The following is a 115343-nucleotide window of genomic DNA, read 5'->3' as shown; positions in this document are numbered from 1 at the left end:
TAGAAGGTAAGAGGTTAGAATATTTATAGTATTCCTAAGTTAATATAGTATTCTTATAAAACTTAAGAGAGGAGAATCAAACATAGTGGTAAGGTCTAGTACAAGATGTGATATAATTAAAACTAAATAATCAATTTTTAATGTGGTATTTATTGGAGTAATAAAACTGAATGTGATATTAAAAATTATGATATAAATTAAGTATGTACTTGCAAATAATAATAAAATATATAGAATTATGGTATAATTTAGTATATTTAGATATGTATATGTAGAAAGGAGATAAAAAGAGATGCCATTTATAGGATCAAAAGTTAGTGTGAAAATTTCAAAGGAAAAAGAGGAAATTATAAAGAAAAAATTAGGGGAAGCAATAAAATTGATTCCAGGAAAAAGTGAAACCTTTTTGATGGTAGGCTTAGAAGACAATTACTCATTATATTTCGGAGGAGAAAAATTAGAAAAGGGTGCATTTATAGAAGTGAAAATATTTGGAAAATCAAGTAAGGATGCATATGATGCTTTAACAGCAGAAATTTGTAACATATATGAAAAGGAATTAGACATACCTAAAGATAAGATATACGTCAAGTATGAGGAAGTTGCAAATTGGGGATGGAATGGAAAGAATTTTTAACCACGACTGGTAATTAGATATAGGCGACCTAAAGTAAAGGGTACTCTGATGTAACAATGCACATAGTATCCTTTATTTATAATATTAAAGGAGGTACAACTTGATTATAGGAATTGCACAGATGGATATAATCTGGGAGAATATTAATAAAAACATGAAGAAAGTTGAAGAATTCATTGAAAGAGCTTTGAAAAATAAGGTTGATTTAATCCTATTTCCTGAGATGGCTTTAACGGGTTTTACCATGAATATAAACAAGCTTGTATTATCTGAAGATGAAATAATAAAATGGATTAGAAAAAATGCTAAGGATAATAATATAAATATAGGAATTGGTGTTGCGGTAAAAAGTGATAAAATGGGTAGCAATAAATATATTATTATGTCAAGAGAAGGGAAATGCTTAACTAAATATACGAAAATACATCCATTTTCCTACAGTGGTGAGGATGATAAATATCATAAAGGAGATAAGATACTCACATGTGAGATTGATGGATTTAAAATAGCTCCATTTATTTGCTATGATCTAAGGTTTCCAGAAATATTTCAAATAGCATCTAAAGAAGCGCAAATAATAACTATAGCGGCTAATTGGCCTAAAGAAAGAGAGAAGCATTGGATAACCTTATTGAAATCTAGGGCTATAGAAAATCAATGCTATATAATAGGGATAAATAGAATGGGAATAGGAAATGATCTTCATTATAATGGAAAATCAATTTTTGTAAGTCCAGATGGTGATATACTTAATGAAATAAGTGAGAAAGAAACATTAATTATAAAAGAGTTAAAAATAGATATGATAAGAGCGGTTAAAGAACAGTTTGATATAAAGAAGGATAGAAGAGAAGATTTATATGAAGCTATAAGTAATTGCAATTCTATTTTACATTAAAGTAATGAATGGTAGGTAAAGCTATGATAAATGATTTTCAAGAAGAAATTGAATATAGAAAGCTCGCATTAAAAAAGGATATAAAAAAAAGCGGCGGAAACTGTGCAAGGATACTTCTTGCGCTAGTATTGTCAACATATGGATTAGTGTTTATAATGACATTTTCTATAAAATTTATAGGACCAATGATAGGATTCAATGCAGTAACTAATCTAAAGGAAAATATAATTTTAGGACTTTCAAGTGACGCATATAATTTTTTTGCTGGATATTTTACATGTATAGTTGGGGATCTTATAGCAATTCTCATAGCAATAAAAACTATAAAGGTGAAATTTAGGCAAGAAATATTTTCAAAGAATAAGTCAAATAAGATGTTTGTATTATTAGGAGCAACTTCTTGTATAGGGGTAGGAATGATTTCAAGCATGGTATATATGATATACTCAACAATTTTTAAGATTTTAGGATTAAACATTCCACAGCCAGATTTTAGTTTCCCTAAACAAAACACTTTTTTAATATTATTTTTAATATATGTATGTTTAGTGGGACCAATTTTAGAAGAAATTATATTTAGGGGATTTATACTCAGAAGCATGCAGAAGTATGGGAATCTAACAGCAATGATTGTTTCTTCAATTCTTTTTTCCATGTTTCATCTAAACCTAGTTCAATTCATAAATCCAATACTTATGGGAATTGTTTTAGCATTTATTGCAATTAAATCAAAATCTATTATACCGTCGATGATAGCTCATATATTTAATAATACGATAACTTTTGCTACAACAGGAATATCTTTATTAAAGATGCCTATATTGGAGTATACATTTGGAACTTTGTACTTTTTAGTTGGTGTAGCTGCATTATTGCTATTTATTAGTAAGTATAAAAGCGAATTTTTAGAAATAGTAAAAGAGGATACAAGAATATTAAAGACTCACCAGAAAGTAAGATATTCTTTTAGTGGAGCGTGGTCGAGGGCTTATATAGTATTCTATATAATATTTATCGTTGTAACTATGGCAGCAACTAATTTAGCAAAGTAATCTACTATAAAGGACAAAAGGTTATTTTATGAATTTAAAGGAGGATTAATATGACAAATAAAATATTGTTATCTATAATAGAGAATTTAAATGATGAGCTTATAGAAGTATATCGCAAACTACATGAGAATCCTGAATTGTCTAATGAGGAATATAAAACTACACAACTGATAAAAGATTTGCTAAAAAGAGCAGATATAGATATTCTTGATTTACCTTTGGATACAGGCCTTGTAGCACAGGTAAAAGGAAATCCTAATGGTCCTGTCGTCGCTATCAGATGTGATATAGATGCATTACCAATCAAAGAAGAGACAAGTCTCTGTTATAAGTCTAAAGTTGATGGTATGATGCATGCTTGTGGTCATGATTTTCATATGGCGGTGATTTTAGGTGCAGCATATTTAGTTAAAAAGCATCAAGGGTCATTAATAGGAACAGTAAAATTTATATTTCAGCCGGGTGAAGAAAGTGCGGATGGAGCTAAAAAAATTTTAGAGACAGGTGTTTTAGATGATGTGGATGCAATTTTTGGAATACACAATGTTTCAGATTCAGAAGTTGGAATAATGGGAATAAAAACTGGAGCAATGACAGCTGCTGTCGATAGGTTTGAAATAAATATTACAGGTATTGGTAGCCATGCTGCTAAGCCGGAAAAAGGAATAGATCCAATTATAATTGCCAGTAACATAGTTACATCACTTCAAACAATTATCAGTCGTAATATAGGTCCAACAGAAAAAGCGCTATTAAGTGTGACTCATATAGAAGGAGGAAATACTTGGAATGTAATTCCAGAATCAGCATATCTTGAAGGCACAGTAAGAACATTAGATGAGAATATACGTCAATTAATAGCTAAGAGAATGAATGAAATGGTATCAGGAATAGCACAATCTTTTGGTGGAAGTGCAGAGCTTATTTGGCATTCAGGTTCTCCGGCAACAAATAATACTGAAGAATGGGTAGAGTTTAGCACTAAAATTGGAAAACGATCTGGATATGATGTTAGAAGAATATCTATGGGTCTAGAGGGTGAAGATTTTGCGTATTATCAAAGAAAAATACCAGGTGCATTTATAATTGTAGGAACAGGAAAATCTTATGCACACCATCACCCGGAATATAAAGTTGATGAGAAGGCAATTTTAAATAGCTCGAAATATTTTGCACAACTGGCAGAAGGTGCTTTAAAAGAGATAATAGATAAGAAATATAAACATAAGATTAAGTAGATAAAGGTACTTAATTTAAATATTTATTTTGTAATATAGTAAAGAATTAAAAGTTTTAAAGCTACATTACTAGTGATTAAGTTTAATAAAGAAATTGAATTTCAATTTTAAAAATAAGTCCCTAACAAATGATTGCAATGATTGAAAGAAATTACAAAGTGTGATAAGTTGGTTGTAATTAGTAAAATTTGAGGAAATAGTTGCATAAATGCTCCAAATAGTTTATTAGAGATTATTATGATGAATCATTTCTGAGAATTATTACGGCAGATTGGAATTCAAAGGAGGGAAAATGAGGAGATGGAGTACAAGCTATTTAAATCATTAGCAGATAATCTTCCACAGCCTATATGGATAAAAGACCTTGAATTAAGATTTATATATGTAAATAAAGAATACAAAGCTATATATAAAGATATAAATAAAGAATTTATTGGAAAAAATGATGCAGAGATATTTGATGGTGTTGTAAGAGAGGAATGTATTAAATATTGCAATCAAGTTATAAATTCCTTAAAGCCATTAACTGAAGAAGGGTACCTTGATGGAAAGCGCAGAAAAATTACTATAGTTCCGCTAATTGATGAGGGAAAAGTATTTGCTGTAGCTGGCATATATGCAAATTTAGATATTATAAAAGAAAAAGATAAGATTATAGAGAAACAAGAAAACATATTAAAAGTTGTAATGGATACACTTCCAGGAAGAGTATTTTTTAAAGATAAAGAAGGCAGATACGTATATGTAAATAAGCAATTTGATGAATTCTATAATAAGGATGGTATAGGAGAAGTAGTAGGAAAGACAAATATTGATATACATCCAACGGAAGAATTGGCTGCAAAATATTCAAGAGAAGATAATGAAGTAATAAAAAACAAAAGAAGTATAAAAGCTGAAACAATACTTTACTCAGAAGATGGAGAGGAAATATATACAGAAGCAGTAAAAGTACCTGTAATCGATAAGAATGGTGATGTTTCAGGTGTTGTAGGATTAGTATTAGATATAACTGAGAAAAAAGAAGCAGAGAAAAAATTAAGGCAATTAAGTTTTACTGATATTTTAACAGGTTTATACAATAGAACATATTTTGAAGAAAAGGTGAAAGAGTTCCAAGGTGAAGAGTATCTTCCGGTAGGAGTAATAATGGGGGATGCCAATGGACTAAAATTAGTAAATGATACGCTAGGTCATGATCAAGGCGATGAACTTTTAAGATTAATAGCCCAAGCACTTAAAGATGTATGTGGTGAAAAACAGTTGATTTTCAGAACTGGTGGAGATGAATTCGTAATTTTAAGTAAAAATACAACTGAACAGGAATGTGAAATCATTATTAAAAATATATTTGATCGTTGCAAAATGTATAAGCACGATTTAATCAATGTGAGCATATCTTTAGGTGCATCAGTAGCGGATAGCTTGAATAAGAGTATATATCAAGCATTAAAAGAAGCAGATGATAAGGTATATAGGCAAAAGTTGCTACAAAAAACCAGTCTTAATAGTTCTATAATGTATTCTCTGCAAATGGGTTTAGAAGCTAAGAGTTTGGAAACTGAAGAACATACAGATAGAGTATTAGAAAATTCTATTGCGATAGGAGAAAAGTTATCGCTTCCAATGTCGGTAATGGATGAGCTAACAATAGTTGCTAAGCTTCATGATATAGGGAAAATAGGAATAAATGAAGAAATATTACTTAAGAAGGGTGAGCTAACAGAAGATGAGTTCGAGGTAGTTAAAACTCATACAGAAAAAGGATATAGAATAGTAAAAGCATCAAATCAATTAGATAATGTAGCAAAAGGTGTCTTAGCTCACCATGAAAGATGGGATGGAAATGGCTATCCGCTTAAATTAGAGGGAGAGAAAATACCACTGGTATCTAGAATTGTTAGTGTCGCAGATTCGTATGATGCTATGACGAACAATGGCATTTATAAGAGATGCTTGAATAAAGAAGAAGCAATTGAAGAATTAAAAAGATGTTCAGGGAAGCAATTTGATCCAATTATAGTTAAGGCATTTATAGAATACTTAGAAGAAATTGAGGAATAATAAAGTCTATTGGGAATTTATAATAAGAGAGAAGATATTCATGATGTGAGATATAAGTAACTTAATGAAAGCTGCAATTTTTGATTACAATCCCTACGTTAAGGGATTTTTTTATGTATTCATTAAGTGATAAAGATATAAGTATGATATCATATGAAGTAATTACATTATATTGGAGGTGTGATATGAAATTTGATATTTATAAAATAGCTGATAATTATAAGCTCTCAGAAACAGAGAGACAGGTTTTGCAATACATATTGACTAATATTGATTCTGTTTTAACTAAAGGTGTAAGAGATGTTGCAACAATTAATTATACATCGGCGGCAACAATAATAAAGCTATCAAAGAAGCTAGGTTATACAGGCTATGTCGATATGATATATCGACTAAACTTCATAGTAAAAAATCATCAAAACAATCAAGAACATACCTCTGATATTACTAGCTTCATATCAGAAATTGAAAATAAGAAAATAGAAGATTTCATTTCTATGATAATTAAACATAGAGAAGATATAATTTTCATAACAGCCACTGGATTCTCTGATTCGATTGCAGATTTCTTTTGGAGAAAGATGTTAGTGCTTGGGTTTAAATGCATTAAAACAAATTCTTATGGAGTATATGACAGCAATCAAATAGGAGGCGCCTTAGTTATTGGAATATCTAAAAGTGGAGAAACGGAAAGTATAACAAAAGTGATTGATTATGCATCAAAAAATCAATTGGATATTATAACTTTTACTGGTAAGCCAGAGAATCACATGGCTAAAAAGGCAACCTTAAATTTTATGATATTGGATGATAAAGAATTAGATGATAGAAATCTTACCGCGAACTATTTTTATGCTAGGGTAATGATTGTAATGGAATATTTGCTAGATAAGGTAATGAGTAATTTATAAAATATAGATATCCAAACTAGTCATACTCATGTGGAAACTTACCGAAATTATATATATAAAGCTATCTCAAGGTTAACTAATGAGATAGCTTTTTTGTGTGTAAAGGTAAACATGTTTACTTTTGAGTCAACATGTTGCTGAAACGTTTAAAACTATTAACAATATCTATTAATAATGATATCCTATTCTCACAGGTAATTACCCAAAGAAAATTATAAAATAGTGAAGGGGAATATTTAAATGAAAGATAAGATTTTAAATAGTATGCAGAAATTTGCCAAAGCTATGATTGGACCGGTCTTATTCTTACCCATTGTAGGTATGTTGATTGCATTAACAGCAGTTTTCACCAATACAACATTTGTAAAAGAAGGCGGAGCAATTTGGGTAACAGGAAAATTCTTTAATGGAATGTTATCACCGATTATGGGGAACTTAAGCATTTTGTTTTGTGTCGGAATAGCGATGGGGATGTCAAAGAAGAAAAAAGCGGAAGCAGCATTCATTTCCATTATGTCATATATTTTGTTCCTAGGCGCGAATAGTAAGTGGTTAGAGCTATCTGGAAAAATAATTAAAGGTGATACAGCATCAGCTTTATATGGAACTGGGCAGACAATCCAACTAGGATTTCATGTTACAGATATGGGAGTGTTTCTAGGAATGATTCTAGGAGTACTGGTTGCTATAGTTCATAACAAATATATAGATAAAGAATTTAGTGGCGCTATGGCTCCATATGGTAATAGTAAGTTTGTATTCGTTATCATGATTCCTGTAGTGGCTATATTAAGTATTGGTACCACATATGTATGGCCTACAATAGCTGCTGGAATCACAGCTCTTACTGGATTTATGAGTTCTGCAGGGGCGGCTGGAGTGTTTGTTTATGGATTTTTAAATAGATTCTTAGTTCCAACAGGATTACATCATTTAATTTGGTCTCCATTCCTATATTCAGCAGTTGGTGATCAGATGATAATAAATGGCCAAAATGTAATTGGAGCAAAACCAGTTTTCTTAGCATTGCTTAATGATTCAACAATCTCTATTATGCCTGACTCAGCAAGATTTTTAACATATGGATTAGTTAAAACTTTTGGTGTAATTGGAGTTGCCTTAGCATTTTACTTCACTGCTAAAAAAGCAAAGCGTAGTAATTTAAAGGCACAATTAATACCATCAACTTTAACAGCAGTAATCGCAGGTATCACAGAACCATTAGAATTTACATTTATTTTTGCTGCACCATTACTATGGTTTGTTTATTCAGTAATTGATGGATTATTCCAAATGTTTGTATACCTATTAAATGTAAGAGTATGTGCAACCAATGGAATATTAGATTTTTTAGTAATAAACTTGCCAGCAGGTATAGGTAAAACTCATTGGCCTGTGTATATACTAGTAGGATTAGTTGAAATAGTTGTGATTTTCTTAGTATTCAAATTTATGATTGAGAAGATGAATTTAAGAACACCTGGAAGAGAAGAAAATGATACAGATGCTGTAATTGATTTAAATGAGAATGCAGCAAAAGTTAAGCAAGATATGAAATCAGAAAATAAAAATAATAGTAAAGCTAATAACGATGATGAAAAAGCATTAACAATAATTAGAGCATTAGGTGGAAAAGCAAATATAGTAACAGTAGAAAATTGTTTTTCAAGACTTAGAGTGGATGTTATAGATAACACCTTAATTGATGAAGAAGCTTTAAAAGGAACAGGCGCAGCAGGTGTTGTGAAAAAGGGAAATAATATACAAGTTGTATATGGCCTTTCAATTAATAAAATTAGAACAATAGTAGATGAAGCATTAGACAGAGCAGAATAAAATGAAGGAGGAATCATTAAAATGAAAAAATTTAAATTAGTAATAGTAGGCGGAGGAAGCACATATACACCAGGGATTGTAAAGAGTTTACTTTCAAAGAAAGAGGATTTTAAAATATCAGAATTAAGATTATATGATATAAATGCGGAACGTCAAAATAAAGTAGGAGTGATAGTAAAGAAAGTAGTAGAAATGTTTGATCCAGAGGTAAAACTTGTTCTTACAACTGATCCAGAAGAAGGATTTAAAGATGCAGATTTTGTTTTTGCTCAAATGCGTGTTGGATTATATAAGATGAGAGAACAAGACGAAAAAATTCCACTAAAATATGATGTGGTTGGTCAAGAAACATGTGGTCCTGGAGGATTAGCATATGGATTAAGAACAATATATCCTATGGTTGAAATGATAGATTTTTGTGAAAAATATGCAAATAAAAATTATTGGATTGTTAATTATTCTAATCCAGCAGCTATTGTAGCAAAAGCTATGTATAAGTTAAGACCAAATGCAAGGATTTTAAATATATGTGATATGCCAGTTGCAATTATGAGAAATATGGCTAATATCTTAGATTGTGATAGACATGATATAGAAGCAGATTATTTTGGATTAAATCACTTTGGATGGTTTACAAAAATTAGAGTTAGTGGTGAAGATAAAACTGAGGAGTTAAAAGCATATGTAAAGGAACATGGTTATATTCCACCGGATTCAAGGAGTGAAGTAAGACATAATGATGCATCATGGCTTCATACATTTGATAATGCTAAACATATAATGCAAATGTTCCCTAAATATCTTCCAAATACGTATATGCAATATTATCTTTTAGGAGATAGTATTGTAAAAGAAGCAGATAAAAATCATACTAGAGCTAATGAAGTAATGGAAGGAAGAGAGAAGAAGATATTTGATGCTGTAGATCAATATAATGCTACAGGGCAAATTGATCTTACACAATTCTTTACTGGAGTGCATGGAGAATTTATTGTTGAAGTTGCTATGAGCTTAGCTTTTGATTTAAGAAAGAGACACTTAGTTATGGTAGAAAATAATGGGGCAATAAAAAACTTACCTGACGATGCCATGGTAGAAGTACCTGCATATATAACTAAAGATGGACCAGAACCAGTACGTGTAGGAGAAATCCCAACTTTCTATAAAGGAATAATTGAACAACAAGAAGCATCAGAAAAACTTGTAGTTGAGGCTGCTATTGAAGGCTCATATGAAAAAGCACTTATGGCATTTACCATGAACAAAACAATTCCATCTGCATTTGTAGCAAAACAGATTTTAGATGATATGATTAAAGCTAATAAAGAATATTGGCCAGAATTGAAGTAGGATAGAGAATGTTTAAAAATATATTAAAAAGAAACAAAAATAAATTATTATATGCTTTTACAGATGGAGTTAGCGTAGATATAAGTGAAGTTAAAGAAAGCCCTACAATTGAATATAAATAGATATTTATAGAAATAAGCTTCATTGTTATATGGAGCTTATTTTTTTAGCAAATTTCTACGTTAAAGCCAGCATTTTATCTTATCACGGCATTAGGGGAACGTGGAGTTAAGTGCCTAGAATAAAAAAATGAGTATTCAAGGTGAGTATAAGAATAGATAGAAGAGCAAGATAATCGCAAGAATATATTAGAAATGATATTGACAAAATAATTTATTAATATATAATGAAATTAATAAGACCCCCCTACACAGGGGGAGGGGAGGAAGAAATGAGCGAGGAAAGAAAAAAAGCATTACAATCTTTAAAAACAGCGAAGGGTCAAATAGAAGGAATAATAAAAATGATTGAAGATGATAGATATTGCATAGATGTTGCAAATCAATTGATGGCAGTTCAATCTTTAATAAAAAAAGCAGATTTAATGATTTTGCAAGGCCATTTACGTCATTGTGTAAAAGAGGCTTGCTATAACAACAATCCAGATGAGAAAATAGAAGAATTTAATAAGGTTTTAGAAAAGCTACTTTCAAAATAGAACCGATTATTAAGAGATGACAATATGAAATAAAATATAAAAGCATTATTGCATTAATTAAATATAGAGAAAAGTTGTAAATTGCTTAGTGAAGTTAAAATTAGCTTAATGTATATGCTAAATAAGTAAAGAGGTGAAGTATGAATAAAAAAGCATTTAAAATTGAAGGAATGACATGCTCAGCATGTGCAAATAGAGTTGAAAGATTTGTTAAAAAGTTAGAAGGCGTAAATAGCGCAAATGTTAACTTTGCAACAGAAACGCTGAACGTAGAGTTTGATGAAAACAAACTTAATAATGAAAATATAGAAGCAACCGTAGTTAAAGCCGGTTACGGTGTTAAGAAGAATATGAAGACTTATACTTTTAAAGTTGAAGGAATGACATGCTCGGCGTGTGCAAGTAGAGTAGAGAGAGTTACTAAAAAGCTTAAGGGGGTTCAAGATTCTGTTGTTAATTTAGCAACAGAGAAGTTGACTATAAATATAGATGAAGATGAAATTGGATATAGTGAAATTAAAGCTGCTGTAGATAAAGCAGGGTATAAGCTAATTAAGGAAGAAGAGCAAGTTGAAGAAAAGAAAAAACTAGAGGCAAGTCAATTGTTATTAAGGAGATTTATTATATCTCTAATATTTGCAATTCCGCTTTTAGTAATAACTATGGGACATATGTTAGGTATGCCTCTTCCATATATTATTGATTCTATGATGAATCCATTGAATTTTGCTGTGATTCAATTAGTATTAACAATACCTGTAATGATAGCTGGATATAAGTTCTATCTAATTGGAATAAAGAATTTATTTAAACTAAGTCCTAATATGGATTCGTTGATAGCTATAAGTACTTTAGCAGCAGTTTTATATGGAGTATTTGGAATTTATAAAATACAAACGGGCGAAACTGAATATGCTATGCACTTATATTTTGAGTCAGCAGCAGTCATTTTAACTTTAATAACACTTGGAAAATATTTGGAGGCAGTTTCAAAAGGAAGAACATCACAAGCTATTAAAGCACTAATGGGGTTAGCACCTAAAACTGCAACAATAATAAGAAATAATGCTGAAATTACAATACCTATAGAAGAAGTAATTGTTGGTGATATAGTCTTAGTTAAACCAGGTGAAAAGGTACCTGTAGATGGAGAAATTATTGATGGTAGTACATCTATTGATGAGTCAATGCTTACAGGGGAAAGTATTCCTGTAGAAAAGATAGTAGGAAGCAGCGTAATTGGAGCAAGTATTAATAAAACTGGCTTTATAAAGTATAAAGCAACTAAGGTTGGAAAAGATACTGCACTTGCACAAATAGTTAGGTTAGTTGAAGAGGCACAAGGATCTAAAGCTCCAATAGCTAAACTTGCAGATGTTATATCAGCATATTTTGTGCCAATAGTTATAATGCTAGCAATAATAGCTTCAATAGGATGGTTAATTTCAGGAGAAACAACAATATTCTCTCTAACAATATTTATTGCAGTACTAGTTATAGCTTGTCCGTGTGCATTAGGCCTTGCAACTCCAACTGCAATAATGGTTGGAACAGGTAAAGGTGCAGAGAATGGGGTGTTAATTAAAGGTGGAGAAGCATTAGAAACTACTCATAGTATAGAAACTATTGTATTTGATAAAACTGGGACTATAACAGAAGGAAAACCAGTGGTTACAGATATAATAACAAATGGAATTTCAGAAGATGAGATATTAATTTTAGCTGCAAGTAGCGAGAAAGGTTCAGAGCATCCGTTAGGAGAAGCAATAGTTAAAGAAGCGAATGATAAAAACTTGGAACTTAAAGAAATTCAAGAATTCAATGCAATTCCAGGACATGGGATAGAAGTTAAGATAGAAGAAAAAAATATTTTACTTGGAAATAAAAAATTAATGATAGAAAAAAATATTGATATTGCTATGTTCGCAGATGAAAGTGATAGATTGGCAGCTGAAGGTAAGACTCCTATGTATGTAGCAGTTGATAATACTTTGAGTGGAATAGTAGCTGTTGCAGATACTGTTAAGCCAAGTAGTAAAAAAGCTATAGAGGCACTTCATAACATGGGAATAAAGGTAGCTATGATTACTGGAGATAACAAAAAAACTGCAGATGCAATAGCAAAACAAGTTGGAATTGATATAGTGCTAGCTGAAGTATTGCCTGAAGACAAGGCTAATGAAGTCAAAAAGCTTCAAGGAGAGAACATGAAGGTAGCTATGGTTGGGGATGGAATAAATGATGCACCAGCATTAGCTCAATCTAATGTTGGAATTGCAATAGGATCAGGTACTGATGTCGCAATAGAATCAGCAGATATAGTTCTTATGAAAAGCGATTTGATGGATGTTATAACAGCAATAAAACTAAGTAAAGCAACCATTAAAAATATAAAACAAAATTTATTCTGGGCATTTGGATATAACGTACTAGGTATACCAGTTGCTATGGGAATACTTCATGTATTTGGAGGTCCATTATTAAATCCTATGATAGCAGCTGCAGCAATGAGCTTAAGTTCTGTTTCAGTACTTACAAATGCATTAAGACTTAAAAAATTTAAAGCCTAATCAATAAGATATGATGATAAGCAAAAATAGAATATTAGGACATTTCTTAGGTAGTAGATAATTACATCTAGATGCTTGAAGAAAAGTATTTCAAATATCTATATTTTGATTTCTAAATTTTAATCATTAATAAACGGGAGGTAATAGATGTGAAAAAGAAAATATTAATTGAAGGAATGAGTTGTGAACATTGTGTTGCTCATGTAAAGGAAGCACTAGAAAATTTGGATAAGGTAACTTCAGTTGAAGTTAGTCTTAAGGACAATTGTGCAACAGTTGAAACTGAAAATAGTAATGAAGAAATAAAAGAAGCTATTGAAGAAGAAGGCTATGATGTAGTTAAAATAGAAGAATAAGACAAATAATATTCTTTCAAAAAATCTGGTTAAACGTAAAATTTCTAAATTTAATGAATTTAAAGAATAGATTAAACAATTTTTATAGATAGTTAACAACACGGAAAATAAATCCTTGTTGTTAACTATCTATTTTTATTGATTTGAGATATCTGTTTAACAGTTATAGAAAAAAATAATATGCATATAAAATACTATTACTTATTAATACGTATTAAAACATCATTATAATGTATTGACATTTTTATCTTATAGCAATATTATTCAATTAGTAGAAAAATACTAAAGAATAATACTTAGATAAAATTTAAAGGGGGACAATATATGAAAAAATTTTTATTAAAAAAGTTAATAGTATTTGTGGCAATTAGCAGTATAGCGTTTGGAATTATAGGATGTAGTAGTAACACTAATAGTTCTGGCAAAAATTCAGATGTTAAGTCATCATCATTAAGTGATATAAAATCAAAAGGCAAAATTGTAGTTGGAACGAGTGCTGATTACCCACCATATGAATTTCATAAAGAAATAGATGGTAAGGATCAAATTGTAGGTATTGACGTAAGTATTGCAAAAGAAGTTGCTAAAGATTTAGGTGTAGAACTTGAAATTAAGGATATGGATTTTGATGGACTTCTTGTATCGCTTCAGGCAGGAAAGTCCGATTTAGTATTTGCTGCAATGAATCCAACTGATGAAAGAAGAGAAAATGCTGATTTTTCAGATATATACAATAAAGAGAAAAATATATTTATAGTAAGAAAAGGTGAAGCAGATTCAATAAAATCAATGGATGATTTGAAAAATAAGAAAATTGGGGTTCAAAAGGGATCAGTTCAAGAAGGCTTAGTAAAAGATAACTTACCAAGTGCGGAAGTGAAGGGATTAGGAAAAGCTACTGACTTAGTACTTGATTTAAAGAATAAAAAAGTTGATACAATATTACTTGATTCACCAGTGGCTAAATTTAATTGTGATAAAAACAATGATATAGAATTGACTTCTGTAACTATTGAGGCGAAGGAAGATGGAGCAGCGATAGCAATGAGGAAAGGTTCGACTGAATTGCAAACAGAAATCAACAAAACAATAAAAAGATTAAAGGATGAAGGAAAAATTGATGAATTTGTTGTAGAGGCAAATAAGTTAATGGATTAGGTCCGAATAAAGTTTGATCATTTACATAATTATTGATGTAAGGAAGTTACTGATACCTTACATCAATAATTTTATATTTTAAAGGGAGATGTTTTTGTAATAGGTCAATCAGGTTCGAGAAAAAGTATCTATATAATATACTCAAATAATTGGTGAATAATATTTCTAGCAAATTACACTGTTTAATCAGAAAATATATACTTACTATTTAAGTTCAAAATAAGTTGCATAACATTATACAATACGTTATAATACGTATCAATAAGTTCGATTAAGAAAAATATTTATTCCAAGATTAGTAGTAACGTTATTATGATACAGTTACGCAAGGTCAAAAGAGATAAATAGATTATTAGTTGCAGTAAGTAATGTACTTATTAAAAAAGTAAAAATGATATATGCTTATACGTTACTATTTGGGTTAATGATCTTAAGCATTTGCCAATGTAAAAAATATAAATTCGTAGAATGAGATTATAAATATATAGGAGGAATAACAATGAATATTAGGGAAATCGTAGGGAAAATTAGATCAAGTAAGGAAGATGGAATAAAGGAAGTGTTTTTAGTAGCATGTGGAGGGTCTTTAGTAGATATGTATGCATCACAATATTTTTTACAAAGTGAAGCAAGAGAATTAAGGGCTTTATCATATACAAGTAATGAATTTGTACATGCGATACCAAAATCATTAGGAAAAAGTTCGGTAGTAATAGTATGCTCACACGGTGGAAATACTCCTGAGACAGTTGAAGCGGCTAAAGTAGCTAGAGAGAAAGGTGCAGCAACTATAACATTAACACATAATAAGGATGCAGATTTAATTAAGTATGCAGATTACAATATCCTTTACGAATGGGGAAATGATACAAGCGTAGAAGACAATCCAATGGCAATAATTCTAAATATAGCAGTCGAAATATTAAATCAAACAGAAGTTTATGAAGGATATAATAAATTTATGGAAGGTTTAAAGATTGTAAATGATGTTGTAAAAAGAGGCCAAGGTTTAGTTGCAGAAAGAGCAAAGAAATATGCAGAAAAATATAAAGATGAGCCAATAACATATGTATTAGGAAGCGGAGCATCATATGGTCATGCCTATGGATTCTCAATATGTTCACTAATGGAAATGCAATGGATGAACGCATCAGCAGTGCACTCAGGTGAATACTTCCACGGACCATTTGAAGTAACAGATAAAGAAACATTATATTTATTACTAATGAATGAAGGAAGAACTAGAGAATTAGATGAAAGAGCACTTAAATTCTTAAATGAATATGGTGCAAAAGTTGAAGTTGTGGATTGTAAGGAACTTGGAATTAGTGTAATTGATAGTTCAGTAGTTGAATTCTTTAATCCTATAGTATTCTATAGCATCTTATGTGTGTATAGAGGGGAATTAGCAAAACTTAGAAACCATGATTTAGATACTAGAAGATATATGGGGAAAGTTGAATATTAAAATATTTTAGCATAGGAGAAGATATTATGGTAAAAGTTATTGGGTTAGGAGATAACGTTGTAGATAAATATGAGCATATTAGAACAATGTATCCAGGTGGAAATGCATTAAATTTTGCAGCTTATGCAAAAAAAATAGGAATAAATTCGGCATTTTTAGGTGCATTTGGATCAGATGCCGAATCAGATCATGTTCAAAATACAATTCATGAACTTGGCTTAGATATTTCAAAGTGCAGATATTTTAATGGAGAAAATGGATGCGCAAGAGTAACTTTAGAAGATGGTGATAGGGTTTTTCTTGGAAGTAATGAAGGTGGAGTTTTAAGAGAAAATGGTTTGAATCTTACACAAGATGATTTAGATTATATTAAAACTTTTGACTTATTACATGCAGGTTTGTACGGATATACAGAACCAGAACTTGATAAAATAAGAGCATTAAGCATACCAATATCTTTTGATTTCTCTGATGATTTTACAATTGAGGAAGTTGAAAGAATTGCTCCTAAAGTAGATTTTAGCTTCTTCTCATGTAGTCATTTAAAGACTGATGAAATGCTTAATCTAATAATGAAAGCTCATAAGCTTGGAAGTAAAATAGTAGTAGTTACTATGGGAGAAAAAGGTGCATTATTATATGATGGAACTAAGTTCTATTCACAAGAGCCAGAGCTTGTTGAAGCTGTAGATACAATGGGAGCAGGAGATTCATTCATAACAGCATTCTTGATAAATTACATAAGCAAAATTAAAGAAAATGAATTGGATAGGGAAAATATAATTAAAGAAAGTCTAAATGAAGGTGCTATATTTTCAGCTAAAACATGTCTAGTAGAAGGCTCATTTGGATATGGTAAAAAATATTAATTAAAAGTATAGTGGCTGTTGAATAGTTATTATTTAATGAGCAATATCAAACAGCTATTTTAAGATTACTGTAATAAATCAAAGAATTGATATTATCACAACAATAGATTAATTGAAGTTTCAAAAATGTTGTGATAGTATATAGTTAATATTATAGATGTTTAAAAGGAGTCTTTATATGCTAATACAAGATAATATTATTCCTTTATATCAACAATTAGCGGATATTATACGTAATTCAATAACGAGCGGAGAATTAAAATATGGAGATAAGATTCCAACAGAAGTTGAGTTAAGTGAAAAATATAATGTTAGTAGGATAACAGTACGTGCAGCTATAAATGAATTAGTTGAGTCAGGTTTTATTATAAAAAAACAAGGAAAAGGAACATTTGTAAGTAAGCCAAAAGTTCAGAGGAAAATTGAATATTTATCTAGTTTTACTGCTGCCTGTGAGGCCAGTGGCTTAAAAGTAACTAATGAAATCATTAAAAGAGAGGTAATGGAGCCCAAAATAGAAGACAAGAAAGCTCTAGAACTAGATGATGATGATAAGTTAATATATATTCAAAGAGTTAGATTTGCAGGTGGAGATCCATTAATGCTAGAAAATAATTATTTTTCTTTTAAAAGGTTTAATTTTTTACTAACAGAAGATTTAAGTGGTTCACTATATGAATTATTAAGAGATAAATATGATATAAATCCATCTGATTCGCCTAACTCAGGAAATGATCATACCACAATAGAAATTGCAAAAGCTATGGATGAAGAGGCTGCGCTATTGATGGTGCAAAAGGGTGAACCTTTGTTTTATATAAAGACTGTTATTTATGATGATAAGAATAGACCGGTACATATAGGAAAACAGTACGTTATAGGCGAAAGATATAAATTCGTAATATCATAGTATATAAATTCTTAAATGTAAAATATTGAGAAGTACTAGATACCTAAAGTTATAGATAAAAACCGAAAGAAAGGTCATGCATTTGTTCCAGGTTGCTGGAGTATTTAGCTGTGAATTTCCAATAGCAAAAATTGCACCATTCCTGCATGCTCCCGAGGCAAGCTCGTGACAAGCAAAAATGGAACAACTTCTACTAAGGAAATATCTACAGCTAAATGCTCAATGCAACACTTCCACAAAAGTATGACCTTTCTTTCTGGTATATACTACAATTAAAATTATATGTTTGGGTTTGGGTTAGATATCTAGGCGCGAAATAATTAGAAATAAATATGGTGGATTGTGCTCTTAGAACACTTAAGCAAAATCTTCAAAGGACCGAAACAAACGCATATTCCCTTTCGAAGGTTTAGCAGTAAACTTAAAATTTCTTCATATTGTAAGTATTTTTATATTTCACCTAGTTCGCAACACCTATAATTTGAGATACTTTATTAAATGCATAGTCCATTGCACTTTCTAAATTTGAATTATTTTTTCCTGCTCCTTGAGCTTGGAAAGGACTTCCGCCGCCTTTTCCATCAATAAGAGATATAGCATCTTTTAAAAGTTCATTCATTTTGATATCTTTAATGTCTTTAGAACAAGCAAATAATAGATTTACTTTTTCATCAGATTTTACTGCCATTAGAGCTATTGTGTTCTCATTTTCGATAAGCTTAGAAGTAAGGTTATTCACATACTTTAGGTTTTCACCATCAAATATTTGTTTAATTACTTTGACATTATTTATTTTAGCTGCATTTTCAAGAATTTCCTTAACTTGATATTTAGCTAGTAGAATGTTAAGATTTTTATTTGTTTCATTGGCTTCACGAAGATTTTGATTTAAGTTCTTTATACCATTTATAGCTTCATTTTCATTACAACTTAAATATCTGCATATAGAAGTTTGAAATTCATCTTTCTTAAAAGAATCAGAAATAGCACGTTCGCCAGCTAGAAACTCTATTCTTGTTCCCTCTTTATGTTTCTCAAATTTTTTTATTTTAATAAGTCTTAAGTCAAGAGTAGATGTAGGGTGGAGTCCGCAGCAAGCATTAATATCAAAATCTCCTATTTTTACGATTCTAATATCCTCTTCAGTATTTGGAAGAGCACGTCTAAGAGATAACTTTTTAAGTTCGGCTTTAGTTGGAACAAAAGATTCTACAGGTAGGGCATCCCCTATAACTTTATTAGCAAGTCTTTCTGCTTCTCTAACTTGTTCTTCAGTTAAGACACCATAAATATCTACTGTGCTTATATCAGAACCTAGGTGAATAGCAAAAGTATTAGCGTTAAAAAGGTTGAAGAAAGATCCTGATAAGACATGTTGACCTAAATGTTGATGCATGCCATCTTGTCTTCTATCCCAATCAATTGAACATTTAACCTTATGTATTTTGAGTGGTTTCTTTTCAACCACATGATAAACAATTTCCTCTTTTTCGTATACATCAATAACTTTTTGATCTTCTAGAGTTCCAATATCACAGCTTTGTCCGCCACCTCCTGGGAAAAATGCTGTTTTATCCAATATAACATGAAATTTATTATCAATTTCTTTTATATCAATAATTTCAGCAGTAAATTCTTTAAGGTATCGATTATCATAATATAATTTTTCCATATGTAAATTAGCCTCCTAAAATATAATAATATCTAAGGCTCAGCTATAAATAATTTTTATAGTTTGTTTAACCTGAGTCTAAGAAAAGTTCAATAATATCATTATAGCAGATAGTTCATTAATATTGCATTTTTAAGAATCAAGAAATAGGTACAAAATTTCCTTAAAAATTATTATTACCCTATAGTAGAAGTTTTTTACGGGATAAAAGAGTTAAGCCCTACAAATAATATTAGTGACTTTAGGTGTACAAAAAGATATATATCTTTTATGTCTTGATATTTAGAAGAGGTGATTAATATGAATGTAGTGTTTTATCTGGTATTTAATTTTATATTTTATTCATTTATAGGGTGGATATTAGAGGAAGGTTATAGCTTTTCAACTACAAAAAAGTTTCAAGAGGATGGTTTCTTAGTAGGACCATTTAAGCCGATGTACGGAATGGCAGTTATGTTTCTTATAATATGCAATGAACTGTTAGAGATTTCTGGAATTCCATTAATATTATTATGTTTCTTAATACCAACGACAGTAGAATATATAAGTGGGTATATACTTAAGCACTCTTTTAACAAAGTATACTGGGATTATTCTGAATTTAGGTATAATATTCATGGATTTGTCACTCTTAGATTCTCTATATATTGGATGGTGCTTAGCCTTATTGGTCTTTATTATTTGCAACCCAGTTTATATGAGTTATATATGGAGAATATGAAAATTATTAATATCTTTGTAGTTTTAGGAGGCTCTATATTATTAATAGACCTATATATAACTGTAAAGAAATTAGAATATGAGAAGCTTAGAATGATACAGTAATTTTATTGAAAAAATAATAGAAATCATATTTTTATAAAAAATAGATATAAATATTATTTGAGTAATATTTATATCTACCTAAATTATATAATTTATTATTTTAAATTATATAGAGAAGCTAACTTATCAAAAGCAGGCAAAGATTTTTCTATTTTCTCATATGAAGTGCAATAAGCTAATCTTACGTGTCCAGGGCATCCAAAAGAAGAGCCTGGAACAAGTAATAAATTAAATTGTTTTGCATCTTCGCAGAATTTTTTATCATCATCGATTGGTGATTTTGGAAATAAGTAAAATGCACCTTGTGGTTTAACACAAGTGAAACCAAGAGATATCAAATGATTATATAAAAGATCACGATTTTTCTTATAAATATTTACATCCACTTCAGCATCTAAGGATTTTGCAATTACCCTCTGGAATAAAGATGGAGCATTTACAAATCCTAAAATTCTAGTTGCAATATTTAGTGAAGCCATCATATCTGTAAAATCAGCCATAGATGAGTTAGCAACTACATAACCAATACGTTCACCAGGCAAAGATAAAGATTTACTATAAGAGTACCCAATGAAAGTATTATCATAATATTTTAAAATACAAGGGACTTCAATATCATCATAAACAATTTCTCTGTATGGTTCATCAGAGATCAAATATATTGATGTATTAAATTCTTCTTGCTTATTATTAAGTAACGTTGCTAAGTGTTTTATTATTTTCTCTGAGTAAATAACACCGGTAGGATTATTTGGGTTGTTTATTATTAAAGCTTTTGTTCTAGGAGTAATAACCTCACTTAAAGCCTTTAAGTCAGGCTCAAAAGTTTCAATGTTAGTAGGACAAGTCACTAGTTTACCATCAAAATTTTTTACATAGTTCCCATATTCTCCAAAGTAAGGAGAAAAAGTAATAACTTCGTCATCTGGATTTAATATAGATTTTAGGATTATATTTAATCCGCCTGCAGCCCCACAAGTCATAACAATATTATCTTTAGAAAGTGTTAAATTATGTTTTCTGTTTATAAAATTACTTATATTTGTTCTAACATCATCATAGCCAGAATTGTTCATATAACCATGTACTAAATTTGGTGTTTCTTCATTCAAAATTTCAAAGATAACTTCCTTTACTTTACTTGGAGGTTCAACATTTGGATTCCCTATACTATAATCGAAAACATTTTCTTCTCCATATATTTCTGATAATCTTTTTCCTTCTTCAAACATAGCTCTTATAATGGAATTATTTGCAACAAGAGATTTCATTTTATTTGATATCATTTCTAGCCCCCCGATTTATATTTAAATTTTATCATAATTTTTGAAAATACATTCAATTTGATTGATATATATAGTTTATCACATTTTGTAATAATAATTAATAACACAGTGATTTATTTAGGAATATATTACAATTAAATTTACATAATTTTAGTTTTAATTTGGAACTCAACTTGTAAGATTTATGTATATATTGCAAAAATAAACCTTCATCATAATTCTAAAAATATTAAAAAGGTTTTACCCAAAATTATGAATTGTGCATTGTGAATTACAATATATATAAATTTATTTTTAAAATATAATATGTATCTTAGTGAGCGCTTAGAAATTATATTATATATTTCAATATTAATTTAAGTTTAGTGAAGCTTAAAATAACGTGAAACTTTAATTAATGTGGTTGAAAATAAAAAAATCGCATGATATGCTAATATGTGTACAAAAAAGTAGAAATTTTACATTAGGTATTGAGATATGGTAGAACGGTTTCAGTGGATAATAGTTATTATAGATTAATATAACACTATATTAATTATCTAATAATGTCAGAGAAGCTTTTAGATATTAGGTAATTATAGTCGTTAAAAATCAAAGTATATATGATTTTAATAAAATTAAGTATAAGTATTAATTAGATGACAAAGTAGAAAGAAGGGGTGTTTTAAATGAACGAAGACAAAAAAATTAGTTTATTACAGTCTGTTGGAGTGAAAATTTTCTCTGGATATTTCATAATGGCATTAGTTGGAATTGGGATAGGAATAGGGATAAAAACTAGTACGACACTTACGGCTATAGCTGTAGGAATTGCCGTTATATTAGGGGGCGCATTTGTAGTTACAACATTAGGTAAAATAATTACACCACTACATGAAATAAAGAAGTTAGCAGAAAGAATGAGCGAATATGATATTTCAACTAATATTACAATTACAAGAAAAGATGAATTTGGATTTATAGGACAAGCTTTAAATAAAGCTCAGGATAATTTAAGGCATATGATAGAAGTGTGTGCAGATAACGCAACAAATGTGTCCGCTTTAAGTGAAGAAGCATCTGCGGTTGTTCAAGAAATATCAACTAGTTTGGAAAATATAAATCTAGAGTTTGAAAAAATCGATTCAAAAACACAAGATAATAGTAGCAATGTTGAAGAAGTATATGCATCAATTCAACAAGTAAATGCCAATATGGAAGAATTAGAAGCACAAGCGGAAAAAGGTAATGATAATTCAAATGGTATAAAGGAAAGAGCTAAGGCTGTAGAAAAAAATAGCAGAAGAGCAATTGAAAATACAGCACTTGTATATAACCAAAAGGAAGAACATATAAAGAAAGCAATAGAAGAATCAAAGGTAGTAGAAGAGATAAAAGTAATGGCGGACTCAATAGCTAGTATAGCAGAGCAAACTAATTTGTTAGCATTGAATGCAGCAATCGAGGCTGCTAGAGCGGGTGAATCAGGTAAGGGGTTTGCAGTTGTTGCGGAGGAAGTGAGAAAGCTTGCAGAGGAGTCAGCATCATCTGTAATTACTATACAAAATACTATAGAAAGAGTAGAAAAAGCATTTAATAATCTTTCAGAGAATAGTAAAGAAATAATTGGCTTTATTAAAACTAATGTAAAAGAAGATTTAGAAGGATACGGAAGTATCGCTTTACAATATACTAAAGATGGTGAGTTTGTAAGTGCAATGTCTAAAAAGATAGCCGAGATGTCTGAACATGTAAATGCATCAATTGAACAGGTTAGTGCAGCTATATCAAATACTGCAAAAAATTCTGAGGAGGTTTCCGGTAGTACACATAGCATACAACAGGGAATAGACGATACATCAACTGCTATGAAACAAGTAGTTGAAACAATAAGTAAGGAAGCTATTAAGGCAGAAGAACTAAGCAGTATTATTTCAAAGTTCAAACTATAGGATATATAATATAATGCACAATGAACAATTAGTATAAGATTGTCATTGTGCATTAAAATTTTACTTTATATTAAGATTTCCACTTTCAGTAGTAATATTTATAAGAGAACTTTCATCGCCGGAAGATAATTTATCGTTAGGAGAATTTAAGCTTCCAGATTTCGTTTCGTAGTTTATTTTATAGCCTGAGCCTTCTGGTATAGATAAGTGTATGGATCCAGAATGAGAGCTTAAAGACATATTGTTCAAGGAATTAATCATTCTCAAATTGATATCTCCAGATAAAGTATTTCCATTTATACTTCCTAAGTTACCATTTCCAATAATATCACCAGAAGAAGAAGATAGTTTGGTTTCAGTTGATGTTTCTATGTTATCAAAGGTTATATTTCCGTTGGAACTATTTAAGTCTAAATAATTTAAAAATGAATCTGAAAGAGCTATAGATCCACTAGTAGATGAAAGATTAAGTGTATTTAATGATAAGCTAGAAATATTTATATCGCCGCTGCTTGTGGTTATTTTTAAAGTGCTCTTATCTTTAAAATTATAAGGTATACTTACTGAAATACTTGCGTCACTTGGAGTATCATATCTAGCGTTAAAAGCTAATCTATTACCACTTTCAATTTCATACAAGTCATTAGAAATATTATTGTTGCTTTTGATTTGAACTTTTAAATCATCACCATCATAATCAACGACTTTAATATCTTGCGAGTTTAAGCTGAAGTCGATCTCGTTGACATTGTCATTTAGGACATAATCTTTAGACAGATATGAAGTATTAAAATCCAAGTTGAAATTGTTAAAATTCAAATTATGTTCAAAGGCACTGGGGCTTAGATGAAGTTCATCGGCGTAGTTAGAAAGTTTGTAGCCACTTTGAACTAGAGCAATGCATCCAGAAGTATAAAATGTAATGGATAGAAGTAATAGTATTAACATAAATATCTTCATATTAGAAGAAATGAATTTCTTTTTCATAGCGACGCCCCACCTTTAAACTTTAAGAACTTATATGTTTTAGCCAAAATTAATATGAGAAATTTGCAGAGATAGAAAAATATAATCATTAAAAGCAGTGATAATGAGATTGAACCGAAAGAAAATAGTACTATTACCGGGTATGGAAAATTCGAGACAAATGCCGGAATATTAGGTAGCGTAAAAAAGTTTGTAAAAGTTCCACCAATTAATACTCCAATACTAGCGATAAAAATACTTATTGCTATTCCCAAGAGTCCGATAAAGCAGCCAATAACACCAGTTATAACTGGAAAGAATATTACTAAAGATAAGATTACAATAAAAAATTTTAAGATAATATTTATATTGAAGTTAGAAATCTTATTTTTAGATTTATTATTAAAAATACTCATTATTTGACGCATATTAAAATTAAATTCTGAGATGAAGGAAATATGATTACTGCGTTTAAAGTTATTCTCATTATTGATATTATATTTTGATTCTTTTAATTCAGCACATTTATAATTGCTTTTTTGAATATCAAGTGATATATTTTCATTATGAAGGTCATAAAAACAATCATTTGAAGCATAAGAATTATTAGACTTAAAATCATTAAAGTTGGAATCAGTTTTTAAATCGTTCTTGTTTTCTGAATAGATATTACTGAACTTTTTATCAGTTTTAAAATTGTGACATGCATTGATATGTTTATTATCAGTGCTCACATCAGTGGCATCTATGTTAGAAATCTCGTCGCTAGTTTCAGTGCTAGCATTATTAGTTAAATTATCTAAGGTAATGGTAATATGCAAATGTTCATTTCTAAGTTTATTAACTATTAAATTAGGATCACCTAATTCCTTTGCTATATCGTCTTCTGTTCTTCCAACAGTTAATCTAGTTTTAAAGTAATTTTCATAATAAGAAATAATATCTTGCAGCTTTATTTCAGGAAAGTCTTTTAAACCATCCATTAAAATGTTGAAAAATTCATTTTGGGTCATTACAATAAATCTCCTTTTACCTAACTTCAGAATATATTTCCTGATTAAAAGTATATGATAGGAATGAAAAGATCACAAGATATTACTTTATACTTTAATGTTTTATTAAGGTGTTGTAACTTAGAAATTAACAAAGTATTAAGAAATTCTTAAGTATGCCCATAGTATTTTATTGGTAGTGCTATTATTATCCACATAAATATGATTAATTATAAAATCGAATTTTGTAATTATACGCGTCAACAAGAAGTTTTGTGAATAAACTTGTGGACAAACTTAAATGATATAAAATAAAACTAAGGCTTAGCCTTGTAAATATAAGGCTTGTTTATACTGTGGATAATAGTATAAAATCTGTGGATAACTTAATTGTCAAATATGATATTCAATTAGTTCTTTATGAATGTTTTAGAATTAATTATGGACTTGATTTCAATAAATATGGAGATAATTGATTATAGAGAGAGAAATTTGTAGAAAGTCTTTCCTAACAATTTTTCGTTGAGAAATTTAATGATATGTATTTATAAACAATATGCACATATTTGTGGATAAAAACTGTGGATATTGTGGATAAATAAAATTTAACTTTAAGAAATACGAGAAAGTAGTATAATATAAATAGTAATTAATGGAATTTAACATATTGTATGAAGATAAGTGATTTATTTTAAAAATATTATAATTATAAGTATATATGCGAAAGATAATTTTAATTTAGAAAATTTTTAATAGAGGTTTAATTTATAGGAAAGTATAACTATAAAGACAATAAAAGAAAAATGTATAACTAGAGAAATTTATTATAAAAATCTAACCGATAGTTAATGGGGAGGGGATAAAAATTATGACCAATAAAGATGTTAAATATATTCCTCAAATAAAGGGTACGCTTAGGAATCATGTAATTGAGGTTCCAGCAGTTATAAGAAATTGTGGTGGAATTAAAATTTTTGGGAAGAGAATAAAATCATTGCTATTTAGTACAGATGTAGCATTAATAAGAAATAGCAATGCTGATGCAATTATTGCGGTATATCCATTTACACCACAGCCTGTAATAACACAGGCACTTGTTATGGCAGCTGATGTTCCGGTTTTTTGTGGCGTAGGCGGAGGAATAACACAAGGAAAAAGAGTTGTGAATTTAGCTATGGATGCAGAATTTAAAGGTGCTATGGGAGTTGTTGTAAATGCACCTACGAGTAATGAAATTGTTAATAAGATTAGGTCAACAATAGATATACCAGTAATAGTAACGGTCATTTCTGAAGATGAAGATGTTACTAAAAGGATTGAAGCTGGAGCTACAATACTTAATGTTTCAGGTGGAAGAAATACCGCTAATATAGTCAGAAATATCAGAAAGAGATTTCCAGAGTTTCCTATAATAGCAACTGGAGGACCAACTGAAGAGTCAATTAAAGAGACAATTCAAGCTGGAGCAAATGCTATAACTTTTACGCCACCAACATCAGCAAGTATTATGGGAGATCTTATGGATGAGTATAGGAAAGAATAAGAACTTAATAAGCTTGGGTTTTATACCATTAATTTAAAGTTAAAAAAGTATTGCTTTAAGTTTAATTTATGGTATCATATTTGTAACAGTTTAATAAAATGATATTGTGCAGATAATGATTTATAATGTCATTAATATTAAAATATTAATGAATTCTAATAATATAATATATAACATGACCTGGGGTAGAGGTGCTGCAATAAATAGTAGGTATGAGGAGTTGGCAAACGTTGATTTATACTAAAAGGTATTACAGCCGAAGAAAATAGATTATTATGCGATAATCTTTTTCTGGGTATTCATAGAATATGTGAATAACTGTCACGAAGAGTGTTGAGCTACAAGGTACTTTTTTCAGTTATAAATTAACAGTTTGAAAAGAATAATAATGATTTTGTTAGTATAGACGTTCAAATTCATTTATTAATCTTTTGCGAAGAATTGATAATTAATGAAAATATTGTGCATAAATTTAGCGTAAATATCTACCACTCGTCACAGATACACTCTGTGGCGTTTGTTTTTTATTATAATTATTAGTTAATACAACATCAATAATCCGGAGGCAATGCAAAAAACGGATATTTTTTATTGAAATTGGTGTTGTGATTTATTTTAATCAATGAAGCAATAGCTAATAAAATATAATTTGGGGGTTAATCAAATGAAGTTGTTTGGAACAATGAAAGTAGAAGACAATCAATTAATGATTGGAGGCATCAGTGCTAAAAATTTAGTGAGAGAATATGGGAGTCCGTTATATGTATTTGATGAAGATTTAATAAGAGAATACTGTAGGGATTATAGAAAATATTTCAAGTGCGAAGAGAATAATAATAGAGTAGCTTTTGCAGGAAAAGCATTTTTGACACTTCAAATGTGTAAATTATTGAAGGAAGAGAATATGTGTCTTGATGTTGTATCTGGGGGGGAATTATACACTGCATATAAGTCTGAATTTCCACTTGAAAAAGTTATGTTCCATGGAAATAATAAGACTCTATCTGAGATTGAACTTGGCGTAAGACTAGGTGTAGGTAATTTTGTAGTAGATAATTATTACGAAATAGACGCATTAAATGATATAGCTAAAGAATATAATAAGGTACAAAATATTTATTTAAGAATAACACCAGGTATTGAAGCGCATACTCATGATTATATAAAGACTGGACAAATAGATTCAAAATTTGGCTTTGCTCCAGTTGATACTATAATAGAAGATGCTATTAAAAAAGCTATAAGTTTAGAGAATATAAATCTTGCAGGAATACATTGTCATATAGGTTCGCAAATATTTGACTTAGAGCCATATGAAGATGCTGTTGAAATAATGTTAGAACTTGTGAGAAATACAAAGGAAAACCTAGGTTACCTAATAAACGAAGTAGATTTTGGCGGAGGTTTTGGTATATATTATACCGAGGGAGACGAACCAAGAAGTACTGAAGAATATTGCAGCACAATAATTAATAAAGTTGATGAAGTGTGTGCGAGAACAGGTCAAGAAAGGCCAATTCTTACAATAGAGCCAGGAAGAAGTATTGTAGCTAATGCAGGAACAACTTTATATACTGTAGGATCAGTCAAGGAAATTCCGAGTGTTAGAAAATATGTATCAGTAGACGGTGGAATGACTGATAATATAAGACCGGCTCTTTATAATGCAGAATATGAATGTATTCTTGCAAGTGGAGTTGAAGGAGATAGAGAAGAAACAGTTACAATATCAGGAAAATGTTGTGAATCGGGAGATATATTATTAGAAAATATTAAAATTCCAGAAGTTAAAAGCGGAGATATTCTAGCAATAATGACTACAGGAGCATATGGTTATTCTATGTCAAGCAATTATAATAGAATACCAAAGCCAGCGGTTGTAATGGTTAAAGATAATGAAACAAGACTTATTTGCAAAAGAGAATCTTATGATGATCTATTAAAGAATGATGTTGAATAGATATAAGTATTTGAATATGTTTAAGTAAGAATTTAAATTATATAGATTTCCTAAAAGGATTATGCACTAATTTTTAAGATTGGTGCATATTTTTGTTATAAAATTAACATCTTATAAATATTTTAGATAGTAAAATATGTTATACTAATATAGCATATTAAAATATGCACATTAGAAAAAAGCGCGAAGCGCAACCAAGATCATTTTAATTAGAAAAAAGCGCGAAGCGCAACTAAGAACTTCTTAAGTGAAATGATTTATATAATTAAGGATTATGAAAAAATGGGGTATTAATGAAAAATTATGTGTAATATGGGACATGGAGGTAATATTGTGGCAGAAAATAACGAAGATGAAATTGTAGCAGATAAAAAAGAAAAAAAGAAGTCCATATTAAATGAATGGATAATTGATATTGCAGTTGTTCTTTGCATAGCGCTTCTCGTATGGAATTTTGTGGGATACGGTGTTTGGATTACAAGTGGATCTATGATTCCAACATTAGAAGTTAAAGATAGATTGCTAGTAACTAGGGTGCATAATCCTAAAAATTTAAAAGAAGGAGATATTGTATTATTTAAAAATGACGAATTTAAGGGTGAGATTTTAATAAAAAGATTAATAGGACTTCCGGGAGATACAATAGAAATTAAAAATGGTGTTGTTTATAGAAACGGTCAGGAGCTCAAGGAAGACTATGTGAAAAATAATGAGATATACAATGGAAGTTTTAAAGTACCAGATAATAAGTATTTCTTCTTAGGTGATAATAGAGCTAACTCAGATGATTCTAGGTATTGGAAAGATCCTTACGTTGATGAATCATATATAGAAGGAAAGGCTCAAGTAAAGTATTATCCTATAAAAGATTTTGAAATATTAAAATAATATGAGTTAAATTTTTTACAAAGTGTGAATAATACTTAGTATGTGGTATAAGATAAACGAATCTTGCAAAAGGGAGAACATTTAATGAATGAAAATGATTATGTAATGGAATCAAAGGACATAGATTTAAATTGTTCTGATAACATCACTAATAGGTCAGATAACGATTTTCTAAAGAAAAAATTAGACAAAAAAAAGAATAAAGAATTGCTATCTAATAAAAATATTATAGGGAGTTTTTCGTTTGAAAGCACTTTCTTTAGAGAGTGGATAATTCCTATAATAGCAGCTATAGGAATGGCTTTTTTAATAAATAAATTTTTGATTTACACCGTATATATACCTAGTGAATCAATGGTTCCTACTTTAAATATTGGTGATAAATTAATAGTAACTAGAATTTATGACACTAGTAGGATTAATAGAGGAGATATAGCAGTATTCTATTCAAAGGAACTTGATGAGGTTCTTATAAAAAGAGTTATAGGTCTTCCAGGAGATCACATCGAAATACACGGCGGTACTGTTACTGTAAATGGATCAGATATTAAAGAAGATTATGTGAAAAATAACGAAAATTTTGATGGAGTTTTCGATATGCCTGAAAATAAGTTTTTCTTTTTGGGAGATAATAGGAGCCGATCAAATGATGCAAGAAGATGGATTAATCCATATATAGATGCCTCAAATATACAAGGAAGAGCTGTATTAAAATTCTATCCATTTAAAGATTTTGGAAGCTTAAATTAATAGTAAGACTTAGGAATATAATATGGTGCAAGATAGACTAGCATGTTCACTTGTTATTTTTTAGTGGTTACTAAGAGTTATTGGTGATATTTTCATAGATATACTGTATAATTTAGGTGATTAGAGGAAAACTTACTTGCGTTCGCTCTCTAAGTAAGCTATTCACTATTCTTGGAATTAATTTATACTGTGAAAAGAGGATGCTAAGTGAGTGAAAAGTATATAATAGATAGAGTAGAAGGAAATTATGTTATAATTGAAAAGGAAAATGGGGATATAGATAAAATATCTATTAGGAATGTTACAGGGGATTTTAAAGAAGGAGATATTTTAATTAATATAGATAATAAATATTTTAAAGTCGATAAAAAGTCCACAGAAATTCGCAAAAAACAAATACATAATAAGATGAAAGATATGTGGGAAGAATGGGCTGATTTATGAATATTAATAAAATATAAATTTAAAATCAATTCAGATATAATTAAGTTTGAGCTTTAGCCTAACTTGTAACAAAGGTGAAAAGGTAAATGAAATTCTATATTGTCTGAAATTGTGTTACTTATATAGGAAATTGATGAATATAAAAGTAGTACAGTATTGGACATAATGATTAATAAATATAATGGGAAGGTGATTAGATGCAGAATAATAATAATGGTAATAAAAAGAATAACAAAAATAAGAATTCTTTTACTATAGCAATTACTTATTTTTTAATAGCTTTTGCATTTTTGATGGCATTTAACTATGCAAGAGAAGAAGCTACAATGAAAGAAATTAACTATAATGAGTTTTTAACTTTATTAGACAATAAGGAAATTTCAAAAGTAGTCATAACTAGTGAAAACTTATTAATAACACCAAGCGAAGATAATGAAGAATACAAAGGTAAAACTTTGTATACAGCAAATATGAAGGATGAAGCATTAATAACTAAGCTTAATGCAGCTGGAATTGATTTTACAGGTAAAAATCCTAAAGAATCACCAATGATGAATATTCTGCTTACTTGGATATTGCCTATGATTCTTATATTCTTCATGTGGAGATTTTTATTCTCTAAGATGGGCGGAGGCGGAGGCGGTGTCATGGGCATCGGTAAAAATAACGCTAAGGTCTACATGGAAAGTGAAATAAAAGTAACTTTTGATGATGTGGCAGGTCAGGAAGAAGCTAAAGAATCCTTAAAAGAAGTAATAGACTTCTTAAATGCGCCAGCTAAATATACTGAAATTGGAGCTAAATTACCTAAAGGTGTTTTACTTGTAGGACCTCCGGGAACAGGAAAAACTCTTATTGCAAAAGCAGTTGCAGGAGAAGCAAGAGTTCCATTTTTCTCGCTTTCAGGTTCAAGTTTTGTTGAAATGTTCGTTGGAGTTGGAGCATCAAGAGTAAGAGAATTATTCAAAGATGCAGTAGCTAAAGCTCCGTGTATTATTTTTATAGATGAAATTGATGCAATTGGTAAGAGCAGAGATAATCAAATGCAAAGTAACGATGAAAGAGAACAAACTTTAAATCAATTACTTTCTGAAATGGATGGATTTGATTCGTCTAAAGGTGTAGTTTTACTTGGAGCTACAAATAGACCAGAAATACTTGATAAGGCTCTTTTAAGACCAGGTAGATTTGATAGAAGAGTTATAGTTGATAGACCAGACTTTAAAGGAAGAGAAGCTATACTTCATGTTCATGCAAAGAATGTAATGCTAGGACCTGATGTGGATTTAGCTGAAATAGCTAAGAGTACTCCAGGTGCTGTAGGGGCAGATCTTGCGAATATCATTAATGAAGGTGCTTTAAGAGCTGTAAGAAGAAGAAGAAAAACAGTTCTTCAAGAGGACTTAAGAGAAGCCGTTGAGGTTATAATTGCAGGTAAAGAAAAGAAAGATAGAATTCTATCACCTAAGGAAAGAGAAGTTGTTGCATTCCATGAAGTTGGGCATGCGCTTGTTGCAGCGATGCTTAAAGGAGCAGACCCTGTACATAAAATAACAATAGTTCCTAGAACTATGGGAGCATTAGGTTATACTATGCAATTGCCAGAAGAAGAAAAATATTTGACATCTAGAGAAGAATTAATAAATCAAATTACTGTAATGCTTGGTGGTAGATCTGCTGAAGAGGAAGTATTTGATTTAGTTTCTACAGGAGCTTCAAATGATATAGAAAGAGCTACTCAACAGGCTAGAAGCATGGTTTCTATTTACGGAATGAGTGATAGATTTGATATGATGGCTTTAGAATCAGTGCAAAATATATATCTAGATGGTAGAGCTGTCAGAAACTGTAGCGAAGAAACTTCTACTATTTTAGATGAAGAAACACTAAGAATAATAAAGCATGCTCATGCAAATGCCAGACAGATTCTTAGGGATAATAGAGATTTATTAGATAAAATTTCGGAAGTACTTTTAGAGAAAGAAACAATATTTGGAGAAGAATTCTTTGATTTAGTCTATGAAAAATATCCTGAAGTGAAGGAAGAAAAAGAAAAGGAAAAATCAGAGAACGAAAAGAGAGTAAAAGAGTTAGCAGAAAGAAGAGCTAAAAAGCATGCTTTAGATATTGTTATAGATGATAAGCCTGAAAAGTCACAAAGAGATTTTCAAGATTTAGGAAAATCAGAATTAACAACAAGTAATCAAACACCTGTAATTATGGAAAGTGATGCGAAGGCAGAAGGCGCAGCTGAAAATATTAATGATGATAAATTTATATCTAAAGAAGAGGAATCTGATAAAAAGGATTCTGAAACTGATAATATTTAAAGAAACAAGTTGACATTAATGGCAGGTTTCAAGTGATAAGTTAATGAAGAAAAGCCATCGGCTCTTCATAAGATAATACTTTTAGAAATAGAGAACTATAAAAATGTAAATATAGTATTTAATGCACAGTGGAGGAATGAAACCTAAAAAGAGTTTTTAGCCATACATTGTGCATTTTATAGTTTAAATGTATAATTAACAATACAAAATTCATGGAATTTGTGTGAAAATATTGGCATAAGGGTATAATAATATTTCACAGGAAGAAATAAAAGATTAGTTATTGGTAGTTAATCGCCTTATATGATACTTCAAGGTAATGAATTAACTGCCTATTGATCTAAGGGGGTCACAATATTGAGCAAACAAGTAGATTTTATAAGAGAAGAGGAAAAGTTAAGTGAAATTTTAGAAATTCTAAATAAAGAAATTTTAAAGTATTTAGAAAAAAGAAAGAATGTCACAAGCTATATCCTTGAGGCTAGAAAAAAATACGTTGAGGAATATAAAGATGATGAAGACCAGATTATAGATTATTTTGATCATGAAAATTATGTGAAGGAAGAAGCTTATAGAACAATTGACAAAAGGCTTATGGAATATACAAAGCTTAAGGAAATACCTTATTTCGGAAAGGTTTCGTTTAAAGAAGGAGAAGACATTCCAGAAGATATGTATGTGGGTAGATATGGATTGACGCTTGAAAATAGTTTTGAACCATTAATTGTTGATTGGAGAGCACCTATTGCATCACTTTTTTATAAAGGAACTCTTGGTAAATCAAGTTATAATCCACCTTCAGGAGAAATAGAAGTAGACATATTATCAAGAAAGCAACTTGTAATTAAGAAAGGTCAGTTAAAGGGAGTATTTGATTCAGCCATAGATGTTAAAGATGAAATACTACAAATGGTTTTAACGGATAATTCATCAGATAAATTAAAAGATATAGTAATGACTATTCAAAAGGAACAAGATGAGATTATAAGAGAGGATAGAAATAAAATAGTTGTTGTAAATGGGGTTGCTGGTTCTGGAAAGACAACTATCGCACTTCATAGAATATCATACTTACTATACAATTTTAGAAAACAATTTGGAGATAAGGTATTAATCTTTGGACCTAATGACATTTTTATGGATTATATAGCTCAAGTACTGCCTTCGCTTGGAGAAAGTAATATTAAACAAACAACCTTTGAAAATTTTGCGAAGAAAGAAATTAATTTGAAATATGAAAATGTAAAGAGTTTCGGTAGCTATATTGAAGATGCTATGAACGGAAAAGATGACACTTTAGAAGAATATAGATATAAGAGCTCTAAGGCATTTGTTGATTTATTAAATTCTAATTTAGAAATTTTAAATAAAGAATATTTTAAGATACAACCAATTAGATTTAAGAAAGAAGAGATTGTTACAGCTAAAGAGATAGAGGAACTATTTACAAATTATTATAAAGATATGCCTTTGTTTAGAAGAAGTGAGAAAATAAAAAGAATATTAATATCTAAAATAAAAGATAAGAGAGATGAAGAAGTTTATAAGATAAATGCTGAGTTTAAAGAAAAGATTAGCAGCTTATCAGAGAATGAACTTGAAATAGAAAAAAATAATCTAGAATATTTAAAAAGAATTAAGATAAGAGAAATTGTAAGAGCGGTTATGAAATCTCGTGATGAATTAGATACTTGGATTAAGTACGAACCAGTAATAGATATTTATAAGAAAATTGTTAATTTAGATACTTATAAAAACTATATTAATGACTTAGAAAATATTAATAATGAAGACTTAGGTGAGAATAAAGAAAGACTAAGCTATATGGATTTATCTGGCATACTTTATTTAATGATTAAGTTAAAAGGTATAAAAGTAAAAAATGAGATAAAGCATATTGTAATTGATGAAGCACAAGATTATAGTTTTATTCAATTTGAAATAATTAAAGAAATAACAGGTTGTAAGAGTTATACAATTGTCGGTGATTCAAATCAGAGATTAATAACAACTAGTGAAGAACCAGCAATGCTTCACCTTGATGATGTATTTAAAGATCTTAATGTGGAGATTACAAAGTATGAGTTAAATAAGAGTTATAGGTCAACTCAAGAGATAATGGAATATTCAAATAAATTCTTGGATAAAGACAAGATTGTTCCGTTGGTTAGAAAAGGAGAACCTGTTATTGAAGAAGAAGTTTATAATAATGAGGAATTTGTTGATACAATAATATCATTAATTGAAGATTATGAAGAAGAGGGATACGAGAATATTGCAGTAATCTTTAAGGATAAAAATGAATTGGATAAATTCTCTCATGTTATTAAAGAAAAGATCAATGTTCAAAGTTTAGATAATGATGATATTATGTATAAGGGTGGAAAAGTACTTCTACCAGCTTATTTAGCAAAAGGATTAGAATTTGATGGAGTTATAATAGTAGAAAGTGAAGAGATCGAACCGTTAGTTAAATATATAATGTGTACCAGAGCGTTGCACAGGTTGTCTGCAGTTAAGTATTTAATATAGTTACATTATAAAAACTTAACTCTCAGGCCTTATTATATTAAAAGCTATACGGCTATATAAAATAAAGAATTTTATATAGAATGAGCTATGCTATCTGAAATTTATATATACTAAACTAGATAATCAATTTTAAATAATAAGTAGGCGGCACCGATAACATGATATTTATGATGGTGCCGCTTTTATTTTTTATTATGTGAATAATTTTTCATAAAGTATGCAAAGTGAAAAATTATAATATAAATTTAATGAGAATAAAATTTCATAATTTTTTGTGAATTTTAAATTATAGAAATACTAAATAAAATTTTTTTATAATTTTAAAATGATTAAAAAACGCTTAAAGCAAGCTTGCAAGCCTTATAATACTAATATATATAACTATTTCCAATACATAAAATATATATTTAAATATATAATAAGTAATGAGGATAAATTTAATTTTAATGAATAATAATTAAACTTTTTATCATATTTCTATTGAGTAAATATAAAAAAGTGTGTATAATTATGCTATCGTTAGTAGAGTAAAGTTTTGGAGGTATTAATAATGAAAGTTGGTATAGTAAAAAAATTAGTTGCTATTGCAGCAGCATCAGCTATTGCAATAGGTATGGTAGGCTGTGGAAACAGCACTAAAGGAAACAAAGAAAACACAAGCAGTAATGCTTCTGCATTACAGGCAATAAAATCAAAAGGTAAGCTTGTAATAGGAACAAGCGCCGATTATCCACCATATGAATTCCATAAAGAAGTAGATGGAAAAGATCAAATCGTTGGATTTGATATTGAAATGGCAAAAGAAATTGCAAAAGATTTAGGAGTAGAACTTGAAATAAAAGATATGGCATTTGATGGATTGTTAGTAGCACTTCAATCAGATAAAATAGATATGGTATTTGCAGGTATGACTCCAACAGATGAAAGAAAACAAAATGCAGATTTCTCAGACATATATTATACTGCAACACATAGATTTGTACTTAGATCAGGTGATGAAGCTGGAATAACTAAAATGGAAGATTTAAAAAATAAGAAAATCGGAGTACAAAAAGGTTCAATACAAGAAGGTATAGCAAAGGATAACTTTGATGCGGCAAATATAAAATCATTAGACAAAGTTACTGATTTAATATTAGATTTAAAGAATAATAAAGTTGATGCAGTTTTAGCTGAACAACCAGTTGCTCAAATAAATGTTGATAAGAACGAAGGTATCGCAATTGCTGACAAATTAGAAGTTAAAGATCCAGACGGTGGATCTGCTATAGCTATGAAAAAAGGTTCAACTGATTTAACAGATCAAGTTAATAAGACAATAAAGAGATTAAAAGATGAAGATAAGATAAAGCAGTTTGTACTAGATGCAAATAAACTAGTAGATTAATCCTATTTGGCACTAAAAAGTACGATAGAAAATAACGAGTTAGAGATGTAGTATATATTTTGTTATTGACAAGGTGAATTTAGATAATATGATTTATTCCTTCATGAAAGTTATTTAAAATTTCAGAAGTTATATTGGGATTATTTAAAATCACTTTGTACCCGTTGTGGGTATAAGTTTGACTGAGACCGGGTGATAAAGAGAGCTTCACCTGAGAAGTTTTAACTTGTACTAAGTAATGAAAGTTTTTAGCATATAGAAACTATAAGGTAATACATACCAGTATAGTAGGATGCAAAATATACTGACATCATAGCTTGTTATTTTTTTGAGTATTAGATATATGTTGTAAATTCACAATGCACATTTCACAATGCACAATTATGGCTAAAATTTTTATAATATTTCTAGAATTATGATGAAGAATTATTTTTGAAATATATATATTTAAAATTATTTTTATACTGGAAATTAACAACAGTTGAAAATTATCGGATAATGTCTTATAATTAAAAATTAGTGGCTATTTTATTATATGTATATTATGAAGTGAAACTTGATTCAGATAGGGGAGTCCCTAGATGATCTTAGTTGAACTTATATAGGGTTGTGTTACTGTATATATTACTTAAGCAGGTAGCCTAAATATATGATTTAGTGTGAATCGGTTACTCATCTGACTTTAGGAAGAGGAGTTTCATATATTGTGAGAGTATTACAGTGGCTAGACATCAGATAAAGAACTAGGAGGGAAAATATTGAATTTTACATTTTTAGGAAAATACTCTGAATATTATTTAAAAGGTGCAGAAATCACTATTGTATTAGCATTTTTTGCAGTGCTATGTGGTACAATCTTGGGTCTTGCATTAACTCTTTTAAGGCGTTCAAAATTTAAACCAATAAGCTATATAGCAACAGCTTATGTAGAATTTGTAAGAGGTACTCCACTTCTAGTTCAAATCTATATAATCTATATAGGATTACCTAAGCTTATAGGAATAGATATGCCTGATATGACGGTTGGATCAATAGCTTTAGCATTAAACTCAGCAGCATATATATCTGAAATAATAAGAGCTGGAATCGAAGCAGTGGACAAAGGTCAAATGGAAGCAGCTAGAAGTTTAGGAATGAATCAAGGGTTAGCAATGGTTCATGTTATAATTCCACAAGCATTTAAGAATATATTACCTGCTCTTGGAAATGAATTTATTTCTGTAATAAAAGAATCATCAATGGTTTCTGTTATAGGTGTTGCAGAACTTATGTACAATGCAAGTATTGTAAGAGGAAATACAGCTTTAGGATTAGAACCAATAATTGTAGCAGCAGTAGTCTACTTTGTTTTAACTTTCACTTTGACAAGATGTTTAGGTTATGTTGAAAGGAGGATGAAAGCAAGTGATATACGTTAAAGATTTACATAAAAGCTTTGGAAAAAATAATGTGTTAAAAGGAATAGATGAGCATATCAGCAAAGGTGAAGTTGTAGTTGTAATTGGGCCTTCTGGGTCAGGAAAAAGTACATTTTTAAGATGTCTTAACTTATTGGAAACTCCTACATCTGGGCAAATTACTTTTGAAGATAAGGATATAACATCAAAAGCAACCAATATAGATAAGATGAGAGAAAAAATGGGGATGGTATTCCAACAATTTAATTTATTTCCTCATAAAACAGTCTGTGAAAATATATGCCTAGCTCCTATTAAAGTAAAAGGAATTTCTAAAGATGAAGCTAAAAATATAGCAGAAAGCTTATTAAATAAGGTTGGTTTGATAGATAAAATAAATGCTTACCCATCATCATTATCAGGTGGACAAAAGCAAAGAATTGCAATAGCTAGAGCTTTAGCTATGCAGCCAGATGTTATGTTATTCGATGAACCAACATCTGCTTTAGATCCTGAAATGGTTGGAGAAGTTCTAAATGTTATGAAAGATCTTGCAAAGGAAGGTATGACAATGGTAGTTGTTACACACGAAATGGGATTTGCAAGAGAAGTTGGAGATAGAATATTATTTATGGATGAAGGAAAAATATTAGAATCTGGGACTCCAGAGGAAGTATTTAAGAATCCTAAAAATCCACGTACAATAGACTTTTTATCTAAAGTTTTATAATTAACTATACAACAAGGCGTTCACCAAATAACTATTTTTATTAGTTATTATGGTGAACGCCTAAAATTTTAATATAGATAAACTAATTATAATCCATACTTATGCGTATAGCTCACCGAAATGAATAATATACTTTTGTTCCAGTTTCTAGGTAATTCTGATGGGTGATTCTAAGGCTATAAAGTTGCACCCAAAGTGCTAGCCTCAAAGAACAAGCTTTGAACTAGCACATTTGGAACAACTTATAGTCAAAGAATCACATCCATCAAAATTACCAATGAAACATTCCACAAAAGTATATCACTCATTTCTGGTTAGAAGATATTTCATAGTCTAAGTATTATAGTTTATGATTGCGCTATCTATAGATACCCTAACTAAGAGTAGGAATTTACCGAAATTATAAGAATTATTATTTGGGAAACTTATGAAAATTTCGCTAAAGGTTTTAAGCATAAGGCTGTATTAGCCTTAACGTATTCGAACTTTTAGTTTAACAAGCTAAAAGTAGTACGAAGGAGAAGAAAATTTATGTGGTGTAATCCTAGTTGAAAGCCACATGCCAAGTGAAATTACTATAAACATAATATGGAGAGCTAATACAATTAATGGTGCGGCTAAATTAACTCCGCCTTTTTTACGTAATTTATTTATATATTCAGTATTGCTGAGATTTTGTATATTGATAACATTCATTTTGAAGTCTTTAATCTTACGTTCGCAATTGTTAAGATAAATAAAATTTGCATATAAAGTTAATATAATTCTTATGAGTAGTAGCAAAGATAAGTGTATTCCCTTTGGAAAAATCGCTGAAGATACTAAGGTTAAGAGTATCAAAGCAGCTCCTGGAATATAAAGTTTTCTGTATAATAACCAATAGTAACCGAAGAAAAAACATGGCCAGTTCCAAGATAAAAATTTATGTTTATCGTTATATTTGTTGAGGTGATTAATATAGAAACCGCTATTATTACCAATAAAGATAGCTAGTTCGTCTCGAGAAATATTGTTGCTTTTATTGTAAGGAATAGAATATATATTTTTAAATTTGTTTGTATTCTGATTATTATAATAGTCATTTCTATTATGATAGACTTTGTTTTGATTAAAGTTATCATTAGATTTGGAGTTGTTTTCAACATGATCTACTTTAATATCAGCATTAACTCTACTATTTAAGTTTTCTTCAGTATAATCTATATTAGTTTTTTCAGTATTTTTAATCGTATTACCGAAATAAGAACACATAGGATTTATACACACATCATTTATTCCTAGTTCTTCTGAACAATGTGGACATTTCAAAATTATATCCTCCTTTTAATAGCACTTAATACTAAAAGGATATCACAAATTTATCCAATTAACAATGAGAAGGACAGCAAATAGGATAGGGTAAAAAGGAATAATGAATTGAAAAAATTTAGGTGGAGTTTCAGCTTTATTTATACTTATAGTTTTAAGGATAAGAATATGTATTAAATGGGATGCAGCGATATAGAAAAAGTACAGCCATTATTTCAAACTAGAAGTTTCTTGGTTTGAAATAACGGCTGTATTTTTATGTGTAGTGTTTGTCTATAGTAATGACACAGTTATAAGAAGGATGATATTTCTTTACTCCTTCAGATATTATATTTATAAGTTCAGTATCAGTTATAGAAAGTTTTTTTGATGGTTCAATAACAACGTCAAAAATTAAGTTCTTGATATCACCTTCACCGACTACTCTAAAATCATGTATTGACTCTATATAATCATATTTTTCAATTATGGATAGAATTTCATTATAAGCTTCTTTGACTTCGCCTTCAATAATGCAGATAGGATCGATGTGAATAACTAAGTAAATCTTAAGTGCTTTTGAAATTTCTCTTTCAGCTTTATCAATCACTTCGTGAATATCTACAACGTTAATATTTCCAGGAATTTCAGCATGAATAGATGCCATACATTTACCAGGACCATAATTGTGAACTATTAAATCATGTGAGCCGAGGATGTTATCGTAAGACAAAACCATTCTTTCTATGGATTCAACAAGTTCTGGATCTGGCGCTTCTCCCAAAAGTGGATTTATAGTATCTTTAACTAAATTGAAACCGGCATAAACAATGAATAATGCAACAAACATTCCTATATATCCGTCTATAGGGAAAGAAGTGAATTTTGAAGCTAAAAATGAAATAGCCACACAAGTAGTGGTAAATACATCCCCTAGAGCATCTGTAGAAGCAGCTTTTAGAGCAGAGGAATTAATCTTTTCACCAATAAATTTATTAAATTTAGAAAGCCAAATCTTAAAAAATATTGATACTATAAGCAGAATAAATGAAAATAACTCGAAAGCAACTGGTGATGGATTAACTATTCTTTCAAATGAAGATTTTATAAATTGCAGACCAACTAACATTACCATGAAGGCAACAATAAGTGCTGAAAGATATTCTATCCGCCCATGACCAAAGGGATGTTCTCTATCAGCTGGTTTATTTGAAAGTTTAAAACCTAAAATAGTAATTAAAGAGGAGGCTGCATCAGAAAGGTTATTAAAAGCATCAGCCATTATAGCTATACTCGAAACTATTATTCCAACAGAAAGTTTTATTATAAATAAAATAATATTTACTACAATACCTATGATACCGCCAAGCACACCGTAAGAATTTCTAACTGTGTCATCTTTAACATTAGAATTATCCTTAACAAATTTATTAACTATAAGTTCAAAAAACATGAAATACACTCCAATCATAAGAAATTACCAATAAGCATTACATCTATTATATTAAATATTTTTAGTTAAGCAAGTATTTTTTTACCAGAAATTAAGCAATCTAACACTAATAAATATATATTTCATATTTTAAATATATTCTAAGTTTATAGTAGCACTTTACTGTGTTATAATTTATATAGAAAATATTCGAGGGGGCAATTTTTATGAAGGATATTATATTTACTGGTGCGGCAGTTGCAATTGTTACACCTTTTACAGAAGATGGAATTAATTTCTCTGAATTAAAAAAACTAATTGATTTTAATATAGAGAATGGTACAGATGCAATTGTAATTGCAGGAACTACAGGTGAGTCTTCAACTATGACTGATGAAGAACACAGGGAAGTTATTAGATTTACAGTAGAATATGTAAATAAGAGAGTACCAGTTATTGCGGGCACAGGGTCTAATGATACAGTTTATGCTGTTGAATTATCAAAATACGCTGAAAGTGTTGGTGCAGATGCACTTTTATTAGTAACACCATATTACAATAAAACTACTCAAACTGGATTAATAAAACATTACAATTATATTGCGGATAGAGTTAATATTCCAATAATTCTATATAATGTACCATCAAGAACAGGAGTTAATATAGCACCTGAAACATATGCAGAATTAGCTAAGCATCCACGTATAGTTGCAACAAAAGAAGCTAGTGGGGATCTTTCAGCGATTGCAAAGATAAAAGCGATATGCAAAGATGAACTTAATATATATTCTGGAAATGATGATCAAATAGTTCCGATATTATCACTTGGGGGAAAAGGCGTTATTTCAGTCTTTTCGAATATTATGCCAAAAGAGTCGCATGAAATTTGTAGTTTATATTTTGAAGGAAAAGTAGAAGAAAGCTGTAGCATTCAAACAAAATATTTAGATCTTATAAATACGTTATTTATAGAAGTAAACCCAATTCCAGTAAAGACTGCATTAGGAATTATGGGATATAACGTAGGACCACTTAGAATGCCATTATTCCCAATGGAAGGCAAGAATCTAGAAAAATTACGTGAAGAACTTGCTAAAAATAATCTTATATAAGTTTTAGTGTGTATTTTAAGTATAGATAAATAATATTTAATTTAGATTTATAAAATAATTCATATAAATAAGCAATATATTAATGAACGCTTGGATATTATAAATTCGGGCGTTCATTTTCGTTCTTTACAAAGAAATTATAAAAAGTTAAATCTATAGATTACTGTTGAAAACGTCAGAAATATATATTTTGCGAGGCAGATGCGTAAGAATTTTTTTGTCTACCATTTTACTGCATAAAACTATTTTATAGATAAGCCAATTATAAGCTGGATTTATACTATGAAATATATCCCAAATAGAAAAGTATATTATTCATTTCGGCGAGTTATATACATAAGTTAAGGTCTTAGTTGGGTTATCTATATGAATTAGATCCAAATTAAAATTTAGATGTATTTTACCCATGGAATAAAATTATTTCTAGAAAAATATAAAAAACTTTAGAGAAATTATGTAATTGTTCATTTTTATACATATATTCCATATAGAAGACTAATTTAAATGGGAGAGTGTTAAAGATGAAAGAAAGAAAATTTGTTAAATTAAGAGTTGATATGTATGATGATACTAAATCTAAAATAATAGATACAATGAATGAAAGAGATCTTATTCAGTATATTTGGATTAGACTTATTGTTTTAGCTGGTAAGGTAAATTTAGAAGGAGAATTATTTTTGTCTAGAAATATTCCATACACAATGGAAACCATCGCTATAGAATTTAATAGAGATATTGAACGAGTGAAATTAGCTATGAAGGTTTTAATGGATTTAGAAATGATTGAGTTTACTGAAGATAAAATCTATAAAGTAAAGAATTTTGTTAAGCATCAAAATATTAAAATAAATAAGAGTACTGAAATTAAAGCTAATGTAGTAAAAGAAAATGATTCTAGTCACAAAAGGGATGAGTCTAAAATTAAAGATAGAGAAAATATAATAGGTGTTGATTCAAAAAGTAATGGCTATAAAAGTATTGATCAGATTGTTAGAAATAAAACTGCTAAGATTGAAGATAAGAGTATTATGAATGCTAATGAAGAGATAAATGAAAACAATAATGATGATAATAATATTAACAATTGTAATAGATATAATAAAGATTCTACCAGCGTGGATTCTGAATTTGTGGTTAAAGGTAATACAGAAAATGAAAGCTTTGCAAATAGTAATAAAAATAATAGTAATACTATAAGTGCTGAAATAACTCAGAATAATGATACTATAAATGCTAGTATAGATCCTACTAATGATAAAGATAATAATGAAAACATAGAATGTGTAGATAATACTAGAAATGCAGATGTGATAAATAGTAATATTACTTGCATAAATAACAATGCTAATATGAATATCAGCTTAGAAACTGAAAAAGGTTCCTGCGAAAGTAATGTAACTAATGCAAAGTCAAGTATACCAATCTCTGCGAAAAAGAAGAATAGTAAGGGCAGAAAAAAATCCAATAATAAAAGCGACATTAACGAGATAAATTTAAGTGACGATGATGAAGAAATAGTTGAACTTTGTTCAGGAGATGTGACGCTTGGAAAAGATGAAAAAGTAGTTATGGCATTTACTATGTAGGTATTATCTAATATAAAATTTTCTAGATAATCACACATATAAAATATGCATTATTTTCTAAAAAGGTATATAATATTAAAAGTGAATTTAATATTGTTTAATGTTTTATGAGAAAAATTTAATTTATGTAGGGAGAGATAATAACTATATGAATAATGCACAAGAATTATTAGATTTTATAAATAATGGTAAGACGGCTTTTCAAAGTACTTATGAAATTAAAAATATTTTAGATAAGCAAGGTTATACAGAAATTAAAGAAGAAGATAAATGGGAATTAAAAAAAGGTAGTAAACACTATATTATAAAAAATAACTCTGCATTAATTGCCTTTGAAATAGGGAATGGTGATATTGAAAAAGATGGGTTCAGATTAATAGGAGCACATACTGATTCACCAGGATTTAGAATAAAGCCAAATCCAGAAATGAAAGTTGAAGGACATTATGTGAAATTAAATACTGAAGTATATGGAGGGCCAATACTAAGTACTTGGTTTGATAGACCTTTAAGCGTAGCAGGAAGAGTAACTTTAAAAGGAGAAAATCCATTCAGTCCAAGAGTTGAATTATTGGATGTAAATAAGCCAATCTTAATTATTCCTAACTTAGCAATACATATGAATAGAAGCGTGAATGAGGGCTATGAATATAATAAGCAAAAAGATACTTTACCAATGCTTACAATAGTTGAAGATAAGCTAGAAAAGGATAATTATTTAATTAATTTAATAGCAGAAACTTTAAAGGTAGATTCTAGCGATATATTAGATTTCGATTTGTTTTTATATGAGTATGCAGAAGGTATGCTAATTGGCTTAAATGATGAATTTATATCATGCGGAAGACTAGATGATTTATGGATGGTATTTGCAGGATTAAAAGCTTTAATAAGCAGTAATGAAATTAAAGCAACGAAGGTATTAGTAGCTTTAGATAATGAGGAAATAGGAAGCTTAACATCCCAAGGTGCAAATTCATCAATTTTAGAAAATATTTTAGAGAGAATAACTTTGGGTCTTGAAAAAGATAGAGAAAGTTTCAAGAGAGCATTAAGCAACTCAATAATGATATCAGCAGACTTAGCTCATGCAATACATCCAAACTATGTTGAAAAATGTGATCCTACAAATAAGCCTATGCTTGGAAAAGGGCCTGTACTTAAAATTGCAGCAGGTGGAAGTTATTCAACTGATAGTTATGCAAGTGCTGTCTTCAAAGGAATCTGTGAAAAAGCTGAAGTTCCATGCCAAGTATTTGTAAATAGATCAGATTTAAGAGGGGGAACAACCATTGGACCTATTACTGCATCAAAATTAAATATACCAGTAATAGATATGGGAGCGCCACTACTAAGTATGCATTCAATAAGAGAATTAGCTACTGTAAAGGATAATGAATATACAATTAAAGCATTTACTGAGTTTTTTAATTAATAGAATTTAAAAAAATAGAGCCTTACTCAATAAAATATAATTTGAGTAGGCTCTATTTTGTTATTTAGAATGAGTTTAAAGTAATAACTTAATAATATAAAAGATTGCTACAATGGGGATTATTTCGATGAAACCACAAGTTATAATCCGTGGTCAATATTAAATTACTTATCAAGCACTAAGGCAGGATTAAAACCTTATTGGGTAAACAGCAGTTCTAATGACTTAGTCAATATTCTATTAGCTAAAGGTTCTTAGGAAGTAAAGAAGGATTTAGAAGTGTTAATAGCTGGAGAGTCCATAATAAAGGTAATTGATGAAAATATAGTTATGGGTGATATAGAAAAATCAAGCGATAATTTATGGAGCTTCTTATTATTTACAGGATATCTTAAAGCAAAAGCAGCTTATAGAAAAGAAGAATATATTTTTTACGATTTAAGTATTCCTAATAGGGAAGTTAAAAGCCTTTATAAAAGCATAGTAGAAAATTGGTTTAAGGATACAATCACAAAAAGTGATTATTATATGATGATAAAGAGCCTAGTTACTGGATATATTAAAATATTCGGTAAGCTCCTTCGTCAATTTGTTTTAAAAAGTATAAGTTATTTTGATGTTGGAGGGAAAAAAGTGTATCATGCATTTGTATTAGGAATGTTAATAGATTTAAATGATACTCATCAAGTATTATCAAATAGAGAGTGTGGATATGGAAGGTACGATGTAATGATAATACCAAAAGATACTTCAAAACTTGATCCTGATGATGAGGAAACCTTAGAAGAAACAGCAAATGAAGCTTTAAAGCAAATTTTTTATAAGAAATATAGTACTGAATTAGAGAGCAGAGGAATAATTAATATAAAAGAAATTGCTATAGTATTTAAAGGAAAAGAAATATATATAAAAGAAGCAGATAAATAAGACACAAGCTGCTTGGATTAGATAAAACTAAATATTGTTAAGTATAATTAAAAGAATACTATTTAAATGAGAGGATGATTTTTGCATTAAGCAGAAGTCATCTTTTTTATGAAATTATAATGTAATTAAATCGTTCGTAACTTTTTTGATATAAAGAATTACAGGAATAATTTAAGTGACATTGAAAAGGTATTTATTTTTGAAACGTTATTAAGGATATTTTTGAGGAGTTTAGATAAAAATATAAAATGAGCGACAATTTGCAACAAATTTTTAACAATATATTTGGTAGAATACAATTAAGTATAGGTCGAAATTATCAAGAAAAAATAAAATTAATAAAAGAGAGAGTAATCACAAGCTCTGAAGAGTTTCTATGAGAACTCTTGATAGGATAGTGTAAAGTGAGGTGTGAAAAACCGAAGCGAATGCAATTTAGAATTAGAAGTACCATGGAGTGGGAAATATCTCTTTAAGTCTATGTGGATTAACTGAGCTCGCTACCATTGATGGCATGACAAATTAATGATCTGAAAATAGCACCCACGGCCAGGAAACTCAAAAACATATAGAATTTCACCGTCGCGTTCACAGCATTGTAGCATTAATTTGTAATACAATCAAGGACAAGCCTAAAGGCACGCTTTTAGATGGCTAAGTGAGTACCTTAGGCCCGAAAATCTAAAAACAGATAGACATTAAACTACCTTATTTCTTACATATTTAAAATCGTTTGTTGACCAAAATAAATAAGAAGCTGCCATTTGGCAGGCATGTTGTCTGCATTAGTTAACATGTCTATTTCATTTAAAGGTTTCCAATAGTTATAAGGAAGTTGTAGTAGGCAACTCAAAGAGAGACGCATAAAGAGCATCATTCTCACTACCACAACCGCCAGTAACACAGTAAGAGGATTTGAATGTGCGTTTAAGTCTTTCTGCTACTTGTTGCACCAAACGAAATTCAGCTAATACAGCATCATCATTAGTAAGTCCTATAACTTGTGTAACATCAAAATCCTAGCTATTTACAAGCTTACACTGTTGGCTGGCAAGAAGATATGCACTATAACCATCAGCAATAAATTTTAATGATTTATTAGGCAGTTTAGCAAGATTATTGCGATAGTAAGAGCGTTTTGAATTAACGCATTTATGAACTCGAAAATGCTTATGATTCTTTTTAGGAGCTAAAATGTTCCCACAATACGGACAAAGTAGAGAAACAAGTCAATATTAAAAATGGGAAGGGGAGATAATTTATGGAAAGATATAAAATATATAAAAGAAATATTAAAAAACAATTAAGCATAAGATTTGATTATATGTTTTGGTTATTCATATTGTTTATGTGTATTGGTTTTGCTATACCATCAAGTGCATATGCTGCAAATGATAAGTTATATTACTCACTAAGAGATAGTAATGGAGCTACAGCAGGATCTGGAGATATTTTGGGGGTTATGAACGCAGATGGAACTGGCCAAACAACCTTGGTTAGCAGCGTGGCAATGGCTCCAAGCTCAGTTATACTGGATATGGGTAATAATAGAGCCTTTCTTATAGATGGTGCATCGGGGAACAAGGTTATCTATTCAATAAATCTAACAAATAACGCAGTAAGCCAGGTTGCAAATTTTTCTTCAGCAACTTCCATAGGAGGTCTCTCTTATGATCCTGTTGGAGATAAGTTGTATTATTCACTAAGAGATAGTAATGGAGGTACAGCGGGACCTGGAGATCTTTTGGGGTTTATGAACGCAGATGGAACTGGGCAAACAACCTTGGTTAGTAGCGTGGCAATGGCTCCAAGCTCAGTTATACTGGATATGAGTCATAATAGAGCTTTTCTTATTGATGGATCAGCAGCGAATAAGGTTATTTATTCAATAAATCTAACAAATAACGCAGTAAGCCAGGTTGCAAATTTTTCTTCAGCATCTTCTATAGGAGGTCTCTCTTATGATCCTGTTGGAGATAAGTTGTATTATTCACTAAGAGATGGTAATGCAGCTACAGCAGGATCTGGAGATCTTTTGGGGGTTATGAACGCAGATGGAACTGGGCAAACAACCTTGGTTAGCAGCGTGGCAATGGCTCCAAGCTCAGTTATACTGGATATGGGTAATAATAGAGCCTTTCTTATAGATGGTGCATCAGGGAACAAGGTTATCTATTCAATAAATCTAACAAATGAAGCAGTAAGCCAGATTGCAAATTTTTCTTCAGCAGCTTCTATTGGTGGTCTTGCTTATTATGATGGAGATCAACCTATAGTAGACCTGGCTAGATCCAACCCTGCTAATGGTGCTTCAAGTATACTTCCTACACAAAATGTACAAATAAAATTTAATGAGAAGGTTATTTCTGGATCAGGCTCATTCTCAATTTACAACGCTGATTCAGGCACATTGATTGAGACTATTCAAGCTACAAGTCCAAACATAACAGGATGGAATTCAGATACTATTACGATTGATCCAAGTGCTACGCTACCAAATGGAAATATATCAGTTCGGTGGTCGGCAGGTGCTGTTCAAGATTTGAATCAAAATTATTTGGTTGCAAACTTAGTTAATACGTACTATCATTTCACGGTTGGCGCTTCTCCAGCAACAGCACCAACTAGTATTGTGCTATCAGGAGGAAGCACAAATTCAGTTGATGGAGTTACAAATGTATCGATACCAACTGCAGGAGGAAGCGATACAACAGGAGCGGTAACAGGCTGGGTAAGCGGAAGTGCAGACAAGATTAAATTTACAGTAACAGATGGAGGAAGTGCATCGTCAACAATAACAATAAATGGCGCAGCATATACAAGTGGAACTGATTATACAATAGGAACAGCAACAAGCCTTATAATAGTAGTAACCACAACAGAAGCAGGGAAGACAACGGAAGTAAGAAACTTCACAGTAACAGTAGCTCCAGCACTAAGCACTAATGCAACAGTAACATCAGGAAGTTACACAGTAGGAGCATTAGTAGGAAATTCAGGAACAATAACAAATGTACCATTTGGAACAACAAAAGCAGCATTTCAGGCAGCATTAGCAAAAGGGGAAAATCATCAAAGCTGGAATGTAACAGGTCTGTCAGATCCAGTAGTGAGTGGAGATATATTAGTAGTAACAGCACAAGACGGAACGACAGTAGCAACATATACAGTAACAGCAAATGTAGCAACAACGTATGCGGCAACATTATCTCAAACAACGAATTTTACATTTACAGGAAAAACAGTAGGATATTCAACAATATCACCACAAACTGTAACTGTAAATAATACAGGAACAGGAAGTATAACAAATTTATCAGTAGCGTTAAGTGGAACAAATGCAAATAGTTTCACATTAGGAACACTTGGAGCAACAACAGTAAGTACAGGAAATCAAACAAGCTTTACAATAAAGCCAAATGATAACTTAGCAGCAGGAACTTACACAGCAACAGTAACATTAACAGGAGATAATGGAATAAGCGAAAGCTTTAATGTGAGCTTTACCGTAAGCGCAGCATTAACGCATACAGCAACGTTATCTCAAACAGGAACTGATACATTTGCAGGAGAAACAGTGGGATATGGATCAATATCACCACAAAGTATAACAGTAAATAGTACAGGAACAGGAAGTATAACAAATTTATCAGTAGCGTTAAGTGGAACAAATGCAAATAGTTTCATATTAGGAACACTTGGAGCAACAACAGTAAGTACAGGAAATCAGACAAGCTTTACAATAAAGCCAAATGATAACTTAGCAGCAGGAACTTACACAGCAACAGTAACATTAACAGGAGATAATGGAATAAGCGAAAGCTTTAATGTAAGCTTTACCGTAAGCGCAGCGCCAGTGGTGCCAGCAGTAAATAGTGTTGCAGTAGATCCGACAACTGCAAGTATAGTACAGGGTGAAAATAAACAATTGACAAAAACAGTAATTGCAGTAGGAGGAGCGGCAGAAACAGTAACGTGGTCAAGCAGTGATGTAAGCGGAAAAGTGACAGTAGATGAAACAGGATTAGTAACTGTAGCATCAGATGCTGCGCCAGGAGATTATATAATAACAGCGACATCAACATTTGATACAAGCAAAAAAGGGACAGCGACAATAACCGTAAGCGCAGCGCCAGTGGTGCCAGCAGTAAATAGTGTTGCAGTAGATCCGACAACTGCAAGTATAGTACAAGGCGAAAATAAACAATTGACAAAAACAGTAATCGCAGTGGGAGGAGCAGCAGAAACAGCAACGTGGTCAAGCAGTGATGTAAGCGGAAAAGTGACAGTAGATGAAACAGGATTAGTAACTGTAGCATCAGATGCTGCGCCGGGAGATTATATAATAACAGCAACATCAACATTTGATACAAGCAAAAAAGGAACAGCAACAATAACAGTAACCGCAGCGCCAGTGGCGCCAGCAGTAAATAGTGTTGCAGTAGATCCGACAACTGCAAGTATAGTACAGGGTGAAAATAAACAATTGACAAAAACAGTAATTGCAGTAGGAGGGGCAGCAGAAACAGTAACGTGGTCAAGCAGTGATGCAAGCGGAAAAGTGACAGTAGATGAAACAGGATTAGTAATTGTAGCATCAGATGCGGCGCCAGGAGATTATACAATAACAGCAACATCAACATTTGATACAAGCAAAAAAGGAACAGCAACAATAACAGTAACCGCAGCGCCAGTGGCGCCAGCAGTAAATAGTGTTGCAGTAGATCCGACAACTGCAAGTATAGTACAAGGTGAAAATAAACAATTGACAAAAACAGTAATTGCAGTAGGAGGGGCAGCAGAAACAGTAACGTGGTCAAGCAGTGATGCAAGCGGAAAAGTGACAGTAGATTCAAATGGTTTAGTAACAGTAGCATCAGATGCAGCGCCAGGAGATTATACAATAACAGCGACATCAACATTTGATACAAGTAAGACAGGAACAGCAACAATAACAGTAACCGCAGCGCCAGTGGCGCCAGCAGTAAATAGTGTTGCAGTAGATCCGACAACTGCAAGTATAGTACAAGGTGAAAATAAACAATTGACAAAAACAGTAATTGCAGTTGGAGGAGCAGCAGAAACAGTAACGTGGTCAAGCGGTGATGCAAGCGGAAAAGTAACAGTAGATTCAAATGGTTTAGTAACAGTAGCATCAGATGCAGCACCAGGAGATTATACAATAACAGCGACATCAACATTTGATACAAGCAAAAAAGGAACAGCAACAATAACAGTAAGCGCAGCGCCAGTGGTGCCAGCAGTAAATAGTGTTGCAGTAGATCCGACAACTGCAAGTATAGTACAAGGTGAAAATAAACAATTGACAAAAACAGTAATTGCAGTAGGAGGGGCAGCAGAAACAGTAACGTGGTCAAGCGGTGATGCAAGCGGAAAAGTAACAGTAGATTCAAATGGTTTAGTAACAGTAGCATCAGATGCAGCACCAGGAGATTATACAATAACAGCGACATCAACATTTGATACAAGTAAAAAAGGAACAGCAACAATAACAGTAATGACATCAGCAGCAGTAACATACACCCTTAACTATACAGCAGAAGCAGGTGGAACAATTGAGGGGGATTTATCGCAGACGGTGGATGAAGGATCTGATGGAACTACAGTTACAGCAGTACCTGATACAGGTTATCATTTCGTAAACTGGAGTGATGGAAAAACTAATGCAAGTAGAATGGATACTAATGTACATGATGATATAAGCGTAAGTGCAGAATTTGAAATTGATTTACCTAATGATACTGATACAACAACACCAGCAGCTGTAAGAATTAGCGGAAATCAAAAAGTAGATAATACTTTAGAAGCTCTTTTAATAGATGAAAATGGCTTAAGTGTAACTACATCTTCAGCAGTAACATATAAATGGTATAGAATATCAGGCAATGATGCTGATAATGGAACACTAGTTGGTGAAGGATTAACTTACAAGTTGATCAGTAGCGATATAGGTAAATATATTAAATTAGTAGTATCTTATATAGATAAAACTTTTGAAAAGATTACATCAAAGATTTCAGGGAATTCATCAAGTGGTAGTTCAGGTTCATCAGGTCACAGTAGCTCATCAACATCTAGTAGCAATACAAGTTCTACAGAAAAAATTACAGTGAAGGTTACAGACGGAAAAAGTGACACTTCAATATCAAAAACTGTAATTGAAAGAACAACAGCAAGTGATGGAACTAAAAAGGATATTGTAACTTATACACCTGATAAAGCTAAAGAAACAGTAGGTGCATTAACGAGTGAAGGAAAAGATACAGCAAGAATAGTTGCTACAGATACAGATAATGATGTATCTGAAACTAAGGTTAATATACCTAAAGAAACACTAACAGCGCTTTCAAGTGGAAATGTAAATTTACAAATAGAAACAGGTGGTGCTATAGTTTCATTACCAAAAGAATCTGTTCAAGGTTTAGCACAAAGTGGACAATTAAATGGAGATTTGTATTTCAGATTAGTTCCAATAAAGGATGAAACAAAGCAGACAGAAATCAAGACAACAGCAAATCAACAGGCTACAATAAAAGCTGTATCAGGAAATAATGGCGTGCAAGTATTAGGAACACCAATGACTATAGAAACAAATATGAGTCAAAGGGCTGTAGATATTGTATTACCGCTAAAAGGAATTACTCTTCCAACTGATGCAACTGAAAGACAAGCTTTCTTGAATGATCTTGGAGTATTCATTGAACATAGCGATGGAGAAAAGGTTCTTGAAAAGGGTGAAGTAGTTGAATATGGGGATGGAATCTTTGGAATTAAATTCACAGTAAATAAGTTCAGTGATTTCACTATAGTGAAATTAAACAAAACAAATCAAACTGGTTGGAAATTAGATAATGGTTATTGGTATTTCTTTGACAATGCTGGAACTATGATAACCGGATGGTACAAGTCTGGAAGTGGAGACTGGGTATATGATGGAAAAGATACAGTAGGACAATGGTTCCACTTGGAAAGAGATGGAAGAATGGACACCGGTTGGTTTAAAGATAGTGATGGGACATGGTACTTCTTATGCGATGGTAGAAACTATGGCGCTCTAGGCTATATGGAAACAGGATGGAAATTCATTGATGGTAAGTGGTATTTTTTAAAGAGCAATGGAGCTATGGCAACAGGCTGGACATATGTGGATGGCAGTTGGTACTACTTATATTCTGACGGCAGTATGGCAGGCGACACTGAGATTGACGGTTATAGATTAGATACAAGTGGAGCTTGGATTAACAACTAAAACTATATATCTGTCAATATATTTTTAAAACATACTATTTAAAAGGATGATTTCTGCATTAAGCAGAAGTCATCTTTTTTTTCTTATTTATGAAATTAGAATGTAGTTAAATCTTTTATAATTTTTTTATTCCGGCAGATAACATTTGAATTTAAGAATACTTTTTATAATTTTGGTAAAAATATCTCCGTTGGGTAATTGTTATTAATGTTAGGTGTATGAAAGAAAATAATAAATAATGAAAGTTATGTGTTTATATTTAGATAAAAAGTATGATTTCCTCATAGCGAGGTACTTTTGGGAAGTTATATTTATAAAGTATAAAGATAAATAGATTATCATATTAACTTATTGTTTTTTTGAATATACCAATAGTAAGAAGGGAGTTTTTTACTTGAGGAGAAATAATTCTTATGGAGTAAGAAAGAATGTTTTAAAAGAGTTAGCTGATGGATTTTCTTGCATCCATGAAAATTTTAGGTACTTTAGCAAATTATCTAAGAACGGATATAAAGTGCTTGGGGCATCTGAATGGCTTCTTGATAATATATACTTAATAGAAAAAGAGTACAAAGCGATAAAGATTGAGATGCCTATAGATTATTTTCAGGGACTATCTTCTATAGGTAATGTTAATTACAATAGAAATAAAGATAACAATACAAATGAAGATAATGAAAATAGGGAACTTATTCCACGCATTTTTGTAGTGGCAAAGGACTATATAAATAACGGGAATGAGATTGATTGTGATAAACTTATATCATATATAAACGGACTTCAAAGCGATATTGAAAACGGAAATTTTAATAATAAAGAGAAAATTTTCACTACAGGAGAATTGTGGGCATTCCCATTAATGCTTAAAATAGCTATAATAATAAATTTATCTAAGTATACTAATGAACTTGTTGATATTCAAAAAGAAATCATAAGAGGAAGAGACATAGCTGAAAAGATAATAGATGCAATTAATAACAATAAGTTTGAAGAAAAAATAGGAAATATTAATGTTGGGAAAAATATTGGACCTTTATTTTTAAGAGAATTTTTTAGTGTATTAAGAGATAATTCTATAGAAGATCCAAGAATAAATGATCTTGTAGAATCTAAATGGAAAGTAAATTCGGATTTAGATAAAAATAATATTAGAAGTGATTTAAGAGAAGAAGTTTTAGAAAGAAATATTGGAGAATACATAACATTTATTAGAAAGATTGAAGGAATAAGCTGGAGAAGATTCTTTGAAGAAACTTCTTTTGTTGAAAAAATACTTAAAAATGATCCGGCAGATATTTATAATAGCATGGATTTTGAATCTAAGGATTATTATAGGCATAAGCTCGAAAAGATGGCTAGAATATCAAACGCAGACGAAATTACTTTAGCTAGTAATATTCTAGAGCTTGCAAGAAATAGTAAAAATAATAAAGAAGAAAATTATAAACGCCATATTGGATATTACCTAATTGATGAGGGAATAAACGAGTTAAAGAAATATGGAAATAATATAAAAACAACTATATCTGCAAATACGTATGTAGCATGCAATATTTTTGGAACACTCTTAATAAGTTTTCTTATTTTATTAATAAGCAGCTTATTAGGTGTTAGATACACTTTGGTACAGTACGTAATTTCGTTCCTTATAATATTAATTCCAGTGAACGAAATAATAATTGGACTTACGAATTATACTGTGGGTAAAGTTGTTGATATTAGATTAATTCCAAAATTAAATTTTAGTTCAGGAATTCCTAAAGGAAATAAAACTGTGGTTGTAATACCAGCTATAGTAAATTCTAAAGACAAAGTTAAAGAACTTATGAATAAATTAGAAGTAGCATATTGCGGAAATAAGGATAAGAATATTTATTTTGCTTTGCTAAGTGATTTTCATGATTCTGAGCATGAGACTTCTCCGGAAGATGTTGAGATAATTAAATCAGGAGTTCAATATGCTAGAGATTTAAATGAGAAATATTCCGATGACTTTAAAAACGACCAAGGAGTTAGTGAAAATAGATTCTTTTTCTTTAGTAGAAAGAGAATTTATAATAAGAAGCAAAATGTATTCATGGGCAGAGAAAGAAAACGTGGAAAGTTAATGGAATTTATGGCTCTTATTAGAGGTGGTAAGAATCATACTTATAATGTTTTTAGCTCGGATATTCAAGAACTGAAACAAGTTAAGTATCTAATTACATTAGATGAAGATACTTTTATGCCTAGGGAAAGTGCTTTTAAACTTGTAGGGGCTATGAGCCATATTCTTAATATTCCTCATATAAAAGGCAATAGAGTCGCAAGAGGATATGGAATAATGCAGCCTAAGGTGAGCATTAGCCTAGAAGCTAAGAATCAAACTTATTTTTCAAAAGTATTTGGAGGAGAAGAAGGAGTTGATGGATATTCCGTCGCTTATTCTGATACTTATCAAGATTTATTTGGAGAAGGGTCCTTTACTGGTAAAGGAATAATATGTATAGATGAATTTTATAAAGTGTTAAGTAATTCTATAAAAGATGATACAGTCTTAAGTCATGATTTGCTTGAGGGTGGTATTGCAAGATGTGGATTATTAAGTGATGTGGAATTTATTGATGGATATCCAGCATTTTATGAATCTAGCTGCAAAAGATTGCATAGATGGGTTAGAGGTGACTGGCAGCTAATAGGATGGTTATTTTCAAATAAAATAAATTTATTATATAAGTGGAAGATATTTGATAACCTAAGAAGAAGTTTATTAGCACCTAATTTACTTCTTGCTCTTATATTATCTCTCACTGTTTTATTTGGAAGAAGTCAGGTCGCACTTCTCGCCTTCTTAGCTTTAATAACTCCATTAGTATTTGTGGTAACAGATTTTGTTGTAACACCTAAAAATAAATTAATGGGAGCATTTAAAACGCTAGAGCAGATAGTGCTAATAGTAAGCTTTATTCCTTATCAAGCTTTTTTGATGCTTGATGCCATAATAGTAACACTATATAGAGTAATGTTTTCTAAGAAAAATCTTTTAGAATGGCAGTCAGCAGAACTTGTAGAAAAAAACTCAAGGAATAATTTTATTAATTATTTAAAGAGAATGTGGATTGCTCCTATAATGGGTCTGCTTGTACTATACTTATCATTTTATAGTTCGTTAGGAGTAGTTACTTATAGTGTAGTAGTTGCGGCATTATGGATAGTTAGCCCTTATATGGCTTATACCATAAGTATTAAACGTCCAGAACACAAGAAGAATACTTTAAAGAATGAAGAAAAAACTTACTTAAGAAAAATTTCTAGAAGAATATATGCTTATTATGAGGATTTTGTTAATGAAGAAAACAACTACCTAGCTCCAGATAACTATCAGGAGAAGCCATTTAAGGGAGTTGCACATAGAACCTCTCCAACTAATATAGGGATGGGAATTACTTCAAGCATTGCTGCATATGACTTGGGATATATAACTATGGCAGAGTTTGTTGACAGAATAGAACTCATATTAAATAGCATGAAAACTCTTCAAAAGGTTAATGGTCATTATCTAAATTGGTATGATACAAAAACAAAAGAACCTTTATGGCCTAGATATGTATCAACAGTTGATAGTGGAAATCTTCTAGGTAACTTATGGGTACTAAAGAGGTCTATGGAAGAGCTTAAACATAATAAAGTTATAAGAGTAAAAGAAGTTACATCTTTGAATGATATTTACAAAATAATTGAAGATGAAGCCCCTAATTTAAAGCTTAAATTTTCTTCACATATTAATATTGGAGAATATATAAATGTATTAAATGAAATTTCCTTTAAACTTCAAGATTTAAAGGAAACAGAGCAGATAATCAGTCTAAAGCAGAAACTTAAGTCGGAAAATAATAATATGAATAATGAAAATAACTTAAGTGATGAAGAGGAAAACAGTATAGGAGAATTAAAACTTGAGAGTGAAGAAGCAAGATATTGGATTGATAAGCTTATAGGTGAGGTTAGAAAAAAGATTAGCTATTATAATTTCATTTTTGAAGGTATAGAAAAGTTATATAGTAAGGAATTTTTCGAAGGAGTCCCAGATATTGTTGAATTAATCCACAGATGCGAGAATTATAGAAGAAAAAATGGGGATAATTTCAGAGGAAAATTTAGAGAAAAGATAAATAATTTCAAAAATTACATAGATAAAATAGATAATATAATACAAGATATTGATAAAATAACAGAAGAAATGGATTTTACTTTTCTTTATGATAAAACTAGAGGACTATTCTCTATCGGATATAATGTAGAGGAAAATTCTCTTGGAAACTCATATTATGATTTGCTTGCATCTGAGTCAAGAATAGCATCTTTTGTTGCGATAGCTAAAAATGATGTGCCTTCTTCCCATTGGTTTAAGCTAGGACGTTCCATGACTAATGCATTCCATACTCATTCACTAGTATCTTGGAGTGGAACTATGTTTGAGTATTTTATGCCATCATTAATAATGAGGAATTATCCTAAGACATTACTTAGTCAAACTTATAAGTCTGTCATAAAGGCGCAAAAAAGCTTTGCAAAACAAAAGAAGTCTCCTTGGGGAATATCAGAATCTGCATTTTATGAATTTGATGCAGCAGAAAATTATCAATACAAGGCATTTGGAGTGCCTGGACTTGGTCTTAAAAGAGGACTTGAAGATGATCTTGTAATATCGCCATATTCAACATTAATGGCTATTTCTTTTGATAAAGATTCTGGAATTAAAAATCTTAAAGAACTTGAAAAGTTAGGCGCATTAGGAAGATATGGTTTCATAGAAGCTTTAGATTATACTAAAGCTAGGAAAGATAAGTACATAATGACACTTTCTAAAAGTGATCTTCTTGAGCAGAATATTTCAACAAATGGAAAAAATTATACACAAAATGTGGATAAGTATGAGGATTATGTGGATAACTACGAAAAAATAGTGGATAATACACAGGATAAAAATACAAGTTATATGAATGATAAGCATGTTGATAATGTGAATAATGTGGATAAGAATGATGAAATCAGTAGGATTCACATGAATAATGGCGATGAGAGTAATTATGATAACTCAAGTTATCCACAGAAGGTCAATAAAGTTGCAACTTATATGGTACATCATTTAGGAATGTCACTTATGGCTTTGGATAATATTCTATGTAATGATATTTTGATAAATAGATTTCACGATCTTCCTGAGATAAAATCTACAGAACTTTTACTAAAAGAGAAAATTCCACAAAATGTTGTTTTTGAAAGAAATGAAGATTTTTCTGTTAAGAATAGATATTTTGAGGGAGAGGTTTTAATTCCAAGAGTATTTGAAAAAGTGAATCAGGATAGTCCACAAGTATTACTATTAAGCAATGGTGAATATTCATCTATGTTAACAGTAAACGGAAATGGATATTCAAAAAAGAATGATACTATGCTCTATAGATGGAAGGGAAACTCTACAAGTGATGATAGTGGAATGTTCTTCTATGTAAAGAATTTAAATTCAAATGAATATTGGAGTTCAACATTTGAGCCTTGTAAAGATCTTGGAGATAAATATTCAGTTGAGTTTAATTTAGATAAAGCTAAATTTAGTAGAAAAGATGGCAACATTGAAACTTCGATGGAAGTTTCAATATCATCAGAAGAAAATTTTGAAGTTAGAAAATTAACTTTAAATAACAAAGGAGATAAGGGAAGAAGTATTGAAATAACAAGTTACATGGAAGTGACTTTAGCTACATTTAGTGCTGACGTAGTTCACCCAACATTCTCTAATTTATTTGTTCAAACAGAATATGATGAAAAGGAAAGTGTTCTTATAGGAAGCAGAAGAGGTAGAGTTAAGAATGCAAAGATTCCATATATTTTCCATAAAGCGGTTGTTAATGGAGACTTAGAAGGAAGCATTTCATATGAAACTTCAAGAATAAACTTTATAGGAAGAAATAGAGAATTGAAGAATCCAAAAGCTATGGATAATGATAAAGCCTTAGATAATACGGTGGGAACAGTTTTAGATCCTATAATGAGTATAAGAACGAGAATTAGATTAGAGCCTAACTCTAAGAAGGAAATTTATTATATAACTGGAATATGTGAATCAAAAGAACAAATACTTGAAATATGCAGAAATAACAATGACAACAGTAAGCTAGAGAGAGTATTCAAAAATTATAGCATAAGTGCGCAGCTTGAACTAAAGACTTTAGGAATAAGAAGTGCCATAGCCAATATATTCCAAAGCGCTGCAAGCTCAATTTTCTTTCTAACTAACACTAGAAAAAATAGAGAAGAATATATTAGGAATATTTCAAGACATCAAAAGGATTTATGGGCATATGGAATCTCAGGAGATTTACCTATTATAATGTTATCTATAGAAAATGAGGAAGACATAAATTTAGTATATACTATGGTAAAATTCCACAATTACTTAAGAATTAAGGGAGTTAAGTTAGATTTAATTATATATAATAATGAAGAAGTTTCTTATGATGAACCACTTCAAAAAAACATAATGGAAGTAATAAGGTCATCCAATGTAGGTAATTACTTAAATAAAGCGGGTGGAATATTTATTAACAATAAGGCAACCATGGACGCTGAAATTAAGGATTTACTAATAGGAATTTCTAGAGTATATGTAGATAAGAATAATCCATTAAGTTCATATGCATATAATGAAAAGAATTTTAATAGATATGTGGACTTAGATGATGAAGGATTAGATTCGCGTATAGCTTTAAGAAATAATTCAAGGTTTAAGGATAAATATAAGGATGAAAATACTAACCAAGATACAGATGGTGAAAACATACCTTATGAAGTATATGATAATGATGAAGAAGTAATTAATATTCATGACTTGATAAAGAATATTAATGAGCCAGAAGATCAAGATGATATTGAAGATTTAGAAATAGATAAGAAATCTAATCAAAGTAAGAAGGAAAGAGAGTTAGTTTATAACTCGGAAATTTCAACTTTAGTTGATTTAGATTTGGATGTATCAAAAGATTCTAATAATTATGGTAAAGAAGCGGATGAAGATCCTGATGTAAGTGATTTAGATTTCTTTAATGGTTATGGTGGATTTTGTAAGAAAGATAATAGTTATATAATAAAACTATCTAATTATAGAAATACACCAGCACCTTGGATTAATGTTATTTCAAATGATGACTTCGGATTTCATATATCAGAAGTAGGATCAGGATATACTTGGTGTGGAAATTCTAGAGAAAATAAAATAACGCCTTGGAGCAATGATTATATTAGAGATCCTATAGGAGAAGCATTATATATTAAAGATAATGACTCTGGTAAGTATTTTTCAATAACACCAAAACCCGTAAGAGATTCAGGTGATTACTTAATAAAACATAGCTTTGGATACTCTGAATACAGACATACAGCATATAATATAAAAGGAAAATTAGAAATTTTTGCTCCTAAAAATGAAAGATTAAAAATTCAGAGGGTTACGCTAGAAAACTTAAGTAATGAGGATAGAAGTGTTTCGCTATTCTACTATGCAAAACTTGTTTTGGGTGTTTATGAGTATGATAGTTCAAGATATATCTCAACATATATAGGTGGAAATGAATCAAACTACAAAGAAACAATGGATGTAGTAAATAGAAGCAGCATTAAAAATAGTAATGAAGATTTTACATTCAAAAATAAATTTATAGGTGCTCATAATCCATACAGTGAATACTTTGGAAAATTAAATGCTTACTTAACCATTATAGGTGGGAAAGAATTGAGTTTTACTGGAGACAATAAAGAGTTTTTAGGTATTGGAGGAGAAACTTTTAGTCCTGAGGCTCTAAAACATAATAGATTAAGCAATAAGTCTGGTGGCATCTATGACCCTTGTTTAGCCGCACAAACAAGTGTTATGTTAAGAAAAGGTGAAAAAAAGGAGCTGCTAATCCTATTTGGTCAAGATGAAAAAGAAAAAATAGATGAATTAATAAGTAAATACAAGATTTTTGGAAATGCAGAAAATGAATTAGATAAAGTAAAACAATATTGGAGCAATTTCCTAGGAAATATACAAGTTAAGACACCAGATAAGTCATTAGATTATCTTTTGAATGGATGGCTTTTATATCAAACTTTAAGTTGTAGATATTTAAGCAGAAGTGCATTTTATCAAAGTGGTGGTGCTTATGGATTCAGAGATCAGCTTCAAGATTCTATGTCACTTGGGTTTGTAAATCCAGAAATAACAAAGGCGCAAATACTAAGAAGTGCTTCAAGACAGTACGTAGAAGGCGATGTTCAACACTGGTGGCATCCTGTTGTTAATTCAGGAATAAGAACTAGATTTAGTGATGATTTATTATGGCTTCCTTATGTAACTGCCGAATATATTAATTCTACAGGAGATTACGAAATTTTAAATGCTAGTGCTCCGTACTTAGAAGATGAACCTTTAAGAGAAGGTGAAGATGAAAGATATACAATAGTAAATCAATCATCAAAAGAAGGAACTATATATGAACATTGTTTAAAAGCTATAGAAAAGAGCTTGAAGTTTGGTATTCATAATATTCCTTTAATGGGTAGTGGAGACTGGAATGATGGAATGAGTACTGTTGGAAACGAAGGAAAAGGAGAAAGCGTATGGCTTGGCTGGTTCCTATATTCAATATTAGAAAGCTTTATTGAAATTGCAGGTAAACAAAACGATAAGAAAACAAAAGAACATTTTGAAGAAAGAAGAGAGTTTATACGAGATAATCTAGAGAAAAACGCTTGGGATGGCGGCTGGTATAGAAGAGCATACTTTGATGATGGTACACCTCTTGGTTCAAGAGAAAATCCAGAATGCAGAATTGACTCGTTGGCTCAAAGCTGGGCAATTATATCAGGTGCAGGACAGAAGGAACGTAGTATTGAAGCAATGGAAGCCGTGGATAATAACCTTGTAAAGAAAGATAAGGGAATGATCTTATTGCTTGCACCACCATTTAGTAATTCTAAGTTAGAACCAGGTTACATAAAAGGATATGTGCCAGGTGTAAGAGAAAATGGAGGTCAATATACTCATGCTGCAGTTTGGGTTATACTTGCTTTAACCAAACTTGGGCTTGGTGATAAGGCGGTAAACTACTTTAATATGATAAATCCTATAAATCATGCAAAAACAGAGTTAGAGTGTATGACATATAAAGTAGAACCTTATGTAATGGCAGCGGACGTGTATATAAAAGAGCCTCACGCAGGAAGAGGAGGCTGGAGCTGGTATACAGGAGCTTCAGGATGGATGTACAGAGTTGGCGTTGAAAATATCTTGGGACTTAGAAAGGTTCAAGATAAAGGATATGCTATAAATCCTTGTATACCAAAAGCTTGGAACGAATTTGAAATAAAGATTACAAATGAAAAAGAAGATTACACTATAAAAGTATCTAGAGCAAATAATGAAAATGGATTAAACGTAAATACTAAGAATAATGAGCAAAATAATAATTATCAAAGTGATGTAACATCCATACCTTATAGCTCAGAAAATAGTGATAATCAAGTTGTTACAAAGGTAGTTGTAAATGGAGAAGTAATGAAAGATAACTTAATTCCAAGAAACAGCGGTAAGCTAGAAGTTTTTGTATACTTAAAATGAGTATATAGATAAAACGAATATAATCTATACTTATGCGTATGCCTCACCGAAATGAATAATATACTTTTGTTCCAGTTTCGAGGTAATTGTGATGGGTGATTCCAAGGCTATAAAGTTGCACCCAAAGTGCTAGCCTCAAATAACAAGCGCTCACAGAGAAAGTTCGAAGAACGAAATGTGAAATTTCGATTCTCACTTTTTGAACTAGCACATTTGGAATAGTTCAACCTTCCACTTAGAACTATCCAGCGAAAATTTCACTAGTCCGCTGGAACAAATTTGTATCTAATTTCGGTTTTCCCACACATAAATTTAAGCTGTATAAGATGATTTTATAATTATCTTATACAGCTTTTTGGCTTTAAGAGAAGTATATAGATTTTGAGTTATAAAGCGAAATTATTTAAATGACTTAAGCTGTATGAAAAATTCAAAGTGTTACCATGAAATTGTTATTACGTATCCGCAGTAAATCTATTCATAAAATTAAGTCTAAGACTAACTTTTCTTTAGAATTTTATTAAATATGTAGTTTATTATATAAAAAACATTATAAATGTTGATAATAGCTAGTAATATGTTATAATTTATCAATAATGCATGAAAAATAAGCATAACTTGTAAAAGAATAAGTAAATTTATTGTAATAAACATAATTTTTATAGTGTAAAAAATAATTCTAAAACTACTACTTATTTTATAAAAAATATTGATAAGGGGAGAAAATAAATGGGATTGATTAGAAAACAATATGAAAAGACAATGGACAAGCAAACAAATAATAAAGATAAAAATAGCTCTGTGAAAATAAAGAGCATAAAAAGCGAACTCCTAATCACAATGCTATCAATATCCGTTGTACTGACTCTTGGAATTATTTTATGTGTAAGCACTATTTTATCGAAATATTATGATAATGAAATAAATAGTAAGAACGAAATGTTATCTAAGCTTATATCAAAAAATGTTTCTTCTTTTATGGATACGGCGTATAAAGTGACAGAAGATCTAGCATATAATTCAGAAGTAAGAGAAGGAAGTAAAGATACAAAGGAAAAAGTACTTAAAGAAACTAAAGACAGAAATCCATATTTTGAATTATTATATATGCAGGATGAAAAAGGAATGCAGACTGGGAGATCATCAGGGGATCTTGCTGATAGATCAGACAGATGGTGGTTTTCACAAGCAAAAAGCTCTTTATCATCATTTGTATCAAAGTCTTATTATTCTGCTTCTTCTAAGAATCCAGTAACTTCAATATTTGTTCCTTTGGTTGAAGATAATAAGTTTGTTGGAGTAATGGGGTCTGATATTAATTTAGAAAAATTGCAGGAAGTAGTAAGTGAATATTCAGATGAAGCATCAGGAAGATATTCTTTCATAATAGATGGAGAGGGTGTTGTTGTTGCACACCCTAATACCGAAGTGATTGAGGAATTATATAATTATAAAAACCAAACTAGAACAACTGGAGTCAAAGAGGGAAATCCTAAGGAAGAGCCGATAGAAGTATCAGATGGACTAAAAGAAATCATAGCTCAGTTAATGGCTGGAAATGATGGTAGCACTAAATATAAAGAAAATGGTCAAAATTACTATGCATCTTATACGAACATAAAATTAGATGGAAATTCACTTAATTGGTCAGTTATAACAGTTCAAAAGGAATCTAGTGCAAAGGCTATTATAAATAACATAACAGAAATCTCATTAATCGCAGGCTTAATAATATTACTTGCAGCAGCTGCAGTAATCATGTATGTGTCGAAAAGAATTTCAATGCCTATAATAGAAATATCAAACTTATTATCTATAGCATCAACTGGTGATTTTACAGTAAAATCTTCTACTAGAGCGAAAAATGAAATTAAATTATTAGGTGAAAGCTTCAATGAGATGATGAGCAAGGTTTCTGCTTTATTAATCGAAACAAAAGATTTGACTCATGATATGAAAGAGAGTTCTGCAATTTTAGCTGAAAAGTCTCAGGAAACAACTAATGTGGCAAGAGATATAAATATTACATCACAAGAAATAGCGCAAGGAGCATCTAATCAAGCTAGTGGAGCAGAAGAGAGTGCAAGACTTGGAGAAGACATGAGGGGAGAATTTAATCAGTTAGAGGAAAAGACTAATCTAATGATTAATGAATCAATCAATTCATCTAAAGCAATTGCAAATGGAATTAACAAGGTTCAAGATTTAAAAGAAAAGGCACAAACAACAATTTCCATTGTAGAAAAAACTCAAGGAAATATAGAAAGTTTAAGTGATAAATCTAAGAATATAGAAAATATACTTGGAGTTTTAAAGGGGATTGCAGAGCAGACTCAGTTACTCGCGCTAAATGCATCTATAGAAGCGGCAAGAGCAGGAGAAGCTGGCAAAGGTTTTGCGGTAGTTGCAACAGAGATTCAAAAATTATCACAAAATTCAGCAGTATCAACTAAAAATATAGCAGAGATAATTTTAAATATAAAGCAAGATATATTAAGCAGTGTAAGTGATATGAAAAAAGTAAAAGAAGTATCCATGGATCAATTTGTTTCAGTAAACGAAGTGAATGAAGCCTTTAATAGTATTACGCAGGCAACTGATACAATAACAACTGCAATAGATTATATGGGAAGCTTTGTTGAAGAAATGAATGACAAAAATGAACAAGTAGTAAATTCAATAAATAATATTGCGGCAATATCAGAAGAAACAGCAGCATGTTCACAGGAAGTAACGGCATCAATTCAAACTCAAACGGAAGCTATTTTAGAAGTATCACAGGAAGTGGAAAAACTGAAAGAAAAAGCTGAACGTTTAGAAATGGAAGTTGATAAGTTTAAAATTTAATAAATTCTCAATGTAAATAGATATCATGTTACTATTCTGGTAGTAATATTGATATTTATTTGCTATATCACATAAATTATTAATAATTACTTGATAAATAGTAAAAACTTTTTGTAGAAACTGTAAAAAATCTGTTGAAAATACTAAAGATTGAATATAGAATAATATCTGAAAAATGAAATGAAACCCAAATAACCATTTTGCAAGGAGTATACAAATGAGTTTATATTATAAGTTGAAGCATAATATAGTTGATGTGTTTTTCATATTTTTAGGCTGCATGATTGCATCGTTAGGGGTAAATCTATTTTTAGTACATGCAAAACTTTTAAGTGGTGGTGCCACTGGTATTGCACTGATTTTAGAGTACACTCTTAAAGTTCCATCTGGAGTAGTAATCTTAATAATTAATCTACCACTACTTGTATTGAGTTATAAAAAACTCGATAGATCATTTACGATTTATACAACAATAGGGATGCTTAGTCTTTCAGCTTCTCTGCTTATAACAAAACCACTTTCACGCCTAATTGATATGAATGGTGATTTACTTATCTTTTGTATATATGGTGGGGTTTTATGTGGTATTGGCTATGGAATGGTATTTTTAAGACATGGTTCCACAGGAGGAACAGATATTATAACCATGCTTATTAGAAAAAAATATTCGAATTTTAATATAGGAAGTTTGGGATTTTCTCTAAACTTGATAATAGTTATTATAGGAGCATTAATATTTGGTATTCCACAAGCATTGTATACTCTTATTTCTTTGTTTATTCAAAGTACAGTTCTTGACAGAGTATTAAAAGGATTTAGCAGTAAAAAACTTCTTCTGATTCTAACAAGAAAAGAAAAAGAAATTATTGATTATGTAATAAAAGATCTTAACCGTGGAGTTACATCTTTGTTCGCGGAAGGTGAGTATACTCATGATAAAAAGAAAATGCTTTACTGTATTGTAAGCTCACACCAAATGGTTGAACTAAAAAGTATTGTGCATCAGATAGATCCAGGAGCTTTTATAACAATTATTGATATATCTGAAGTTAGAGGTAAGGGCTTTTTGACAATTTAAAATAGGTTAAAAATATGAAAGTCCACCATAAAAATTTAATTTATGGTGGACTTTTTGGAAATAAGCACTAAATTAAAATGATAAACTTTAGTGCCTGAGTATTATGGGGTACGAATATTATTCTTACCAACAGCGGGAAATTTATTCAAAAATATATTAAATTTTTTGCAGTCCTTATAGTTGGATTTATTATAAGTATTTATATAACTAATCATCTCCATCTATTTCATAATTATCGGGAGAAAGCATATCTTGTGTGTAATCAAATTCTTGACTAGCTATATTATTTACAACAATAGGGTCAACTGCTGGATTAGGCATATTTATAGGAAAATCCACGCCAGTTGCACTTTCAACATCATCTCTGCTTGGATGATAATTAGTTCTCATTTTTGGCAAGTAGGAATTAGTAAAGTCTTTTTTACTACCATCTCTCACATCGGAAGTATGAGATACTTTCTTTTCTTTACTCATATAAAATCACTCCTAACTTAATTACTTTTATTATATAGATTCGTGTTGCAATATCTTTGCTTAAGCTTAAGAATTTCTTTTTTGTGAATCAGTGTTCTCGTTATCATTTTTATTACCAGAGTTTTTAGATTCTGGTGAAAAAATATAACTTAAATCTGGAGCAGGAACATCTTCTGGAGTTGGAACATATGGATATTTACCTTTACTCATATAGAATCACTCCTAATCTTATTAAACTATCTTATCTTAATTTATTTATATTAAATCACTATATTTAGATTCATCAGAGTCGCCGTCAGCATTTAGATCAATAAGCTCTGTATCTAGATTAGTTCTAGATATATTTGCATTATTTAAACTTTTAGCATTTCTTTCACCTGAATCAGCAGTCTTTCGTACATTTTTAGAATCAGAAGCCCTTGATTTTGATGAATTTTCCTTACTATACTCTTCCATTGGATAATCATCGCCAGGGTTTATGCTAAATGGAATTTTTGATTGACTCATAAAAATCACTCCTATCTTTTGTTCAATATTATTTACAATATAAATATAGATTTAGAACAGATTTTGACTTGTTATAGATAAGCCAATTATAAGCTGGATTTATACTATGAAATATATCCCAAATAGAAATGGGTAATATACTTTTGTGGAATGTTTCATTGGTAATTTTGATGGATTTGATTCTTTGGCTATAAGTTGTTCCAAATGTGCTAGTTCAAAGCTTGTTCTTTGAGGCTAGAACTTTGGGTGCAACTTTATAGCCTTAGAATCACCCATCAGAATTACCTAGAAACTGGAACAAAAGTATATTATTCATTTCGGCGAGTTATATGCATAAGTTCAGGTCTTAGTTGGGTTATCTATATAGATAAAGTTATATTCATGCTATTTATATTAGTGATTTTGGTTTGACTGGTTCAGGATGTTCCAATCCATTAGCATTTTCAATACTTTTTTCACTTGGAGCATGGTCGGCTTTTGAATCCGGAAGATACATACTTTTTATTTTTTTTAGTTCAGAATCATTTGGGTCTGATGGATGTGAATCAGTTAATTCTTCTTCAGAATAATATTTTTCATTTTCATTAGATGACATTTTTTCTTTACTCATTAATAATCACTCCTAACTTCTCAAATATTATGATTTTTATATTCAAAAGCATCTTCATAATTCATAGCAACAGGTCCTGTTACTGGATGCGGTTTAGAAGATGTTGAACTCGTTATATTTTTATTAGGACCGTCAGTCGAAAGGGGATTTAAACTTCTAGTTGGTGCAATGTTATCTCGTCCTTCTTGCCTATTAGAAGATTCAAGCCTTGTACCAGATAACTTTTCAACATCATAATCTCCTGGAGTAGGATTATATGGTGTTCTTTCTTTGCTCATTGTAATCACTCCTCACGTATTAAATTTTGAAATTTATTTATAGTACATAATGTCTAAAATTTTGCGATAACTAAAGTAAATAAAACTTAGTTATATCTTATTATCTGAAAAAAGAGTCGTATTAATGCTAGAAATATTTAGATTTTATATAAAAAACATGGTAAAATTATGTTAAGTGATTTTTTTTTGTTATTTTTAAAAAATTCACTTTATAATGGATGAGGAGGAATTTTATGAATAAAAATATAAAAAGAATAATTGCGATCACAGTTGCTGTCAATACAATTTCAACAATTTCACCTACGACATTAAATACATATTTTGTAGGAGCAAAACCTGTTTATGCGTCTTCATATTCTCCAGACGATGAACAATTAAAAACTCTAAAGATAAAATCTTTAGATGGAGAAACTCTTGATTTGCGTGATGGGTATAATGGAGATACAGTAAAATTAAGCGATGAAACAGAATACTATACAAAGCTTACTGATAATAGTGATGGAATTAAGATAACGGCTGACGCTGAAGGTGATGATTATGTAGTTAAGATTTTTACATCTGATGCAGAAAATGCTACAGCTTATGATCCAGGAGATGAAATCTTACTTGGAAAAGGTGATACAACTTTATATATAAGAACTTATAAGTCTAAATCAGAATTTAATAAAGTAAAGAATAATGTATCAAATTGTAAAGAAGAATATACGCTAAATGTAAGAAAGACTAAAGAAAGTTCTTATGAGGATGATTCTCAAGATTCGATATATTTAGATAAGATTGATTTAAGCAAAGGAAATATAGATTTCTTAAAAGGGAAAACAAGCTATGATATAAAAGTTGATGAAAATGTTGATAGTATGTGGATTAAAGCAATTCCTGAGAGTAATAGCGACAGAGTCAGAGTAGATGGATCTTTAGTAGATTCTAGCGATAATTATAAAAAAACTGTATCTTTAGATAAAGGTAAAAATGAGATTAAAATAAAAGTTACAGATAGTAAGGATAATCAAAGAACATATACATTAAATGTTACTAGAGGAGACGATTCTGATAACGAAGATGATATATACTTAGATCATATAACTTTAAGTGAAGGCGATATTGACTTTTCTAAAGATGATAATTCATACAACGTTGATTTAGATGAGTCTGTAAGTAAAATAACTATAGGTGCAGAGCCAGAAGATAGCGATTATTCAGTTACAATTGATGGAGATGAAGTAAGATCAAGTGATGACTATGAAAAAAAAGTATCATTGGATAAAGGGAAAAATGTCATAAAGGTAAATGTTGAAGATGAGTTAAATGATAAAAAGAGAACTTATACTTTGACTATAAATAGAGGTAAGGAAGCAGATGATAGCAAGGACAATAATACTGGGGATACATCTGATAAAAAATCTCAATGGGTTCAAACCGATGATGGTTGGAAGTATTATGATGAAAATGGAAAAGTATTAAAAAGTTCATGGCTTTATGATAAAGATCAAAAAGTATACTGTTACTTAGATAAAGATGGTCTAAGAGTTACAGGCTGGCATAAAGATAATGAAAAATGGTACTTGCTAGATAGTAAGGGAGCAATGCTTACAGGTTGGCAAAAAGATAATGAAAAGTGGTATTTATTGGGATCTGACGGAGCAATGCTTACAGGCTGGCATAAAGAAACAGTAGATGATCAAAAAAAGAACACTGATGCATCAACTAATTCAGGAGATAATGATACTAAAAAAGTTGATAATTGGTATTATTTAAATCAAGATGGATCAATGAGGACAGGCTGGTTATCAGATGGTGGAAAGTGGTACTTCTTTAATGCAGATGGAACAATGCAAAAAGGATGGTTAATTGACTATAATTCAAAATACTATTTAACTGAAGATGGTAGCATGGCAACTGGAACAAGAACTATTAATGGAAAAGAGTATAAATTCAATAATAGTGGAGCTTTAATACTTTAGGAAAATATTATGAACATTAATTTAATTGTACGTTTAATTTATTTTATTAGATTAAATTATAGATGAGACAAGTGAGACTTGAATTTATGACATAGTTCGCCGAAATAAGGATTATGCTGTTGTTTCAGTTTCTAAGGAAATTATGATGGATGATTCTAAGATCACAAGTTGCATCCAAGATGCTAGCCTCAAAGGCGAGCTTTGAACTAGCATACTTGGAACAACTTTTAATCTAAGAATCAAAACCATCAAATTCCTAATGAAACATTTCACAAAAGCATAATTCTTATTTCTAGTTGGGATATATTTCATAGTATAAGTCTAGCTTATAATTGGATATAGATACCCACGCTCGAAAGTAGACTTATACAATTATCTAAACTTAGCAAATTCAATAGCTTAATTAAGTGTATAAGTTAATATACGCCTCTGTTTATCTATATTTGTAATCACAAGGGTCATACTATGGAGAAAACATTTGAAAATGAGCTGTTAAAGGTTCTTAGTTGCAGGTTGTTCCATTTTATTTTGGGTTCTCGAACTTCCTCAGCGAATGTAATGAGTTGAGCTTCAATAGGAAAGTTGGAGCATGCTAAAGTGTGTGCAACCTGCTGCTTAGATCTTCAACGATATTTTCATAGCTTTTCGGAATCAAAATATTTATGATTTCGGTAAGTTATCACATAAATCTAGTTTTAAAGATATTTATCTATACTAGTAACTAAACAAGAACTCGCTTTATTCTTATAAGTGGGTTCTTATTTTTATAAATTAAATGATTATCTAAACAAAGATAAAATTAAGTTTTCAATCACTAATATATATAATGCAAAAATAATTCTTCATCATAAGTCTGAAAATGTTGCAAGAATTTTATTAGAAATTTTGAAATGTGCATTGTGAATTGTAACATATATAAGTTAATTATTTATAAAAAATTAATATTTATATAATAGAATTTTTAGAACTATGTAGTATACTTGGAATAGTATAGGATTATAGTTCTATATTTATAATTAAATTAAGTTATGTTATTATAACTATATAATGTTTATTTATATAATAAGTAAGTTATGTAAAAGTAAATAGATTAATTTTATAAATAAAAATAGGGAGGAAGTTTATGCATAAAAAAATTAAATATATAATTGCAGCAACTCTTGTGGTTGCAGCTGTTTCAGGATTTGCACCAAGTAACAATTTTCTATTAGGAAGCGTTGAAGCTTATGCATCAACATATAATGATGCTAGTAATGGAGAATTAAAATCGTTAGATTTGACTTGGGGTAGCGGAAGCAAAATTAAATTGCTTGATAGTTATTCTGGAGATGAAGTAGATTTGTCAAGCGATACTGACTATTATGTGCAGCTTAAAGGTGTGAGTGACTTTAATGTAGCTGCAGAAGTAAAAGGAAGCGGATATGTAGTTAAGATGTTCACTTCATCAAGCAGATCAGAAAAAGGTGAAGATGTTGGACAAGATGTTAATATCGGCTCAGGCTATAAAGATATTTATTTAAGAACATATAAGAGTGAGGAAGCATATAAGGAAGCTTATAATGACGGAGATGTAAGTGATTGTGAAAAGACTTATATTATTCATGCAAGAAAAGAAAGTAGTACATCAGAAGCAGAAGAAGATAGAGAATATGCTTATTTAGATGGAATTTACTTAAGTGATGGAAGTGTTGATTTTTCCAAAAATAAAACTTCTTATGATGTGAATGTTGGTGAAGATGTTGATAAATTAACTGTTAGAGCTAACCCTGACGATGATGATGATTATATAGAAATTAACGGAAACTCAGTATATGAAGATGACAATTTCGAAAAGACAGTTAATTTAGATAAAGGAAATAATACTATAACAATATATGTTGAGCATGAGGATGAAGATACAACTTATACTTTGAATGTATATAGGGGTAAATCAGCAAATAAAACTGATTCTTCAAACGGCCAAAACTTTGCAATTCAAACTCAAGAAGGCAGCCTTAATGCATGGCAAAGAGTAGATGGAAAATGGAGATATGTAGATGGTACAGGCTCAGTTTTAAAAAATAAGTGGTGGTTTGATAAGGATACTGGAAAGAATTATTATTTAGGACAAGATGGCTTTAGAACTACAGGATGGTTTAGTGATAATAACAACTGGTATTATTTCAACGAGAACGGTGAAATGCAGACCGGATGGGTAAATACAAATAAAAATTGGTATTATCTAAATAAAAGTGGAGCTATGCAAATGGGATGGTTAGAAGATTCAACTGGAAACTGGTACTACCTTGATGGTAGTGGAGCTATGGAGACAGGATGGATTGAAGATTCAAACGGGAAATGGTATTACTTAGATTCTACAGGTAAAATGATAAAAGATTCTGCAATAGGTGCATATAAATTAGGCACGGATGGAGAATTAGAATAATAATACTTCTGTAAATAAATTGTAAACTTGTGTGTGTCAAGTGCACAATAATGAATTAAGTGGTAAAATAATCATAATATGTAATTAAAGCACAATCAAAAAATAATAGACAAGTATGCATACCTATTATTTATTTCGCGTGCTTAAAGTGGAGGGAGAACATTATGAATAAAAATTTGAAAAAAATAGTTGCAATTGCATTAGCAATAGGAGCTATCTCAGCAGTAGCGCCTGCAACAAATATAAATTTCTTAACTACAAAAGCTTATGCATCATCTGATGACGATTCAAATGATGAGACTGAACTTGAAAGCTTACAATTGCTTACTGAAAGCGGAAGCAAAATAAAGCTTTACGAAAGCAGTAGCTATGATAGCGATGATAAAGTTGATGCAGATGATGTGGAGGCTGGTGAGAAGTATTTTGCTAAGACTTCATCAGATACTATAAATATAGATATAGACGGACCAAGTTCAAAATATGTTAGAGTTTTTAAGGGAACTTCAGATTCTACTAAAGGTAAAAAAATAAGTAGTGATATAAGTTTAGATAAAGATTCAACTACGACTCTTACTGTAAGAGTATATGATGAAGAACCAGATGATGATGTAAGATATGAAGATGACGATTATTCAAGTGAATATACAATAAAGGTTAAATGTACAGCTGATTCTTCGGATTCAGATGATGAGGATTCAAGTGACAGTTCAGATGATTACGATGATATCTACCTAGATAGACTTAGTGTAGATGGTCAAAGTATAAGTTTATCTAAATCAAAAGTTGAATATACTTATAATGTAAGCAGTGATACAGATGAAGTGACAATTAAAGCAACTCCAGAAGATGAAGATTATGACGTTACAATAGATGGCGATAGTGTAGATGATGATGATAAGTACAAATCAGATGTAGATTTAAAAAAAGGTGAAAATAAAATCAAAATTGAACTTGAAGATGGTGATGATGAAAGAGTATATACATTAATCATAAATAGAGGAGGCACATCATCAACTACAGGAAGTACAACAAATACAGCTTCAGGTTCACCAAGCAGTGCAACTGATGTTGTAGCAACTGTTACAAATAAATGGGTACAAGTTGGCGGAAACTGGCAATATAAAGATGCAACAGGAAATACAGTGAAAAATACATGGGTTCAAAATTATTTTGTACAAGCTGATGGAAATATGGCTACTGGGTGGTTAAATTATAGTGGAAAGTGGTACTATCTAGGTTCTGATGGAGCAAGAAAAACAGGATGGCAACAAGCAGGTGGAAAATGGTACTACCTAGACTCAGAAGGTGCAATGCAAACTGGATGGGTTAGAGATTTAGGTAGTGGAAAGTATTACTATTTAAATAGCGATGGATCTATGGCTTATAATACAATGATTGGTAAATATAAGCTGGGATCAGATGGAGCTTGGATTAACTAAGAATATAAATAGTATAATAACTGAAAAAGCAAAAGAACGTTTATTTAATAGACGTTTCTTTTGCTTTAAATAAATATATTTAGCAGTCGCAAATATATTTACAATATTTTATATTAGTGGTAATATTACTAAAAAACTCAAAAGGCCTACTTTAATTGTTAATCCTGATATATAATTAATTAAGGATGTATTTACTAATTAAATATATAAGTAGAAACGGGGGAAATAAAATGAAGAAAAATATGATTAAAATAGTTTCAATAGCGTTAGCTCTTGGAATCGTTTCAGCAGCAGCGCCTGCTACAAATATAAATGTATTAACTACAAAAGCTTTTGCAGCAACTGATAACGATGATGATTATTTAGATCGCTTAGAATTAAATGATGAAGACGGGAACAATATAAAACTATATAGTGATAGCGATTATAGCAGTAAAGTAAATGCCAGTGATGTAGAAGAAGGAGAAACTTATTATGCAAAAACTTCATCAGATACTGTAAGTATAAAAATTGATGGGCCTGATGAAGACTATGTTAGAGTGTTTAATGGAACATCATCTTCTTCAAAAGGAAAGGAGGTAGGGGAGGATGTTGATTTATCAGATGATTCTTCAACTACAACTCTTACTATAAAGGTGTATGGCAAAGAACCAGATGATAATATGAGATACAAAGACAATGACGATTATAATGTTTTAAGTACATATAGGATTAAAGTAGAGAACGCAAATTATAGTCAAAGCAAAAATAAGGATAATATTTATTTAGAAAGACTTAGCGTAAATAATAATAAGGTTGAGTTATCAAAATCAGAATCAACTTATACTTATAATGTTGCTAGTGATGTAAAGAGAGTAACAATTAAAGCAACACCAGAAGATGACGATTATGATGTTACTATTGATAATAAAAATGTTCAAAGTGCAGATAACTATAAAAAAGAAGTAGATTTAGATGAAGGCACAAATGAGTTTGAAATAGAACTTGAAGATGGTGATAAAGATAGAGTATATACTTTGATAATAAATAGAGGAAATCCTTCATCAAATGGTACAAGCTCGCAAGATACAGCAGAGACAGAGCATCAAGATAGTATTTACCTAGATAAACTAAGCATTGATGGCAGACTTTTCTCATTATCGCAATCACAAGTAAATTATAGTTCTAATGTCCCTAGTGATGTAAACAAAGTAACAATTAAGGCTGAACCAGAAAAAGATTTTTATACAGTTAAGGTTAACGGTGATGAAGTATTTGAAGATGATGATTACAAGACAACAGTTAATCTAAAAGATGGTGAAAATAAAATTAAGGTAGATGTTAAAAATGAAAATAGTGATGAAGAAAGAGTTTACACTTTGACTGTAATTAGAGGAAGTGTGACTTCAACACAAAATAATAATGGATCATCTGCAGCTAATCAATGGGTACAAGTAAATGGAATATGGAAGTATAATGATGCATCAGGAAATTTTGTTAAGAATACTTGGGTAGGAAATTATTACTTACTTGATAACGGAAATATGGCTACTGGATGGTTAAATTATAACGGAAGCTGGTACTATTTGGGAAGTGATGGAGCTAGAAAAACGGGCTGGCAGTTAGTGGATGGAGCTTGGTATTATCTAGATTCACAAGGTAAGATACAAACAGGATGGATTAAAGATTCAAATGGAAAGTATTATTACTTAAATAGCAATGGTGCCATGGCATATAATACAACAGTAGGCGGATATAAATTAGGGTATGATGGTGCTTGGATACAAAAATAGAAATCACCAGATTAGAATGAGAATGCATAATAAAAGTGGAGGGATAGACTATGAATAAAAATATAAAGAGAGTGATTGCAATTGTACTAGCTATAGGAACAATTTCAGCGACGACACCAGTTTCGAAGATAAATCTATTAACTACAAGGGCTTATGCTTCGACTACTAATGATGAAAGTACATTGGATAGTTTATCATTAGATGATAGTGATGGTAATAATGTAAAACTTTATGATGATAATGATTATAAGAATAGAGTTAAGGAAAATGACGTTCATGAAGATGAAACATATTATGCCAAAACTTCATCAAAAACTGTAAGTGTAGATATAAGCGGGCCAGATGATAATTTTGTCAGAGTATTTAGAGATAGTTCGGATTCTACTAAAGGTAAAGAAGTAGGAGATGATATTCAGTTAACAGATAAATCAGTTGTTACTGATCTTATTATAAAGGTATATGGGAAAGATCTAGATGGTGAGACTGTAAGAAATAATGAACATGATGACGATGAGTATAATCTGCTAAATACATATGAAGTAAAAGTGAGACATGTAGACGAAGCTGATTCAGATAAAACAGATTTTGATGATATTTATTTGGAGAGACTTAGCATAGCTGGAAGTACTATAAATTTATCAAATTCAATAACTAAGTATACTTATAATGTAGATAGTAATGTGAACCAAGTAGCAATAAAAGCAACACCAGAAAATGATAACTACGATGTTACTATAGATGGTGAAGATGCTGATTATGATGATAATTATAAGAGAACTGTTAATTTGGAAAAAGGTCAAAATATCATAAAAGTAGAAATTGAACATAATAATAAAGATAGAGTATATACTTTAATTATAAATAGAGGAAATGTTTCTTCAAGTAATACAAATAATGGTTCAACTAATACTAATACAAATACAGGAAGTAAAGATGTTAAGGCTAATCAATGGGTACAAACAAATGGAATATGGCAGTATAATGATGCAGAAGGAAAAGTAGTAAAGAATAGTTGGATACAAAATTATTATTTAAATGCTGATGGAAATATGGTTACAGGGTGGTTAAATCTTAATGGAACCTGGTATTACTTTGGAACAGATGGAGCTAAGAAAGTTGGATGGCAACAATCAAGTGGAAAATGGTATTATCTAGATTCAGAAGGAAGAATGCAGACTGGATGGGTAAAAGATAGGAACGGAAAATATTATTATTTAAATAGTGATGGGTCTATGGCTTATAACACTAAAATTGGTGTATATAGATTAGGCGCTGATGGGGCTTGGATTAAATAAATTTAATTTTAATCGGGTTAAAAATAAAGAACGCTTATGAAATAGGCGTTCTTTATATTATTTTATATAAGGCAGAATAAAAAAATAACCATGGTATTTTGAACTTGTTATTTTATTTCATATGCCTAAAAGGAGAGGTAATATATGAACAGAAATTTGAAAAAAATAATAGCCATAATATTAGCTGTAAATACTATTAGTACAATTGCACCAGTAGCTAATTTGAGTCTACTAACTACTAAAGCTTATGCAGCTAATAAAATAACTAATTTAACAGTAGAAGATTCAAACGGAGATAATATGTCTCTTTATAGTGAGAGTGATTGTACAGATAAGCATAGGGTAGACAGTGATGATGTACAGCCTGGAAAGACCTACTATACCAGAAAAACTTCAGCAGATGAAATAAATATAGATGCAGATGGGGTGGATTCAGATAATATAAGGGTATTTGAAGAAACATCATCAGATACTGAAGGAAAAGATATTGGAGAGGATGTTGACTTATCATCTGGAACAAATGTTATTACCGTAAGAGTATATAACGGAGATCCGGGAACAGTAAAATATAGTGATAATTCTTATGTAAATGAATATAAGATTAGAGTAAAATATTCTGAATCAAATGATGATGACGATGAAGATTCAGATAATGTATACTTAAGCAGTATTACGTTAATGGGAGGGAATATAGACTTCTCAAAAAAAGTTTATACTTATGACGTGCAGGTTCCAGAAGATTTAAGTAAAATTACAATACGTGCAAGGCCTGATTGCGATAGCGGTAAATATGATGATTATAAGGTAAAAATAAATGGAGTAAAAGTTGATAAAGATGATAAATTTAAGGATGATGTATCATTAAATAAAGGGAAAAATGTAATAGACATAAAAGTTGAAGATGATGATGATAATGAAAGAGTATATACTTTAAATATTACTAGAGGTAAAGATAATTCAAATAATAACTCTAAAAGCAGTGAACAAGCAGAAGTTACCAAAACAAGTCAATGGGTTCAAGTTGATGGGAAATGGCAATACAAAGATTCAACAGGTAACTCAGTAAAGAATACTTGGGTGCAAAACTATTTTGTACAAGCAGATGGGAATATGGCGACAGGTTGGCTGAATAATAATGGAAAGTGGTACTATCTAGGCGATGATGGAGCTAGAAAAACAGGATGGCAATTAGTAAATGGAAATTGGTATTACTTAGATTCACAAGGAACAATGCAGGTTGGATGGATTAAAGATATAAGTAATGGAAAATATTATTATTTAAATAATGATGGGTCTATGGCTTATAGCACAACAGTTGGTGAATATAAATTAGGATCAGATGGAGCTTGGTACAATAGATAATAGGAAGAAAAATTTTATTTAATAGATATAGGCAAACAGAATGTAATTTAGAATTATGCGATAATCCACAGAAAGAAGAAACATTGTTATTTCGCAGGACTATGAAAATTTCGCTGAAAGTACTAAATTGCAGGTTGCATTACTAATGCTTGTTCCCAATTTCATTGTGACAAGCATTAGTAGAACAACCTACAATTAAGAACTTTTGACAGCTCATTTTCAATGCCTGCTGCATAAAAATGTTTCTTCTTTCTAGTTGGGATATATTTCATAGTATAAATCCAACCTATAATTAGTTTATCTATATGATACGGAAATGATATTTGACTAAAAATGAAAAAATTAAATTTATACAAAAAAGGTACCAAAATGAATTTAAGCAGTTGTATTGTATAATGAAAGCTTATTTGGATAGTTATAGAATATATTCATTTAAGATGAATTATATCCAAGTAGATCAAAATTATAAAAATAGAACTATAAAAAGCTTAATAATACAATTTTACTTGTATATATTAGTTAACTTAGAATTTAATGAATTTATTTTCTAATATTGACTAAAAAAATATATTTATATATTTTTTAAAAAAAGTACCCAAAGTGAATTTTGGCATTGTATTATTTAGTGATATTACAGTAAATACTAGGAAGAACAGTAAATTATGAAAGTTAATAGCATTTTATGTACAAGCATTATGTAATGTGGTATCATGTTATAGTTAATGTAAATGTGTAATAAATTACATGTGATTTATTTAATTACTAAGAAATTTATACAGGAATATACATTAGTAGTTATTATATAACTTTACATAGTTGTACAATAATGCTATAATTTATCTGAATTTTAAAATTTAGGAGGAAAAGAAATTATGTTTAAAAGAGCAAACAAAATTACATCTTTATTAGTAGCTGCTGCTTCAGTTATGGCTTTAGTGCCTGCTTATGCTGCAGACGTAAAGAAAGTTGATTCAGAAGACGGTACTGTATACAATGCAGTAGCATACAAAGACGGTAAATTCTTTGTTGATGGAGAAATCAACGATGATGAAGAAGCTTACTATGTAGCTGACGGGAAATTCAACAAATTAGATGATGTTGATTCAGGAGATGAAGCAAATCTATTTGGAGAAAAATACTTAGATGTATCAGACGGAGACTACACTGTTGATTTAGATAAAGGTAGTGTAACTGATGATGACGTAGTTGGAGATACTGCAGATGATGCTGCAGCAGCTTTAAGAAAGAAAATCAAAGATGACACAGACGATAGATATGATGAAGATAAAGCAGATGACATAAAGAAGGAAGAAGATCTAACTTTAATTCCAGGAGCAAAATACGGAAAAGTTTGGTATTCAACTACTTATGATCAAACAGCTGGTAAAACTGCTAATGCTACTGCAGGTTCATTCAATGTTTTCACTGACACAGATGGTAACTATATAGATGCAGACTATAACTTAGGAAAATTAAAAGTTACAACAACTGCTACTGGTGCAAGCGCAGATAAGACAGTAACTATCGAAAATACAAATGATACTTACGATACTCAATCTGGTGAAAAAGCTGATGGTACAAAAATTAATGGTAAAGATGGATTAAGTGCTAGTGTTAAAGACAGCAAAGTGTTAACACAAGATGCTGATTATATCTACAGACTTGTAACTGTAACAGTTAAGACAACTAATGGTGCTGGAATAACAGAAATCAATGATATTAAATTAGGTGATATTGAAAGTGATTCAGTATTTACTGTAGGAACTGATACTGTATCATTCCCAGCTATTCAAAAAATATCAAAAGCACAAGATTCTGATGATGTAGATGGAGCTAAATATGCTAAAACAGTAACTACTTATGCTTTATCTAATGATTCAGGAAGCAAATTAGATGAACAAGGTTTATTCATAGATGGTAATGGAGATGCTGTTACTACAACTAAGTATACTGTAGCTAATGGAAAACTTATAGCTTACAATACTGATATTAATAGCAATAAGAAAGTAACTGTTGACGCATATACATTAAAGACAAAAGGCGGATACTACTATGCTGATGAAGAAGATAAGAGCGAAGAAGATTGCGAAGTAAGTGCTCAAGATAGCAATACTGCAGCTGTTCAAACAGACGTTGATGGAAATCTTTGGAGATTAGATGGTGGATATATCTACAAATTCGATAACACTGATGATTGGGATAAAGTTTACAAAGTAGACGGATCTTTCGATGAATTATCAGTTTACGATAAAGACAACATGGTTGCTTGGAGCGAAGATGATGATGTATATTCATTAATCGGAGGAAAGAGCGATGATAATAAGGGTGATGACCAAGGAACAACTCCTGTAGTTAAAGCTGGTTGGGCTCAAACTTCAGCAGGATGGACTTATGTTAAAGCTGATGGAACTAAAGCTACTGGATGGTTACAAGACGGTGGTGCTTGGTACTACTTAAAAGCTGATGGTACAATGGCTACAGGTTGGATTCAAGATGGAGCAACTTGGTACTACTTAAACGGATCAGGTGCTATGCAAACTGGTTGGTTAAATGATAACGGAACTTTCTACTACTTAAATGGATCAGGTGCTATGTTATCTAACACAACAACTCCTGATGGATACTATGTAGGAGCTAATGGAGCTTGGGTTAAATAGTTTTAATCTGAACTTATTAGATAAATAAAAAAGGACAAGGCTTAGCCTTGTTCTTTTTTTATCAATAATATTATTATATAATGAATTTACATTTGAAACTCTAATGGGCTAAGTGCTAAATTAAGATTAGAAAGTAGAAAATTAATTGTGATATATTAGAGAGAATAAAAGGATTTTATGATAATAAAAACATGGTAAGATATGATAACAAATAGGGGTAATTCCTGTTTAGAGAATAGGTAATTTAATTCACTTATATTGTGTGCATGTATCATCATTTAGACATATTGAAATAGATTCCTAAGAGTTTTAGGATTAGGATATATATTTTGTCTATATTCATATTAATATCAGGCTTGCTTGCAACGTTCTAAATTGAGAGCCGCTATTATAGGGTAATTTATTTAAGAAATCCCGCTATATTATAGTTAACTTGAATAAATTAATAGGCTTTAGTAGTGAATCATATGATGACCATTTTTAGCCTTACTTTCAAGTTATAAAACCATTCTTAGATTTCCTATCAATAATATTTATTATTTCGTAATAATAAAATTTTACTGCAATCATTTGTGTTAGTTTATTTTATATAAGTTTTTTATCTTTTCTTTATTGTTAGTATTTTAGCATTTTTATGTAATTCTATTGGCAAGCGAGTATTTTAATATCTAATAAGCTATGGTGAGTATGATCGCATAAGATTGTAATACAAACGCCGTAGTATGATGGAACCTATCATCCTTAAGTTAATGACTAATGCTGTAAATTAGAGAATGGGTGAAGTTGTGTGTTATTTTCATTAAATTCAATTGATAAATTTCTTATGCCTTAGGAGATAAGGGTTTTAATTTATGAAAAAAGACTGTATTAATGATTTTATAAATAGTGATCGAGTATTGGTAAGATACATTTTAATATATTCTCTTTAAAGTATTATTTGCTGGGAGAATTACATCTACTATATATAATTTGCATTCAATAATTTATCTCCAAAGCGAATAATGATAGAAATATGTTTCTTTTATTTAAGTTCTATTCTCAAATAAGATGAAAAAATAACCAAGAAGTAATCTGTATTCCCTCTTGGTTATTTAATGTTAACTTATTATTTATTGCTTTTCTTACGAAGATTTTCTCTGTTCATAAAATTAATTGCGATGCCAACTCCGAAAAGTATCCAAAATATTGGGGCTACACCTACAACTGAATCATTAAATATTCCAGCGAATAAGTATCCAATAATGCCTAGGCAACTAATAGCACCTAACATCTGGTTTTTATCTTCAAAGGTGTTTTTAAGTGCATAAAGCTTTATACTATCAATAATGTAAATAAGCAGCATTGCTATAAATCCTAATAAGGCAATTACACCATAATTTATAGCTATTTGCAAATAAAGATTATGAGCTTTGTCTACAACTATATTTGGAGTATCATAAGCATAATATTTACCTATTAAATCACCTTGTGGAAAGTCAAACACAAAAGTATCAGGACCAGTTCCAAGTATCATAGTGTTTTTTATGAGAGGAAGAGATCTAGACCAAATGTAACCTCTAGAAGATCCTAATTTTTCTTTACCTTTAAATCCAAAGGTTTCAGGAGTTTGTAAATCAATATAATTCTTCGTGCTCATATCTATTAAGTGAAATACTTTATTGTCATTTAACTTAAATAGGAAAGTTGGTTGATTGTTTATATTTAAAAGAAGTGAGTCGCTAATAACTGACTTCTTATCAAGCTTTCCAAATGCAAATGTGATATTTTTAAAAGCTTCACTATCTGTTGATAATACTTTGCCATTTAAAGCATATGGAACAACTTCACCATTTGAATTTTTAAATACAGGATTACCACTTTCATAAGTTATTCTTAAAGTATCATTAGGTAATACAACTTCTGTCGTTGAGTCAATATACTTAATGTCTTTTACAGGAGTATAATTTGTATAATCTAAATCACTAGTATCTTTAAAAATACTGAAAGCATCTGATGCTAAGCTAGGAATTCTTTTGAAAAGACTTCCTTTAGATGCGAAGTTTGCGCCAACAAGCAATATAATTAAGGTGACAACACCAATTAATAGGCCTTTCCAACGTTTAATAAGAGGTTTATAAAATATTATAATACCAAATATTAAAGCACCTAATACACCAACAATTCCCGAACGTGCAGTACTTCCAAATAAAAGCCAAAATGAAAGAAGAGTACCGATAAATGACAGTATTTTATACATAACATCATCTTCGAAAATTGTATAACAAAATAAAATAGGTAGAGCAATTGATACAAAACTTCCCATGTAATTATAACTAGCTAAAGTACCATAAATAGTTCCTTTTTCATTAAGTAAATCTATGCCTGAATTTGAACTAGCACCCGCAATAGAAGCACCTAAAGAAGTTTTAATTAAGTCTTGTCCGATATATTGAAAAAGGCCTAAAAATGAATTGATAAATACTAGAATCAAAAGCGGAGTAATAATATACTTATAATTATTAGTAGTTTTAAAAGTATAAAGCGAGTATAAAAAGAGAATTATGTAACACGCAATAGTTATAAATCCTTCAGCTCTATCAAATATTCCCCAAAAGGATACTTGTCTATATTTTGAAAATATTGCAGATAGAAATGTAAAAAGTGTAAATACGCCACATGCGATTAGAATATAGTTAACTAACTTATCTTTTCTACTAAATATTTTCTTGAAGAAAATAACACAAGTAATAATTAATATAACGGAAAATATCATTAAAAGAAGAGCTTTTCTTTGTGAAAACAAATCCGCTTTAACTGTAACACCCCATATCTTAATTGCATTTTCATCAAGTTTAACAGCTGCTACTCGAACTATTATAGGTACAATACTTAATATAAATGCAATAGGTAAAAAAAAGTTAAAGGACTTTTCATTAGAATTGTTTCTGGAATTTGTCATTTTCTACACATCCTAATATTTTTATTTTTGTAATTTACAAATGTTAATATGTAATATTATAGCACCTTGATAATGTTGTTGTAAATGATGGTATAGGCCAATGAAAATTGATAACATTTGACTAAAGATCATTATCAAAGGATTTTGGGTGTCAACTAATTTTAATAAGTATACATAGTATTATAAAATACATCAATATTATAAAGTTTTAGGTAAATTGGTGAATAATATTTTGAAGATTAAATTGGATTAATAAATCGCAAAAGAAAAGTACCTAAAAAGGTACTTGAAAATCAAAATAGGTATTTATAGTTTTAAATCTAAATCATTGTTTTCTGTAAGTGCATCGTTTTTGATGATTATTTTTTCATTATTTTTAAAGCCTTTAAAGGCTGTTCTAAATAATATAGTTATATCCATTAAAATAGTCCAATTTTCAATATATTGTATATCAAATTCTATCCGTTTCTTTATTGAAGTATCACCTCTGAATCCATTTACTTGAGCCAATCCAGTTATTCCAGGTTTAACTTGATGTTTCACCATATAAAGAGGAATTTCATCTTTGAAATTATCAACAAAGTAAGGAAGCTCAGGTCTAGGACCAACTAAACTCATATCGCCTTTTAATACATTAAAGAATTGAGGCAATTCGTCTATAGAAAATTTACGAATAAATGATCCAAATCTAGTTTTTCTGGGATCATTATTTGTACTCCATCCAGTTTCTTCATTGGAGTTAACCTTCATAGATCTAAATTTATACATTGTAAATAAGCTTTTATTTAAACCTACACGTTTTTGCTTAAATATAATAGGTCCATTTGAAGTAAGCTTGATGATTAAAGCAGTAACTAGCATAATAGGGCTAGTACAAATTATTAAGGATAGAGAACCAACTATATCTAAGGCTCTTTTTATAAATGCATTTCCAAAGTTGTCCAATGGTATTCTTCGAATATTAATAAGAGGAATACTTCCTATTTGATCAATATAAGGTTGACTAGGAATGTATTTATAACAAAATGGAATTATTGATATTTTAGTACCGCTTTTTTCACAATCTGAAACTATGTTTTCTATATATTTTGCATCAGATATATCAAGAGCACAAACAACTTCATCAGGTTTATATCTGTCCAAAACTTCATACAAATCAGAATAATTTCCGAGCTTTTTGCCTTCGGAATTTGAAGTGTTAGCAATATATCCAGAGTAGCTATATCCAAAATTCCTATTGCTTTTTATAACTTTTAAGTATTCATCAGCAACGTCTCCAGCGCCTACAATAATTACATGCTTGAGGTTTAAGCCTTTGGATCTAATTTTTGCTAAAGTTCTCCTCAATAAAAATCTTTTTGCAATTATTAAAATAATATTTACAAAATAAAATATAATAATAACCCATCTTGATATATCATGCACTAATTTAAAAGCAAACAATAGAGATAAAAGAAGTGTGGTTATTATTGTATTTGCTTTAATAACCTGACTACACTCCTTAATAAATACTGTTGTCCTGAAAGAATGATAAAGATTAAAGAAGTTAAAGACTATGAGATATATTGGAACTATTATTACCGAGAATTGAATGTATGTAATTAACTTTATGTATTGCGTATCAGTGGAGAAAATATAAAAACGGATTAAGTATGCTAAAGTCATAGATATAAATAATATTGCAACATCAGAAGCGGCATTAATTTTATTTAGGAGATTTTGATTTTCTTTTATCATGATAATCGTCCTCCATCAAATGATTAGTTAAGTCTCTCAACTATAAAAATGATATCATTCTATTAAATATTTTTCAACAAATTGTGAACACGATATTATAGAGTGGTTAAACATTTAAGGAAAAGAGTTAAATTTATAGCGAATTATTGTGATAAAAATGATAGGTTAAAATAGTAATCAGAACCTGTAATTACTTAATTTAAATAGGACGAGTACTTTGACAATAAATATAAAATATAGTATCATAAAGTGGAAAAATAAGATTTAAAATATATTTTTGTACTAGAAATTTTATGAATATTTAACATTTATATTTAAATAGCTTTGGCTTTTGATAGAACAGAACGCATGCTCAAAATGTATCAGTTTTATCATTTTTTTGTAAAAAGAGCTAATATTGAAAAGTAATTAAGATTATTATTTTAAAGTGGGGGTATCAAAGTGAAAATAACAGCAGTTGTAATGGCAGGAGGAAAGGGAGAACGTTTCTGGCCAAAAAGCAGGAAATCACTGCCTAAGCAGTTTTTAAGTTTAACTGATGATGGAAAAACAATGATTCAACTTACGATAGAAAGACTAAAAAGTTTAGTTGATATAGATGATGTTTACATAGTAACAAATAAGGATTATAAAAATTTGGTTTTAGAGCAGATTGAAGGGATTCCGGAAGAAAATATACTATTAGAACCAGTAGCTAAAAATACTGCTCCATGCATAGGGCTTGCAGCAATGCATATTAAGAAAAAATATGAAGATGCAGTAATGATAGTACTTCCATCAGATCATCTTATAAAATATAATGAAATTTACATAGATACATTAAAGGCAGCAATAGAAGTTGCTAAGGAAGACGAAAATCTTATTACTATAGGTATAACTCCATCATATCCTGAGACAGGCTATGGATATATAAATTTTGGAAGAGATGAAGAGGATATAAAAAGAAGTAATATATATAGGGTAAAAAGATTTGTTGAAAAGCCAAATTTAGAAACAGCGAAAGAGTATTTATCATCTGGAAGATATCTTTGGAATAGTGGAATGTTTGTATGGAAATCTTCGACAATATTAAATAATTTTAGGAGTTTATTATCTGAGACATATGAAGGATTGGAAAAAATATATGAAACTATAGGCTCGGAAGAAGAAGCGTATATATTAGAGAGAGAGTTTTCGAAATTTGAATCGGAATCAATAGATTATGGAATCATGGAAAGAGCAGGTAATATATATACAATTCCAGGAAGCTTTGGATGGGATGATGTTGGAAGTTGGCTTGCATTAGAAAGAATAAATAGAACTAATGAAGATGGGAATGTAATAAAAGGAAATGTAATAACAATAAATTCAAAAAAATCTATAATTCAAGGGCAAGACAAGCTTATAGCAGCAATTGGAGTAGAAGATTTAATAGTGGTAGATACAGAGGATGCTTTGCTTATAGCAAGTAAAGATAGTACACAAGAAGTAAAGAAAGTAATAGAAAACTTGAAAATTTGTAATAGAAATGAATATTTATAAAAAATATGATCAAATAATAATGTAATTATAAATGAAATAAATAAAAATATATAGTATGTAGTAGTAATTATGTATTATATATTTTTTTAATGGGAAAGGATTTTAGAATATGAATTCATTAAAAGAATTATATAATTATAGGGAGATGCTTTTTAGCCTTGTTAGAAAAGATTTAAGAACAAGATACAAGGGCTCTGTATTAGGCTTCCTGTGGACATTTCTTAATCCATTACTTCAGTTATGTGTATATACTATAGTGTTCTCAGTAATATTGAGATCAGATGTACCTAAATATTATATACATTTATTTGTAGCTTTGGTACCGTGGCTTTTTTTTGCTACATCAATTCAAGGAAGTTCAGCAAGTATAATAGGAAGCAAGGATTTGATTAAGAAGATTTATTTTCCAAGGATAATTATACCTATATCAGTTGTTAATGCAGCTTTTATGAACATGTTATTTACAATGATAGTTGTTTTTTTTGCTTTAATATTTAGTGGGATCGGGTTTAGTTGGTATATTTTGCTTCTGCCAATTATAATGATATTAGAGTATTTGCTTGCATTGGGGCTATCATTCATATTTTCAGCATTGGATGTTTACTTTAGAGACTTGGAGCACATACTTGGAATTGTAATTATGGTATGGATGTATCTTACACCAGTATTATATGGCATAGATATGATTCCTGATAATTTTAAACCAATATTTAAAATAAATCCAATGACACCGATAGTTGTAGCATTTAGAGATATATTATATTATAAACAAATGCCTGATTTTTCTAATATGTGGATTATATTGGCGTGGAGTATAGCGTTAATAGTAATTGGATATGTTGTTTTTGAGAAGCTTCAGAAAAAGTTTGCAGAGGAGTTATAGTATGGAAGTAATAAAAATAGACAACGTATATAAAAGTTTTAAAATATATTATGATAAAGGGTCGACTTTAAAAGAAAAGATATTATTTAAGAATAGGAACAAGCATGAAATTCATAAAGTTTTAAATGGCGTGAGTTTAAATGTGGAAAAAGGAGAAGTTGTAGGGTTAGTTGGTGAAAATGGATCTGGAAAGAGTACTCTTTTGAAACTTATGACTAAAATAATATATCCAGACAAAGGCAGTATAGAAATAAAAGGGAAAATATCTAGTTTATTGGAATTGGGAGCAGGATTTCATCCAGATATGACAGGAAGAGAGAATATATATACAAATGCTTCGATATTTGGATTAACGAAAAAAGAAATTGATGATAGAATAGAGAGGATTATAGATTTTTCAGAATTAGGGGATTTTATTGATAATCCAGTAAGAACATATTCATCAGGTATGTATATGAGGTTAGCTTTTTCTGTAGCAATAAATGTAGACGCAGAAGTATTACTAGTAGATGAAATATTAGCAGTAGGAGATGCATCATTTCAAGCAAAATGTTTTAATAAAATGCAAGAAATTAAAAATGATGGAACTACTATTGTAATAGTATCACATGATTTGAATTCTATAGAAAAACTGTGTGATAAAGCGGTATGGATAGATGAGGGATATAAGAAATTGGAAGGAACTCCTCATGATGTAATAGCAGAATATCTAGACAAAATAATGAATAAGAATGTAGAATCAAAATTACAACATGAAACAGAATTGGAAGAAGATTCAGAAGATAAAGAGAATGAACAGAAATTTGAAAATCGAACAGGTAATAGAGATGTAGAAGTCAGGTTGGTTAAAATAATAGAATGTGATTCTAATGAAGAAAAATATATATTTAAACCTGAAGATTCAGTGAAAATAATTATAGAATATGTTAGAAAAAATGATGAGCTGTTAGAGTCAGTAGTTGGATTTGGAATAATGAGAAAAGATGGGGTTAACTGTTATGGGACAAATACTTATATTGATAATGCAAGTAAGGTTAAACTTAATAAAAGTGGAATTATAGAAATATTCTTAGAGAAGATTGAGTTATTAGAAGGAGAATATACTTTGGATATTGCTTTTCATGATGAGTATGGAAAACCATATGATTACATAAGAAAAATAAAAGAGTTTAGTGTATATAGTAGTATAAAAGATAGCGGGATTTTTAGATTAAAACATGAATTTAGAGTGAAATAGATTGGAGGTTGTGATAAGGTATGGATTATTCAGATGATATATATAGAAAAATTAAATTAAGAAAAGAAGCAGAGGAAAATATTAATTATAAGAACAACAAAAATTCAAATATAGATAACGGAAAATCAATATTGAATGAGTTGGAGGAAAATGTGATATTAATAAATTCTTTATGGAATATAGATTATGATTTTCAAATTCGTTCTCATAGAAAGATTATTGGAAGATTACTTGTATTTGGAAAAAAAGTTACTAGAAAACTACTAAAATGGTATGTGAGGGATACAGGAATAGAACAGAATAAATTTAATGCATATATCGTAAAGGCAATGAATTCTACATGGGATTATATAAATGAACTAAATAATATAAATGGAAAAATGTCTCAAGAAATTAATACTGTATATGATAATAACAAAAATCTAAAGAGAGAGATTGAATTGATACAAGTAAAAAATAAAAATCTAGAGATAAGAAATAAAGATCTAGAGATAAGAAATAAAGATCTAGAGATAAGAAATAAAGATCTAGAGATAAGAAATAAAGAGTTAGATGCATTGATAAAATTGACTGAGGACAACATTAATAATAAGATTGGGATATTGGAAGAAAGATTTAATAATAGTTTAAATCATTATAAAGAAGACATTACATATCTAAGATACAGAATGAAATACCTAATTAATAATAAAGAAAATAGTGAAAAAAATAATAGCAACCTAATAGATTCAATTAATAGTGAAATTAAAGAAAGAATAATTGATGACGAAATTGATTATTTTGATTTTGAAAATAAGTTTAGAGGATCAGAAAGTAATGTAGTAGAAAAGCAACAAATATATCTTCAGTATTTTAATAGTACCAATAAAGTGATTCTTGATATAGGTTGCGGTAGAGGGGAATTTTTAACAATGCTATCACAAAACAATATACCATGTAAGGGTGTTGATGCATATCCAGAATTTGTTGACTATTGTAAAGATAAAGGCTTGGATGTTGTTTTAGATGATGCAATATCATATTTAAATACTTTGGAAGATAATAGCTTAGGTGGAGTTTTTATTGGGCAAGTCGTTGAGCATCTTGAAACAAGCTATGTAATTAGATTATTCAATTTATGTAGACAAAAACTATGTAATGGAGGAAAGATAATTGCAGAAACTCAAAACCCAGAAACTTTGGGGATATTTGGGGATTCGTTTTATGTAGATCCAAGCCATAAAAAACCAATACATCCACTACAATTGACTTATATAGCAGAGTCAGCAGGATTCAAAAAGGTAAATAGATTATATCTAAATGAATTCGAAGAAAAGATTCCTTATCCTATTGGAATCGAAAATGATGAGGATGTAAATGCCGCTGTAGATAGATTAAATAAATTATTATATGGACCAAGAGATTATTCAATTATTGGTGAAAAATAAGGAGAAATCGTGATGAAAAAGAAGAAAGTACTGGTGTGTTCAGCTAAAACTCCATTTATGTATGGGGGCGCAGAAATACATGCTGAAAATTTGAGATATAATTTAGAAGCAAGAGGATTTGATACGGAATTAATAAATTTACCTTTTAAATGGTATCCTAATGAAAGATTAATAACAGAATGTTTAACTTGGAATATGATTGATTTAACTGAGGCTAATGGTGAAAAAATAGATTTAGTTATTCCTTTGAAATTTCCTTCATATTTTGTAAGACATGAAAATAAGGTTACATGGCTTATGCATCAATATAGGCCTATTTATGATTTATATGGAACAAAGTACAGTGATTTTGATTTAAACAATGGATTTCATAGAAAGATAAGAGATCAAGTAATAAAGATAGATGAGAAGGCTTTGCTAGAGTCAAAAAAGATTTTTGCAAATTCTAAAAATGTTTCAAATAGGCTATATAAATATAATAAAATTCAAAGTGAGCCATTATATCATCCACCTAAAAATATAGGTAAATATTTTACTGAAAAATCTCGAAATTACATATTGTCAGTAGGAAGACTAGATCCATTAAAACGAGTTGATATTATCATAAAAGCTCTAAAGTTTTGTGATAAGAATATTAGCGCAATAATTGCAGGAACTGGAGGAATGGAAAAAGACTTAAGGAAGTTAGCAGAAAAAGAAGGGGTTTCGGATAGAGTTAAGTTCACTGGGTTTGTCACTGATGAAGAATTAATAAAATTATATGCGGAAGCTTTAGCAGTTATGTTTCCCCCAGTAGATGAGGATTATGGCTATATTACGATAGAATCATTTTTATCAAAGAAACCAGTTTTAACAGCAAGTGATTCAGGAGGAAGTTTAGAATTTGTAGTAGACAACAGAAATGGTTTTATTTGTGACACTGCAGAGGAATTCGGAGAAAAAATAAATTTCCTTTATAAAAATAAAAGAATAGCGGAAGACATGGGAATAGAAGGTTATGAGGCTGTTAAAGGCATAAGTTGGGATAATGTTATAGATAGATTGACAGAATCAATAAGGTATTAGTATTTACTTAATGTTGATGGGTGTTGTAAAGAAGCGTCTATAAGTAGAATAAGCATTAACTAATATTTATTGGGAAGTTTAGGTGTATGATCTAAACAGCAAAAAATTCAAAAATGTTAAATTACTTGAGTAGGAGGAGTTGGAATGAAAATAGCTTTTGTGACTCCATTGTCACCAGAAAAAACGGGAATTGCAGATTTTTGTGAAGAAATACTTCCATTAATGAAAGATTATTTCCAGATAGACTTGTTTAGTAGTCATAATAACCCTTCAAATAAGATAATATCTGAAAATTTTAAAGTATATAAATATGAGAAACTAGAGGATGAAAATATAAGAAATCAATATGATATGATAGTATATCAGATTGGGAATAATGTAGAATGTCATGGAAAGATATACGAATTAGCGCTTAAATATAAAGGAATAGTTGAATTGCATGATATTTCAATTGAAGGTCTTATATGGGGAATGACGTTAAAAAATAATAATAGAGATAAGTATTTGGATATTGTTGAGTATTGCCATGGAAAAGAAGCACGAAGAAGAGCAGAAGGTGCATTTAATGGAGAGTGTATTCCTCTATGGGATGAACCATTAAGATTTCCATTAAATAAGAAATTAATAGATTCAGCAGAAGCTGTTATTGTTCATTCAGATCTAGGTTTTCAGATTGTAAAGGGAACTAGAAATAATCTTAATATTGCTAAAATATATCATCATACAAATGATATATATAACAATTATGACGAACTTAAGGAAATTTATAAAAAAGAACTAGGTATGGGAAATGAATTGATAATTTCATCTTTTGGCTTTGCAACAAGAACTAAAAGGATTCCACAAATATTAGAAGCTCTAAGTAAAGTAAAAGAACAAGGATGTAAATTTAAATATATTGTAGCTGGAAAAGTGGAAGAAGAAATTAATATAAAAGACTTAGTAGATAAATTCGGATTAAGAGATAATATTGAAATAACAGGGTATTTATCATTAGAGGAATTGAAAAAGTATATGCTTGCAACAGATATATGTTTAAGTTTGCGATATCCATCTCATGGGGAATCATCAGGAATATTTCATAGAATTTTAGGTATGGGTAAATTAGCTGTTATAACAGATGAGGGGACTTTTTCTGAGTATCCAAATAAAGTATGCTTGAAAATTAGTATGGAAAACGAAACTGAAAATATAAAAAATGCAATAATAGATATTATTAATGGGAAGATTAATATGAAAGAGTATGAAAGAAATGCTATGGAATATGCTAAAAGTAATTTTGATATAAAAGAAAATGTTTTAATGTATAAAAGTTTTATAGAAAACCCATATGATAATAATTTGTATGATCCGCTAGATATAATTTCAGACTATTTGTATAAGCTTGGAATAGTAGAGAAGGATTTAATAAATTCTTTAAAATTTTAACTATGTAAATAAGATTAAGTAGATAAACTACTTGAATCTTGTTAATTAAAAATTAGTTTTCTATAAATTTATTACATAAAGGAGAAAATATATGTTTAATAAAGAAGACTCGAATAAACGCATTGTTTTTGCATTAGGTTGTTTATTAGGAGCGTTAGTATTTATATGGTTTTATGGAATAAGGGTATTGGATGTTACTTATGATAGCTGGTTAATGGAAGGTGGAGATTTATCACAGCATTATATTGGATGGCAGTTTTTTAGAAATTCAAGTTGGAGTTTTCCGTTTATTGGCCTTATTGATGGTTTAATTTACCCATATAAAGTTTCAGTAATATATATGGATACAATACCAGGATTGTCTATTATATTTAAAATACTATCTCCAATTTTACCACAAACGTTTCAATACTTTGGGATTTGGGGCATTCTGTGTTTTATGCTTCAAGGTGGAATAGGTGCACTTATTATAAGAAAATTTACAGCACAATATATAATTTGTATAGCTAGTTCAATGTTATTTTTACTTTCTCCAATAATGATTTATAGGTTATTTGGACACGCTTCTTTAGCAGGTCATTGGCTTATATTACTAAGTATATATATTATTCTTAATAAATCAAAGTTTAGGGATATAAAGAAAAGTATTGGGGCATGGTCAATAATTGTATTTTTATGCGTAAATGTACATATGTATTTTCTTGCTATTACAATGTTGTTATTACTATGTTATTTAGCAATAGATTACTTTGAGAATAAAAGTATTGCTAGAGTAATAAGTGTTTTGGGTTCTTCAATATTTATAGCATTAATTACATTGTTTATACTAGGAGCTTTTTATGGAAGTGCTGATTATGAAACCGTTGGATTAGGATTTTATAGTGCTAATATAAATGCATTATTTAATCCTCAAGGATATTCGAGATATCTATTTAATTTGCCTACAGCAACAGAGGGCCAATATGAAGGATTAGCATATATAGGATTAGGAGTAATAATTGCTCTAATAGTTGCATTATATTTTGATATTGAAAATGTACTTAAAATTAAAAATGAAAAAATTTCAATATTTATAAAAAATAACTATATTAAATTCGTAATATTTATAACTATGATAATATTTTTTATTATAGCTTTAAGTCCACAAGTTAGCTTAAATGGAAAAATGTTACTTAATATTCCTTATCCTAAAATAATAATAAAATTCTTAAATGTATTTAGGTCAACAGGAAGATTTATGTGGCCTATATGTTATTTCATAGTTATATATGCTATAAGAAAGATATTAAATATTAGTGTCAAAAAACAAGCAATTATTTTTATTCTAATTTGTGTCATTATTCAAATGTCAGATTTATCGAATACTAGGAATGATAGGTATGATCGCTTTTCACATAATATTGAGTACAATTCAGAGATAAAGTCTCCGCTTTGGGATAAATTAATAAAAAACAATTATAAACATATAGCTTTCATGAAATATACAGTTCAAAATGATAAGTCATTGTGGAGTTTATGCAAATATGCTGCAGATAATAATTTAACAATGAATGATGGATATGTTTCTAGAAAGGATTCAAAAGCTGTAAATGCAATTAAAGATGAATATTTACAGCAATTAGAGTCTGGAATATGTAGAGATGATACAATCTATGTGTTTGGTAATGATCAAAATATATTAGAATCATTAAAGGATTACCCATTAAGTTACTATAATCTAGATGGAATTATAGTAGGAATCAAGGAAAAATTTACTGATATGAATGATTACAGAGAAGAACACGAAGAAAAATTAAAACAAGGAATTAATATTTTACCTAAAGAAGATAAGTATATGAATTATGGTAGGGATACAGACAAAGGAAGAATATTGAATCCACAAGGAAGATCCTTTGGGCCATATTCGGAAATTGCACAAGGCACCTATAATGTGGTGATTGAGGGCGAAAATTTAAACAAAATTGTTAAATATGATTTGTGTTACAAGCAAGGTGAAAAAACTATAAATTTACAGGAAATCGAAAGAAATAATGAAAAAATAGTTTTTACATTTAATTTAGAAACTGATATACAGGATTTGGAATGTAGAGTGGTTAATGGAAATGATGAAAATGTTATTTTAACTAAAATTGTAATTAATAAAATAGTACAATAAATCTGATGAAGAGATTGGGGAAGACTATGGGAAAATATGATGGTGAAAGAATAGTAGACATAATTATACCATGTTTTAATGAAAGTGAAGTATTAGATATATACTTCATTGAAACTAAGAAAATTGTTTCTGAAATATATGGATATGAATTTAATTTCATATTTGTAGATGATGGTAGTAAGGATTCTACTGTTGATATTTTAAAAAAATATGCAAAGGAAAATGAATGTGTAAAATACATATCTTTTTCTAGAAATTTTGGTAAAGAATCAGCCATGTATGCAGGACTTAAGAATTCTGTAGGAGATTATGTCTTAATAATGGATGCAGATATGCAGAATCCACCAACTCTTATTGAAAAAATGCTCAAGGCAGTATCAGAGGAAGGGTATGATTGTTGTTCAGCTAATAGAACTAGAAATGGTGATCCTGCTCTTCGTACATATTTTAGTAGAAAGTTTTATAGCCTTATAAATAAGATATCAGAAGTAGACATGCCAGATGGTGCAGGAGATTTCAGAATGATGAGTCGCAAAATGGTAAATGCTATAGTTGCTATGGGTGAAGTACAACGTTTTTCAAAAGGAATTTTTAGCTGGGTAGGTTTTAAAACTAAGTGGATTTATTTTGAAAATGTAGAAAGAGCAGCAGGACAAACTAAGTGGAGTTTTTGGAAACTTTTCAAGTATGCATTAGATGGAATAACAGCATTTTCTACATTTCCTCTTAGGATTGCATCTTTTGTAGGTTGTATAGTTTCTGCATCTTCATTTATTTATCTTATATATATTATTATGAAAACTATTATATCTGGTAAAGATATACCAGGTTATGCTTCAACGATAACATTAATATTATTTATTGGAGGCATAATAATTTTGTCATGTGGTATTTTAGGTGAATATATATCCAAAATTTATATGGAAGTTAAAAATAGACCAATATACATTGTTAGAGAAACCAACATTGATCAGCCTAAAAATGACTATAGATAATGGAAGGAAATAATACAATGATGGATAGGTTAATTTTATTTACAACTAAATTTGTAAATAGAGAAACAATAAGTTATTTAATCTTTGGTGTTCTTACAACGTTAGTGGATGCATTAGTATTCTTTATAAGCAATAAAGTATTTTGTGTTGAATATATTTTAGCAACCGTTTTGGCATGGATATTGGCTGTACTTTTCGCATATTTTACGAATAAAATTTGGGTATTTAATAGTAAAAACATTAAATTAGAGTTGGTGATAAAAGAAGCATTTGCTTTTTTTATTGCACGATTATTATCTCTTGTTTTTACTATAGTTTGGATGTTTCTATGTGTAGAAATACTTAAACTAGATGAATTTATTGCTAAGTTATTAGCTAATGTTTTTGTTGTAATAATGAATTATTTTTTTAGTAAGTTATTTATATTTAAAAGTAGATAAGTAGATAATGAGATATTAATAAAAACTAAATTTTATAGGATTTATGAAGGGACAAAATATGAAGATATCATTAGAACTACAACCATGCCTAAAAAATAAATCAGGTATAGGAATTTATACATACGAATTATCAAAACGCTTGCAAGAATATAATTATATAACATTATATGGAGATATATTTAATTTTATTAACAGAAATAATATAGAAAAAGACATAGATGGATTAAATTTTAATAAAAATATATTTAGCTTATTTCCTTATGGTGTGTACAGAAGAATGTGGAATTATGTACCTATAAGGTATAACTGGTTATTTAATGATCAGTCTGATATATATCATTTTTTTAATTTTATAGTTCCACCTAGAATAGAAGGAAAAGTAATAACTACAATTCATGATATGACCTATGAGCTCTATCCGGAAACTATGGATAAGAAAAATTTAAAAAGAATTAAAAGTGATATACATTACAGTGTGAATAGGGCAGATAAAATTATCACTGTATCTGAAAGTAGCAAAAATGATATTATGAAGTTTTTAAGCGTAGATGAAGCAAAAATAGAGGTTGTATATAATGGCGTGGAATATGATAAATTTAATAAATACTATTCAGAAGATGAAAAATCTAAAATTAGAGTAAAATATACTTTACCAAAGGACTATATTTTATATATGGGAACTCTAGAGCCCAGAAAAAATATAGAATCTATAATTGAAGCCTTCAGTCTATTTAAAAAAGAAAATACTGTGAGTAACCAGAACATAAAATTAGTCATAGCAGGTAAAAAGGGATGGCTTTTTGAAAATATATTTAATTTAGTCAATAAATTAAGTTTAAAGGATGATGTTATATTTACTGATTATATTGATGAAAATGATAAATCAATAATTTATAATATGGCGAGTTTATTCGTTTTTCCATCTTTATATGAAGGTTTTGGAATACCAGTACTAGAAGCGATGGCTTCATCTGTTCCTGTTATTACATCAAATGTGTCTTCACTCCCAGAAGTAGCAGGTGATGCAGCTATTTTAGTTGAACCTAAGGACATCAAGTCTATTGCTAAATATATGAGTAAGGTTTTAGCTGACAAAAAATTACGGAATAATTTAATAAGAGAAGGGCATGAACAAGCAAAAAAATTTACTTGGGAAAGCTCGGTAGAAAAGCTAGTTAATATATATCGCGATTTGTATAATAAGTAGTAAGATATTAAAATTATTACTTAATCTTCAGAAATGATGTATAAAGTATAAATCAGTAAAAAATCATAAATATCTTTAATTTTGGAAGGTGGCTATATATGCCACTTTTTTGTTATAATATAATATATCTTATGTTAAAGGAGATTTTATTTTGAAGAAAATTTTATTAAATGGACTTCATTATGAAAGTCATGGTGCAGGTATTTCTAAATATAATCATATGCTTTTAAAGACTTTCATTGAAGAAAATTATGATGTAGATATATTGGTTAGAGACGAGTTCAAAAATCAAATAAACTCAGAGCATTTAATGTTTAGCAATAAGGATATAAATGGAAGCAAGGATAGAATAATATATGAGCAATTAACAGCACAAAAGTTATATAAAGGTTACGATTTGATTCATTTTCCTGATTATGCAACGCCTATATTATATAAAGGTAAAAAAATAGCTACTATTCATGATATGGCTATGCATACTATGAGAGATAAGCGTACATTTATGCAAAATGTGACTAAAAACATATTATTATGGAATACTATTGCTCATGCAGACAAACTTATTTGTGTTTCGGAATTTTCAAAAAGGGAGCTTTTAAATTATTATCCTAAGATAGAAAATAAAATTGAAGTTATTTATGAGGGCATTGAAATACCTAAAGTTCATATAGGTTATGATGAAGAAGTTAAAATATTAAAAAGATTTGATATATTATGTAACAAGTTCATTTTATATGTTGGAACTATAGCTCCACATAAAAATATTAAAAAACTAATTCAAGGATTTAATTACATAAAAGATAAAATTCCAGAATATAAACTTGTCATTGCAGGAAAAAAAGGGTGGATGTATGATGAGGTATTTAATGAGGTTGCAATATTAGGGATTCAAGATAAAGTTGTTTTTACGGATTTTGTTGGTAATATGGAACTTGAAGTATTATATAAAAATGCAGATTTATTTGTATCAGTATCATTATACGAAGGGTTTGGATTTCCACCATTAGAAGCCATGGGGAGAGCGATACCTGTGCTTGTCTCAGATATAGAAATTTTTAAAGAAATCTGTTTTGATGCAGCAATGTATTGCAATCCTAATGAATTAGAAGATATAGGACATAAAATTATACAAATATTACATAGTAAAAATCTTCAAGAAGAATTAATTAAAAAAGCTAATGAGAGAATAAAATCATTTGATTGGAAAAAGACTGCAAAGAAAACTTATTCTTTGTATTTAGATACATTATAATAAAAATTCATATATTAAAAAAATAGATAACTAGCATATAATACATAATGTAATAACAAGGAGAATTATTTTTATGAAAGTAGCAATAGTTCATGAATGGCTTACTATATATGGTGGATCAGAAAGAGTTACTGAAATTTTTCACGAAATTTTTCCGGAAGCACCTATTTATTGTTTAGTTTATGATAAGAAAACTATGCCTGATAGATTCAGAAATTACGATATAAGGACTACATTTGTTCAAAAACTTCCTTTCTCTAAAAAACGATACAAGGATTATCTGCCTTTAATGCCGATGGCTTTTGAAGAATTAGATTTAACAGAATATGATTTAATTATAAGTTCATCTACAGCTTGCGCTAAAGGAGTTATAACAAGATCGGACGCAGTACATATTTGTTATTGTCATACTCCTACAAGATATCTTTGGGAATTTTACTATGAGTATACAAGGAACATGGGTAAGCTTAAAAAACTTATTATTTCTATGTTTATTCATAAATTAAGAATGTGGGATAGGTTAGCAGCTGATAGGGTAGATTATTTTATTGCTAATTCTAATTATATTGCAGGGCGAATTTCTAAATACTATAGGAGGAAATCGAAAGTTATATTTCCACCTGTTAACACCCATTTATACAATATTAATGATAAAAATGAGGAATATTATTTAATTGTATCTAGATTAGTCACATATAAGAAGGTTGATTTAGCAGTGGAAGCCTTCAATAAGTTGGGATTACCTTTAATTATTATTGGAGATGGACCAGAACGTAGATATATAGAGAAGATAGCAAGCTCTAATATTAAATTTTTAGGTAGATTGACTGATGAAGAAATTAGAGAATACTATAGTAAGTGTAAGGCTTTTATATTCCCAGGGGAAGAGGACTTTGGACTTACTCCTGTTGAATGCCAAGCATCAGGAAGACCTGTTATAGCATATAAGAAGGGAGGAGCTTTAGATACTGTATTGGATGAAAAGACGGGTATACTTTTTAGGGAACAGAGTGTTGAATCATTAATTAAGGCAGTAGAGAAGTTTGAAAAATATGGAGTTGAATATGATAGGCAACAGATAAAGGAATATAGCGAAAAATTCTCTGTTGATAGATTCAAAAAAGAATTTAAGGATTATGTTAATAAGGTTATAAATAATAGAATATAAGGTTGAGTAGATAGTTTGTTTCTTTATTTCTACACAAAACTATCTACGTTCCCAATCTATCTCTTGTATCATGCACAAGATTAGCTGCTAGTTTTTTTATTTTAAAAGGATTATTTAGTATAAGTCCCATCAGGACCTAATTTATATCCATCAATTGTGGTATTTTTAGCCATAGTTCCTGATTCTCTTAGATAATACCATTTTCCAGAAGAATCTTTTATCCAGCCTGTTTTCATTGCGCCACTTGCATCAAAGTAATACCAGTCATTTCCGATTAATGTCCACCCTACAGCTAGGGTGCCATCAGCTTTTCTATATTGCCAGCAAGCTTCTGCTTGTACAGTTTGAGAGTTCTGATTAGTTGCAGTAGTGTTATTATTTGAAACTACTTGCGAACTGTTTCCTCTTGTCACAACTAAATAGTATTCTCTAGTTTTATGATCAGAATTTATAATTCTAATTTTTATAATATTTTTTCCTTCATCTAAAGATACGAGTCTAGTATCTTTATCATCACTAGGATCTAAATCTTTGTCATTAATTGATAATTTATAGCTTTGTTGTTCCGGAACAGCTTTAACATTAATGTAAGATATATTTTCATCAACATTTATATTTTGCACAGGTTCTGTCTTATCAAAAGAGAAATCGATTTTATTATTGTTAGGATCAAATAAAACTAATCGATTTAAGTAAATATCGTCATAGTTTTTTAGAGTTATTGTATTATCATCTGTAGTTTCTTCAGTATTGGCATCAATAATATTATCTTCATCATTCATTGCTCTTTCTACAACAAGTTCATATTCTAGGGAATAATTGCTATCAGAGGCGTTTTTAGAATCATAAAGTCTTATATAAATAGTCTTGCTTTGACCTTCCGCGATATTTATTTTACCATAGATATCACTTAGCTTTATATTTTCATTTCCAACAAAGACTCTTATATCAGCGGCCTTAGTTTCAATGGTGCTCAAGTTAAAGCTAGTTTTATTAGAAGGAATTTTTGAATATATAACTACTGGAATTTTGTCGCCTTTTTTTACTCTATAATCTCCTTTGCGAGTTATACTATTGTATATTGACAAAATAGAGCCTTCTGATGTTAGATCTAAAGATGTTATTTCATCTCCAGAGTATGCATAAGCGCATTTTTCTCCTATGCTCATAGTTGATGGCATCCATGTATAAAAAGCTGTACTTATAACGGTAAATATAATAATTTTTTTTGCATTTTTGTTCATGATAAATCGCCTCCACAATAATTATGTATTCGATTAAATTATACCATTTTATATATATTCTATAAATACTAAAATATTACAATATATTATCTTATGAAAATTTATAAGGGACATGAAAGAAAATAACGAGTTAAAAATGCAATGATTATTTTTCATCAGACAATAAAGCAGATTGATCTCATAGCGGGTCTATTAGAACAATCTGCTGAAGCAGTATGATGAAAAATAGGCTTGGCAGATTGACTTGTTATTTTTTGAATGTCTCTAAATTAAAGCAGCTAGTTTCTTTAATTAAACTAGCTGCTTTGCTTATAGTATATAATTTTATTTTTCGATATATGTTGCAATTAATCTTATACATCTCAGTATTAATTTAGTACTTAGCTTACTAAAGTTTTAAGTTAATATTAATTTAAAACTCTACCAAAATATTTCATATTTGAGGTGCTTAACTTACTTATTTTAACGACATCGCCAGTATGGGGAGCTTGAATATACATATCATATCCTATGTACATACCTACATGAGTTGAATCTGAAACTTTATTGAAGACTAAATCCCCAGGTTTAATTTCTGCCATGCTAATAGGCTTGGCAAAACTTTGCTGTTCTTGTGATGTTCTTGGTATAGCGATCCCTTTAGAATTAAAGACATACTGCATAAGTCCGGAGCAATCAAACCCTTCAGGAGATTCCCCTCCCCACAAATATGGAACTTTCAAATATTTCTCTGCTTCTTCTATAACTCCTTTAGCCTGATCTGTAATATCAGAAGGTAATGTTACAGGAATAGTGATTCCTATATCCCCTGTTAATAGTGCGTTATTATCTTGTACATATTTTAAGAGAGTATCTTTTTTATCTTCCAAGTCCTTAATTTGTTTTTCGACATCATCTTTATCAGTTTGTAATTCTTGATTTTCTTTTTCTATAGTGGTTTTAATGTTTAAAAGATTGTCTTCTGATTTTTTTGTTTCTAAAATTAAATCTTTATCGCTTGTACAAATTTGAGAAATCAATGACACTCTTTTTAATGCATCTAAAATATCACCTGAAGAAAATAAGGCGTCTAAATATTGTAATGGTGTAGCTTCAAAGCCTCCATTGAATTGAATGCCCTTTAATCGTTCAGATAACTGGTTTTCTCTTTCAGTAAATTGTGTTTGGGTTAAATCAAGCTTAACTTGGTTATCTTTTATATCATTTTCTTTTTCAAGAATTTGCTCTTTTAGTTGATTTAACTTACCCATGTTATATTCAATTTCGTTATCGTATTCCTGTATGTTTTGTATAGCTTGTTCAAGCGTTAGATTACTATCATTAGGGTCCGCCAATGCTGGTACTGAGTTGCATATTGACGTAATAAGTAGCGCTGAAGCCACTATCGCCCCAATTCTATTATTTTTTTTCATCTTATCCTCCTTTATGCCTACTCTATAGATATGGTTTTTGTAAAGTAGAATAGATTATTTAATATTATCCGATAACTTATATTATACTACAAACAACTTACAAAATAATTGCAATTTATTAAGATTTTATTAAAATGTTAAGGTAAATGGTTCCAGAGCATAATTATTTTATTTAAATTTATTAATATGGAAAGGTTTATTGGAATTTCTTGTTTTAAGCATATGATTTATAGGATATAATAATTACTAGAAGGGGGAATAAGATGTGAATTTCTTAAGAGAACTATTTAAAAAAGATATAGTCAGAAGAATTTGCGTTCTTCTTATTATTGTATTTTTTATGTATATATTAAGATCAATGCTTAATCTATTTTTACTTACATTTTTCTTTACATATATTGCATACAGTCTACAAGTAGGAATTACGAAACGGTTAGATAAGTTTATAAAGGTGAAACCGATAATAGTAACATTATTTTTATACATATTCATGACATCTATTATTATCTTTGCAAGTTATAGGTATATACCAATAATTATTAGACAGCTTACAGAGATTGGGATGAAAATATCTAGATTTGATTTTAGAGATATTGGTGGGGAAGTTTTATCTACGTACATTGTACCATACTTTGGAAAGGTTGATTTCATGTCATTTTTTAAGAATTCTGAAATAAATGATTTATTGAAATTTGATCAATTTTTGAAATATGCTTCAAATATAGGTACTTGGAGTTTTAATATATTTGTGTCTTTAATATTAAGCCTCTTTTTTATGGTTGAAAGAGAGAAAATCAAAGAATTTTTCTCAGAGTTTCAAGATAGTAAGATTGCCATATTATATAGGTATACAAAAGATTTTGGAATAAATTTTTTGAATTCATTTGGAAAAGTAATTCAAGCTCAAATAATTATTGCATTTGTTAATAGTATTTTATCTGTTATATCTCTTTTTGCATTGGGATTTCCGCAAGTTTTAGGCCTTGGAGTTATGATTTTCTTATTTAGCCTAGTCCCAGTCGCAGGAACAATTGCATCGTTAATACCTTTAAGTATAATAGCATACACAGTTGGCGGTTTTAAAATGATTTTATATATTCTTATAATTATCGCAGTTTTACATGCACTTGAGAGTTATGTATTGAACCCTAGGTTTATGGCAGATAAAACTGAATTGCCAGTCTTTGTCGTATTTATTACACTTTTAGTATCAGAGCATTTTATGGGAGTCTGGGGGTTATTACTTGGAGTGCCTCTTTTAATGTTTGTATTAGATTTGTTGAATATCAAACCAAGATCTAAAAATGGAAAGCATAGAAAACTTGTGACACTTAAGAAAAAACGCATTGTTGAGTAAAATTACTCCCTAAAACTTTAGAAGGAAATATCTTAGCTAGGTTAAAACTATTGGTTTTAGCCTAGTTTTTATTTTTAAAAGTAATTTTAGTGGAAATTTTCCATTAGGATTTTTTTATTTTAAAAATATGAATGAAAGAGAAGGAAATTACTAAAAATATAATTATTGTATTTAGGACTATTGAAAAATTTATTGTATATGGAGAAGTTTAAATGATGAATAACGATATTATAAGAATTGATGAAATAGCAAATCCAATAATAAAAAGATGGAAAATGATACTCTTAGTAACATTAGCAACGACATTGTTAGCTTTAATTATAAGTTATTTTATAATTCCACCTAAATATGAAGCAAATACTAAAGTCTTTATAGGAAAAGAAAATACTAATGGTCAGGATCAAAACTATAGCACTAATGATGTACAAATGTATCAAAAACTGATAAAGACTTATGCAGAAATAATAAAGACCAATGATTTAGTACAAAGGGCCATAGACTCAAGTGATATAAACTTAAATTCAGAAAATGTTCTTGATAATTTATCAGTTACGCCAAGAACGGATACACAAATATTGGAGATTAGTTACGTGAGTGCGAACCAAGCATTAGCTGGGGATGTAGTGAATTCAGTTACAAATGAGTTTATAAAATCATCTAGAGAGTTTATACCAAATGGTAACGTAAAGGTTGTAGAAAGTGTTAAGGTACCTCAAAAACCAGTCAGTCCAAATAAAAAGATGTATATAGGAGTCGGCCTTTTGCTTGGTCTGATAGGCAGTGTCGGAGCAAGTTTCTTATTAGAGTTCTTTAATAATACTTTTAAAACTAGGGAAGAAATAGAGGAGATTTTAGGATTACCAGTTCTAGGCGTTATTCCTGACTTATTTAAAGAAGGTAAGTGATGTGAATTAACAGGAAAAGCGGAGATAGAAATCCTATTTTTTATCAATTAATGTGCTAGATAATTGAAATAAATCATCTACTCTTAAAAAATGAAGGTTATGTTAATAAATTATTTGTAAACAAATGCAAGTTGTACTTTGTGATTATTAATGTAGCAAATTTATTTTGATGTTAGGAAGGTGTGAAATCATGTCGTTACTAGAGAAAATAAAAGGCTATACACTAGAAATAATGAAAAGATATAAATTAGAAGAAGCGAGGAGTTATAAAGCAGATAGAATGAAAAGATATAAATTAGAGAAAACAGTAGTTGATAATAGAATTCATGCCGGCTTCATAGTAGAAGATAAACCTAAATCTATAGTTGCAGAAGCTTATAGAACATTGAGAACTAATATACAATATTCTTCCTTTGATAAGGAAATAAGAACAATAGCTGTTACTAGTGCAGAAATGGCAGAGGGAAAATCAACAGTTGCAGGAAATATTGCTGCATCTTTTGCTCAAAATGAAAAGAAAGTGATACTAGTAGATTGCGATTTACGAAAACCCTCAGTTCATAAAAATTTTAAAGTCTCAAATTTGATTGGGCTTTCTGAAGTTCTTCTTGGAAAGGCTGCCATTGAAGAAGCAGTACAAAAAAGGAATGATAATTTCTATTTTTTAACATCAGGGAAGATTCCACCAAATCCATCAGAAATGTTATCATCTTCTGCTATGAGCAATTTAATAGAAAGATTAAAAGTAGAATTCAATATAGTGGTTTTGGATACGGCACCGCTTAAAGCAGTTACAGATGCACAAATATTATCCACAAAGGTAGATGGGACTATTTTAGTTATAAGGGCGGGAGAAACGAAAAGAGATATAGTAATGGATGCAAAAAATCTTTTGGATAAAGTGGGAGCTAATATTATAGGAACAGTATTGCATGCGGTGGAGAATACAAGAGGAAAATATTCTTATTATTATGGAAATGATGAAGACAAGGATAATTTATAGTGAACAAATGTTAGTTTATAGAAAAACTACACATATATTTTTAGAGAATAATATATATAATTTTATTGGTTCTGATGCTCATGACATAGATAACAGAACTACTGGCATCAGAAAAGCTATAAATACATTAGATAATAATAATAATGAAATAATAAATAAAAATATCTTTGAAGAGAGCTCTGAAAAGCTGATCAATAATGAGGTTATAAATTTCGTTGGAAAAAAAGTTAAGATAAAGAAATCAATATTTTCGTTTTTTAAAACTAAGACAAAGTAATCAGGATTTCAAATCATAACAACACAAATAGCTTAAGAATATAGTGGAGGAGAATCCTATTTAAAATGCCGCTGCTTTGAATAGTGATATGGACAAAAAAATGTATATATGTTACATTAACAATGTGGTTAAACGATTACGTAGAGTTTTGTTATATTATATTAATGCAATGCTAAGTATCATTTCGGATCTATTTAGTATGTATAGAAATAATCGTTTATTAAAATTTAAAAGGAGATATGGGGGAAAGTTTATGTTTAAAATCTTAATTGTTGATGATGAATTTATTGAGAGAGATGGTATTATATTTTTAATCAAGAAATTTTCTTTTGACTTTGATATAAAAGAATGTAGTGATGGAGAAGAAGCATTAGAATATTTGAAAAAAAATTTAGTTGATATTTTATTAACTGATGTAAGGATGCCATTTATGGATGGAATTGAATTATCACAAAACGCTAAATTAATATATCCAGATCTAAAGATAATAATTTTTAGTGGCTTTGGTGAATTCGAGTATGCAAAAAGAGCAATAAGCCTTGGTGTAAATGATTATATATTAAAACCAATAAACCAGGCAGAATTTAAAAAAACAATCGAAAGTGTTATTGAAAAAATAGAACATGAAAATAAAGAAAAGCGAGACAAAGAAAGGAGAAATTTCACTGAAAAAGAACATGTTTTATTAAAAATAATAAGTGGAATTCCTGTAGAGAATATTAGGGAGAGATTTTCTTTAGATAATTATACAGATTTTATAAATAAGTATAAGAGAATGATTTTAATGGAATTCGATAAAGATTTCTTTAATAATCATCAAGAATTTATAAAAAAAATTCTTGATGATTTTCAGGATAAAGCAGATTATTTGAATTTAAATCCATATCAGGGAATATTTTTTTTGTGTGAGTTTGTAGATGAAATTATCTTAAAAAATGCTTGCATAAAAATACATAATATGATATCAGAAAAATATGAAGTCGATTGCTATTTTTCTATTAGTAATTTACTTACATCACCTTCTATGATTTCAGAAGAATATTCGAATATGGAACATATTATGGAGCAACGTTTTTTTGTATCAAATAAATATATTTTTTCTAAAAAGGTAGATATGATATTGGAATCAACAGATGAAAAGTTCGATAGTACTATACTTAAAAATATAGAATATTATATAAAAATTAAGGATTTTTGTAGTTTGAAATCTAGTATTAATCTTTTAATAAAAAAATTTTCAGCGCAAAGTGATTTTTCGCCAATATATGTAAAGTCTATTCTTTCAAACATTTATCGAAATATATGTGATGAAATGAAAGAAGCAAATGAAATGGATTTAAATGAGGAAATAGATAAGATTTATTCTAGCAGGACAATACAGGAAATAAGGAAGATGTTGAATAATGTTATAGATAATATGGAAAAACAATTTCCTAAAGAAGCCTTTAATTATAGGCATGAAATAGAGCTAGTCAAGTCATATGTTTATGAAAATTATGGAAAGGATTTATCTCTTGATATATTAGCAGAATATGTATATATGACACCAAGCTACTTAAGTAGCATGTTTAAGAAAGAGACAAGCGTGGGCATTAATGGATTTATAAAAAATTATCGTATGGAAAAGGCAAAAGATATGTTAGAAAATACAAATGTAAGAATTAAAGAGATTGGTAATATTGTGGGATATAGCAATACATCATATTTTTGTCAAAGTTTTAAAGAATTTTATGGATTGACACCTGAAAAATATAGACAAAAGGATGAAAATAATGAATAGGTTAAAAAGATTTTTTCTAAATTTAAAATTTCGATATAAAATAATTTTGACTTACTTCTTAGTTAGTATTATTCCAATTATCATTTTAGGTTTATTTTGTTATCAGCAAACGAAAAATTTACTTTTGGATCAAGAAAGAGAGAATTTAAGGAAGTCTTTTTCAGAAGCAGTTATAGGAATCGAAAACTCAGCTAATGTGTATAGTAATATACTGGACTATACTACATTTAACCCAATGATTTTAGAGGTAATTAATCATGAATATAAAAGTTATTATGAAATGTATTATAAGTTTCATAATATGCTGGATCCATATATTGATATGCTAAGAGCTTTACATAATGATATACAACAAATAACTGTATATACTAATAATAATATAGTAAAGCATTCTGATTATATAGTACCTATGGATGTTATTGAAAATAACATTTGGTATAAAGAAGTATTAGGAAAATATAAACCTCAGTGGTTCATTGATAGTGAAAAAAATATTTTTTTAGCGGTTCAGTTTATTAATAAAGGATATAATGAGATACAAAATATTCTATATGTAAAAATAAATTTTAAAAATTTTTTTCAGCCATTGTATAATATATCAAGCACTAATTGTGGAATTTATGTTGTAGATAAAAACGATGAAGTTGTATTTGAGAATAGAAGCTATGATGATGGTAAAGACTATTTATTGCCAAGTGCTGAATTAAAGAAGATAGATGGAGATACTATAACTTATGATAATATAAGGTATATTTTAATAAAAATGGATATGAAAGATCTTGGATGGACTGCTTATCTTTACAAACCTGTGCATTTAATTGTAGAATCATCTAAAAATATTATTTATACTGTATTTTTTATGATGGGGATTTGCGTTCTAATAATTTTAGTTGTAGGGTATTGGCTTTCGTATGTAATAGTAAACCGTATTGAAAAATTAACTAAAAATATGAAGGAAATGAATATGGATCATTTGGAAGTTACAATAGAAAGTAATTCGGAAGATGAAATTGGTGTTTTAATTAATAGTTTTGATAAGCTTATAGTAAGAATAAAAACTTTAATACAAGAAGTATATAAGAGCGAAATATCCAAAAGAAAATATGAAATGAAAGCACTACAAGCTCAAATAAACCCACATTTTCTTTATAATAGCTTGTCTTTGATTAATTGGAAGGCAATTAGATCAGGAGAAGATGAAATTAGTGAAATGGCTCAGCTATTATCAACATTTTATCGTACATCTTTAAATAAAGGAAGTAGTATCATAACAGTAGAAAATGAATTAAGTAACACAGAAGCATATGTTAAGATCCAATCTATGATGCATAATTATAATTTTGATGTGGATTTTGATATTGATAATAAAATTAATGGATACTATATGATTAATTTATTACTACAACCATTAGTTGAGAATGCGATATGTCATGGCATTGATCAAAAAAGAAATAATAGAGGTAAGTTAAGAATATCTGCACATCAAAAAGGAACAGATATCGTATTTGAAATTGAAGATAATGGAGTGGGAATGAAGCCTGAAATTTGTGAAAGAATTTTAACAACCAGAACAAAAGGTTATGGAGTAAAAAATGTTTATGATAGAATTAAACTTACTTATAGTGAAAATTGTGATTTGAAATTTATAAGTATACCAAATGAAAAAACTGTTGCGATAATGAGAATCCCGGTAGAAATAGACAAAAATAAATTTAATGATTAACTATATGAATGGCTGTTTTAAAATGGAGGTATAAATTCCATTTTAAAACAGCTTGATTTTTGTATTTGTTTACATATTCATAAAAAATTGATATAAATCAAAAATCTTTAGTATATTCGGATAATTACTTGAATGCTATAATTTCAGTATAAATTACTTAACCAAAGCTAGTTACAGTTAGAGTATTATTTTTTAAATGAATTAGGAGGCTTATGGGGATGTTAAAAAGAAATTTAACGCGAACAATGAAAAGGATGACAACTTTTGGAATGGCAGTTATTACAATTGCTATGTTCTTTACGGGGTGCGGAAATAAAGATGGTGCGACCACGACTGAAACGAAAGATAAGTCAGAGGCAGTAACTACACCTTATGGAAAATACGATGAATTGGTAACTTACACCATAGGTAAAAATACACCTGGAAGTCCACGTCTTCCAGAAGGGGATACCTATGAAAATAATGCATATACAAGATATTTAAAAGATGTATTAAATGTTCAGAATAAAGATGAATTTGAGGCAGCGAATGGAGATCCATATGATCAAAAGGTATCAATGGCGGTTGCTACAGGCGATATACCTGATATCATGAAAGTTGATGCAACAACATTAAAGCAATTAGTAGATGGCGATATGATAGCAGATTTAACTGATGCTTACAAAAACTGTGCTACAGATAAAATTAAACAAATGTATGATTCGTATAATGGAAGAGCATTAGAAAGTGCTACATTTGATGGAAAACTTATGGCATTACCATCTACTCAATGTGCTAATGTGCCTACAATGCTTTGGGTTAGACAAGATTGGATGGATAAATTGGGATTGCAAGCACCTAAATCAATGGATGATGTGGAAAATATTTTACAGCAGTTTGTAACAAAAGATCCAGGAAATAATGGAGCTGGAAAAACAATTGGCCTTGTAGCTTCTTCTAATATAGGAGGAGTTTATGGAGGACTATTCCAGATGGATAATGTTCTAGGAATGTACAATGCTTTTCCAGGACAATGGATTGAAGAGGATGGAAAAGTTGTATTTGGATCTACAACTAGCAATATGAAAAAGGGATTAACAAGAGTTGCTGAAATGTTTAAAAAAGGTTTAATCGATCCACAAATGGCAGTAAGACAAGGCGATGATGTTACTTCACTTATTGTTAATGGTCAAGCTGGCGCTTTCTTTGGACCATGGTGGGCACCTGATTATCCATTAAATGATGCTAAGAAGCTAAATCCAAGTGCACAATGGGTTCCTTATATAATACCAACAAATTCAGATGGGTCTTATACAACTTATACACAAAATCCGTCAAGTGAATTTTATGTTGTTAAAAAAGGATTTGAACATCCAGAATTATTGCTAAAGGTAGCTAGCGTTATTAATGACAAGATGGTATATGAAGACTATGGAAAACAAGAACTTATGGATTATATAAAGCAGGGTGTTGATTCAGGTGTAAGACCGGTAGGTATTCTTATTAATGATTATAATGCAACAATTGATATGTATAAAAATATTGACTTGGCACTTAAAGGTGAAAAGGATCCAGAATCTTTAGGAGCTGATAAGGGTAACTATGAAAAGTGTAAAGATTATTTAGCAAATTCAAATTCTCCAAGTGCTGATGCATGGAGTGGTTATACGTCAAGGATGATTGCTCCAAAGCTAATGAGTGAGACTAAGATAAATGAAGTTAATCCAGTATTTTTTGGTCAGACAAAGACTATGAAGTTAAAATGGGCCAATTTACAAAAGTTACAAGATGAAACCTTCTTAAAAATTGTAACAGGTGAAGCTCCAATAGATTCTTTCGATGATTTTGTTTCAACTTGGAAGAGTACGGGCGGAAATGAAATTACAAAAGAAGTTGAAGATGCTATTAAAAAATAAAGACTAATTTTACAGCATGTTTTGGATGCAAATAGTATTTGCATCCAACTTATTATAGAAGAATTAACATTTTACTTTATGGATAAGGAAGGCAGGAAGATTGATGAAAAAGGGGAAGAAACAATTGAATTATCATCTTATGATGGCACCTGGTATGATATTTTTACTCATATTTAGTTTTGTTCCTATGTTTGGTATAGTAATGGCTTTTCAAGAATATTTACCCGCAAAAGGAATACTAGGTTCTAAGTGGGTAGGATTAGATAATTTTAAATATATGCTTCAAATACCGGATAGCATGAATATTTTAAGAAACACACTAGTTATTGCTATAGGAAAAATTATTTTAAGCACAATAATACCAATTATATTTGCATTACTTTTAAATGAAATAAGAAAAAAATGGGCTAAGAAAACCATTCAAACTATTGTATATTTACCACATTTTCTATCATGGGCAGTCTTGGCAGTAGTAGTAGCCAATATTTTCTCTTTTGATGGCCCAGTTAATGCATTTTTGAAATTGTTTGGATATGAACCAACATTATTTCTTGCAAGTAATATCTGGTTTAGACCTATATTAATAGGAACAGATGTATGGAAAGAATTCGGTTATGGATCAATTGTATATTTAGCGGCATTAACCGGCATTGATTCTGGGTTATACGAAGCAGCGGCTATAGATGGAGCAAATAGATTCAAGCAGCTAATACATGTGACGCTGCCTGGTATAATGCCTATAATTATGCTTATGACAGCAATGAATTTAGGAAATATTTTAAATGCTGGCTTTGATCAAGTATTTAATTTATATAATCCGATTGTTTATCAAACAGCAGATATTATTGATACATATGTTTATCGCGTAGGGTTAGTAGGAATGCAGTATAGTTTTGCGACAGCAGTAGGACTGTTAAAATCAGTAGTTGGATGTATATTATTATTGTCTGCTAACAAATTATCTCAAAGAGTTGCTAATATGCAAATCTTTTAAAGGAGGAGTATTATGTTAAAGTCAAAAAAGTTTGGAAGCAGGCTAGCTGATGTAATTATATGGGGTGTTGTAATAATAATTACAGCTGCCTGCCTGTTTCCCCTCATAAATATGGTAGCTATTTCTTTTAGTAATAAGTCAGCAGCAGCGGGAAATTTAGTGGGATTACTTCCAATAGATTTTACTTTATCATCCTATAAAACATTATTGAAAGAGGGTCAATTTTGGCGTTCTTTTGGTATTTCCGTGTTAAGAGTTGTTCTTGGAACAGCATTAAATTTAATATTGGTAGTTTTAA

General features: G+C 29.8%; 78 protein-coding genes and 1 riboswitch (1 of these 79 only partly in view). Of the genes, 63 read left to right on the top strand and 15 right to left on the bottom strand.

Going from position 1 to position 115343, the window contains the following annotated elements; genetic code table 11:
• Window positions 1-292: 292 nt before the first annotated feature.
• From F3K33_RS24555 to F3K33_RS24480, 15 genes are all read left to right on the top strand, one after another.
• Window positions 293-637 (top strand): phenylpyruvate tautomerase MIF-related protein, encoded by a 345-nt coding sequence (locus F3K33_RS24555; RefSeq protein ID WP_039772987.1) that lies wholly within the window; start codon window positions 293-295, stop codon window positions 635-637.
• Between the two features lie 100 nt (window positions 638-737).
• The gene (locus tag F3K33_RS24550; protein WP_023975961.1) at window positions 738-1535 is read left to right on the top strand and encodes a carbon-nitrogen family hydrolase; all 798 of its coding nucleotides are present in this window, start codon (window positions 738-740) and stop codon (window positions 1533-1535) included.
• A 23-nt stretch (window positions 1536-1558) separates the two neighbouring features.
• Complete coding sequence (locus F3K33_RS24545) at window positions 1559-2587, top strand: CPBP family intramembrane glutamic endopeptidase (protein WP_023975960.1); 1029 nt, start codon at window positions 1559-1561, stop codon at window positions 2585-2587.
• Window positions 2588-2637: 50 nt separating this feature from the next.
• A complete protein-coding gene (locus F3K33_RS24540; RefSeq protein ID WP_039772985.1) occupies window positions 2638-3825 on the top strand; it encodes an amidohydrolase in 1188 nt (395 codons plus the stop codon).
• Between the two features lie 300 nt (window positions 3826-4125).
• Window positions 4126-5889, top strand: a complete 1764-nt coding sequence (locus F3K33_RS24535) for a sensor domain-containing diguanylate cyclase/phosphohydrolase (protein ID WP_039772983.1) — start codon at window positions 4126-4128, stop codon at window positions 5887-5889.
• A gap of 185 nt (window positions 5890-6074) precedes the next feature.
• Window positions 6075-6800, top strand: coding sequence for a MurR/RpiR family transcriptional regulator (locus tag F3K33_RS24530; RefSeq protein ID WP_031276441.1), 726 nt, complete (start codon window positions 6075-6077; stop codon window positions 6798-6800).
• 240 nt (window positions 6801-7040) lie between these two features.
• Window positions 7041-8636: a PTS transporter subunit EIIC gene (locus F3K33_RS24525; protein ID WP_012060958.1), complete on the top strand. Its 1596-nt coding sequence runs from the start codon at window positions 7041-7043 to the stop codon at window positions 8634-8636.
• A gap of 21 nt (window positions 8637-8657) precedes the next feature.
• The gene (locus F3K33_RS24520; protein ID WP_039772981.1) at window positions 8658-9986 is read left to right on the top strand and encodes a 6-phospho-alpha-glucosidase; all 1329 of its coding nucleotides are present in this window, start codon (window positions 8658-8660) and stop codon (window positions 9984-9986) included.
• A 391-nt stretch (window positions 9987-10377) separates the two neighbouring features.
• Window positions 10378-10644: a metal-sensing transcriptional repressor gene (locus F3K33_RS24510; RefSeq protein ID WP_012060955.1), complete on the top strand. Its 267-nt coding sequence runs from the start codon at window positions 10378-10380 to the stop codon at window positions 10642-10644.
• A gap of 140 nt (window positions 10645-10784) precedes the next feature.
• Window positions 10785-13214, top strand: a complete 2430-nt coding sequence (locus F3K33_RS24505) for a heavy metal translocating P-type ATPase (protein WP_039772979.1) — start codon at window positions 10785-10787, stop codon at window positions 13212-13214.
• Window positions 13215-13363: 149 nt separating this feature from the next.
• Complete coding sequence (locus F3K33_RS24500) at window positions 13364-13570, top strand: heavy-metal-associated domain-containing protein (RefSeq protein WP_012060953.1); 207 nt, start codon at window positions 13364-13366, stop codon at window positions 13568-13570.
• A 324-nt stretch (window positions 13571-13894) separates the two neighbouring features.
• Window positions 13895-14728: a transporter substrate-binding domain-containing protein gene (locus F3K33_RS24495; protein WP_023974383.1), complete on the top strand. Its 834-nt coding sequence runs from the start codon at window positions 13895-13897 to the stop codon at window positions 14726-14728.
• A gap of 499 nt (window positions 14729-15227) precedes the next feature.
• Window positions 15228-16196 (top strand): SIS domain-containing protein, encoded by a 969-nt coding sequence (locus F3K33_RS24490; RefSeq protein ID WP_039772977.1) that lies wholly within the window; start codon window positions 15228-15230, stop codon window positions 16194-16196.
• A gap of 26 nt (window positions 16197-16222) precedes the next feature.
• Window positions 16223-17065 (top strand): fructoselysine 6-kinase, encoded by an 843-nt coding sequence (locus tag F3K33_RS24485; protein WP_039772975.1) that lies wholly within the window; start codon window positions 16223-16225, stop codon window positions 17063-17065.
• A gap of 178 nt (window positions 17066-17243) precedes the next feature.
• Window positions 17244-17975, top strand: a complete 732-nt coding sequence (locus F3K33_RS24480; protein WP_023974380.1) for a GntR family transcriptional regulator — start codon at window positions 17244-17246, stop codon at window positions 17973-17975.
• A gap of 460 nt (window positions 17976-18435) precedes the next feature.
• Here the strand turns inward: F3K33_RS24480 and F3K33_RS24475 are convergent, their stop codons facing one another.
• The gene (locus F3K33_RS24475; RefSeq protein WP_039772973.1) at window positions 18436-19647 is read right to left on the bottom strand and encodes an alanyl-tRNA editing protein; all 1212 of its coding nucleotides are present in this window, start codon (window positions 19645-19647) and stop codon (window positions 18436-18438) included.
• A gap of 300 nt (window positions 19648-19947) precedes the next feature.
• Here F3K33_RS24475 and F3K33_RS24470 point away from each other — a divergent pair, with 300 nt between their 5' ends.
• Window positions 19948-20472 carry a putative ABC transporter permease gene (locus tag F3K33_RS24470; RefSeq protein ID WP_023974378.1) on the top strand — a complete coding sequence of 175 codons (525 nt, stop codon included), beginning with the start codon at window positions 19948-19950 and terminating at the stop codon, window positions 20470-20472.
• 95 nt (window positions 20473-20567) lie between these two features.
• Here F3K33_RS24470 and F3K33_RS24465 read toward each other — a convergent pair whose 3' ends face one another.
• Window positions 20568-21758: a pyridoxal phosphate-dependent aminotransferase gene (locus F3K33_RS24465; RefSeq protein WP_039770800.1), complete on the bottom strand. Its 1191-nt coding sequence runs from the start codon at window positions 21756-21758 to the stop codon at window positions 20568-20570.
• A gap of 668 nt (window positions 21759-22426) precedes the next feature.
• Between F3K33_RS24465 and F3K33_RS24460 the strand changes: the two genes are divergently transcribed.
• Window positions 22427-23689: a methyl-accepting chemotaxis protein gene (locus F3K33_RS24460; protein WP_023974376.1), complete on the top strand. Its 1263-nt coding sequence runs from the start codon at window positions 22427-22429 to the stop codon at window positions 23687-23689.
• A gap of 60 nt (window positions 23690-23749) precedes the next feature.
• Here the strand turns inward: F3K33_RS24460 and F3K33_RS24455 are convergent, their stop codons facing one another.
• Together F3K33_RS24455 and F3K33_RS24450 are read right to left on the bottom strand one after the other, a co-directional pair.
• Window positions 23750-24676: a DUF4097 family beta strand repeat-containing protein gene (locus tag F3K33_RS24455; RefSeq protein ID WP_039770798.1), complete on the bottom strand. Its 927-nt coding sequence runs from the start codon at window positions 24674-24676 to the stop codon at window positions 23750-23752.
• A complete protein-coding gene (locus tag F3K33_RS24450) occupies window positions 24673-25668 on the bottom strand; it encodes a DUF1700 domain-containing protein (RefSeq protein ID WP_023974374.1) in 996 nt (331 codons plus the stop codon). Before F3K33_RS24450 ends, F3K33_RS24455 begins: the two co-directional genes overlap by 4 nt.
• Window positions 25669-26515: 847 nt before the next feature.
• Between F3K33_RS24450 and F3K33_RS24445 the strand changes: the two genes are divergently transcribed.
• The 10 genes from F3K33_RS24445 (at window position 26516) to F3K33_RS24400 (ending at window position 39608) form a co-directional block, all read left to right on the top strand.
• On the top strand, window positions 26516-27190 hold the full coding sequence (locus F3K33_RS24445; RefSeq protein ID WP_023974373.1) for a beta/alpha barrel domain-containing protein: 675 nt from the start codon (window positions 26516-26518) through the stop codon (window positions 27188-27190).
• A gap of 178 nt (window positions 27191-27368) precedes the next feature.
• A riboswitch (Lysine riboswitch) is annotated at window positions 27369-27539 on the top strand.
• A 315-nt stretch (window positions 27540-27854) separates the two neighbouring features.
• A complete protein-coding gene (lysA, locus tag F3K33_RS24440; RefSeq protein WP_023974372.1) occupies window positions 27855-29150 on the top strand; it encodes a diaminopimelate decarboxylase in 1296 nt (431 codons plus the stop codon).
• A 303-nt stretch (window positions 29151-29453) separates the two neighbouring features.
• Window positions 29454-30038, top strand: coding sequence for a signal peptidase I (gene lepB, locus F3K33_RS24435; RefSeq protein ID WP_051144800.1), 585 nt, complete (start codon window positions 29454-29456; stop codon window positions 30036-30038).
• Window positions 30039-30245: 207 nt separating this feature from the next.
• Window positions 30246-30788 (top strand): signal peptidase I, encoded by a 543-nt coding sequence (gene lepB, locus F3K33_RS24430; RefSeq protein ID WP_051144801.1) that lies wholly within the window; start codon window positions 30246-30248, stop codon window positions 30786-30788.
• 207 nt (window positions 30789-30995) lie between these two features.
• Window positions 30996-31232: a DUF3006 domain-containing protein gene (locus F3K33_RS24425; RefSeq protein WP_023974369.1), complete on the top strand. Its 237-nt coding sequence runs from the start codon at window positions 30996-30998 to the stop codon at window positions 31230-31232.
• A 197-nt stretch (window positions 31233-31429) separates the two neighbouring features.
• A complete protein-coding gene (gene ftsH, locus F3K33_RS24420) occupies window positions 31430-33562 on the top strand; it encodes an ATP-dependent zinc metalloprotease FtsH (RefSeq protein WP_039770795.1) in 2133 nt (710 codons plus the stop codon).
• A gap of 357 nt (window positions 33563-33919) precedes the next feature.
• Window positions 33920-36094, top strand: coding sequence for an RNA polymerase recycling motor HelD (gene helD, locus F3K33_RS24415; protein WP_039770793.1), 2175 nt, complete (start codon window positions 33920-33922; stop codon window positions 36092-36094).
• A gap of 550 nt (window positions 36095-36644) precedes the next feature.
• Window positions 36645-37481 (top strand): ABC transporter substrate-binding protein, encoded by an 837-nt coding sequence (locus tag F3K33_RS24410; protein WP_039770791.1) that lies wholly within the window; start codon window positions 36645-36647, stop codon window positions 37479-37481.
• A gap of 758 nt (window positions 37482-38239) precedes the next feature.
• Window positions 38240-38899 carry an amino acid ABC transporter permease gene (locus F3K33_RS24405; protein WP_017212139.1) on the top strand — a complete coding sequence of 220 codons (660 nt, stop codon included), beginning with the start codon at window positions 38240-38242 and terminating at the stop codon, window positions 38897-38899.
• Window positions 38886-39608 carry an amino acid ABC transporter ATP-binding protein gene (locus F3K33_RS24400; RefSeq protein WP_039770789.1) on the top strand — a complete coding sequence of 241 codons (723 nt, stop codon included), beginning with the start codon at window positions 38886-38888 and terminating at the stop codon, window positions 39606-39608. Before F3K33_RS24405 ends, F3K33_RS24400 begins: the two co-directional genes overlap by 14 nt.
• A 501-nt stretch (window positions 39609-40109) precedes the next feature.
• Here F3K33_RS24400 and F3K33_RS24395 read toward each other — a convergent pair.
• Together F3K33_RS24395 and F3K33_RS24390 are read right to left on the bottom strand one after the other, a co-directional pair.
• Window positions 40110-40916: a DUF2628 domain-containing protein gene (locus F3K33_RS24395; protein WP_039770787.1), complete on the bottom strand. Its 807-nt coding sequence runs from the start codon at window positions 40914-40916 to the stop codon at window positions 40110-40112.
• A gap of 256 nt (window positions 40917-41172) precedes the next feature.
• Entirely contained in the window at window positions 41173-42348 is a 1176-nt protein-coding gene (locus F3K33_RS24390) for a cation diffusion facilitator family transporter (protein ID WP_039770785.1), read from the bottom strand.
• 206 nt (window positions 42349-42554) lie between these two features.
• Between F3K33_RS24390 and dapA the strand changes: the two genes are divergently transcribed.
• The 8 genes from dapA (at window position 42555) to F3K33_RS24345 (ending at window position 68222) form a co-directional block, all read left to right on the top strand.
• Window positions 42555-43439: a 4-hydroxy-tetrahydrodipicolinate synthase gene (gene dapA / locus F3K33_RS24385; protein ID WP_039770783.1), complete on the top strand. Its 885-nt coding sequence runs from the start codon at window positions 42555-42557 to the stop codon at window positions 43437-43439.
• A 521-nt stretch (window positions 43440-43960) separates the two neighbouring features.
• The gene (locus F3K33_RS24380; RefSeq protein WP_039770781.1) at window positions 43961-45025 is read left to right on the top strand and encodes a putative phage replisome organizer; all 1065 of its coding nucleotides are present in this window, start codon (window positions 43961-43963) and stop codon (window positions 45023-45025) included.
• A 148-nt stretch (window positions 45026-45173) separates the two neighbouring features.
• The gene (locus F3K33_RS24375; RefSeq protein ID WP_038458062.1) at window positions 45174-46460 is read left to right on the top strand and encodes a M18 family aminopeptidase; all 1287 of its coding nucleotides are present in this window, start codon (window positions 45174-45176) and stop codon (window positions 46458-46460) included.
• Window positions 46461-46739: 279 nt separating this feature from the next.
• Complete coding sequence (locus tag F3K33_RS24370; protein WP_051144799.1) at window positions 46740-47387, top strand: PD-(D/E)XK nuclease domain-containing protein; 648 nt, start codon at window positions 46740-46742, stop codon at window positions 47385-47387.
• 1261 nt (window positions 47388-48648) lie between these two features.
• On the top strand, window positions 48649-54657 hold the full coding sequence (locus tag F3K33_RS24360) for an Ig-like domain-containing protein (RefSeq protein WP_154862473.1): 6009 nt from the start codon (window positions 48649-48651) through the stop codon (window positions 54655-54657).
• 394 nt (window positions 54658-55051) lie between these two features.
• Window positions 55052-64297 carry a glycoside hydrolase family 94 protein gene (locus F3K33_RS24355; protein ID WP_039773679.1) on the top strand — a complete coding sequence of 3082 codons (9246 nt, stop codon included), beginning with the start codon at window positions 55052-55054 and terminating at the stop codon, window positions 64295-64297.
• Window positions 64298-65026: 729 nt separating this feature from the next.
• Complete coding sequence (locus tag F3K33_RS24350) at window positions 65027-67144, top strand: methyl-accepting chemotaxis protein (RefSeq protein WP_039773677.1); 2118 nt, start codon at window positions 65027-65029, stop codon at window positions 67142-67144.
• A 217-nt stretch (window positions 67145-67361) separates the two neighbouring features.
• The gene (locus F3K33_RS24345) at window positions 67362-68222 is read left to right on the top strand and encodes a YitT family protein (RefSeq protein ID WP_012060924.1); all 861 of its coding nucleotides are present in this window, start codon (window positions 67362-67364) and stop codon (window positions 68220-68222) included.
• Between the two features lie 207 nt (window positions 68223-68429).
• On the opposite strand, the gene F3K33_RS24340 is transcribed toward F3K33_RS24345, so the two are convergent.
• The 5 genes from F3K33_RS24340 to F3K33_RS24325 all read right to left on the bottom strand — a co-directional run bounded on the left by F3K33_RS24340 (window position 68430) and on the right by F3K33_RS24325 (window position 70091).
• Window positions 68430-68696 (bottom strand): hypothetical protein, encoded by a 267-nt coding sequence (locus F3K33_RS24340; protein ID WP_039773675.1) that lies wholly within the window; start codon window positions 68694-68696, stop codon window positions 68430-68432.
• Between the two features lie 66 nt (window positions 68697-68762).
• Complete coding sequence (locus F3K33_RS26560; RefSeq protein WP_155715590.1) at window positions 68763-68906, bottom strand: hypothetical protein; 144 nt, start codon at window positions 68904-68906, stop codon at window positions 68763-68765.
• Between the two features lie 45 nt (window positions 68907-68951).
• On the bottom strand, window positions 68952-69203 hold the full coding sequence (locus F3K33_RS24335) for a hypothetical protein (RefSeq protein ID WP_039773673.1): 252 nt from the start codon (window positions 69201-69203) through the stop codon (window positions 68952-68954).
• Between the two features lie 388 nt (window positions 69204-69591).
• Complete coding sequence (locus F3K33_RS24330) at window positions 69592-69813, bottom strand: hypothetical protein (protein WP_039773671.1); 222 nt, start codon at window positions 69811-69813, stop codon at window positions 69592-69594.
• 20 nt (window positions 69814-69833) lie between these two features.
• Complete coding sequence (locus F3K33_RS24325) at window positions 69834-70091, bottom strand: hypothetical protein (protein ID WP_039773669.1); 258 nt, start codon at window positions 70089-70091, stop codon at window positions 69834-69836.
• A gap of 233 nt (window positions 70092-70324) precedes the next feature.
• Here F3K33_RS24325 and F3K33_RS24320 point away from each other — a divergent pair, with 233 nt between their 5' ends.
• The 7 genes from F3K33_RS24320 to F3K33_RS24290 all read left to right on the top strand — a co-directional run bounded on the left by F3K33_RS24320 (window position 70325) and on the right by F3K33_RS24290 (window position 83002).
• Window positions 70325-72052, top strand: a complete 1728-nt coding sequence (locus F3K33_RS24320) for an N-acetylmuramoyl-L-alanine amidase family protein (RefSeq protein ID WP_039773667.1) — start codon at window positions 70325-70327, stop codon at window positions 72050-72052.
• Window positions 72053-73175: 1123 nt separating this feature from the next.
• Window positions 73176-74477, top strand: coding sequence for an N-acetylmuramoyl-L-alanine amidase family protein (locus tag F3K33_RS24315; protein WP_012060918.1), 1302 nt, complete (start codon window positions 73176-73178; stop codon window positions 74475-74477).
• Between the two features lie 164 nt (window positions 74478-74641).
• Window positions 74642-75916 (top strand): cadherin-like beta sandwich domain-containing protein, encoded by a 1275-nt coding sequence (locus F3K33_RS24310; RefSeq protein ID WP_039770670.1) that lies wholly within the window; start codon window positions 74642-74644, stop codon window positions 75914-75916.
• A gap of 230 nt (window positions 75917-76146) precedes the next feature.
• Window positions 76147-77688 carry an N-acetylmuramoyl-L-alanine amidase family protein gene (locus F3K33_RS27015; RefSeq protein WP_039770672.1) on the top strand — a complete coding sequence of 514 codons (1542 nt, stop codon included), beginning with the start codon at window positions 76147-76149 and terminating at the stop codon, window positions 77686-77688.
• Window positions 77689-77738: 50 nt separating this feature from the next.
• Entirely contained in the window at window positions 77739-78983 is a 1245-nt protein-coding gene (locus F3K33_RS24300) for an N-acetylmuramoyl-L-alanine amidase family protein (RefSeq protein ID WP_039770674.1), read from the top strand.
• A gap of 144 nt (window positions 78984-79127) precedes the next feature.
• Entirely contained in the window at window positions 79128-80345 is a 1218-nt protein-coding gene (locus F3K33_RS24295; RefSeq protein ID WP_039770676.1) for an N-acetylmuramoyl-L-alanine amidase family protein, read from the top strand.
• Window positions 80346-81217: 872 nt separating this feature from the next.
• Window positions 81218-83002 (top strand): N-acetylmuramoyl-L-alanine amidase family protein, encoded by a 1785-nt coding sequence (locus F3K33_RS24290; RefSeq protein ID WP_039770678.1) that lies wholly within the window; start codon window positions 81218-81220, stop codon window positions 83000-83002.
• A gap of 1105 nt (window positions 83003-84107) precedes the next feature.
• Here the strand turns inward: F3K33_RS24290 and F3K33_RS24285 are convergent.
• A complete protein-coding gene (locus F3K33_RS24285) occupies window positions 84108-85940 on the bottom strand; it encodes an O-antigen ligase family protein (RefSeq protein ID WP_039770680.1) in 1833 nt (610 codons plus the stop codon).
• A 306-nt stretch (window positions 85941-86246) separates the two neighbouring features.
• The gene (locus tag F3K33_RS24280; protein ID WP_039770682.1) at window positions 86247-87677 is read right to left on the bottom strand and encodes an undecaprenyl-phosphate glucose phosphotransferase; all 1431 of its coding nucleotides are present in this window, start codon (window positions 87675-87677) and stop codon (window positions 86247-86249) included.
• A gap of 441 nt (window positions 87678-88118) precedes the next feature.
• Between F3K33_RS24280 and F3K33_RS24275 the strand changes: the two genes are divergently transcribed.
• From F3K33_RS24275 to F3K33_RS24220, 12 genes are all read left to right on the top strand, one after another.
• Entirely contained in the window at window positions 88119-89198 is a 1080-nt protein-coding gene (locus F3K33_RS24275) for a mannose-1-phosphate guanylyltransferase (protein ID WP_039770684.1), read from the top strand.
• A 109-nt stretch (window positions 89199-89307) separates the two neighbouring features.
• Complete coding sequence (locus F3K33_RS24270) at window positions 89308-90081, top strand: ABC transporter permease (RefSeq protein WP_017212051.1); 774 nt, start codon at window positions 89308-89310, stop codon at window positions 90079-90081.
• A 1-nt stretch (window position 90082) separates the two neighbouring features.
• Entirely contained in the window at window positions 90083-91318 is a 1236-nt protein-coding gene (locus F3K33_RS24265; RefSeq protein ID WP_017212052.1) for an ABC transporter ATP-binding protein, read from the top strand.
• Window positions 91319-91338: 20 nt separating this feature from the next.
• Window positions 91339-92745 (top strand): class I SAM-dependent methyltransferase, encoded by a 1407-nt coding sequence (locus F3K33_RS24260; RefSeq protein ID WP_039770686.1) that lies wholly within the window; start codon window positions 91339-91341, stop codon window positions 92743-92745.
• 12 nt (window positions 92746-92757) lie between these two features.
• Entirely contained in the window at window positions 92758-93810 is a 1053-nt protein-coding gene (locus tag F3K33_RS24255; RefSeq protein WP_017212054.1) for a glycosyltransferase family 4 protein, read from the top strand.
• Between the two features lie 144 nt (window positions 93811-93954).
• Entirely contained in the window at window positions 93955-95238 is a 1284-nt protein-coding gene (locus F3K33_RS24250; protein ID WP_039770688.1) for a glycosyltransferase, read from the top strand.
• Window positions 95239-95329: 91 nt separating this feature from the next.
• Window positions 95330-97393, top strand: coding sequence for a DUF6311 domain-containing protein (locus tag F3K33_RS24245; protein WP_017212056.1), 2064 nt, complete (start codon window positions 95330-95332; stop codon window positions 97391-97393).
• 26 nt (window positions 97394-97419) lie between these two features.
• Window positions 97420-98388 (top strand): glycosyltransferase family 2 protein, encoded by a 969-nt coding sequence (locus tag F3K33_RS24240; protein WP_017212057.1) that lies wholly within the window; start codon window positions 97420-97422, stop codon window positions 98386-98388.
• 17 nt (window positions 98389-98405) lie between these two features.
• On the top strand, window positions 98406-98828 hold the full coding sequence (locus F3K33_RS24235; RefSeq protein WP_039770691.1) for a GtrA family protein: 423 nt from the start codon (window positions 98406-98408) through the stop codon (window positions 98826-98828).
• Window positions 98829-98886: 58 nt separating this feature from the next.
• A complete protein-coding gene (locus F3K33_RS24230) occupies window positions 98887-100035 on the top strand; it encodes a glycosyltransferase family 4 protein (protein ID WP_017212059.1) in 1149 nt (382 codons plus the stop codon).
• A 151-nt stretch (window positions 100036-100186) separates the two neighbouring features.
• Window positions 100187-101287 (top strand): glycosyltransferase family 4 protein, encoded by a 1101-nt coding sequence (locus F3K33_RS24225; RefSeq protein ID WP_017212060.1) that lies wholly within the window; start codon window positions 100187-100189, stop codon window positions 101285-101287.
• A gap of 73 nt (window positions 101288-101360) precedes the next feature.
• A complete protein-coding gene (locus F3K33_RS24220) occupies window positions 101361-102455 on the top strand; it encodes a glycosyltransferase (RefSeq protein ID WP_017212061.1) in 1095 nt (364 codons plus the stop codon).
• Window positions 102456-102565: 110 nt separating this feature from the next.
• Here F3K33_RS24220 and F3K33_RS24215 read toward each other — a convergent pair whose 3' ends face one another.
• On the bottom strand, window positions 102566-103699 hold the full coding sequence (locus F3K33_RS24215) for a cadherin-like beta sandwich domain-containing protein (protein WP_017212062.1): 1134 nt from the start codon (window positions 103697-103699) through the stop codon (window positions 102566-102568).
• 407 nt (window positions 103700-104106) lie between these two features.
• Window positions 104107-105111 carry a C40 family peptidase gene (locus F3K33_RS24210; protein ID WP_017212063.1) on the bottom strand — a complete coding sequence of 335 codons (1005 nt, stop codon included), beginning with the start codon at window positions 105109-105111 and terminating at the stop codon, window positions 104107-104109.
• Window positions 105112-105376: 265 nt separating this feature from the next.
• Here F3K33_RS24210 and F3K33_RS24205 point away from each other — a divergent pair, with 265 nt between their 5' ends.
• The 9 genes from F3K33_RS24205 to F3K33_RS24165 all read left to right on the top strand — a co-directional run.
• A complete protein-coding gene (locus F3K33_RS24205) occupies window positions 105377-106468 on the top strand; it encodes an AI-2E family transporter (RefSeq protein WP_017212064.1) in 1092 nt (363 codons plus the stop codon).
• Between the two features lie 212 nt (window positions 106469-106680).
• Window positions 106681-107373: a YveK family protein gene (locus F3K33_RS24200; RefSeq protein WP_017212065.1), complete on the top strand. Its 693-nt coding sequence runs from the start codon at window positions 106681-106683 to the stop codon at window positions 107371-107373.
• Between the two features lie 280 nt (window positions 107374-107653).
• Window positions 107654-108376, top strand: a complete 723-nt coding sequence (locus F3K33_RS24195) for a CpsD/CapB family tyrosine-protein kinase (RefSeq protein WP_012060895.1) — start codon at window positions 107654-107656, stop codon at window positions 108374-108376.
• Window positions 108345-108653 (top strand): CpsB/CapC family capsule biosynthesis tyrosine phosphatase, encoded by a 309-nt coding sequence (locus tag F3K33_RS24190; RefSeq protein WP_017212067.1) that lies wholly within the window; start codon window positions 108345-108347, stop codon window positions 108651-108653. The genes F3K33_RS24195 and F3K33_RS24190 overlap by 32 nt, the downstream gene beginning before the upstream one ends.
• 253 nt (window positions 108654-108906) lie before the next feature.
• On the top strand, window positions 108907-110433 hold the full coding sequence (locus F3K33_RS24185) for a response regulator (RefSeq protein WP_017212068.1): 1527 nt from the start codon (window positions 108907-108909) through the stop codon (window positions 110431-110433).
• Entirely contained in the window at window positions 110426-112156 is a 1731-nt protein-coding gene (locus F3K33_RS24180) for a sensor histidine kinase (protein WP_017212069.1), read from the top strand. Before F3K33_RS24185 ends, F3K33_RS24180 begins: the two co-directional genes overlap by 8 nt.
• A gap of 218 nt (window positions 112157-112374) precedes the next feature.
• Window positions 112375-114051 (top strand): extracellular solute-binding protein, encoded by a 1677-nt coding sequence (locus tag F3K33_RS24175; RefSeq protein ID WP_017212070.1) that lies wholly within the window; start codon window positions 112375-112377, stop codon window positions 114049-114051.
• Window positions 114052-114154: 103 nt separating this feature from the next.
• Window positions 114155-115045, top strand: coding sequence for an ABC transporter permease (locus F3K33_RS24170; RefSeq protein ID WP_017212071.1), 891 nt, complete (start codon window positions 114155-114157; stop codon window positions 115043-115045).
• A 12-nt stretch (window positions 115046-115057) separates the two neighbouring features.
• A protein-coding gene (locus F3K33_RS24165; protein WP_017212072.1) for a carbohydrate ABC transporter permease crosses the window boundary here: on the top strand, window positions 115058-115343 show its start. It continues 596 nt past the right edge of the window; 286 of the gene's 882 nt are visible here — the first part of the coding sequence; its start codon is at window positions 115058-115060; the stop codon falls past the right edge of the window.

It is taken from the genome of Clostridium beijerinckii (assembly GCF_008705175.1).
Lineage (GTDB): Bacteria > Bacillota > Clostridia > Clostridiales > Clostridiaceae > Clostridium > Clostridium beijerinckii.
The sequence above is the reverse complement of the archived record's forward strand: the minus strand, read 5'-3'. Positions and strand labels throughout refer to the sequence as shown.

Coding starts and splice junctions, on each gene's coding strand:
- F3K33_RS24555 (WP_039772987.1), top strand. CDS start 293: ATGCCATTTATAGGATCAAAAGTTAGTGTGAAAATTTCAAAGGAAAAA.
- F3K33_RS24545 (WP_023975960.1), top strand. CDS start 1,559: ATGATAAATGATTTTCAAGAAGAAATTGAATATAGAAAGCTCGCATTA.
- F3K33_RS24540 (WP_039772985.1), top strand. CDS start 2,638: ATGACAAATAAAATATTGTTATCTATAATAGAGAATTTAAATGATGAG.
- F3K33_RS24535 (WP_039772983.1), top strand. CDS start 4,126: ATGGAGTACAAGCTATTTAAATCATTAGCAGATAATCTTCCACAGCCT.
- F3K33_RS24530 (WP_031276441.1), top strand. CDS start 6,075: ATGAAATTTGATATTTATAAAATAGCTGATAATTATAAGCTCTCAGAA.
- F3K33_RS24525 (WP_012060958.1), top strand. CDS start 7,041: ATGAAAGATAAGATTTTAAATAGTATGCAGAAATTTGCCAAAGCTATG.
- F3K33_RS24520 (WP_039772981.1), top strand. CDS start 8,658: ATGAAAAAATTTAAATTAGTAATAGTAGGCGGAGGAAGCACATATACA.
- F3K33_RS24510 (WP_012060955.1), top strand. CDS start 10,378: ATGAGCGAGGAAAGAAAAAAAGCATTACAATCTTTAAAAACAGCGAAG.
- F3K33_RS24505 (WP_039772979.1), top strand. CDS start 10,785: ATGAATAAAAAAGCATTTAAAATTGAAGGAATGACATGCTCAGCATGT.
- F3K33_RS24495 (WP_023974383.1), top strand. CDS start 13,895: ATGAAAAAATTTTTATTAAAAAAGTTAATAGTATTTGTGGCAATTAGC.
- F3K33_RS24490 (WP_039772977.1), top strand. CDS start 15,228: ATGAATATTAGGGAAATCGTAGGGAAAATTAGATCAAGTAAGGAAGAT.
- F3K33_RS24485 (WP_039772975.1), top strand. CDS start 16,223: ATGGTAAAAGTTATTGGGTTAGGAGATAACGTTGTAGATAAATATGAG.
- F3K33_RS24480 (WP_023974380.1), top strand. CDS start 17,244: ATGCTAATACAAGATAATATTATTCCTTTATATCAACAATTAGCGGAT.
- F3K33_RS24475 (WP_039772973.1), bottom strand. CDS start 19,647: ATGGAAAAATTATATTATGATAATCGATACCTTAAAGAATTTACTGCT.
- F3K33_RS24470 (WP_023974378.1), top strand. CDS start 19,948: ATGAATGTAGTGTTTTATCTGGTATTTAATTTTATATTTTATTCATTT.
- F3K33_RS24465 (WP_039770800.1), bottom strand. CDS start 21,758: ATGATATCAAATAAAATGAAATCTCTTGTTGCAAATAATTCCATTATA.
- F3K33_RS24460 (WP_023974376.1), top strand. CDS start 22,427: ATGAACGAAGACAAAAAAATTAGTTTATTACAGTCTGTTGGAGTGAAA.
- F3K33_RS24455 (WP_039770798.1), bottom strand. CDS start 24,676: ATGAAAAAGAAATTCATTTCTTCTAATATGAAGATATTTATGTTAATA.
- F3K33_RS24450 (WP_023974374.1), bottom strand. CDS start 25,668: ATGACCCAAAATGAATTTTTCAACATTTTAATGGATGGTTTAAAAGAC.
- F3K33_RS24445 (WP_023974373.1), top strand. CDS start 26,516: ATGACCAATAAAGATGTTAAATATATTCCTCAAATAAAGGGTACGCTT.
- lysA (WP_023974372.1), top strand. CDS start 27,855: ATGAAGTTGTTTGGAACAATGAAAGTAGAAGACAATCAATTAATGATT.
- lepB (WP_051144800.1), top strand. CDS start 29,454: ATGTGTAATATGGGACATGGAGGTAATATTGTGGCAGAAAATAACGAA.
- ftsH (WP_039770795.1), top strand. CDS start 31,430: ATGCAGAATAATAATAATGGTAATAAAAAGAATAACAAAAATAAGAAT.
- F3K33_RS24410 (WP_039770791.1), top strand. CDS start 36,645: ATGAAAGTTGGTATAGTAAAAAAATTAGTTGCTATTGCAGCAGCATCA.
- F3K33_RS24390 (WP_039770785.1), bottom strand. CDS start 42,348: ATGTTTTTTGAACTTATAGTTAATAAATTTGTTAAGGATAATTCTAAT.
- dapA (WP_039770783.1), top strand. CDS start 42,555: ATGAAGGATATTATATTTACTGGTGCGGCAGTTGCAATTGTTACACCT.
- F3K33_RS24380 (WP_039770781.1), top strand. CDS start 43,961: ATGAAAGAAAGAAAATTTGTTAAATTAAGAGTTGATATGTATGATGAT.
- F3K33_RS24375 (WP_038458062.1), top strand. CDS start 45,174: ATGAATAATGCACAAGAATTATTAGATTTTATAAATAATGGTAAGACG.
- F3K33_RS24360 (WP_154862473.1), top strand. CDS start 48,649: ATGGAAAGATATAAAATATATAAAAGAAATATTAAAAAACAATTAAGC.
- F3K33_RS24350 (WP_039773677.1), top strand. CDS start 65,027: ATGGGATTGATTAGAAAACAATATGAAAAGACAATGGACAAGCAAACA.
- F3K33_RS24345 (WP_012060924.1), top strand. CDS start 67,362: ATGAGTTTATATTATAAGTTGAAGCATAATATAGTTGATGTGTTTTTC.
- F3K33_RS24340 (WP_039773675.1), bottom strand. CDS start 68,696: ATGAGTAAAGAAAAGAAAGTATCTCATACTTCCGATGTGAGAGATGGT.
- F3K33_RS26560 (WP_155715590.1), bottom strand. CDS start 68,906: ATGAGTAAAGGTAAATATCCATATGTTCCAACTCCAGAAGATGTTCCT.
- F3K33_RS24335 (WP_039773673.1), bottom strand. CDS start 69,203: ATGAGTCAATCAAAAATTCCATTTAGCATAAACCCTGGCGATGATTAT.
- F3K33_RS24330 (WP_039773671.1), bottom strand. CDS start 69,813: ATGAGTAAAGAAAAAATGTCATCTAATGAAAATGAAAAATATTATTCT.
- F3K33_RS24325 (WP_039773669.1), bottom strand. CDS start 70,091: ATGAGCAAAGAAAGAACACCATATAATCCTACTCCAGGAGATTATGAT.
- F3K33_RS24320 (WP_039773667.1), top strand. CDS start 70,325: ATGAATAAAAATATAAAAAGAATAATTGCGATCACAGTTGCTGTCAAT.
- F3K33_RS24315 (WP_012060918.1), top strand. CDS start 73,176: ATGCATAAAAAAATTAAATATATAATTGCAGCAACTCTTGTGGTTGCA.
- F3K33_RS24310 (WP_039770670.1), top strand. CDS start 74,642: ATGAATAAAAATTTGAAAAAAATAGTTGCAATTGCATTAGCAATAGGA.
- F3K33_RS27015 (WP_039770672.1), top strand. CDS start 76,147: ATGAAGAAAAATATGATTAAAATAGTTTCAATAGCGTTAGCTCTTGGA.
- F3K33_RS24300 (WP_039770674.1), top strand. CDS start 77,739: ATGAATAAAAATATAAAGAGAGTGATTGCAATTGTACTAGCTATAGGA.
- F3K33_RS24295 (WP_039770676.1), top strand. CDS start 79,128: ATGAACAGAAATTTGAAAAAAATAATAGCCATAATATTAGCTGTAAAT.
- F3K33_RS24290 (WP_039770678.1), top strand. CDS start 81,218: ATGTTTAAAAGAGCAAACAAAATTACATCTTTATTAGTAGCTGCTGCT.
- F3K33_RS24285 (WP_039770680.1), bottom strand. CDS start 85,940: ATGACAAATTCCAGAAACAATTCTAATGAAAAGTCCTTTAACTTTTTT.
- F3K33_RS24280 (WP_039770682.1), bottom strand. CDS start 87,677: ATGATAAAAGAAAATCAAAATCTCCTAAATAAAATTAATGCCGCTTCT.
- F3K33_RS24270 (WP_017212051.1), top strand. CDS start 89,308: ATGAATTCATTAAAAGAATTATATAATTATAGGGAGATGCTTTTTAGC.
- F3K33_RS24265 (WP_017212052.1), top strand. CDS start 90,083: ATGGAAGTAATAAAAATAGACAACGTATATAAAAGTTTTAAAATATAT.
- F3K33_RS24260 (WP_039770686.1), top strand. CDS start 91,339: ATGGATTATTCAGATGATATATATAGAAAAATTAAATTAAGAAAAGAA.
- F3K33_RS24255 (WP_017212054.1), top strand. CDS start 92,758: ATGAAAAAGAAGAAAGTACTGGTGTGTTCAGCTAAAACTCCATTTATG.
- F3K33_RS24250 (WP_039770688.1), top strand. CDS start 93,955: ATGAAAATAGCTTTTGTGACTCCATTGTCACCAGAAAAAACGGGAATT.
- F3K33_RS24245 (WP_017212056.1), top strand. CDS start 95,330: ATGTTTAATAAAGAAGACTCGAATAAACGCATTGTTTTTGCATTAGGT.
- F3K33_RS24240 (WP_017212057.1), top strand. CDS start 97,420: ATGGGAAAATATGATGGTGAAAGAATAGTAGACATAATTATACCATGT.
- F3K33_RS24235 (WP_039770691.1), top strand. CDS start 98,406: ATGATGGATAGGTTAATTTTATTTACAACTAAATTTGTAAATAGAGAA.
- F3K33_RS24230 (WP_017212059.1), top strand. CDS start 98,887: ATGAAGATATCATTAGAACTACAACCATGCCTAAAAAATAAATCAGGT.
- F3K33_RS24220 (WP_017212061.1), top strand. CDS start 101,361: ATGAAAGTAGCAATAGTTCATGAATGGCTTACTATATATGGTGGATCA.
- F3K33_RS24215 (WP_017212062.1), bottom strand. CDS start 103,699: ATGAACAAAAATGCAAAAAAAATTATTATATTTACCGTTATAAGTACA.
- F3K33_RS24210 (WP_017212063.1), bottom strand. CDS start 105,111: ATGAAAAAAAATAATAGAATTGGGGCGATAGTGGCTTCAGCGCTACTT.
- F3K33_RS24200 (WP_017212065.1), top strand. CDS start 106,681: ATGATGAATAACGATATTATAAGAATTGATGAAATAGCAAATCCAATA.
- F3K33_RS24195 (WP_012060895.1), top strand. CDS start 107,654: ATGAAAAGATATAAATTAGAGAAAACAGTAGTTGATAATAGAATTCAT.
- F3K33_RS24190 (WP_017212067.1), top strand. CDS start 108,345: ATGGAAATGATGAAGACAAGGATAATTTATAGTGAACAAATGTTAGTT.
- F3K33_RS24185 (WP_017212068.1), top strand. CDS start 108,907: ATGTTTAAAATCTTAATTGTTGATGATGAATTTATTGAGAGAGATGGT.
- F3K33_RS24180 (WP_017212069.1), top strand. CDS start 110,426: ATGAATAGGTTAAAAAGATTTTTTCTAAATTTAAAATTTCGATATAAA.
- F3K33_RS24175 (WP_017212070.1), top strand. CDS start 112,375: ATGTTAAAAAGAAATTTAACGCGAACAATGAAAAGGATGACAACTTTT.
- F3K33_RS24170 (WP_017212071.1), top strand. CDS start 114,155: ATGAAAAAGGGGAAGAAACAATTGAATTATCATCTTATGATGGCACCT.